General features: G+C 38.8%; 98 protein-coding genes, 7 tRNA genes, 1 rRNA gene, 5 pseudogenes, 1 riboswitch and 2 other annotated features (1 of these 114 only partly in view). Of the genes and pseudogenes, 21 read left to right on the top strand and 90 right to left on the bottom strand.

The features are described from left to right. The 8 genes from J2Z23_RS05085 to J2Z23_RS05050 all read right to left on the bottom strand — a co-directional run. Nucleotides 1-97: ribosomal RNA gene (locus tag J2Z23_RS05085) — 16S ribosomal RNA — on the bottom strand; the annotation flags it as partial. A gap of 221 nt (nt 98-318) precedes the next feature. Then, a tRNA-Gly gene (locus J2Z23_RS05080) sits at nt 319-392 on the bottom strand. Nucleotides 393-399: 7 nt separating this feature from the next. Continuing rightward, nucleotides 400-476: transfer RNA gene (locus J2Z23_RS05075), tRNA-Arg, on the bottom strand. A 19-nt stretch (nt 477-495) separates the two neighbouring features. Beyond that, a tRNA-Leu gene (locus tag J2Z23_RS05070) sits at nt 496-582 on the bottom strand. A 94-nt stretch (nt 583-676) separates the two neighbouring features. Then, nucleotides 677-751 (bottom strand) — tRNA-Gln (locus J2Z23_RS05065). Between the two features lie 134 nt (nt 752-885). Further along, nucleotides 886-957, bottom strand: a tRNA-Glu gene (locus J2Z23_RS05060). Nucleotides 958-963: 6 nt separating this feature from the next. Further along, nucleotides 964-1,054, bottom strand: a tRNA-Ser gene (locus J2Z23_RS05055). A 79-nt stretch (nt 1,055-1,133) separates the two neighbouring features. Further along, a tRNA-Asn gene (locus J2Z23_RS05050) sits at nt 1,134-1,205 on the bottom strand. 324 nt (nt 1,206-1,529) lie between these two features. Between J2Z23_RS05050 and J2Z23_RS05045 the strand changes: the two genes are divergently transcribed. Further along, nucleotides 1,530-2,930, top strand: a complete 1,401-nt coding sequence (locus J2Z23_RS05045) for a purine-cytosine permease family protein (RefSeq protein ID WP_064467527.1) — start codon at nt 1,530-1,532, stop codon at nt 2,928-2,930. Between the two features lie 129 nt (nt 2,931-3,059). Here the strand turns inward: J2Z23_RS05045 and J2Z23_RS05040 are convergent, their stop codons facing one another. Then, nucleotides 3,060-3,515, bottom strand: coding sequence for a SprT family protein (locus tag J2Z23_RS05040; RefSeq protein ID WP_057982024.1), 456 nt, complete (start codon nt 3,513-3,515; stop codon nt 3,060-3,062). An 85-nt stretch (nt 3,516-3,600) separates the two neighbouring features. Between J2Z23_RS05040 and cmpA the strand changes: the two genes are divergently transcribed. Further along, the gene (cmpA, locus tag J2Z23_RS05035; RefSeq protein WP_128738404.1) at nt 3,601-3,714 is read left to right on the top strand and encodes a cortex morphogenetic protein CmpA; all 114 of its coding nucleotides are present in this window, start codon (nt 3,601-3,603) and stop codon (nt 3,712-3,714) included. A gap of 339 nt (nt 3,715-4,053) precedes the next feature. Here cmpA and J2Z23_RS05030 read toward each other — a convergent pair whose 3' ends face one another. From J2Z23_RS05030 to acpS, 16 genes are all read right to left on the bottom strand, one after another. After that, a complete protein-coding gene (locus J2Z23_RS05030; protein WP_205634409.1) occupies nt 4,054-6,225 on the bottom strand; it encodes a Tex family protein in 2,172 nt (723 codons plus the stop codon). 417 nt (nt 6,226-6,642) lie between these two features. Next, nucleotides 6,643-7,149, bottom strand: a complete 507-nt coding sequence (locus J2Z23_RS05025) for an endolytic transglycosylase MltG (RefSeq protein ID WP_057982020.1) — start codon at nt 7,147-7,149, stop codon at nt 6,643-6,645. Continuing rightward, complete coding sequence (locus J2Z23_RS05020; protein ID WP_057982018.1) at nt 7,149-7,523, bottom strand: hypothetical protein; 375 nt, start codon at nt 7,521-7,523, stop codon at nt 7,149-7,151. Before J2Z23_RS05020 ends, J2Z23_RS05025 begins: the two co-directional genes overlap by 1 nt. 226 nt (nt 7,524-7,749) lie before the next feature. Next, nucleotides 7,750-8,346 carry a PP2C family serine/threonine-protein phosphatase gene (locus J2Z23_RS05015; RefSeq protein WP_064467525.1) on the bottom strand — a complete coding sequence of 199 codons (597 nt, stop codon included), beginning with the start codon at nt 8,344-8,346 and terminating at the stop codon, nt 7,750-7,752. After that, entirely contained in the window at nt 8,343-9,137 is a 795-nt protein-coding gene (gene sigB, locus J2Z23_RS05010; protein ID WP_057982014.1) for an RNA polymerase sigma factor SigB, read from the bottom strand. Before sigB ends, J2Z23_RS05015 begins: the two co-directional genes overlap by 4 nt. Further along, nucleotides 9,115-9,585 (bottom strand): anti-sigma B factor RsbW, encoded by a 471-nt coding sequence (gene rsbW, locus J2Z23_RS05005; protein WP_057982012.1) that lies wholly within the window; start codon nt 9,583-9,585, stop codon nt 9,115-9,117. The genes sigB and rsbW overlap by 23 nt, the downstream gene beginning before the upstream one ends. Nucleotide 9,586: 1 nt before the next feature. Continuing rightward, a complete protein-coding gene (locus J2Z23_RS05000; protein WP_064467524.1) occupies nt 9,587-9,916 on the bottom strand; it encodes an anti-sigma factor antagonist in 330 nt (109 codons plus the stop codon). 65 nt (nt 9,917-9,981) lie between these two features. Then, nucleotides 9,982-10,989, bottom strand: coding sequence for a PP2C family protein-serine/threonine phosphatase (locus J2Z23_RS04995; RefSeq protein WP_064467523.1), 1,008 nt, complete (start codon nt 10,987-10,989; stop codon nt 9,982-9,984). Nucleotides 10,990-11,003: 14 nt separating this feature from the next. After that, entirely contained in the window at nt 11,004-11,405 is a 402-nt protein-coding gene (locus J2Z23_RS04990) for an anti-sigma regulatory factor (RefSeq protein WP_057982007.1), read from the bottom strand. A 3-nt stretch (nt 11,406-11,408) separates the two neighbouring features. After that, on the bottom strand, nt 11,409-11,765 hold the full coding sequence (locus J2Z23_RS04985; protein ID WP_057982005.1) for an STAS domain-containing protein: 357 nt from the start codon (nt 11,763-11,765) through the stop codon (nt 11,409-11,411). Further along, nucleotides 11,762-12,595, bottom strand: coding sequence for an STAS domain-containing protein (locus J2Z23_RS04980; RefSeq protein WP_057982003.1), 834 nt, complete (start codon nt 12,593-12,595; stop codon nt 11,762-11,764). The genes J2Z23_RS04985 and J2Z23_RS04980 overlap by 4 nt, the downstream gene beginning before the upstream one ends. Nucleotides 12,596-13,168: 573 nt before the next feature. Beyond that, nucleotides 13,169-13,519, bottom strand: a complete 351-nt coding sequence (locus tag J2Z23_RS04975; RefSeq protein WP_057982001.1) for a type II toxin-antitoxin system PemK/MazF family toxin — start codon at nt 13,517-13,519, stop codon at nt 13,169-13,171. 4 nt (nt 13,520-13,523) lie between these two features. Continuing rightward, nucleotides 13,524-13,805 (bottom strand): CopG family ribbon-helix-helix protein, encoded by a 282-nt coding sequence (locus tag J2Z23_RS04970; RefSeq protein ID WP_057981999.1) that lies wholly within the window; start codon nt 13,803-13,805, stop codon nt 13,524-13,526. A 508-nt stretch (nt 13,806-14,313) separates the two neighbouring features. Beyond that, nucleotides 14,314-15,432, bottom strand: coding sequence for an alanine racemase (alr, locus tag J2Z23_RS04965; RefSeq protein ID WP_128738402.1), 1,119 nt, complete (start codon nt 15,430-15,432; stop codon nt 14,314-14,316). A 334-nt stretch (nt 15,433-15,766) separates the two neighbouring features. After that, on the bottom strand, nt 15,767-16,795 hold the full coding sequence (locus J2Z23_RS04960) for a LolA family protein (RefSeq protein WP_057982043.1): 1,029 nt from the start codon (nt 16,793-16,795) through the stop codon (nt 15,767-15,769). A gap of 709 nt (nt 16,796-17,504) precedes the next feature. Next, nucleotides 17,505-17,855, bottom strand: coding sequence for a holo-ACP synthase (gene acpS, locus J2Z23_RS04955; RefSeq protein WP_057981997.1), 351 nt, complete (start codon nt 17,853-17,855; stop codon nt 17,505-17,507). A 240-nt stretch (nt 17,856-18,095) separates the two neighbouring features. Between acpS and J2Z23_RS04950 the strand changes: the two genes are divergently transcribed. Further along, nucleotides 18,096-18,695: a rhomboid family intramembrane serine protease gene (locus J2Z23_RS04950; RefSeq protein ID WP_057981995.1), complete on the top strand. Its 600-nt coding sequence runs from the start codon at nt 18,096-18,098 to the stop codon at nt 18,693-18,695. Between the two features lie 301 nt (nt 18,696-18,996). Here J2Z23_RS04950 and J2Z23_RS04945 read toward each other — a convergent pair whose 3' ends face one another. The 6 genes from J2Z23_RS04945 to J2Z23_RS04920 all read right to left on the bottom strand — a co-directional run bounded on the left by J2Z23_RS04945 (nt 18,997) and on the right by J2Z23_RS04920 (nt 27,103). Beyond that, nucleotides 18,997-20,496 (bottom strand): PH domain-containing protein, encoded by a 1,500-nt coding sequence (locus J2Z23_RS04945; protein ID WP_057981993.1) that lies wholly within the window; start codon nt 20,494-20,496, stop codon nt 18,997-18,999. Then, nucleotides 20,489-20,971, bottom strand: a complete 483-nt coding sequence (locus J2Z23_RS04940; RefSeq protein ID WP_057981992.1) for a PH domain-containing protein — start codon at nt 20,969-20,971, stop codon at nt 20,489-20,491. The genes J2Z23_RS04945 and J2Z23_RS04940 overlap by 8 nt, the downstream gene beginning before the upstream one ends. 587 nt (nt 20,972-21,558) lie before the next feature. After that, nucleotides 21,559-23,001: a degradosome RNA helicase CshA gene (gene cshA / locus J2Z23_RS04935; RefSeq protein ID WP_209973375.1), complete on the bottom strand. Its 1,443-nt coding sequence runs from the start codon at nt 22,999-23,001 to the stop codon at nt 21,559-21,561. Between the two features lie 199 nt (nt 23,002-23,200). Next, the gene (locus J2Z23_RS04930; protein WP_057981988.1) at nt 23,201-24,568 is read right to left on the bottom strand and encodes a UDP-N-acetylmuramoyl-tripeptide--D-alanyl-D-alanine ligase; all 1,368 of its coding nucleotides are present in this window, start codon (nt 24,566-24,568) and stop codon (nt 23,201-23,203) included. A gap of 286 nt (nt 24,569-24,854) precedes the next feature. Further along, nucleotides 24,855-25,928 carry a D-alanine--D-alanine ligase gene (locus J2Z23_RS04925; RefSeq protein ID WP_064467521.1) on the bottom strand — a complete coding sequence of 358 codons (1,074 nt, stop codon included), beginning with the start codon at nt 25,926-25,928 and terminating at the stop codon, nt 24,855-24,857. A gap of 386 nt (nt 25,929-26,314) precedes the next feature. Next, the gene (locus J2Z23_RS04920; protein ID WP_238456051.1) at nt 26,315-27,103 is read right to left on the bottom strand and encodes a hypothetical protein; all 789 of its coding nucleotides are present in this window, start codon (nt 27,101-27,103) and stop codon (nt 26,315-26,317) included. 653 nt (nt 27,104-27,756) lie between these two features. Here J2Z23_RS04920 and J2Z23_RS04915 point away from each other — a divergent pair. Next, a complete protein-coding gene (locus J2Z23_RS04915) occupies nt 27,757-29,049 on the top strand; it encodes a hemolysin family protein (RefSeq protein WP_057982039.1) in 1,293 nt (430 codons plus the stop codon). A 168-nt stretch (nt 29,050-29,217) separates the two neighbouring features. Here the strand turns inward: J2Z23_RS04915 and J2Z23_RS04910 are convergent, their stop codons facing one another. From J2Z23_RS04910 to J2Z23_RS04900, 3 genes are read right to left on the bottom strand one after another with little or no spacing between them, the layout of a single operon-like run. Next, nucleotides 29,218-29,493: a hypothetical protein gene (locus tag J2Z23_RS04910; RefSeq protein WP_064467520.1), complete on the bottom strand. Its 276-nt coding sequence runs from the start codon at nt 29,491-29,493 to the stop codon at nt 29,218-29,220. A gap of 13 nt (nt 29,494-29,506) precedes the next feature. Continuing rightward, complete coding sequence (locus tag J2Z23_RS04905) at nt 29,507-29,872, bottom strand: hypothetical protein (RefSeq protein ID WP_064467519.1); 366 nt, start codon at nt 29,870-29,872, stop codon at nt 29,507-29,509. Beyond that, nucleotides 29,869-30,120, bottom strand: coding sequence for a hypothetical protein (locus J2Z23_RS04900; protein ID WP_209973373.1), 252 nt, complete (start codon nt 30,118-30,120; stop codon nt 29,869-29,871). The genes J2Z23_RS04905 and J2Z23_RS04900 overlap by 4 nt, the downstream gene beginning before the upstream one ends. A gap of 55 nt (nt 30,121-30,175) precedes the next feature. Here J2Z23_RS04900 and J2Z23_RS04895 point away from each other — a divergent pair, with 55 nt between their 5' ends. Beyond that, a complete protein-coding gene (locus J2Z23_RS04895) occupies nt 30,176-30,529 on the top strand; it encodes a transposase (RefSeq protein WP_209973371.1) in 354 nt (117 codons plus the stop codon). Beyond that, complete coding sequence (locus J2Z23_RS04890) at nt 30,519-30,692, top strand: hypothetical protein (RefSeq protein WP_165589564.1); 174 nt, start codon at nt 30,519-30,521, stop codon at nt 30,690-30,692. Before J2Z23_RS04895 ends, J2Z23_RS04890 begins: the two co-directional genes overlap by 11 nt. Nucleotides 30,693-31,379: 687 nt before the next feature. Here J2Z23_RS04890 and J2Z23_RS22550 read toward each other — a convergent pair. The 3 genes from J2Z23_RS22550 to J2Z23_RS04880 form a co-directional block, all read right to left on the bottom strand. Continuing rightward, entirely contained in the window at nt 31,380-31,529 is a 150-nt protein-coding gene (locus J2Z23_RS22550) for an Lmo0850 family protein (RefSeq protein ID WP_191967372.1), read from the bottom strand. Nucleotides 31,530-32,196: 667 nt separating this feature from the next. Next, nucleotides 32,197-32,559 carry an SCP2 sterol-binding domain-containing protein gene (locus J2Z23_RS04885; protein WP_057981981.1) on the bottom strand — a complete coding sequence of 121 codons (363 nt, stop codon included), beginning with the start codon at nt 32,557-32,559 and terminating at the stop codon, nt 32,197-32,199. A gap of 198 nt (nt 32,560-32,757) precedes the next feature. Further along, nucleotides 32,758-33,252 carry a helix-turn-helix domain-containing protein gene (locus tag J2Z23_RS04880; RefSeq protein ID WP_064467517.1) on the bottom strand — a complete coding sequence of 165 codons (495 nt, stop codon included), beginning with the start codon at nt 33,250-33,252 and terminating at the stop codon, nt 32,758-32,760. A 576-nt stretch (nt 33,253-33,828) separates the two neighbouring features. On the opposite strand from J2Z23_RS04880, the gene J2Z23_RS04875 reads away from it, so the two are divergent. Further along, nucleotides 33,829-33,987: a hypothetical protein gene (locus tag J2Z23_RS04875; protein WP_209973369.1), complete on the top strand. Its 159-nt coding sequence runs from the start codon at nt 33,829-33,831 to the stop codon at nt 33,985-33,987. Nucleotides 33,988-34,188: 201 nt separating this feature from the next. On the opposite strand, the gene J2Z23_RS04870 is transcribed toward J2Z23_RS04875, so the two are convergent. Then, nucleotides 34,189-34,905 carry a peptidylprolyl isomerase gene (locus J2Z23_RS04870; RefSeq protein WP_209973367.1) on the bottom strand — a complete coding sequence of 239 codons (717 nt, stop codon included), beginning with the start codon at nt 34,903-34,905 and terminating at the stop codon, nt 34,189-34,191. Nucleotides 34,906-35,077: 172 nt separating this feature from the next. Between J2Z23_RS04870 and J2Z23_RS04865 the strand changes: the two genes are divergently transcribed. Continuing rightward, the gene (locus J2Z23_RS04865; RefSeq protein WP_209973366.1) at nt 35,078-35,719 is read left to right on the top strand and encodes an SDR family oxidoreductase; all 642 of its coding nucleotides are present in this window, start codon (nt 35,078-35,080) and stop codon (nt 35,717-35,719) included. A 78-nt stretch (nt 35,720-35,797) separates the two neighbouring features. On the opposite strand, the gene J2Z23_RS04860 is transcribed toward J2Z23_RS04865, so the two are convergent. Together J2Z23_RS04860 and J2Z23_RS04855 are read right to left on the bottom strand one after the other, a co-directional pair. After that, on the bottom strand, nt 35,798-36,157 hold the full coding sequence (locus J2Z23_RS04860; RefSeq protein ID WP_057981974.1) for a DUF2512 family protein: 360 nt from the start codon (nt 36,155-36,157) through the stop codon (nt 35,798-35,800). A gap of 61 nt (nt 36,158-36,218) precedes the next feature. Further along, nucleotides 36,219-37,055: a metallophosphoesterase gene (locus J2Z23_RS04855; protein ID WP_057981972.1), complete on the bottom strand. Its 837-nt coding sequence runs from the start codon at nt 37,053-37,055 to the stop codon at nt 36,219-36,221. Between the two features lie 293 nt (nt 37,056-37,348). On the opposite strand from J2Z23_RS04855, the gene J2Z23_RS04850 reads away from it, so the two are divergent. Together J2Z23_RS04850 and J2Z23_RS04845 are read left to right on the top strand one after the other, a co-directional pair. Beyond that, a complete protein-coding gene (locus J2Z23_RS04850) occupies nt 37,349-37,885 on the top strand; it encodes a sigma-70 family RNA polymerase sigma factor (protein ID WP_057981970.1) in 537 nt (178 codons plus the stop codon). A 4-nt stretch (nt 37,886-37,889) separates the two neighbouring features. Then, nucleotides 37,890-38,876, top strand: coding sequence for a DUF4179 domain-containing protein (locus tag J2Z23_RS04845; RefSeq protein ID WP_057981969.1), 987 nt, complete (start codon nt 37,890-37,892; stop codon nt 38,874-38,876). Between the two features lie 310 nt (nt 38,877-39,186). Here the strand turns inward: J2Z23_RS04845 and J2Z23_RS04840 are convergent, their stop codons facing one another. From J2Z23_RS04840 to J2Z23_RS04775, 14 genes are all read right to left on the bottom strand, one after another. Further along, on the bottom strand, nt 39,187-39,462 hold the full coding sequence (locus J2Z23_RS04840) for a hypothetical protein (RefSeq protein ID WP_057981967.1): 276 nt from the start codon (nt 39,460-39,462) through the stop codon (nt 39,187-39,189). A 107-nt stretch (nt 39,463-39,569) separates the two neighbouring features. Next, nucleotides 39,570-40,364 (bottom strand): tryptophan synthase subunit alpha, encoded by a 795-nt coding sequence (trpA, locus tag J2Z23_RS04835; RefSeq protein WP_057981965.1) that lies wholly within the window; start codon nt 40,362-40,364, stop codon nt 39,570-39,572. Then, nucleotides 40,357-41,562 carry a tryptophan synthase subunit beta gene (gene trpB / locus J2Z23_RS04830; RefSeq protein WP_057981963.1) on the bottom strand — a complete coding sequence of 402 codons (1,206 nt, stop codon included), beginning with the start codon at nt 41,560-41,562 and terminating at the stop codon, nt 40,357-40,359. The genes trpA and trpB overlap by 8 nt, the downstream gene beginning before the upstream one ends. Further along, complete coding sequence (locus tag J2Z23_RS04825; protein ID WP_064467514.1) at nt 41,537-42,202, bottom strand: phosphoribosylanthranilate isomerase; 666 nt, start codon at nt 42,200-42,202, stop codon at nt 41,537-41,539. The genes trpB and J2Z23_RS04825 overlap by 26 nt, the downstream gene beginning before the upstream one ends. Continuing rightward, nucleotides 42,203-42,991 (bottom strand): indole-3-glycerol phosphate synthase TrpC, encoded by a 789-nt coding sequence (trpC, locus tag J2Z23_RS04820; protein WP_057981961.1) that lies wholly within the window; start codon nt 42,989-42,991, stop codon nt 42,203-42,205. Next, on the bottom strand, nt 42,992-44,017 hold the full coding sequence (gene trpD / locus J2Z23_RS04815) for an anthranilate phosphoribosyltransferase (protein WP_057981959.1): 1,026 nt from the start codon (nt 44,015-44,017) through the stop codon (nt 42,992-42,994). It lies immediately after the preceding gene. 72 nt (nt 44,018-44,089) lie between these two features. Further along, nucleotides 44,090-44,428 (bottom strand) — a binding site (T-box leader). A 95-nt stretch (nt 44,429-44,523) separates the two neighbouring features. Beyond that, nucleotides 44,524-44,995 (bottom strand) — a binding site (T-box leader). A gap of 146 nt (nt 44,996-45,141) precedes the next feature. Continuing rightward, nucleotides 45,142-46,011: a YitT family protein gene (locus J2Z23_RS04810; protein WP_209973363.1), complete on the bottom strand. Its 870-nt coding sequence runs from the start codon at nt 46,009-46,011 to the stop codon at nt 45,142-45,144. A 294-nt stretch (nt 46,012-46,305) separates the two neighbouring features. Further along, a complete protein-coding gene (locus J2Z23_RS04805) occupies nt 46,306-46,518 on the bottom strand; it encodes a hypothetical protein (RefSeq protein WP_057981953.1) in 213 nt (70 codons plus the stop codon). Between the two features lie 57 nt (nt 46,519-46,575). Further along, nucleotides 46,576-47,352 carry a TatD family hydrolase gene (locus J2Z23_RS04800; protein ID WP_057982038.1) on the bottom strand — a complete coding sequence of 259 codons (777 nt, stop codon included), beginning with the start codon at nt 47,350-47,352 and terminating at the stop codon, nt 46,576-46,578. A gap of 325 nt (nt 47,353-47,677) precedes the next feature. Continuing rightward, nucleotides 47,678-48,409: an ABC transporter ATP-binding protein gene (locus J2Z23_RS04795; protein ID WP_057981951.1), complete on the bottom strand. Its 732-nt coding sequence runs from the start codon at nt 48,407-48,409 to the stop codon at nt 47,678-47,680. Beyond that, on the bottom strand, nt 48,409-49,170 hold the full coding sequence (locus J2Z23_RS04790) for an ABC transporter permease (protein WP_057981950.1): 762 nt from the start codon (nt 49,168-49,170) through the stop codon (nt 48,409-48,411). Before J2Z23_RS04790 ends, J2Z23_RS04795 begins: the two co-directional genes overlap by 1 nt. Further along, nucleotides 49,170-49,460: a thiamine-binding protein gene (locus J2Z23_RS04785; protein WP_057981949.1), complete on the bottom strand. Its 291-nt coding sequence runs from the start codon at nt 49,458-49,460 to the stop codon at nt 49,170-49,172. Before J2Z23_RS04785 ends, J2Z23_RS04790 begins: the two co-directional genes overlap by 1 nt. A gap of 12 nt (nt 49,461-49,472) precedes the next feature. Continuing rightward, nucleotides 49,473-50,456 (bottom strand): ABC transporter substrate-binding protein, encoded by a 984-nt coding sequence (locus J2Z23_RS04780; RefSeq protein ID WP_057981948.1) that lies wholly within the window; start codon nt 50,454-50,456, stop codon nt 49,473-49,475. A gap of 104 nt (nt 50,457-50,560) precedes the next feature. Beyond that, a riboswitch (TPP riboswitch) is annotated at nt 50,561-50,670 on the bottom strand. Between the two features lie 61 nt (nt 50,671-50,731). Beyond that, complete coding sequence (locus J2Z23_RS04775; RefSeq protein ID WP_057981947.1) at nt 50,732-50,962, bottom strand: hypothetical protein; 231 nt, start codon at nt 50,960-50,962, stop codon at nt 50,732-50,734. A gap of 404 nt (nt 50,963-51,366) precedes the next feature. Between J2Z23_RS04775 and J2Z23_RS04770 the strand changes: the two genes are divergently transcribed. Further along, the gene (locus J2Z23_RS04770; protein WP_057981946.1) at nt 51,367-52,500 is read left to right on the top strand and encodes a zinc-dependent alcohol dehydrogenase; all 1,134 of its coding nucleotides are present in this window, start codon (nt 51,367-51,369) and stop codon (nt 52,498-52,500) included. A 313-nt stretch (nt 52,501-52,813) separates the two neighbouring features. On the opposite strand, the pseudogene J2Z23_RS22190 reads toward J2Z23_RS04770, so the two are convergent. From J2Z23_RS22190 to J2Z23_RS04740, 7 genes and pseudogenes are all read right to left on the bottom strand, one after another. Then, nucleotides 52,814-53,320: pseudogene (locus J2Z23_RS22190) on the bottom strand (nucleoside-triphosphatase); the annotation flags it as partial. 45 nt (nt 53,321-53,365) lie between these two features. Continuing rightward, nucleotides 53,366-53,827: pseudogene (locus J2Z23_RS22185) on the bottom strand (NUDIX hydrolase); the annotation flags it as partial. A gap of 103 nt (nt 53,828-53,930) precedes the next feature. Next, nucleotides 53,931-54,851, bottom strand: a complete 921-nt coding sequence (locus tag J2Z23_RS04760; RefSeq protein WP_209973361.1) for a TIGR01777 family oxidoreductase — start codon at nt 54,849-54,851, stop codon at nt 53,931-53,933. 55 nt (nt 54,852-54,906) lie between these two features. After that, a complete protein-coding gene (gene larC2 / locus J2Z23_RS22545; protein ID WP_209973359.1) occupies nt 54,907-55,311 on the bottom strand; it encodes a nickel pincer cofactor biosynthesis protein LarC2 in 405 nt (134 codons plus the stop codon). A gap of 35 nt (nt 55,312-55,346) precedes the next feature. Then, nucleotides 55,347-56,207: a nickel pincer cofactor biosynthesis protein LarC gene (gene larC / locus J2Z23_RS04750; protein ID WP_064467510.1), complete on the bottom strand. Its 861-nt coding sequence runs from the start codon at nt 56,205-56,207 to the stop codon at nt 55,347-55,349. Between the two features lie 14 nt (nt 56,208-56,221). Next, complete coding sequence (locus J2Z23_RS04745) at nt 56,222-57,358, bottom strand: glycerate kinase (RefSeq protein ID WP_209973357.1); 1,137 nt, start codon at nt 57,356-57,358, stop codon at nt 56,222-56,224. A 152-nt stretch (nt 57,359-57,510) separates the two neighbouring features. Then, nucleotides 57,511-57,744 (bottom strand): DUF2249 domain-containing protein, encoded by a 234-nt coding sequence (locus J2Z23_RS04740; RefSeq protein WP_057981941.1) that lies wholly within the window; start codon nt 57,742-57,744, stop codon nt 57,511-57,513. Nucleotides 57,745-57,958: 214 nt separating this feature from the next. Here J2Z23_RS04740 and J2Z23_RS04735 point away from each other — a divergent pair, with 214 nt between their 5' ends. Continuing rightward, a complete protein-coding gene (locus J2Z23_RS04735; protein WP_057981940.1) occupies nt 57,959-58,645 on the top strand; it encodes a Crp/Fnr family transcriptional regulator in 687 nt (228 codons plus the stop codon). Nucleotides 58,646-58,929: 284 nt separating this feature from the next. Here J2Z23_RS04735 and J2Z23_RS04730 read toward each other — a convergent pair whose 3' ends face one another. After that, nucleotides 58,930-59,118, bottom strand: coding sequence for a PspC domain-containing protein (locus tag J2Z23_RS04730; RefSeq protein WP_082881178.1), 189 nt, complete (start codon nt 59,116-59,118; stop codon nt 58,930-58,932). A gap of 14 nt (nt 59,119-59,132) precedes the next feature. Next, nucleotides 59,133-59,882 (bottom strand): class I SAM-dependent methyltransferase, encoded by a 750-nt coding sequence (locus tag J2Z23_RS04725; protein WP_209973355.1) that lies wholly within the window; start codon nt 59,880-59,882, stop codon nt 59,133-59,135. Between the two features lie 176 nt (nt 59,883-60,058). On the opposite strand from J2Z23_RS04725, the gene J2Z23_RS04720 reads away from it, so the two are divergent. Continuing rightward, nucleotides 60,059-60,841: an alpha/beta hydrolase gene (locus tag J2Z23_RS04720; RefSeq protein WP_238482603.1), complete on the top strand. Its 783-nt coding sequence runs from the start codon at nt 60,059-60,061 to the stop codon at nt 60,839-60,841. A 52-nt stretch (nt 60,842-60,893) separates the two neighbouring features. Here the strand turns inward: J2Z23_RS04720 and J2Z23_RS04715 are convergent, their stop codons facing one another. Continuing rightward, on the bottom strand, nt 60,894-61,265 hold the full coding sequence (locus tag J2Z23_RS04715) for a VOC family protein (protein ID WP_057981938.1): 372 nt from the start codon (nt 61,263-61,265) through the stop codon (nt 60,894-60,896). A 145-nt stretch (nt 61,266-61,410) separates the two neighbouring features. On the opposite strand from J2Z23_RS04715, the gene J2Z23_RS04710 reads away from it, so the two are divergent. Continuing rightward, complete coding sequence (locus tag J2Z23_RS04710) at nt 61,411-61,575, top strand: hypothetical protein (protein ID WP_165589563.1); 165 nt, start codon at nt 61,411-61,413, stop codon at nt 61,573-61,575. Between the two features lie 15 nt (nt 61,576-61,590). On the opposite strand, the gene J2Z23_RS04705 is transcribed toward J2Z23_RS04710, so the two are convergent. The 16 genes and pseudogenes from J2Z23_RS04705 to J2Z23_RS04630 all read right to left on the bottom strand — a co-directional run bounded on the left by J2Z23_RS04705 (nt 61,591) and on the right by J2Z23_RS04630 (nt 73,186). Beyond that, the gene (locus J2Z23_RS04705; protein WP_057981937.1) at nt 61,591-61,866 is read right to left on the bottom strand and encodes a hypothetical protein; all 276 of its coding nucleotides are present in this window, start codon (nt 61,864-61,866) and stop codon (nt 61,591-61,593) included. Nucleotides 61,867-61,931: 65 nt separating this feature from the next. After that, nucleotides 61,932-62,105: a DUF4177 domain-containing protein gene (locus tag J2Z23_RS04700; RefSeq protein WP_128738398.1), complete on the bottom strand. Its 174-nt coding sequence runs from the start codon at nt 62,103-62,105 to the stop codon at nt 61,932-61,934. Nucleotides 62,106-62,341: 236 nt separating this feature from the next. After that, nucleotides 62,342-63,010, bottom strand: coding sequence for a P-II family nitrogen regulator (locus J2Z23_RS04695; RefSeq protein ID WP_057981936.1), 669 nt, complete (start codon nt 63,008-63,010; stop codon nt 62,342-62,344). Continuing rightward, entirely contained in the window at nt 62,994-64,493 is a 1,500-nt protein-coding gene (locus J2Z23_RS04690) for a DUF1538 domain-containing protein (RefSeq protein WP_057981935.1), read from the bottom strand. Before J2Z23_RS04690 ends, J2Z23_RS04695 begins: the two co-directional genes overlap by 17 nt. Before the next feature lie 413 nt (nt 64,494-64,906). Then, the gene (locus J2Z23_RS04685; RefSeq protein WP_338011571.1) at nt 64,907-65,335 is read right to left on the bottom strand and encodes an ABC transporter permease; all 429 of its coding nucleotides are present in this window, start codon (nt 65,333-65,335) and stop codon (nt 64,907-64,909) included. 10 nt (nt 65,336-65,345) lie between these two features. Further along, nucleotides 65,346-66,017, bottom strand: a pseudogene (locus J2Z23_RS22180) (ABC transporter permease); the annotation flags it as partial. A 54-nt stretch (nt 66,018-66,071) separates the two neighbouring features. Next, nucleotides 66,072-66,206, bottom strand: coding sequence for a hypothetical protein (locus J2Z23_RS22540; RefSeq protein WP_274380087.1), 135 nt, complete (start codon nt 66,204-66,206; stop codon nt 66,072-66,074). Between the two features lie 207 nt (nt 66,207-66,413). Further along, nucleotides 66,414-67,169 carry a transglycosylase domain-containing protein gene (locus tag J2Z23_RS04670; RefSeq protein ID WP_057981931.1) on the bottom strand — a complete coding sequence of 252 codons (756 nt, stop codon included), beginning with the start codon at nt 67,167-67,169 and terminating at the stop codon, nt 66,414-66,416. Nucleotides 67,170-67,414: 245 nt separating this feature from the next. Next, nucleotides 67,415-67,666, bottom strand: coding sequence for a hypothetical protein (locus J2Z23_RS04665; protein WP_057981930.1), 252 nt, complete (start codon nt 67,664-67,666; stop codon nt 67,415-67,417). A gap of 33 nt (nt 67,667-67,699) precedes the next feature. Continuing rightward, complete coding sequence (locus J2Z23_RS04660; RefSeq protein WP_209973353.1) at nt 67,700-67,924, bottom strand: hypothetical protein; 225 nt, start codon at nt 67,922-67,924, stop codon at nt 67,700-67,702. Nucleotides 67,925-67,963: 39 nt separating this feature from the next. Then, complete coding sequence (locus tag J2Z23_RS04655; protein WP_209973351.1) at nt 67,964-68,638, bottom strand: HAAS signaling domain-containing protein; 675 nt, start codon at nt 68,636-68,638, stop codon at nt 67,964-67,966. Next, the gene (locus J2Z23_RS04650) at nt 68,590-68,916 is read right to left on the bottom strand and encodes a PadR family transcriptional regulator (protein WP_057981927.1); all 327 of its coding nucleotides are present in this window, start codon (nt 68,914-68,916) and stop codon (nt 68,590-68,592) included. Before J2Z23_RS04650 ends, J2Z23_RS04655 begins: the two co-directional genes overlap by 49 nt. A 68-nt stretch (nt 68,917-68,984) precedes the next feature. Further along, nucleotides 68,985-69,521, bottom strand: coding sequence for a histidine phosphatase family protein (locus J2Z23_RS04645; RefSeq protein WP_057981926.1), 537 nt, complete (start codon nt 69,519-69,521; stop codon nt 68,985-68,987). 978 nt (nt 69,522-70,499) lie between these two features. After that, a pseudogene (locus J2Z23_RS04640) lies at nt 70,500-70,796 on the bottom strand (MMPL family transporter); the annotation flags it as partial. Between the two features lie 305 nt (nt 70,797-71,101). Beyond that, a complete protein-coding gene (locus tag J2Z23_RS04635) occupies nt 71,102-71,656 on the bottom strand; it encodes a nitroreductase family protein (protein ID WP_057981922.1) in 555 nt (184 codons plus the stop codon). A 231-nt stretch (nt 71,657-71,887) separates the two neighbouring features. Further along, complete coding sequence (locus J2Z23_RS04630; RefSeq protein WP_165602778.1) at nt 71,888-73,186, bottom strand: pyrimidine-nucleoside phosphorylase; 1,299 nt, start codon at nt 73,184-73,186, stop codon at nt 71,888-71,890. A 184-nt stretch (nt 73,187-73,370) separates the two neighbouring features. On the opposite strand from J2Z23_RS04630, the gene J2Z23_RS04625 reads away from it, so the two are divergent. Continuing rightward, entirely contained in the window at nt 73,371-76,424 is a 3,054-nt protein-coding gene (locus J2Z23_RS04625) for an ATP-binding response regulator (protein WP_209973349.1), read from the top strand. Between the two features lie 193 nt (nt 76,425-76,617). Here J2Z23_RS04625 and J2Z23_RS04620 read toward each other — a convergent pair whose 3' ends face one another. After that, entirely contained in the window at nt 76,618-85,626 is a 9,009-nt protein-coding gene (locus tag J2Z23_RS04620) for a Cna B-type domain-containing protein (RefSeq protein WP_209973347.1), read from the bottom strand. A 217-nt stretch (nt 85,627-85,843) separates the two neighbouring features. Here J2Z23_RS04620 and J2Z23_RS04615 point away from each other — a divergent pair, with 217 nt between their 5' ends. Beyond that, entirely contained in the window at nt 85,844-86,983 is a 1,140-nt protein-coding gene (locus J2Z23_RS04615; protein ID WP_209973345.1) for a response regulator, read from the top strand. 180 nt (nt 86,984-87,163) lie between these two features. Here J2Z23_RS04615 and mscL read toward each other — a convergent pair whose 3' ends face one another. Next, the gene (gene mscL, locus J2Z23_RS04610) at nt 87,164-87,571 is read right to left on the bottom strand and encodes a large conductance mechanosensitive channel protein MscL (protein ID WP_057993870.1); all 408 of its coding nucleotides are present in this window, start codon (nt 87,569-87,571) and stop codon (nt 87,164-87,166) included. A 207-nt stretch (nt 87,572-87,778) separates the two neighbouring features. On the opposite strand from mscL, the gene lepB reads away from it, so the two are divergent. The 3 genes from lepB to J2Z23_RS04595 all read left to right on the top strand — a co-directional run bounded on the left by lepB (nt 87,779) and on the right by J2Z23_RS04595 (nt 90,734). After that, nucleotides 87,779-88,333 carry a signal peptidase I gene (gene lepB / locus J2Z23_RS04605; protein ID WP_209973343.1) on the top strand — a complete coding sequence of 185 codons (555 nt, stop codon included), beginning with the start codon at nt 87,779-87,781 and terminating at the stop codon, nt 88,331-88,333. A gap of 81 nt (nt 88,334-88,414) precedes the next feature. Continuing rightward, the gene (locus J2Z23_RS04600) at nt 88,415-90,364 is read left to right on the top strand and encodes a DUF2207 domain-containing protein (RefSeq protein ID WP_209973341.1); all 1,950 of its coding nucleotides are present in this window, start codon (nt 88,415-88,417) and stop codon (nt 90,362-90,364) included. 49 nt (nt 90,365-90,413) lie between these two features. Then, a complete protein-coding gene (locus J2Z23_RS04595) occupies nt 90,414-90,734 on the top strand; it encodes a hypothetical protein (RefSeq protein WP_057993873.1) in 321 nt (106 codons plus the stop codon). Between the two features lie 138 nt (nt 90,735-90,872). On the opposite strand, the pseudogene J2Z23_RS04590 reads toward J2Z23_RS04595, so the two are convergent. The 7 genes and pseudogenes from J2Z23_RS04590 to J2Z23_RS04560 form a co-directional block, all read right to left on the bottom strand. Continuing rightward, a pseudogene (locus tag J2Z23_RS04590) lies at nt 90,873-92,228 on the bottom strand (IS3 family transposase). Between the two features lie 147 nt (nt 92,229-92,375). Further along, nucleotides 92,376-92,936, bottom strand: a complete 561-nt coding sequence (locus tag J2Z23_RS04585) for a Uma2 family endonuclease (RefSeq protein WP_057993874.1) — start codon at nt 92,934-92,936, stop codon at nt 92,376-92,378. A gap of 66 nt (nt 92,937-93,002) precedes the next feature. Further along, entirely contained in the window at nt 93,003-93,605 is a 603-nt protein-coding gene (locus tag J2Z23_RS04580; protein WP_057981911.1) for a response regulator transcription factor, read from the bottom strand. Then, nucleotides 93,602-94,720 (bottom strand): sensor histidine kinase, encoded by a 1,119-nt coding sequence (locus tag J2Z23_RS04575; RefSeq protein WP_057981910.1) that lies wholly within the window; start codon nt 94,718-94,720, stop codon nt 93,602-93,604. Before J2Z23_RS04575 ends, J2Z23_RS04580 begins: the two co-directional genes overlap by 4 nt. Nucleotides 94,721-94,723: 3 nt before the next feature. Continuing rightward, complete coding sequence (locus J2Z23_RS04570) at nt 94,724-95,461, bottom strand: ABC transporter permease (protein WP_420795703.1); 738 nt, start codon at nt 95,459-95,461, stop codon at nt 94,724-94,726. Continuing rightward, entirely contained in the window at nt 95,458-96,366 is a 909-nt protein-coding gene (locus tag J2Z23_RS04565) for an ABC transporter ATP-binding protein (RefSeq protein WP_057981908.1), read from the bottom strand. The genes J2Z23_RS04570 and J2Z23_RS04565 overlap by 4 nt, the downstream gene beginning before the upstream one ends. A gap of 159 nt (nt 96,367-96,525) precedes the next feature. Then, nucleotides 96,526-97,320 carry a coiled-coil domain-containing protein gene (locus tag J2Z23_RS04560; RefSeq protein ID WP_057981907.1) on the bottom strand — a complete coding sequence of 265 codons (795 nt, stop codon included), beginning with the start codon at nt 97,318-97,320 and terminating at the stop codon, nt 96,526-96,528. A gap of 153 nt (nt 97,321-97,473) precedes the next feature. Here J2Z23_RS04560 and J2Z23_RS04555 point away from each other — a divergent pair, with 153 nt between their 5' ends. Then, nucleotides 97,474-98,607: a hypothetical protein gene (locus J2Z23_RS04555; RefSeq protein WP_209973339.1), complete on the top strand. Its 1,134-nt coding sequence runs from the start codon at nt 97,474-97,476 to the stop codon at nt 98,605-98,607. A gap of 529 nt (nt 98,608-99,136) precedes the next feature. After that, entirely contained in the window at nt 99,137-100,702 is a 1,566-nt protein-coding gene (locus J2Z23_RS04550) for a multicopper oxidase family protein (protein WP_338018410.1), read from the top strand. Nucleotides 100,703-101,113: 411 nt separating this feature from the next. On the opposite strand, the gene J2Z23_RS04545 is transcribed toward J2Z23_RS04550, so the two are convergent. After that, on the bottom strand, nt 101,114-102,061 hold the 3' portion of the coding sequence (locus tag J2Z23_RS04545) for a M20 family metallopeptidase (protein ID WP_057981904.1). Its footprint extends 192 nt past the window's final position; the window shows 948 of its 1,140 coding nt (coding positions 193-1,140); the start codon falls outside the window, past its right edge; the stop codon is at nt 101,114-101,116.

Here is a 102,061-nt window from a genome sequence, read left to right as displayed (position 1 = left end):
ATTTTCAGGGAGCAAGCTCCCATCAAATTCGCTCGACTTGCATGTATTAGGCACGCCGCCAGCGTTCGTCCTGAGCCAGGATCAAACTCTCATATAATATGAAGTACAGGATGTACTAACAAAGGCGTCACCACAGGATGTGGCGTTCTTAGCCTTTGATCATTTGAGTTGTTTTCCTTCTCAATTGCTGGCAATGGTCTATGACCATTTATCCATTATTTATTGACGTTCGTTTCGTTCAGTTTTCAAAGATCAAACTTCCTTAACAGCAACTTTATCAGTATATCACTTAGTTTTCCGTCTGTCAAGAACTTTTTTTGGAGCGGGTGATGGGAATCGAACCCACGACAACAGCTTGGAAGGCTGTAGTTTTACCACTAAACTACACCCGCATTAAAATGGCGCGCCCGAGAGGAGTCGAACCCCTAACCTTTTGATCCGTAGTCAAACGCTCTATCCAATTGAGCTACGGGCGCATACAATATAAGTGTTTGTTGGTGCGGTAGAGAGGACTTGAACCTCCACGGGGTTAACCCCCACTAGGCCCTCAACCTAGCGCGTCTGCCATTCCGCCACTACCGCTTAGTGAAGCGACAAGGAATATAATAACAAAACCATTTTATAAAGTCAAGTTATTTTTTGGCGTAAAGATTTTTTCTGGTTGTAAAAATCATAATGGCTGGGCTAGCTGGATTCGAACCAACGAATGACGGAGTCAAAGTCCGTTGCCTTACCACTTGGCTATAGCCCATCAAACTTGAAGGTGTTTATTTTAACATATTTCCTATCAAAAAAGCAATTGATAGAATTGTTTTTTTCACTTCCACAACGGAAATAAATTTGATCGCTATTCTATTAAGTAGCGAACACACAAAAAAGCAAAAATGACCCCTACGGGATTCGAACCCGTGTTACCGCCGTGAAAGGGCGGTGTCTTAACCGCTTGACCAAGGGGCCATATAATGGCGGAGAAGGAGGGATTTGAACCCTCGCGCCGTTTACACGACCTACACCCTTAGCAGGGGCGCCTCTTCAGCCACTTGAGTACTTCTCCATTAATTAACTAGCAAATATTTAATTGAACGATCTTCTATAAAAATTAATAATATTTATAGAAGATCCAACTTGCTAGACTCCGCAGGTAGGATTCGAACCTACGACCGATCGGTTAACAGCCGATAGCTCTACCACTGAGCTACTGCGGAATAAATGACTCTTATGATTATAAAGAGCGAATCGAATAATGTCAATAGCACTTTAAAACTTTTTTTAAAATTAACTTGTTAACCTTTTAGTCGGACGTTTAATTACTTCTTCGATATCTCCCCTCGTTCAGTATCCACCTTCATTTTAATGATATCCATTGAGTTTGTGCGAAAATGCACGATTATTTTTATCTTACGCTCTTATAAGCTCTCATAGGCGATTTGAATTCAATCTAGTATTTTTGTTATAGTGAATGGCATGTGCCGCAATATTCACAACACTTCCGGAAGCCGAATTATAACTAACTGAATGGAGTTGATTGTATGGGATCTGTAAAAATAACAGATCACAAACCACAAGAAGAAATGAAAGATGATTTTTCACTAGAAAGTGTTCCTCGTTCACATCGGAATATGGGATGGATTAGCATTACAAATATTACTTTCGGAATTGCAACGGCCATTTTCTATTTTCAAATGGGAAGTGTAATGGCCCTTCAATTCGGAGCAATGAATGCAATTATTTCGGCCGTCTACGCTATTATTGTGGCAGGTGTTCTTGGCACATTTATTGCTTATTTATCAGCCAAATCAGGGATGAATGTCAACTTAATGTCAAGGGGCGGAGGTTTTGGATATATTGGCGCATCCTTAACCTCTTTTATTTATGCAACAAATTTTATTATGTATTGCGCACTAGAGGGAATGATATTAGTTTCAGCCGTACACTCCTTTTTTCCAGTCATCCCCGAATGGGTATTGATTCTCTTTTTTGGAACATTAGTGATCCCACTTAATTGGTTTGGTATAAAACAATTAGACAAACTTCAAAAATGGTCTTTACCTCTATTTTTCATTTTCCTTATTGCTGCCATTGTGATGTCGGCAAAGACTCCTTCCCTCTATGAAGGTAGCTTTTGGAGCTATATGCCCGAAAATGTCCAAGTAGGCGGAACGGCTTTGCTACTATGTATTGGTATGCAGCACGGGATTATGGGGCTCACCCCGCTTCTCGCTTCAGATTACACTCGTTTTTTAAAACCTAAGGATACCAAAATAGGAATCTTTGCGATCGGATTCATTCCCCAAATATTTTGCTTCGGTGTGATGGGTGGTCTTGGCATTTGGTTTGGTGTACGGTTAGGTGAACCAAATCCAGGAGTTTATATTGTTCTTCTTCTAGGTATCTGGGGGGCTTTATTTACAATGTTGACCCAGGTGCGAATTAATATTACTAATATTTATAGTGGTTCTCTCTCACTATCTAACTTCTTCGAAAATGTATTTAACTTTACACCAGGTAGACGATTTTGGGTTGTCATCACCGGTGTATCAGCTATGGTCCTCATGTTGGGAGGGATTGTAAATCATCTTGATACAGCAATGACCTTTCAAGGTGTCTTTTTATTAACTTGGGCGTCTATTCTCGTTACAGATGCCTTAATTGTAAAAAAGCTACTTAAAATTGGACCTGGCTATTATGAGGCTAGGCAGGAAAATTTATATAAATGGAACCCTGTTGGGGTTGTTTCATTAATTGTTGCAAGTGGTTTAGGTACTGTAGCTGCTATTGGCTATATGGGGCAATTCTTGCAAAGTACCGCTGCTTTTTTCGCAGCGATATTAGCTGCCTTTCTTACTATTTTAATTGCGGTGCTAACGAAAGGTAAATATTATATCCAACAAAAACAGGAGGATGTCCCTATAGAAGATTATATCGCCTAAATGAAGTGTTATTTAGCCATGGATCCTTAACGTTTAACCGGAAGTAAAAATCAAACGGATCTAGCTATTAGAAATTTTTAAAAGCAAAAAACATAGAAAGAAGCATGGATGATGAATCCATGCTTCTTTCTATGTTTCTAATTTTCTTAATTTCCCTTTACATTTCCCACATACGAACCGAGTAGTATTCACTCTACGTTTTCTTTCATAAGTATAAGCGCAATCCTGGCATTGATATTTATGAATGATTCCCCCAGTTCTATTCTCTAGTTTAAGGGGAGTGCAATGACGCGGTGCCCCGACTTTCTTCATTAATTTTTTAAAATCCTGATCGCGATGTTGATATCCTTTTCCTTCAATATGCAAATGGTAATGGCAAAGTTCATGCTTAATAATCCCTTCCAGTTCTGATAAACCATGTTCTGCCAAATATTTGCGGTTAATTTCTATATTATGAGAGGTGAGCAAATAACGGCCCCCTGTCGTGCGTAAACGAGCATTGAAAACAGCGGTATGTTTAAATGGTTTTTGGAAATACTGTTCAGATATTTTCTCCACTAAAAATTGCAACTCTTCATTTGTCACCTTAACACCCTCTTACGAATTACATCGGAACCACATTGTTTTTTCCCCATATAATGAAAGCAAACTATCTATAGGAGGTTTTTGAATGCCTAGCTGGTTTTTAAATCAAATGCAAAGGGCCTTTTACGAAAAAAATCTCTCTCAAATCAAATTATTAAATCAGTGTTTGCACTTTTATAGAAACAAACACTGCAAATAAAGAAAAACGAAAACACCTACTTTAGGTGTCTGAGATAAAAGCAACTTACTCCAAAGGATAGTCAGGACTTGCTCCCATATTGGTCCTAAGAGCTGTCTCAAAAATCGAAAATCGCCAAAAGAGAGAGCCCCTTGCCGTTAACCTATAAGGCGTAGGTCTTGCAGGCATTGCAACTTACTAGCGCAAACGCAGCAACAGGACATTACGCTTTGCCTGCCGCTAGACGAGCGCGTGCTAAGCGTTTGATTCTGCTTACTTTGCACGGGCTTCAACTGATGCCCTCTCCATAAGCCTACCCATATTTTTTGGCGATTTTCTTAGAAATGTAGAGAAAATCATTCATTCTCCTGGTGAAAGCATTGTAAGTGAAAGTCTTCCTTTTTGCACATCTATTTTTTCTACCCACACTGTGACAATATCTCCAAGTGCGACCACATCTAAAGGATGTTTTACAAATTGTTTACTTAGTTTAGAAATATGTACAAGCCCATCTTCCTTTACACCAACATCAACAAAGGCGCCGAAATCGACTACATTTCGGACAGTCCCCTGCATTTCCATACCAGGTTTTAGATCTTCTAGTTTCAATAAATCCTTTTTCAACAAGGGCTTAGGAAGCTCATCTCGCAAATCTCGCCCCGGTTTCATTAGTGCTTCAATGATGTCCCGTAATGTTAAAACACCAAGTCCTAATTCAGCTGCCATCTTTTCCTCATCTAAACTTTTTAATGCAACTACCAATTCTTTTTGTCCGATATCCTTTGTCGAGAATCCCAGTTGTTTCAGTAAATTCATAACCTCAGTATAATGCTCAGGATGAATCGGCGTCACATCCAATGGCTCCTTACCGTCGAGAATACGTAAAAATCCTATCGCTTGTTCATATGTTTTCGCTCCTAAGCGCGGAATTCCTTTTAATTGTTTTCTCCCTGTAAATTTCCCGTTTTCCTCCCGATATTTAACAATATTATTCGCGACTGTTTTACTAAGCCCAGACACATATTGTAAAAGTGAGGGTGAAGCAGTGTTAACATTTACGCCAACTTGGTTCACTGCAGTTTCAACAACAAATGTTAATGACTCATTTAATTTCTTTTGAGTGACATCATGCTGATACTGACCAACTCCAACTGATTTCGGATCAATTTTCACAAGTTCTGCCAAAGGATCTTGCAATCTTCTTGCGATTGAAGCGGCACTTCTTTCTTCAACTTGAAGATCAGGGAATTCTTCTCTTGCCAATGCTGAGGCTGAATAAACACTTGCACCTGCTTCATTCACGATCACATAGGCAAGATTTGCTTTCATTTCTTTTAAAATATCTGCTGTAAATTGTTCGGTTTCTCGCGATGCTGTTCCATTTCCAATCGCAATAACTTCTATTTGATACTGGTTTAAAATCTGAATCATCTTTTCCTTTGCTTCATTACGTTTTGTTTTTGGAGGATGAGGATAAATGACATCGATATGTAATAACTTCCCCGTTTCGTCAACAACTGCCAATTTGCAGCCAGTCCGAAAAGCTGGGTCTACTCCTAATACCATTTTCCCTTTTAGTGGAGGCTGTAAAAGCAAATTCCGTAAGTTTTCAGAGAAAATATGAATGGCTTGTGCTTCAGCCTTTTCGGTTAATTCATTTCGAACCTCTCGTTCAATCGCTGGCTCAATTAAACGTTTGAATCCATCTTCAATAGCTTCCTTAATCATGGGGGTAGCGAGAGAATTTTCTTTTTTGATTAACTTTCTTTCTATATATGAAAGGATCCTTTCAGGGTCCATTTTAACGGAAACCTTTAATATATCTTCTTTTTCTCCTCTATTTAATGCCAGTGTACGATGAGGAACAATTCTTTTCACTGGCTCTTCATATTCATAGTAGTTTTCAAAAACCTTTTTCTCATCCTGCTCGATATTTTTGCCTACTGAGATAATCATACTTGAGTGAAAGTATTCTTTCCGAATCCATTGGCGAATGGCCGCATCATCTGAAACCTGCTCTGCAATGATGTCTTGAGCTCCTTGAATCGCGCTAGCAGAATCCTCTACTCCTTTTTCCTCGGAAATATATTTCTCCGCTTCTTCTTCAACACTACCACTTGCCGGAAATTTCATGAGCCATTCTGCAAACGGCTCTAATCCCTTCTCTTTCGCAACTGCTGCACGGGTACGTCGCTTTTGTTTATAAGGCCGATATAAATCTTCAACAATTTGTAGCTGATCTGCTTTTAAAATAGCTACCTGTAATTCTTCTGTTAATTTTCCCTGTTCCTCAATCAATCGTATAACATCGTTTTTACGCTGCTCTAGATTTTGCAGATATGTCCATCCATCCAAAACCCCTTTAATTTGTACTTCATCTAGCGCACCAGTCATTTCTTTTCGATAACGTGCAATAAATGGAACAGTGTTGCCTTCTTCTAAAAGTCCAATGACACTAGATACTTGTTTTTTTGATAAATTAAGTTCTTTCGCTATTTTCCCATGTAAATCAACATTTTGTTCAACTTGTATCACACTTGTCCCTCATTTCTCTTTAACTATATCTATTTTATCATAATTCATTATCGGAAAAGATAAACCGATCTATAGAGCCGCCTACAAAATCACTGATCCATAAGTTGTTTTTACATTTCTGTTAAATTTCTTCTTTAGCAAATCTATATGATCATGTTGTTTAGGTAACGGATAACCAGGATGATTGGTACAAACTCTAGTTCTGGAAGTAAAGCGCTATATAGTTATATCTTGACTCATTTAAAATATAGGAATCGAAAAAAACAGCGGGCTACTCGCCAAAAGGCATAGATATTAGTTATTCGCTGTTAGACTGACATCGATCACATATTCAATTAATTAGCTTCGGCTCGAAAACCTGATAATATACGAAAAAAAAGCTAGAGTATCGTACCCTAGCTTACTTTTACGCATTTATTTTTTAAAGATAACGGAAATAACGTCTTTTAGCTTCATATTACTATCTACCTCATAAGAACCAGGCTTTAAATCTTGTGATAAATTTTGTTTTTCTACTTCATTCACAAAATCCATTGGGTTTTTAATAATATTGGCGTTTTTTAACGCTTCTCCTACATCAATACTTGTCATTCCTTTAGTAACGGTAACCGTGGTGCGATAAACAATTTTCTCTTTCACTGCCTCTTTCGGCTCTTCTTTTGCTTTTTCTTCTTTCTTTGCTTCTTCTTTTTCTTTTTCCTCTGTCTCCGCCTTTTCGGCCGCGGCAAGTTGTTCGCGCCATTCCTCTTCAGTATGGATCACGTATCCCTCTGAGGCTAACGTTTCTGTCATTTCTTCTACCGATGGTTCCTTAACCTCTTTAGTCGTTGATTGATCTTTGGTAGAATAATAGGCAATTCCTGACAAACATGCAGCAATAATAAGGCCGAAAGCAAAGCTACGCATTGATTTTGCTGACATTATTTGCTTTTCTCCCCTTCCTTGACGTCCATATAAGGAGCAAGTAATTGTTCCATTTCCTGTTTAGGGAGACCTTTTCTTGCTGCGATATTCTCTATGGAATAGCCACGTCTATGAAGATCGATAGCATCTCGCAATAAAATTCGCTTTTCAGAAGAACTTGATGGGATGCCTAATTCCTGTGCATTAATCTCCCCATCAATTTCAAGGAAATGAAGCTTTTGTTGCAATTTATACAATTCATCCGTCAATGTTAGGGACATCTGATCTACTTCCCTCTCTACCTTTGATGAATCCTGTTTCGCTTTAACAAACGATAGAATAAGGAGTACCACGGCCACTCCTAGTAAAATGGCTAACATCCATTCCATCATTCCTTACCACTCCCTTTACTAATCTAACCATACCCTTCTATAATTTGAACTAAATTCCAATTAAAAGCAAGATTTTTTTCTAATTGTAATATTTTTGTGAGTTTTGTCGTAATAGCTCGTATGCTGACCATAGCCCGGAATAGCTAGAATAACAATGTCTTCCTTTTTATTTCCAGCCCCTAAGATCTAGTTCTAAATATTCACCCCAAAAATAAAAGCCCTACTTTTATAGTAGGGTACCAACGATAAAGGACATGTCATCCGTAGTATTAACTTGTTTCGCTTTTAACTGATCTGTCATTGTCCAAACTGACTGATTTCCTCCAAGTAATTCGCGAGTTTTGACATTAATGAAGCCATCAGAGTGGATAAGAAACTTCGACTGCTCTTCATAGGAATATTTATGAGTGTGAAACTTCTGGGGCCTGCCGGAGAGATAACCTGTCACAGGTAAAGGATAAATTAATTTACCCGCTGGTGTATAGACATAAAAACGAATATTGCCTACACAACTATATTCAAACTCTTTTTTGTGAAAATCAACCTTTAAAATCCCTACGGCTGCTCCACGCTTCCGTAACAACACTTTATTGCTATAGTCCATCAAAGTCTGGACATTCTCTTCTGGATTTGATTCGACAACGGAGGTAACTGCCTTTGCTGAATCATATGCATGTTGACCACTTCCCAATCCATCAGCTAAAACACAGAGAAAATAATCCTCTTGCAAATCTAAATAGAAAGCATCACCACAAAATAGATTGCTGTCTTTTGCCGTTTGGAACGCATGAACTTCTAAGTGACTGTTGTCCAAATGGATCATGGAGAAGATTTCTCCGTATTTTCGCTGTTTTTAAAAATAGCTTCTCTTAGTTTTTTAATAGCTTTTCTTTGCAGGCGGGATACATGCATTTGGGAAATATCTAACATCTCTCCAGCTTCTTTCTGACTTTTATTTTCTAAATAGGTATACTGAATAATTTTTCTTTCCCTATCCGATAAAATATGTAGAGCTTCTTCCAACACAATTTTTTGATTCACCTTTTCATAACCATCATCTATACTACCTACGATATCCAATAAGGTAACGGTACTCCCATCTGTATCAGCTTCAATGGAGTGATCCACTGATAACGCTTGATAGCTTTTCCCCATTTCCATTGCTTCCAATATCTCTTCTTCTGATACTTCCAGGTAATTAGCAATCTCAGGTATTTTCGGCGAACGTTGAAGTTCTCTAGTTAGTTCCTCTACAGTAGCTTTAATCTTAGGCCCCAGTTCTTTTATACGTCTCGGAACATGAACACTCCATGTCTTATCTCTTAAGAAACGTTTAATTTCGCCAATAATCGTTGGTATTGCAAAAGCTTCAAAGGTTTTTCCATAATTCTCATCATAGCGACGAATGGCCCCAAGTAATCCAATAATACCCACTTGGACAATATCCTCATGAAAGGATTTTCCTTTAGAATACTTACGGGCAATAGATTCAACTAATTTTTGGTAATGGAGAACTAATTCATTTTGCGCTGCTTCGTCTTGATGTTCTTGGTAAGCTTTAATCCATTCATTAATTTGATTTCTATCATGGTCAGGTTGAGATTGTTTCAACATCACTCTCCACCTGCTCTCCCTCAAGGAATTTTGTCATAAAGACTGTTACACCCTCATGCTGGTGTATTTTCACCTCGTCCATCAAGCTTTCAATCAAATAAAGTCCCAAGCCTCCTTCGCGAAGAAATTCAGTATCTCCACTTCGATAAGGTCCAATTTCCCTCCGAATCTTTTCAAGATCGAAGCTTCTTCCAGAGTCGGCGACCATTGTTTCAAGTTTGTTTTCATAGAGAGCAAATCCGATCACAATTTCCCCGCCCTCTTTTTGTCGATAAGCATGTTGAACCGCATTCGTAATGGCCTCACTTACAGCTACTTTCAAATCATCTATCGCGTCATATGTAAAGCCCATTCTACTAGCTATTCCTGATAAAGTGAGCCGGATCACTCCCACATATTCTGGCTTTGCAGGAATCTTCATCTCAATGTAGTCAAACGCTTCTTTCATTTTAAACTCCACCTTCTACCTCGGTATTGACGTCCATTACATCGGCTAATCCAGTAATATCAAACAGTCGTTTTAAACGATCAGACATCCCTTTTAAAACGAGTTCACCATTATGCTCATTTAATGTCTTAAACAATCCTACAAACACACCTAAGCCTGTACTATCCATATAATTTACATCCGATAGATCAACGACTATTTTCGTACCAGACTGCCCTGCATGTGGTAGAAGCTCATCACGTACCTTTGGAGCCGTATAAGCATCTATTTCACCAGCTAATTTAGCGTTGATTCCTACTTCCGTTTCTTTCATATCTATTGAAATATTCACTATCCCATCCACCCCTTAAAAGGTTCTGATATCCTTCTACCCCATTTTAATAATGATAAAACCTGTTAAGGAATTCTTCTTAAAATTATTAGAGTAAAATCGTCCCTCAGTTCGAAATCTTGTAGTCTTTCTAAATCCTTATAAATATTAGTGACAATTTCTTGAGCCGACATATGTATATAATCATAGATCATAGCCATTAAATCTTCTCGCTCAATGAACCCCTCTTGTGTTCGACATTCTGATACACCATCTGAGAGAAGTATAACCATATCACCAACTTCAAGCTGGTGTCCGAACTCTTTATATTTCGTTCTTTTATCAATTCCTAGTAATAATCCTTTTGCTTCTAGGTCCTGAAACTTTTGTTGTTTGGACATATAGAGAAACCCAGGTTCATGTCCCGCTGAGGCATAGGTAAAACGATGAAATTCTGGATCATATACGCCATAACACATTGTAATAAACATACTTGGGTCCACATTTTGTTCTACAACCCGGTTAAGACTTTCTAATATTTCCTTTGGACTTTTTTGCCCTTCTGGAAAGCTGTCCATTCCATATTTAATCATGGACATGGATAATGCAGCTGGAATTCCTTTCCCGATGACATCTGCTATTGCCACACCAAGACATTGATTTTCATCTTTAATAAAATGGTAATAATCCCCGTTCATTTGTCTTGCAGGTACACTAATCACACCAATATCTAATCCATCGATCTGAGGTTTTACCGTCCGTAACAAAGTTTGTTGCATCTTAGCAGCTACTTCAATTTCACTTTTTAAGGCTAATTGCTCCGTCCGAAGACTTTGATGCTCTCTATAAGCAAGTCCATAGCCCATCATAACTTCTAACAAAATATCAAAGGAATGTAAAACATTATCCTTTTGGTAACCATTCTCCATGATTATAGACTTATGTAAGCTGATAATTTCTTCAGGGGATATATGATGTTCAATTAATTTTCTGCTTAGTTTCTGTCCTTGGTATAATGTCTGTTCATTCTTATCTTCTAAGTATTTGCACATAATATCTCTATATTTATCTTCCAATGTTTCTCTAAACCCCATGCCGATAAATCCTCCTATCGGAGCCATTTCACCGAAGTGATTTCAGTTCCTTCTCCAACTTTGGAGTGTATGTCGAACTCATCCATTAGCCGTTTCACACCAGGGAGACCAGCTCCTAGCCCTCCTGATGTCGTATAGCCGTCTTCCATTACTCTACGAATGTCAGCTATTCCCGGCCCTTGATCTTTTGCAGTGATTTTCACACCACTTTTTCCATTCTCGTAAAATTTATCAATGCATACCTCGCCCTGACCTGCATACAAGAATATATTTCTTGCCAATTCGCTGATCGCAGTCGTGATTCTTGCCTGGTCAACCGTCCCAAACCCAAGCTCCTTTGCCACATTCCTGCCTAATTGGCGAACTGCTACTATGTCCCATTCATTTAATATTTTAACGCAGGACTGCAGCTCCATAGGCTACTCCCCCAGTTCCTGTTGTAATTTGTCCAAACCATTTTCCAAATCAATAGCTGTCATCACATCATCCAAGCGAATTCCGAGTTCAAGTAGCGTGATCGCAACTGGTGGTTGGATGCCTGTAATAACAACTCTTGCTCCCATGAGTTTAGACATTTCAATAACGTCGCCTAATACCTTCGCAATAAAGGAATCAATAAAATCAATTGATGTAATATCAATGACTACACCACTTGCGTTAGTCTGGTGAATCATTTGTAGTAAATCTTCTTGAAATTGTAAAGCTGTCTGATCATCAAGCTCCCATTGAATTGAAACAAGTAGATATTTGCCTAATTTTAATATTGGTATTCTCAATCTGCACCCTCCATTACGACGATTTCCTTATTGGTATATGCAAGAGCCTGCGCAATCCCCTTTCGTAAGGTACTCGTGGTTGTAATATGGTTTAGATCAATACCTAAATTCACAATTGTTTGAGCAATCTCCGGGCGAATTCCCACAAGCATACATTTCGAGCCAACTAGACGAACGGCATCCGCTGCTTGGATAATATGGTGAGCCACCATTGTATCCACAACGGGTACACCAGTGATATCAATCAAAACAACATCTGAACGATGTTTCACGACACCATTTAGTAAATTTTCCATAATTAATCTAGCACGCTCTGTATCAATCGTTCCTACAAGCGGCATAATAGAGATTTTTTCAAACACTGGGATTAGAGGCGCTGAAAGCTCTTGTAATGCCACCTTTTGCATCGTAATCGTTTTCTCCCATGTATTTGAATAGGTATCAATGATTTGATCTTGCAATGGGGCTAACCACGATTCAAGATCTAGTACCAACTTCTTCATTTGATCTTTTGTAAAATCACTTTCAGTTACCATTTTTTCAAAGATAATACTTTGGTAAATTCGTACTCCTGTTGTTAAATAAGTAAGTGGCCAGCCTAATTTTATGATACTCTCAGCAAAATCCTTTACTTTTTCATGGTAAGTCTCATCTGAATCAACAATATTGGAGACAATCACATCTAAAAATTCTTTACTAGTATTATAAAATACATTATCTGAAATCGTATTGAATGACCGAGAATCCCCTCGTTCTCGCATTTCATCCATCCACTCTTCAACAATGTCTCCCCCATAATTTTGTACATAACGAACTATTTCTCTCTTCATTGAACTTTTTTCCTCCTCTTATTGGCTAAATCTAGAAAGCACAAGCTCCTGATTCAAGGATGAATAGACATAATGAATGATATCCCAATAGTCTTGCTTTCCGTGACTTCTCGGATTAGCAGCTGGACATCAACCCCAAGCAATTTATCCGCAAATCGAGAATTTTATTACTTTTTTAAAAAGGACCAATGGATTGAGGACGGCTCATTCGTCATAATGATGAACCGCCAAGGATAATTGTCACCTTTTGTCGCTTCATGAAGTGTGCCAGACACTCAAGTAGACAGGTCCCTTTTTATTTGGATAAATTGACAATGAAACTCTTTATTTCCTACATAAAAAATAATATTCACAGCTGTGAATAAATTCTATAAGTAGACTACTATATTTTCCTTAATTTCCATTGTAACAATGGCTTATTAAAAAACTCAAATACTAACACATTATATAAGAGAGAACAGGAAAAAAGTTATACATTCGCCATGATCAGAATTGGAGTTTTATGTTATCCCTTTAAGTGAGTCATTTTATCTGCGCAAAAAGGCGCTTTTGTCTTTTCAACAATAAAGCGCCTTAAAAATCGATGAGTCCCAAACTTATTTGTAAGGCTTCATCTACCTTTTCCATCATTTCTTCGTCTAAATGTGTAATTTTATCCGTTAGACGTTGTTTATCAACCGTACGAATTTGTTCAAGCAGTAGGACTGAATCTCTTTCAAAACCATACTTCTCGGCATCAATTTCCACATGTGTGGGCAATTTGGCTTTTTGAATCTGCGCTGTTATGGCAGCAATAATGACGGTAGGACTAAATCGATTCCCAATATCATTTTGCAACACTAAAACAGGACGCACTCCGCCTTGTTCTGAACCGACTACTGGTGACAAGTCGGCGAAATACACATCACCACGCTTTACACTCAAAATACTAGCCCCCGCTTACAAGACGTTCAACTGTATTTTCCGCTTCGTACTCTGCCTGAATGGCTTCGGAAGCTATTGCCAAATTGATTTTCGCCATTTCCATGTAACCCCGCCGCATTGTTTCTACAATTTGGCGTCTTCTCCGCTCTCGCAGATACATTTTTGTAGCACGATAAATAAATTCATTACGATTTACATTTTCCAATTCAGCATATCCGTCCAATTCAGCAATTAACTGCTGCGGCAAGCGAATCATGATTTCCGTTGTTCCGCTGGATTCAGACACCCACGACACCTCCACAATCACTCTAACCATTCTGTATTATGATACCATCAATCAGCACGTGTGCAAAGACTGTTTCTAGATTCTCTTACTATTATCAACCCATAAATCCAGTTATAATACTAATATTTCTACGTTTATCGTAATTATCCTTCTAAATTTACCAAAATTTTTATGCTTTTCGTCAAAATAATACGAAAAGCGGAAGCACCTTTTTAGCTGCGTCCAAACTCATCCGAGATCATAGGAAGGCACCGAAAGTTCGTATGGAGTCGGATCTAGACAAACGAAAAGTGGAAGGCAATTACCTAGGGGATAATAGAGGAAGAACAGCTGAGTTCGCGCCGTCCTGGCGGCAGACTCAAACCGTGACATCCTGTACGTCGCAACGCTGTTCTGACCACCATCCTGTTAGCCTAAATGTTCCTGGACCAAAAAGGGGAACTTCCCCTTCGTTGGTTTAAATGAAACATCACAAAAAGCGCTACATCCTGTGGCAGTGCCGTCTTGCCTAAATATAAATACGGGGTACTCGATGGCTAATCATACATGTTACTTCGTAATTAATTGTATTTAATTTTTCCGCAACATGATCAATGGAGATTTTCTTTCCATTTCGTTGCCCCATTAAAGTGACTTTTGTCCCAATCGGCATGAAATAAGGTAACTTAATCATAGTTTGATCCATGCAAATCCGCCCAACAATTGGGGCCCACTCATCATCTGCAATAACTCGAAAACCTTGCAAATGTCTTAGCCAGCCATCTGCATAACCAATTGGTATCGTGGCAATCCATTCATCTTCTTCAGCTGTGTAGGTTGCCCCATAACCGATCGTTTCACCAGCTGATAATTTTTTTATATGAATGATTTTTGTATATAAGGAGAAAGCTTCCATCCCTTTAAATGGAAGATAAGGTTTAATTTCAGGTGAAGGGGAAAGTCCATATATGGCTATTCCAACCCTAATCGCATTAAACAGTGAATCGTGATGATAAAGAGTAGCAGCACTATTAGCAGCATGCACATAAGGAGGTTGTGTCTTTAACACCCCCAAAAACTCCCGAAAGCGAGCTAATTGTTTTTGATAGTATTGTTCTTCTACTTGATCAGCTGTAGCGAAATGTGTATAAATCCCTTCAAAATAGTATGAGCTTGATGTCGTGATAAAATCCTCCATAAGACATAAATCATTTATTCCCTTAATCCCAATTCGATTCATGCCTGTATCACATTTTATATGCACGGATAATGTAGATTCATCTGAGATAAACTTTTCAGCATTTTGTAACCATTCATATTGATAAACGGTTAATGAAATATTACTCTTTGCCGCTACACCAGCGTCGTCCGCACGTGTATAACCTAAAACCAAAATAGGTGCTGTTATACCAGCTTTTCTTAGTTCCAAAGCTTCATCCAAAAAAGCGACTAATAAACCATGAGCACCACTGTTTAGGGCTGCTCTTGCCGCTTGTATTGCTCCATGTCCATAGCCATTTGCCTTCACCGCTGCAAAAACCTTTGTTTTATTTGGAAGTAACTTACAAATTTCCTTCATATTATAGGCAATGGCATTCAAATCTATTTCGGCCCATGTATCCCGATATAATTGCCGTTCATTCACCAATGATTCACTTCCTTGAACACAATATAAACTGTTATTATTATCAAACTCTACTTAGTAGATGTCAATGACCAGCCCTTTTCCCTACAATCAATTTTTGGGAGAGTAAGCCTACTAGCAACTAAAAAACACTGGAGTTTATACAGTAAAAAATTTATTATTTGTGTAAAAGAAAGTGTAAGCCATTTAGTTTCATGACTATGGGTCATTTCAGCATTTCACACATTCCGTGATGAATAGAAAGCATTTAGCGTAGCTCCGCCCCTTTTCCACCAAAAAGACAGACCTATAAAAAGGTCTGTCCGCAATTATTCTTGAAAAATGAAGGAAGCTTTTATTATTTTACCGCTCCACCTTGCACCGATTTGGCTACCATTAGCATTTCTTCAGGCGTTAAATCATTTGATACGAGCAAATAATCGACACCTTGATCTGTCCAACTGATCGATCCTTCTGTCATCGCACCGACAGAAAATCCGAAATCAACCATTTCACCACTTACAGGAATGACCTCCATGGAAGATGTTGGGTTAATTTCAGAAGCCTCTTGGAAGATTGTAAAGGATTTATCCTCACCGGCATATGTTAAAATGACCCTTTTTCCATTTTCAGTTGTCATCTCTGTTTCATCCTGAAGCTCCACACCAGGGATTTCTGCCATAGAATATTTCACAGCAAAGTCTTCATTGTCATCATTACTTACATTTTTGAGTACAGGGATATCCAACTGCGCGCTAGTCATGTTTTTCTTTGTGTCAAAGGCATTAGAATCAAACTTGGCATCAAACTCAAATTTTGAAAACTCAACCGTGACAACAGGACTTTCATTATGGTCTAAAACCTTGACACTAACTGGCTCTAATGTCCCTTTCTTCAAAGTAATTTCTTGAGAAGGCAGCATCTTGCTATTCTGGTAGCGCGTTTTTGTCTGAAAAACAAACTGATCCTTACCAGCCTTAAAGCCTGCTTCTTTGTCTTCCATAATGTCTTTCACAAGTGATTCAAATAAATAAGCTTGGCTACTATTTTCAGGCCATTCACTTTGAAAACGATAGCTCTTGTTCAATGCCGGAGTTAAAACAAACACGCCATTTTTATTGCGCAAAATCATTTGACTTTGATCTTTGTTAGCATTTTTTAAATGAACGCGATAATTTCCCGGCTTTGCGTGCCAAACTTCGATATCATAGGTTTGAGGCTCATCGCCAACTGTTAAAGTCATTTTTGCCTCAGCTTTATATCCTTTTAATTCTCCAACTTTTTTATTTAAGGATGCTGTGACATCTTCCTGTGATTTAGCTCCACAGGCCGAGAGGACCACAATTGACATAAGCATTAACCCTAATATCCAAAACCCCTTTCTCATTCTTTCAACCCCTTCTTGTCCTATTTGACCATAAGAAAAGCGTAGGCGCCTTGATGTAAGAAGAAAGGCTAAGTTCGCGCCGTCCTGGCGCAACGCCTTTCTGACCAACATCCTGTTGCCCTCCGACAAGCAAATGTTCTGAGACAAGAAAAGTCCGTTTTTGACTTTTATTGGCTCAGGTTATTTGGTGGAACATCGACTAAGATCGCCACGTCCTGTGGCAACGCCGATGAACTCACATCCTTTGTGAGCTTCTCGGGGCTAGGCGCTGGAGCTAGTCTAATCACTAGCCCATTTTTACACCTACTTACACCATGAAAAGAAGAGAGAAGATTGCTATGAAACCATTGATCTTCACACTGTTAATCTTTGCGACCGATCCGCTCAGGTGTGGCCATCATTCCACAGACAACATTCATCTCTCCCAACGCATTAAAAATATATGAGACAAGTTTAGAGATTAGACCTATATTTTAAGAAAACCATATGCCCTGTTTTATAACTGGACGACTTAATGGCATGAGGCTTATCGATTCCACATCCCGTAACCCTTTCCTTATATCAACTGAGGGTTAAATTCCGTTGCCCCTAAACTAGATATCCCAAAGTACTAAAGACAAGTAGACTTTGAATTTTTGAAGGATTGAAATGCAAGTTTATGAGCTACTGGCCCATAATTCGTTTGAGTAAGCATGATGACTTCTCTCCTTTAATCCTCAATAATTACTTGAGCTGCCGCATATTGTTCAGTATGTGTAATAGAAAGATGGGCTTTTCCAAATAGTGGTTTCCTAATTTGTGGTTTTCCAAGAGTATCAGGGAGAATTTCAATATCTAAAAATGAAAGTTGAGAACCAATCCCCGTCCCCCTTGCCTTTGCATAAGCCTCCTTAGCTGCAAAACGACCAGCGAGAAATTCTACCTTTCTTATTTCCCCCAACGCGAAATAAATTTCCCTCTCTGCTTCCGTCAAAACTCTGAATGGGAGTTTATTCTGTCTTTTAGACACTGCTTCTATCCTATTTATTTCCACAATATCTAGACCAATGCCCTTGATCATTTCTTTCCCTCTCTTCTAAAAATATTAGCTATAGCGTATGTATAGTACAAAAGTTGTTCTATTTTCTTCCATGCTTTATGCTAAGAATAAAGGTACAATGTGACGTCCCATATCCGCTAGCGATGCATCTCTGACCATGAGCATATAAAGTTCGAGGTGTTGCTAACACTTACAGTCGTATCTAATGTTCATATTCGATATAAATACAAGGTTTCCTTAATTGGAAAGGAGCTATAAAACATGTTCGTTAGAACTGAAAACTTTAAGCAATTTTTAAAATTATATCCGATTATTTCAGCGATCATAGCGATTCAAATTATTTTGTTTTTAATGTTCAATATTCCTATCTTTCCAGGAAACTTATTATTTGAGTCCTTGGCTGGAGTAAACTTATTTATTCGTGACGGGGAATGGTGGCGCTTAGTTACGCCAATTATTGTGCATGTCAATTTTTCCCATCTATTATTTAATTCCTTTTCACTCGTGTTGTTTGGGCCTGCACTTGAAAAAGCTTTAGGTAAATTCCATTTTATTATTGTTTATTTGTTCAGTGGAATTGGCGCGAACCTAGCCACTTTATTAATCCATCCACCTAATTATGTCCATATTGGTGCCAGTGGAGCAATTTTTGGTTTATTTGGAGTTTATTTAGCGATTATTTTATTTAAAAAGGAATACATGCCTAAACAGGGAAAACAAGTGATTCTACCGATTGCTTTAATTAGTGTGATCATGACTTTTTTTACCCCAAATGTGAATATAACTGGGCATATTTTCGGCTTAATTAGTGGGCTGCTAATCGGCCGCATCCTTCTTCATTTTCGACCGATTCGCTTTTAATAGCATGATGCCTTATAATCACCTACACAAAGCGAAGATTGGATCACATGTCCCCAGTCTAAGCTCATAGCCATACAATAAACAAACATTTAAGATAAGGAAAGTGGCTCTCACTTTTCATTCGGGTCTTTTAGACTGACCAAGGACCTAGAGCTGGACAAGACTAAGAATTTAGAAGTGTCCGTAGCAAGCACTGAAGTTTACTAGTTGCGGCGCACTAGAACTAAAACCAATATTAGCCGAATTTTATACTTCCCTATCCTTTTAGAAAGGCTGTCAGCAATTTCGCTGACAGCCTCTACTATCCTTCCGGGTCCTCCATTTTTGCCTCATCCCTCTGCTGTTGGTTCGGCAAATACCATTCATATATTTTTCGTGCATCTTCCTCTTCCAAATGTTTCACAGCGGCGACACCCCCACCTCTACTCATCACGAAGGTTCCAATTGTTGCTAATTGAGCTCGTTTTTGGAACCAATTTACAGAGTAATCCACTGATTGGATGCGGTTCTTTTGCAAGTAGACAGTATGTTGCTGAATGTCTCTATATCGTAAAATAAGCTGATGCCCTGTTAATTTCCAGGCGGCCGAACGATACTGTAATACTCCCCATCCCCACATGAGTCCGATTAATAGAACAGCCAAAAGGCCATAGGGCCATAACCAGATTGATAAACCAATCGTGATTAATGTCATCATCACCATTTTAACAAAGAAATACCGTCTTTGAGCTCGCTTAGGTGCTGAATGATATTCCTCTAGGAAAATATATTCAGGAAGCCCATTCTGTAATAATCGTGCAATCTCACTTTTCTTTACAATGGGTATTAACATATCATCTGCTTTATTTTCATCTATGATCGATCCGCCAGCGTATTCAACCGAAACACTCGCATATCCAAACGGTTGCCTGAAGAGACTTTCCGAGACTCTCAAGGCTTGAATACGATGAACTGGAATGGTAGTCGTTCTTTTTTCTAAAAGTCCACGGGTAATTACTAGTTCGTCATCGACTAAACGTAAGGTAAAATCATTATATTTTAAATATGCCCAAGCAACTGATAGAAGCCATGCAATGAATAATGCAGCAAGTACAGCTAAGCTTATAAGAAGAAATCCTGTTTTTACAATGTGAGCCATTTCATTAAAGATCTCATCAAAGGGAATTATGTCCGAGAATTGCCCAGCGAATGCAACAATTGCTGCAATGATAACTCCTGCTCTTCCTGACGTTGAGGCAAAGAACAATAACTGTTTGCGAGTGATTTTATATAAAACCTCTTTATTTTTATTCTTTCCCTCTGCTTCCGTTTCCGCTTTCTCCTCTGGAAGCTTTCCTAACGATTTTGCTTCTGCAATCATCTTTCTAATTGCTGTTGCCTCTTCTTTTTTAATGGCTGTCATGTCAGCCTCTGCCTCGTCCGCCCCTCCTGCTGCCGTTTCTACAGTCACTTTCACTAAACCAAGTGGCCGATGCAAGATAGTTTCGGAGAAATCAAGACTTTGAATTCTTTCAAATGGAATATATCGTTTCTTCTTTACAAATAGGCCATGCTCAATTCTTAATTCATTATTTTCAATTCGATATGTATAACGAATCCATTTGATAAAACTTGTTCCAAAAATGAATAAAAGTAAGAGAGCAATGAACAAATATGGACTCCAACGTAACCACTCATTTTCATATGAATCTTTAAAGAAAAAGATGAAAAAGTAAACAGCTATAGGCACAATGACATCCTTAATACTTTTTATGATGGTCAATAGGATCATAATTGGGTGGAGTCGTTTTGGTTCAGACATCATCTTCCGCCACCCTTGCCAGGCGTGAGATCGCATGTCGCATCTCTTCTGCCTCCTGTAAATCAACAGCTGGAATTTCATGCTGTGTCGCTGCGGTTGAGATTTGAATTGTGGCTAAATCATATTTACGAAGCAAAGGCCCTTGTGTCGTGTCTACATGCTGAACTCTAACCATAGGGACTAAAGTGCGAGTAATAATAAAAATGCCGTGTTGCAATTCAATCTCCTGCTCTCTCACCTCATACCGCCAACGTCGCCATCTAATTGTTGGGATCGTAAAAATATTTAATATTGTTAATACTACAACAATCCCAGCCGCAATATAAACAATCCAAAGCGGCCATTCTAAAAAGTAAAAGGCGACTCCTGCTCCTAGAACAACAATTAATATAATAATAGAATAAATAGCTCCTGTGATCCGCCATACTTTTAACCCACGTGCAGAAATTCGCTTTGCTGGTTGTTCCCCACTCATCCGTCCAACCTCCTTAGTCATTTACATTAGATATACGTTTCCTCATATAATATAGTTTCAAATTATTTAAGGTATACACTATTTTGAATTCTTCGTGCTATACAATAAAAAAGCAATCGGATCGGCCCGATTGCTTTTTTATCATTACTAGGCACAGAGGACTGTGATTTATTTTTGATCGCTTACTATTTTTAGCGAGGCCTACAGGATGTAGGTCAGAGCGGCGTTGTGCCAGGGACGGCACGCCTTTAGCCGTTCATCCTTTGAAAAATTTGTACGTCGCTGGACAGTCGTCTCCGCTTTTCGTTGTCCAGCTCCGACTCCTAGCTGCTAGCAAACTTTCGGTACCTTCCTACGATAAGTCAACATCCATTCGCTTTTCAAGCTCATGGTGTTTCCTTTATCTCGTCAGGTCCCTAAAAAGTTTGTACGCAGCTAAATAGTCGTCTCCGCTTTTCGTTGTCCAGCTGCAGGCGGTAGGGGCTCGGGGTCAAATAACCCTGAACCTATCAAGGGGAAATTCACCCCTTTCCAGGTTCAGGAACATTTGCCTGTCGCCCCTAGGCAACCGCCTTTCGCTTTTCCTATTACCGGCGGCCGCTTCTACGTTGAGGCTTGCGGTTGCCTTTATAGGATTGTGAACTTGATTTTCCACGACGGTTGCGATTTCCGCCACCACCGCCACCACGATAAGAGTCACGTTTGGAAGGAAGAGGTCTTTCTTCCGTAATGTGAACTGGTGTTTTATCAGGCTCTTTTGTAATAGTTTTTAATGCTGCTGCCACGATCGTCACAGCGTCTTGATATTCAGTAAGAAGTTCATTGGCAACTGCTTTATATTCATCAAGATTGCCTTCTTTAATCACTGCTTCTATTTTTTCCATGGTCATGCGTTGCTGACCTTCTAATGCTTCATCCCAAGTTGGTGGGCGCATTGGTTGCATCCGTTTTTTAGTTGTTTGTTCCACAATTCGTAGATAACCCATTTCACGCGGGCTAACAAAAGTAATCGCCATACCTTCTTTTCCAGCGCGTCCAGTCCGACCAATTCGATGGACGTAACTTTCAGGATCTTGTGGAATATCATAGTTATATACATGGGTAACACCAGAAATATCCAATCCACGTGCAGCTACATCAGTCGCAACAAGCACATCGATTTTTCCTTCTTTAAACTTTCTAAGAACGGACAAACGTTTTGCTTGGCTAAGGTCACCGTGGATACCTTCTGCTGCATACCCTCTAAGTGTTAGAGCATTCGATAACTCATCTACGCGGCGTTTTGTACGACCAAAAACAATAGCAAGCTCAGGGGATTGCACATCAATCAAGCGAGCTAGAACATCAAATTTTTCTCTTTCATGGACTTTCACGAAATATTGCTCAATCAATGGAACAGTCATTTCTTTTGCTTCGACACGGACTGTTTCTGGGGATTTCATGAAACGTTCAGCGATTTTGCGAATCGGAGTAGGCATGGTTGCAGAGAATAGCAAAGTTTGCCTTTCATCTGGAACACTTTCCAAAATTGATTCGATATCGTCAATAAATCCCATATTAAGCATTTCATCTGCTTCGTCCAAAACAAGTGTATGAACTTGATCTAACTTCAACGTTTTACGCTTAATATGATCCAAGATACGTCCTGGAGTTCCCACAATAATATGGGGACCTTTCTTTAATGCACGAATTTGGCGTTGGATATCTGATCCACCGTAAACCGCTAGTACGCGTGCACGTGCATCTTTCCCAATTTTAAATAATTCTTCTGATACTTGTATAGCAAGCTCCCTAGTAGGGGCAATAATAATTCCTTGCACATGCGAACTTCTTACATCGATCTTTTCGATCAATGGAATTCCGAATGCCGCCGTCTTTCCTGTACCAGTTTGCGCCTGCCCTATTAAGTCTTTTCCTTGCATGCTTAATGGAATGGTCTTTGCTTGTATTGGTGTTGCTTCCTCAAAGCCCATTCTATTAACTGCTTTTAAAAGCGCTGGGCTTATATTCAAATCTGCAAACTTCGTCAATGCTTCTCAATCTCCTTTGATTCCTTCAAATTGAGACAATTCTGTCTCACTACTTTATTTCCCAGTCCCTTTGCCATAAAACATCCTTAAGAACATGGTTCAATGCAAAAAATTGTAAACGATGGTGATAATTTTATCATTAAATGTTAATGAATACAATTTTACATGAGGCGAAACTTCTATATTAACAATAAAAAGGTTATTTTTCTATAGTTTCAATCATTTCCTCTAATTTCGCTCCACGTGATGCTTTAAAGAGAATATATTCATTCCCTTCTATTTTTTCCGTTAGTGTTTTAATTAATTCATTTTTCTCCATAAAGTCAAATACTCTATCTTTTGGAAAATGTTCACGAGCTCCTTCGGCAATGTATTTGCCAAGCTTTCCATAAGTAAAGACATATTTTATTGTTTCCGGGCTCAATTCCATCCCAATTTCAAGATGATAATCCTTTTCCTGTTCTCCAAGCTCTAGCATATCTCCTAGAACGACAATTCGGTTGTGTTGATCTCCTATTGTCACAAACATCGATAACACAGCACGCATAGATGTCGGGCTGGCATTATAAGCATCATTTAAAATCTTCGTCCCCTTTATTCCCTTATGCCATTCCATCCTCATATTGGATATTTTAACTTTTTTTAATCCTGCCTTAATTGCGTCATCAGAAATTGTAAATTCTTTTGCTGCACTGATAACCGCTAGAGCATTCATCACATTATGTTTGCCGGAAATTGGCAGAAAAAATTCCTTACCCTTTAATGTAAATTCGTTTCCTTTTTCATCTAAATGAATTTTTTCTGGATACACATCATTAATGGAAGTTTCTCCAAATGTTTGTGTACGAATTCCTTGAACAATGCTTACTTTTTCTTGTAAAAGTGGCTCTTCACCTGGAATAATTAATAAACCATTTTCGGCAAGACCATCCACAATTTCAAATTTCGCTTCTGAAATCGCCTCTCGTGAGCCTAAATCCTGTAAATGAGCTTCGCCGATATTCGTAATAATCGCCACATCTGGTTCGGCTATTTTAGAAAGGAGTGAGATCTCTCCTTTACTACTCATTCCCATTTCAAGAATAGCAATTTCAGTGTCTTCTGCCATATGAAGCAAAGTATAAGGGAGACCAATATGGTTATTAAAATTCCCATCTGTTTTATGTACCCGATACTTTTGTGAGAAGACAGCTGCTGCAATATCCTTTGTTGTTGTTTTCCCGTTACTACCTGTAATTCCAAGCACTTTAACTGGTAATTGTTTTCGATAAGCATGGGCCAATTCTTGTAAGGCAACTAAGGTGTCCTCTACGACCAAAACAGGAATGTCCTCAGGGGGATAGGGCATATCCTTTTGCCATAAAACAGCTCCAGCCCCCTTGGCAATCGCATTATCAACATATTGATGGCCATCCGCTTTTTCCCCTTTTAACGGAATAAAGAGATTTCCTGCTTTAATCATACGGGTATCAAAGGCAATCCCCTGGATAGTATGTTCCTTATATTTTGTTACATCATTTTCTATCTTTAACATAGTAGCCAATTGTTCCACTGTTCGGTGTATCATATAGATCCCTCCAATAAAGCACAGCTGCCCTAATCTTTATAAATGCTAGGACAGCTGCTAATTTATTTTCATCTCATAGTAGTATGAACATTGTTAGTCGCAAATCTAACCGTATGAGGGAATATTTCCCCTTCCTGATTCTAGAACTTAATTGTTCTTCCTTCATAAAAAGCTCGCAGGATCTCAGTTCATCGGCGTTGCCACTAGGAAGTGGCGCTATTAGCCGCTCGAACGTAGCTGTTCTTCCTATATTATCCCCTAGGTAACCGCCTTCCGCTTTTCACATTCATTCAAATGTATGGATGATGTTTTGTTTTTCCTTATGACGTTCTAGCGCAAGATGGACGAGGCGCTCGATAAGTGTTGGGTAATCAAGATCTGTATGTTTCCATAGAAGCGGGAACATACTGACTGGAGTGAAACCAGGCATAGTGTTCACTTCATTGATTAATGTTCTTCCTTCATTTGTAATGAAGAAATCTGCCCGTACAAGACCTGCACAGTCTAAAGCTTGGAAAGCTCTCGTTGCCATATTGCGTATTTCTGTATATTGTTCGGCAGAGATATCCGCCGGAATAATTAAATCAGTGTCTCCATCAGAATATTTGGCTTTGTAATCATAAAATTCACTCTTAGGGGCAATTTCACCAGCAACAGAGCATTCTGGAAAATCATTACCAAGTAACCCTACTTCAATTTCCCTTGCTGTGACGCCTTCTTCTACAATAATTCTTCGATCATACTGGAAAGCTTCGGTGAAAGCCTTTTGTAATTCTTCTCGATTTTCACTTTTACTTATTCCAACACTTGAACCAAGATTCGCTGGTTTGATAAAACATGGGTAACCAATTTCTTGTTCTACCTGCTCATAACAACGTTCTGGTGAAGCTTCCCATATGCTTTTTGTAAACCAAGTATAGTTGACTTGATCTAAACCTTCTTGGGCAAACAAATTTTTCATAATCACTTTATCCATACCTGCCGAAGATGAAAGTACACCATTTCCAACATAAGGAAGGTTTAACAACTCAAGCATTCCTTGGACTGTACCATCTTCTCCATTTGGCCCATGCAATAATGGGAACACGACATCAAATGTTTGACTGTCATTAGTAGAAAGTATTGTGGATAGAGCATTAGCTCCAATTCCTTCAGTTTGTTCAAACTGAAGTTCTTTGATCGTTTCAACTGGCTCCAAGAGTTCAGGTCCCTTGCGCCATTCTCCTTCCTTTGTAATAAAGATTGGATGAATAGCAAACTTTTCTGTATCTAAAGCTTGAATCACTGCTTTTGCTGTTTGAAGAGAAACTTCATGTTCTGCTGATTTACCACCGTATAATAAACAAAGATTAATTTTCATCAAAAAATCCTCCATCATTTACATATGTCATCTATTTTACCACGGATGACTATGGAATCTAAACACTTTCTAATTGTTCATGTATAAAAACGAGACGCCTTCGGTACATAGATGTTACAATTTCCAGCCTAAATATATGGCTTCTGTGTCACACATTTGGAAAGAGATTCCTTTCCAAATGTGAGTTTCCATAATAATGTAACTCCAAAAGCTCACTGAGTGGTGGCTATTTTGGTAACTTAACAAGCAAATAAAGAAATCCGACGTTTTCCCGTTTGGTTGAACCTACCTTAGTAGTATATGGGCGTTTTTTCGAAGCGTACCGTTAAAATGCCGCAAAAAAATGTGGAGCCACTTTAAGTAGTTCCACATGTTCTGAAGATCCTTTAAGCTAACACTTGCATTTGGGTCAGTGCTTGCCATTCTCCTGTTTTTCGATCTAAAACAATTTTACCATCAGGCCGTTGGTGCTCCGCTAAATATTCAAATTCTGTTGCCATTGAATCCATGTCATAAAAATCTCCTACAATCCAAAGTGGTATCTCAATGACTGACCGATTTCTATTTGCCTTTTCAATTGAGATGACTAATCCCTCTTTCATATCATTTGTAAAGGATCGGAGGATTTTCCCGGGAATCGCAGGTACAATTTTCTTCTTACGGAAATTTAAAAATGATATCTCACGTTGATTGGTTATTTTCCGAGAAATCACGGCCCCTAACATAGAATAAAAAGGCTCCCAAGATTGATAATACGTCTTATTCAACCAGCCATCGTCCCCAGTCAAATAGACAAATTGGTTCTGAAGCTTCCGATAAAAGGGTTGTTTTAGATGATCCTTAAAATGGCCCAAGTATAAAATTTCAGCTATTTCCTGTCCACTTAACTGGTTAAGATATTCCTCTTCTGAGAAATCTAACCAACAGAAATCTCCATAACCTTGCACATCATCTGTCGCGAGCTTTTTCAATATTTCCTCATCTACATATTCAAGGAGTAAATGCATATTGAAATGACATTCTTCAAATTTGTGGCGAATTAACAAGAGATTTGGCAAATCCAAGGGAATTCCATCAATAAAATCAGAGAAAGTAATTCCCGATGATATAACAAAACGATCGGAGTCGTTCATATGAATATAAATGATATTTTGATTTTTTATAGGATTATTCAAAAAACAACCCCCATCCCCATAGATGAACTATTATCATACCTGTTTTAGCTGATCCTTATTATATCATAATAGGAATACATACCTACATTACAAATATGTATCAAGTTTTTAGAATTACAGAAGAAGATAATGTATAAACCAATGCAAGACGAAGTAAAGGAGAAAAAATAAAGTATTCACGTTACAAATTATTTCCTTCTATGATTGAAGTCCCCTATTTTGGGTAAAGTAAGAGAAAGTGAACTACTCACCACTTAATTTTCTAATGATAATTTGAAGTGGGAGCTTCTCCGTTCCACGATGAAAGCAACCTTCCATCTCCCTGTGCGTTGCTTCCCGCCGTTCCAGCGGTAGATATCCGACAGTTTCAGAGGTTCTTTCGTTACCTTGGATATTTTACGCACAGAAGGACAACTTGGTTTTCTTATATTTGATTCTGTGCGACCCTATATATCCCGTTATCAAAGAACGCTTGTACTTATTATATCATATTTTTATGAATAGTAAGTAACTTTGGCTTACGCCAACCGAAATTCATCTTCACCTTATCGTTGGGCTACGTCCCGCACACGATTGAAGATGAAGCTATTAACTTTAAATCTGAGGAGGTGAAATCTTGCTTTAAGTAGTTTAGCTTGAGGCAAGATACTCCATTGCTTTTTTTAAATATTTTTCTTGTCATTTTACTAATTGCTTTAACTGCATTCTTCGTTGCCTCTGAATTTGCCATTGTAAAAGTCCGAAGTTCTAGAATTGATCAATTAATTGCTGAAGGTAATTCTCGGGCAATTACAACAAAAAAACTTTTAGCCAATTTAGATGGTTATTTATCTGCTACCCAACTTGGTATAACTGTTGCAGCTCTTGGTTTAGGATGGCTTGGTGAGCCTACAGTGCAGGCATTATTTAAGCCTATATTCGAAAAATTACCGATTGCCGATTCCTTTGTAAAGATCATTTCGTTTGTTCTAGCATTTACTATTGTTACTTTTTTCAATGTTGTAGTAGGAGAATTAGCTCCCAAAACGATCGCAATTCAAAAAGCGGAGCAGGTTGCCATAGCCGTTTCAGCTCCACTCATCTTTTTTTACAAAATTATGTATCCCTTTATCTGGATTCTTAATCATTCAGCCAGATTTATTGTAAAATTATTTGGCTTTAAACATTCCTCAGAAAACGAAATTGCCCATTCTGAAGAGGAGTTGCGAATTATCCTTTCAGAAAGTCTAAAAAGTGGTGAAATTAATCAGTCAGAATATCGTTATGTTAATAAAATTTTTGAATTTGACAATCGCATTGCCAAGGAAATTATGGTGCCTAGGGTGGAAGTTTATACAATTGAAAGGTCTGCTTCAATTGAGGAAATTCTGGAAACAATCAGGCACGAAAGATTTACCAGGTATCCAGTAATTGATGGAGATAAAGATTCCATCATTGGCCTCGTCAATGTAAAAGAATTTCTGACCGACTGTATACATGGAGATTGTCTCGGTGATGAGCCCATTACAGCTTATGTGAAACCAATCATTCGAGTAATCGAAACAATCCCTATCCAAAGCCTTTTAGTGAAAATGCAAAAGGAAAGAACTCATATGGCTGTTTTGCTAGATGAGTATGGTGGGACAGCTGGTATTATTACAGTAGAAGATATTCTTGAAGAAATTGTGGGAGAAATTCGCGATGAATTTGATTCAGATGAGCTCCCAGAAATCCGTGAAATTGCCGAGGACCATTATGTCTTTGAAGCAAAACTACTTATAGAGGAAGTAAATGACATACTAAATATTCACCTACTTGAAGATGAGGTAGATACAATCGGCGGCTGGTTATTGACACAAAAATATGACTTACACGAAGGAGATATTATTGAAGCAGACGGATACCAATTCAAAGTCCAGGCTATGGAAGGTTCCCATATTAGTACAGTGGAAGTAAGAAAGGTGTAGATGGCTTTGCGGCTCCTCTACACCTTTCCGTACATCGCATTATTTCACACTAAAAAGCTCTACTTCCATCCATGTATGGAATCTCATTTTATTTCCCCAAATTATTGAATGTGGTGTGATCGGGATTGGAGCGTAAATAACCCCCTTCACCCCCGCGCCAATATCCATCTACAAGGTACCATCCGCTTTTACGTATGGCTTCACATAGTGTGGATCTACTGTATGCAGATTACAAGTTGGTATACTGTACTTACCAATTTGTGATAAAGGATCAGGATGATTAAAAACGACTTCGTTTTGGCCGTTTGTAGAATGCACATGCTGACTAAAATATTCCGCGGGTGATAGCAGCGGAACTGCCGGCTGTTCTATTTGAAAAACATCATCAAAACTTTGCATTAAGGAACTTGATTCATCATTCGAAAAAACATTTGGATCATTCAAGACCAACTGCCTCCTATCTTAATAATTTTTGTTGATTCTCTAATTGCAAAAGTGCCTCTCTATACTTTACTTGCGTTTCTTCCTCTGTAGTAACTCCTTTGTGTAATTGATCTAACTTTTGTAAAAGTGCTTGTTCATGCATTTCACTTTTATTTTGAAAGACTAGATTTGTTTCATTTTCTATATGGGAAATCGAAGAAACCACATAATTCTCAACTTCTTTATAGAATCGAAAATGCACCTCTTGCAACTTTATTGTTAAGTCCGCTAACAATTTAGGTTTTAAGTCTTCAAGCTGTTTTTGCAGGAGTTTTTTCTGTATGAAGGGTAGCCCAGCCATCCCAATTATGGGCATGAACATCGGTGCACCAAGCGTCAATAAAATTGACTTGCCCCCCCAACAATCACCCCAGAAGTAACCAAGGAATCAGAAGGCTTTTCCACCTTAAACGTCAAATCCCCATATTCTTTTGACATGGGCATATGGATCCCAGATTTCACTTGTAGTTGCTCTTCAAATGCCCTACTTAAACCATTTGAAATTTCTCCCTCTAATCTTCGTAATAACTCAAACATCATTGGCGAGTAGAGTTCGATCCAATTTTTTAATTGACGTTTTAAATTCATTGGAATTTCAGTTTCAAAAAAGGAAGCAATATCATTTCCCCTGTATATCTACCGCATGACAGCTAAAGAACAGAGACGTCAGGAAAAACGGATTAATAGGCGCAGTCAGACAAAACCAGGAAAGATTAAACAAAAATCTAGGGACCTTTCCGATGTTTCCATTCATGTGACTAATTTACCTATAAAAGTCCCTGCTTCAGAAATTTTTGAACTGTATCGTTATCGCTGGCAAATTGAACTTCTCTTCAAGTCTTGGAAATCTGATATGAAAGTGGCTCAGTATCGAGAAATGAAGTTGGAAAGGATGGCAATGTCACCTGTATGCAGAGTTGATCACTTTACTAATAAGTGTGCTTATGACATACCAGCTACGCATTTATTTTTGGGAGGAAAAACGGATGATTCTTAGTGAGCAAATTGCGATGAGAGAAGTGAGCGAACAATTATGGGGTTTATGGCAAGCACGCGCAGCACCAGGCTGGCGAACGGCTATAAAAGATTTACTCAAAATTCTAGCCAGCATTGGCCGAAAAAATGTGAAAGGCCCCGGTCCAATTGGCTGGCTAGCATAAATAACACACCTTTTTTAAAAAAGGGAGAAATGGGGTTTATTGAGCATGCCCTCATTTCAAGGTTAGTTTTACAGTTCCCGTTTTTTGAAAAGGTAAAACTGATTTTTGGTAAATTATTAAATTTACTAAAGTAGAACTATAGGGAAATAGACCAAGAAAAGGCTTAAGTTGACGTATATGGTCGCCACCTTCCTTTAATTAAGAAAGTTAAGAAAACACATTGACTAACAATTCAATCTCCTTTAACAAAAACGTTCGTGTATTGATCATTAATAAGCAATGATGAAATGGACTCTATTTTTTTGATGGGTTATTATAATTTCCGAAGAATAAAAATATATGAAGAGAAAGGTTTAAAGGAAATTGAAGTCTGTCACAGGGATTTTATCCTCTTTAGTTGGATAAGTTTAATATGACAGATAAAGGTAGGTTTCACATATAAAACATCAAGCATGGGTAATAAAAGCGGGATTAAAGCAAGATACTTTAAATCTTTGATTTGGAAGACGTTGAAAGCACGATCATATCATCTGTATTTTTTTGGGAGATTTCCAAGCAGAATATGGGTTAAAGATATTTTTAAAATACGCTATATAACGGGCTACTAAATTGCCTTCATCATGAAACATATAAACAAACAAAAAAATAAACTAGACATGTCAAAATGTATGCCCAGTTTATTTTCCCTTATGAATGTAGCTCAGGGTATTTCCGAAGTCTATCCACATTTTCAACTACCTTACTTAGTTCTAATCTAGACTTCGTTTTCGATATTTTTACACCAATCTCCGATAGACTACATATCATTTTCTGAAGTTGGTCATGATCTCTTTGCAAGAAGATCCACCTCTTTAAGATTTGACATCTTAGTTATATTTTACCTCAAATTCTAGTGACTGTATATCGTTTTTTAAAAGCTTAATGAATTTGTCAACTATTTTGTCCTAACTTTTATTACTTTACCCAAGTTACTTGAATATAATCACGATTTATGTAAGAAATTAAAAAGTTTCTGCAAGTAAATATTAATATATTCCTACAACTTTCCTAAAGTATGTACAAATCCGTGGCAAATCTACTTTCACATAAAAAAATAAAAACGAGGCTGGGACAAAAGTGTTTTCGCTTGAGTAAAGTCCGAACTATTAGCGTGAAAATAACCCACTCCGGAAATATACTTCGCTTCCGAAGGCCTACAGGATGTGGGTCATGCAGGCGTTGCGCCAGGACGGCGCGAACTTAGCCTGCTTTCCCTAGTGTCAAGCCTCCTCAGGCTTCGCCTTCCGGGGTCTTGTCGGACTCTTACTTCCCGCAGGAGTCTACGTATATTTCCTCCGCTAAGGTAATGCAATATTCGCTTTTGAGGCTTAGCATTTTAGTTATGTCCCAGCCTCGGGTTGCCACTGCCTATTCAGCTCTATGTTTAGTAGGTCATAACATACTAATATAATATTTATAGCATTCCAATTTATGAAAGGGATAGATGAACTAATTTTTATTCACTTTAACAATAATTATCCTTATACTTCTTCATTAACATTTCTAGCTTTAAAGCTAAGCCAAGACTACCATCTACTTTTATTTTTCCCATCATATAAGCCTTTGTACTATTAAGACAGCCGAAAAGGAGCTGTTTGAATTCATTAAAATCCATTGCAATTCTACATTCAGAGTTATAAGGGGCTCCCTTTTCCACCGAGACCCTTCCTTTATTTAAAATAAGCTGATAAGTACCATTTATTTCTCCAGATAGATCAAACTGATAAACACATTCAGAGTCTTGATGTGGATCGGGATGCTTATTCATCATGCGGGTAATCTGCTCCCATATCTCATCGATGGACTGATCAACAAAATTTATGGCCATGTATTCAAATCCCCCTCATATTCTTAATGCCTCTATTATAGCATGTAGGCGCATACAAATATGTAGACTTTACATAATTCTCCTATAAAAATTACCATTTTATGGAAATACCTAATAAATAGGATCATTTTTTCTAGTATTTGCAGCACCTAATATGGAGGAATAAAAATTGGCCAAATGAAATTTGACCTTATCGCTCTATCTCTTACCAACTAAAGGATTTAACGGTCCTAGGAAAGCAATCCCCTTTCGTTTCTTCTTTTTACGAGATTCTTCGATTAAGCGAAATAATTGTTGTTCTCTCTCCCTTTCTTCTATTTTCTCTGTCAATATTTCCACCTGCTTAACAAGATGCCGATTCATTTCTGTCAGCGAAGCTTGTTGGACTTCTAATTCTTTGATTTGAGCAATAAATTCCTGCAGATCATTCGATTGTGATGATGATGGAATAGCCTTTCTCCCTTGTCCTACCATTGACTCTGCCGCTGCTTCAACTGACAAGCCTTCTTCCATTTTTTTTAACATAGAAGATAAGATTTCTAAATCTTCCCCTTTAAAGATCCGCCCATTATTATGTTGACCACGTTCGAATTCATATCCCTTTGCCTCTAATAAAGCCGCATACTTTCTTAAAGTACTCACACCAACACCTAGGTTTTTCGCCGCTTCCGAAGTAAAAAGTGACTGTTCCACTAAATCCCTCCCGATATTCTTGTTATTCTAAATTTTCAATGGAATGCTTCATATTTCCTCTCTCTAAAACTGTCACTTAAAGAGAGGTTTTGTCATTCACACCAAATAGTTTTCGGGGCATTTTTGGGTATTTTTTACTTTCAGCAACTTTTGACAAGAACTCGTTTTATTCTTAATTTGAACACGATTCACTCATTTTCATAATAAAGTTAATAGCATTAAATCCGAACGACGTTGATTTACGCTCCAGGTATGCTTTCTCGGAGGTCTGCCGGATGCTGGTTACGCAAGTGTTGCGCTTTAAGCTTGCCGGTGGATTGAGCCTGTGTTCTTTGTCGGCGAGCTTGCTCCCGCTATCCTGCGGCAAGCTAATTCCCTAAGAGTCTCCAGCTTCCGCTTTTATCAACTGAGTTAGGGAAATACATGGAGTAACAATTTAGTCTTCTTAAATAATACCGTTCGTGTGTTTAACATCGATACAATTATGAATTTAATCCGCTTAATGTTAAACACTGACTTATTATATTGATAAAAGTGGAAATTAGAATGAGGGGGGGTGATGCATGTTTGCCTACAATGGCAAATTTAATAATGCAAGAGTTCATGTTAAATTTACAGACAGAGGATTCAAATAATGAGGGAGCTAGTAAGGAAAGATATGAGCAAAAGCGTCCTCACCTTCCAATCAATCCTAGGAGTAATACGATCAAAATGTATTCAATACGGCTGGGATAAAACCATGCTTCACCATTATCTCAGAAGAGAAATATATGTAGACTCTGCGGGAAGTATAAGTTCGGCAAGAGCATAGATCTCATGCCTAAGGAGGATTGACACTTGCCCACGAAAAGCAAGGTATAGTTCCGTAGCGGGTTTATATACCGTAGTCGTTCGTTTTTTTCTTTGGTGAAGACATTTTAGTCCCAGCCTCATTATCTAGTTTTGATATCTTGGATCAGAGTGGTGGATAAAATTATAGCCATTACCATCTGCCACCGCATCAATTTCATCAACTAAATCATAGTCACTAAACCATGAATCTTTTACTACAGATAATTTCCGATAGGCTTTAGCTGCTTCATCATATTCATCTGCAGGAATAATCCGAATTCCGATTTGGTATGTTGTACTTTGGGCCGCTCCATAAGCTTTTAATAATGCTTGCTCAAACTGCTCACCCTTAACATCTCCCGTATCTTTCACAATCATATGTGCTGAGAAATATGCTGGTTGATATTTTTCGACATAGTCCTCGATCGTAATCGATTTATCGGTTTCACCGGCACTTCTTGCTTTCATAATAAAAGTGTATGTTTCACTCTCTATCCCTAAAGGTTCTAATTCGCTTTTCATCATGTCATTGAATTGATCACTTATTAAAACAGGAATATATCCATCCCCTACTAATTGGCCATCTTTTGTCATGATCGCTTTGAATGACAAGTTTTCATTTTCCTTTGGATGGACATATGTTGTCACCGTATCATTCGTTGCAGTTCCATATCGTTGACCAATATGGGTAACTACAAACTCTTCTTCATACTTTTCTTCTAACAAGTTTACCATTTGCTCTGCCTGTTTTTCATTTAGAGAGCTACAGCCTAGTAAACTGAGGAGGAAGAAAGTACTTAAGAGCATTCTTACTTTTTTCATTATATTCATCCTACTTTCTTTATTAAATAACATTCCTTATTATAGTAGAATTTTTAATTCTATGGGTCTTGTACGACTTTTTAAAGGGTATATAAAGAATGGTAGGTTTTTATAGTGTTGTTTAAATGGGAGAATTTACGGAAATTGTATAATAAAAAGGAAGTGAACTGGAATGAAAGTATTAATTGTCGGAGCAAATGGTTATACAGGTCGGTTGATTATAGAATATATAGCTACTCATACAGATGATCATCCATATGCAATGGTGCGGGACGAGAAACAGGAAAAAGAGTTGATGGAGCTGGGAGCTGTTGAAGTTATTGAAACAGACCTCGAAAAAGAAATTGATCAAGAGATTACGAAGGGAATGGATGCCATCATATTTGCAGCTGGCTCTGGGTCTCATACGGGTGCAGATAAAACCATTGAGATAGATCAAGAAGGAGCGAAAAAGATCATTGACTCAGCAAAAGAAAACCATATCTCCCATTTCGTGATGCTCAGTTCTATTGGAGCAGACGAGCCACAAGGACCCCTTGAACATTACTTAGCTGCAAAAAAGGAAGCGGATGACTATCTCATCAATAGTGGACTGACATACACCATTGTCCGCCCTGGAGGTCTCACTCATGACCCCTCAACGGGAAAGGTAACGATTGCGGAGAAATTAGACATTGTCGATGAGCGTCAGATTCCTCGTGAAGATGTGGCCCATATTCTAGTAGCTTCCTTGCACATTAAAACGACAAAAAATAAAATATTTGAAGTCATTTCTGGTGATAAAGACATAGAACAAGCATTAAAAATGATGTAAGCGAAAAAAGACAAGCTCCTACTTTTAAAGATAACGGCGAAAACTTGGCCATTCCTTTCAAAGAAGGAGCTTGTTTTTTTAATAGGACGGTTCCTTTCTAGCTCTCCCGGATCCGAGCAACCATAAATGGACAAAAAACTCGATAGCTGTTAACACCACCGATGTGAGCACAACACCAAAAATCGTCACATAGGCATCTTGGTAGTAATAAGCGAATGTATACAGAAAGATCGCAGAGATGACAAAGTCAATTACAAGGGATACCCAAAAAGTCTCTTTCTTTAATAAAGCCCATTCTAATAGATGGCCAACAAGGGCTAGCACAACACCGGTTACAATCGGTTGATAAAGATAGGGAAAATGAACCCCTGGTAATATTTTAGATGCAAGAATTAAAACAATTGGAACCACAATAATCTTTAGTAGAATATTTAACATGAATAGTGCCTCCTTTTACCTATATGAAAAGGATGCCTATTTATGATGAAATTATACGTTTTTAAATGGTTTTCAAGGTAACGGCGATTATTTCGGGGCGATTGAAAATACGATAAGGAAAAAGGCTATTACCCAGTCCCCTACTAATAATCATAGTAGTCTTTCCTTCTTGATGTTCGCCCGAGGTATAGCGAGGGAACCAGCCTTGGCCTGGAGCAATCAAGCCACCCAGTCCTGGAAGACGGATTTGTCCACCATGAGCATGGCCACTAAACACGAGATCCACCTCATTTTCCACATAAACAGCCATTAATTCTGGACGATGAGAAAGAAGAATAGTATAGCTTCCTTGAGGAACAGACGAAAGTGCCTCTTGTACCATTTGTCCCATTGCCTTTTCTGGTTGTTGCTCCCCCGCCATTAACGGATCGTCCACTCCTAAAATTGAGATAACCTGATGATCCCTCTTTAACTGGATCGCCTGATTCCGCAGCACATGGACACCAAGAGAAGATAAAGTCTCTGTAATTTCATCCACTTGATTAATGGCAGCTTCATGATTTCCCAAAACAAAAAAGACGTCCGTGTATGCAACTAATTTTTCAATCAAATCGCGGCTGTTGGCTAAATCATAGCGATTACTATCAACTAAATCTCCTGTAATGACAACCAAATCAGGTTCTGCCTTTTTTATCTTATTCATCAACTTTTCTTGTTTCTTCCCAAAAGTCGCGTCCTGTAAATCGGAAATCTGAACAATTTTTAAACCATCAAACCCTTTTGGAATTTTTTTAGATTTAATTGTATATCTTGTGGTTTGAATCCACGCATTATTCACCTCTAAAAATACCCAAAAAACAAATAAACAAATAAACAGGATAACTATTTTTCGAACCATACAATTATTCCCTTCAATGCAAAAGAATGTACTATTACTATATTTAAAATCATGACATGGTATGAATAACTTTGCAATGAATTCAAAAGCTGACAATGTTTTTATAAAGGAACGCTAGGTTGTCACTTTTTATAGCAACGCCTTTCTGCTCACTATCTTACCAGTCTACTTTGATAAAATATACAGGAAAACTTTTTACATCGAATATAAATTTTGAATTGTTGATAGGATTGTGTCATATCGAACGTATTACTAGATAGATATAAAAAACAATGGATGGGAGGGATATAAGAGTGCGTATCACAGAGGAAAATGTTGTTCAACAAATAAAAGAAAAAAATGAAGAAGGTATTAACTATATACTACAGGCTTATGGCGGATTACTTCATGCCATTATTCGAAAATATCTTCAAGGAAATCAACCAGATATAGAAGAATGTCTATCCGATACATTGGTTTCAGTTTGGTTTCATATTCATTCATTTGACCCAGAGAAAAATGAATTCAAACAGTGGATCGCCGCCATTGCTAAGTACAAAGCGATAGATTATGTAAGAAAGTCTGAAAAGGAAAAGCAACAGATTCGCCAATTTGAGTTGAACGAGCAAGCGTCAGCACAAACCGTTTCTGATCCCTGCATGTCTGATATGGATCAATTACTAAATGAATTATCTGATGTGGAACAAGCTATTTTCCAAAAATATTATTTCGAAGGTTTTCCCTCTAAGGAAATTGCTACCCAATTTCAAGCTAAGGAATCATGGGTCCATAATAAACTTTCGCGAGGAAGAAAAAAATTGAGAAATATACTACTAAATGATGAGGTGTAATCATATGACGATTTATAAAGATCTGAATGACGTAAAGTTAGATCTAAGTGAATTTGAGGAACGCCCCCTATCCAAACATGAACAGAAAAGAATTCTAAAACAATTTAAAAGAAAGATCTCTTTAAAGACTTATCGAAAAAAATGGCTCGGTGCAAGTCTTGCTGTTATCGCTGTTTGTATCCTAGGCTTTTCTCTTACATTAGGGAAAGGAACAATTGCCAACATGCCTTTTACGGGGGAGACGATCGAGAAATATATCAATGAAAATAAAAATCTCGATTACTCCTCCTATAAAACAATAATTGGCGAATCCGCGGAAAATGAACTTGGCAAATTAACATTGAATGAAGTGATGATCGATCATGATCAAGTATATTTTAGTGCCACATTCGAACCAGCCGAGCATGTTCCCTTTGATTATCAAACACAAATAATTCCAGAAGTAAGAATCAATGGAGAAGATTATGATGTTCGAACTGGAGCTCAATCGATTGAATTAAATAGTAGGATGTTTACGATTTATAATGATATTGAATTAAGCCAAGCCATTGAAACTGAGGATGTTAAAATTGAAATCAACTATAATACCCTTACTAAAGCGCCTGATAGGACAATGATCGAACACCCTTGGACGTTTGATGTAAACGTATCACAGGCACAATTACTAAAAGAGAAAAAAGTATTTGAATTAGATAAACTTATTACCCTTAATAATGGCGATGCTGTAACCATCCAAAGGGTCGTAACCTCTCCGATCTCTACTACGGTTTATTATGATTTGTCTGATAGTCAGAGTGAAGAAATTTATTTCAGCATCCAATCAGAGGATGGGCAAGTAGGTACTTTTTCATCAGCATTCACGTCCAATGACACAGGGGATGTATCAGTGATCCGTTTTAACGGCTTGCAGCTCGGCGATCAGCCATATTACTTACTCCCACACGACTTTGAAGATCAACCATTAACAGAAATAGCTATTCCTATTCAATAAAATTTACCTAACAGGAGGATTACGATTAAATGTCCAAGCGAATTCGAATAATGTGAACTAGTTGAACAGGGCAAGAATTCGCTATGCCGACATTTATCAAAAAAAGCGTAATGGCACGACTAGGGGGCTGCTTCGCTTCTCTACTTTTACACCAATGAACAATACGGGCGAAACAGCACTAGGGGCCATCACGTCGTTTTCTCATTAGATAATCAAATATGGATATGAAAGCTAATGTGTTCCTCTCCACTAAGCATCATAAACACCAAAGCCGAAGTATGCTTCTATTAGCATACTTCGGCTTTTCCCATTATTGCCCTTCTTTATTATAATATTCTACCGCGTACATGGCGCCTTCTGAGACCATTTCGGCATCTCCATGATCAAAAGGGTTCGGATGACCTGCTTTATCAATCAGCTTTTTTTGCATTTCAGAGTTTTGTCTATTAAACCATTTCCGTACAGTTTTCTTCATCTGCTGGACAGTATCTAATGTTTTATTTCGATTCTCTTCTTTCACCAAATAAGTGGCACCGGCAATTCCAATCCCTAACAATACATATGGGCTTAAGCTCTTTCTAGCCATAGGACTTGCCTCCTTTTCATTATTTGTTTGTTCTTTACCCTTTTTTGCAAAGAATCAAGCATGAAAAAGATGACAAGCCTTTTACAATTTAAAGACAATTATAAATTTTACGTCAAGTGAGCGGTCGATTTTTTAGACGCAGCAATTAATGCCGTAATGGTTTCTCTGTCCTCTTGATGAAGAGAGTCCACAATTTTACTTCCAACAATCACACCATCACAATATTCACTCATCGTCCTCACTTGTTCTGGTGATGAAACACCAAATCCTGCTAAAACAGGAACCTTTGCATAACCTTTTAATCCTTGTAAGTATGCTTCAATTCCTTCCTCATATTCACTTCTTATACCGGTTGTCCCTTTTACGGTTACCGCATATAAAAATCCTTCTGATCGTTTTGCGATTTGCTCGATCCGATGAGGGGGACTTGTTGGGGACACAAGTCTAATTAAGGCAATTCCAGATTTCCCCAAAGCAGGTGTAACAAGCTCTTCTTCCTCTAATGGTAAATCGGGAATAATTAAACCATCCACTCCAACCTCTTTACAACGTTCCGCAAACTTTTCAATCCCAAAAGAATAAATTAAATTAATATATGTCATTAAAACGATTGGAATTTCTCTAGTATCCTTCCAGCCTTCAAGAGATGTTAAGATCGCCTCAAGTGTTGTACCACTTGCTAGCGAACGAATACCTGCCTCTTGAATCACTGGTCCATCTGCAACAGGGTCAGAAAAGGGAATCCCTAATTCAACAACTGTTGCCCCATGCTCTTCTAAAAACAAAATCTGTTCCTTTAGATTTTCCAGTCCTCCATCCCCTGCCATAATGTAGGGAACAAAAGCCTTATCTCCTTGATTTAAAACTTTTGAAAATGCCGCATCTATTTTTGCTTTACCCATTCTTTTGACCTCCTATTGCGGACCGTACGGCATCCACATCTTTGTCACCTCTACCAGATAAACAAACGACTAATGTTTCGGATGCCTTCATTTTCTTCGCTAGTTTCACAGCAAAGGCAACTGCGTGAGAGCTTTCAAGTGCGGGGATAATGCCCTCTGTTTTTGAGAGCATTTGAAAAGCTTCTAATGCTTCCGCATCTGTCACAGATGTATAATTAACACGGCCTTTGTCTTTTAAATAAGAATGCTCTGGTCCTACTCCTGGATAGTCGAGTCCTGCCGAGATCGAATGAGCTTCCTGGATTTGTCCATGCGCATCTTGTAAAAGATATGTCATCGTTCCATGTAAGATCCCTGCTTTTCCATCTGTTAAAACTGCCGCATGCTCGCCTGTTTCAATTCCTGCTCCAGCTGCTTCCACACCATAAATCTTAACCTCTTCATCCTGAATGAACGGATAGAACATGCCCATCGCATTACTCCCACCCCCGATACAAGCCACCACTGCATTAGGTAGCTTTTCTTCTTGTTCTAGGATTTGTTGTTTCGTTTCTTCTCCAATCACACTTTGAAAATCCCGAACAATTTTCGGAAATGGATGGGGGCCGACAACTGAACCTAAAATATAATGTGTATCTTCGACATTCGCTACCCAATAACGAAGAGCTTCATTTACGGCGTCCTTTAATGTTCCGCTTCCTTGAGATACACCTCTTACCTCAGCTCCAAGTAACTCCATTCGAAAGACATTCAGTGCTTGGCGTCTTATATCTTCTTCTCCCATAAACACGATACATTCTAACCCAAGTAAAGCACAAACCGTTGCTGTCGCCACACCATGCTGACCAGCTCCTGTTTCCGCGACGACCTTTTTCTTGCCCATTCTATGGGTTAATAACGCTTGCCCAATCGTGTTGTTAATTTTATGAGCACCTGTATGGTTTAGGTCTTCCCGCTTCAAATATATTTTAGGACCACCTAATTGGCGCGATAAATTTTCGGCAAAATAAAGTGGCGTTTCCCGACCAATATATTGTTTTAAATAATAATCCATTTCTTTCTTGAACGCAGGGTCCTCTAACGCTTTGTTGTATTCTTCTTCTAATTCCAATACTGCAGTCATCAAAGTTTCCGGGACAAAGCGACCACCATATGGTCCATATTTTCCCTTTTCATCTGGTGATGTGTATACAGCCATTTTCTTCACTCCTGGAGGTTTTATTTGCTTGATACGGATACGTTTTGACAGTTTCTATAAAGGATTTAATTTTTATTGGATCTTTTTCTCCGTCTGTTTCAACTCCACTTGAAACATCCACTATTTTTGGGTTAATTTTGGCAATGGCCATGGACACATTTTCATTTGTTAATCCTCCAGCCAAAATGAGCTGTTCTTGCGGTAACTGCTTTGATTGTAATAAATCCCAATCAAAAGGAATTCCACTTCCACCGGCATATTGCACCCCTGGACTATCAACAAGATAATAATCACAGTCATAGTCTTTCAAAACATCTAGGTCCTTTTCCTGTTTAATGGAAAAGGCCTTAATAATAGGTAAACCTAGACTAGCACAAAATTCTGGTGTTTCTGCTCCATGCAATTGGATATAATCCAAATGGGTTAATTGGGCTATTCTTTGAATCTCTTCCTTGCTTTCGTTTACGAATACGCCAACTGATTTGACATGAGCTGGTAAGCCCCGAATTATTTCGGTAGCCTGTTCAGGCAAGATTCTTCTCTTACTTTTGGCAAAGACAAATCCGAGAAAATCAGCCCCCGCTTCTACAGCTGAGTGGGCCCCTTCTTTTGTTGTAATGCCACAAATTTTAACTTGCATTTACTTCGCCACCTTAGTGAAAGGAATTCTGAAATTATTCATTGTTTGTTGAATATCCTCTGCACGCATCAAGGTTTCTCCAACAAGAATCCCCTTTGCGCCCGCTTCTCGTACCCTTTCGACATCCTCGGCTATCTTCATTCCACTTTCACTGATTAGAAGACGATCTGTTTGCTGAAGAAGAGAAGCAACCCGTTCTGTTACAGCCAAATCAACCTCGAAGGTTTTTAAATTACGATTATTAATGCCCACTATCTTCGCCCCAACACGAAGAGCCGTTTCAGCTTCCTCCTCATTATGCACCTCAAATAAAACATCAAGCTCTTGAGACTCGGCATAATCATATAACTCTTTCAATCTTGCTTCTGGCAAGGCAGCTGCGATTAGTAAAATAATACTGGCCCCATGCTCTTTCGCAGCATCAATTTGCACTTCATCAATCATAAAATCCTTACATAATAATGGTACTTCAACAGCTTGCGCAACAGCAGATAAATCTGCCATCGACCCTTTGAAAAATGTTCGATCTGTTAAGACTGATATCGCTCCTGCCCCTGCCGTCGCATAAGCCTTCGCTTGGGCAACAGGGTCTACATCCTGATTAATCATACCTTTTGATGGTGAAGCACGCTTTACTTCAGCAATCACATTCATATTTGATGAACCCATAAATTGATCATAAAGGGAGGGGCGCTTTTTCAACGGCTCAGCTTCCAGGCCACTATAAATGGCTTTTAGTTCTTGAACCTCCAATTCTTTTTGTTGCAGTATTTTATCTAAAATTGTCACTTAAATCACTCCTTGTCGAGATTTTTCACTTTTTCTAATCAAAAACTCTAATTTTTCCATTGCTGCCCCCGAATCAATGCTGTTTTTGGCAACTTCTATGCCTTCTTGAATGGTCCGTGCCTTCCCATTGGCAAAAATACCAATACCTGCGTTCAATAAGACTGTATCACGGAATGGACCATCATCACCTCTTAATACACTATGCATGATTTGGGCATTTCTTTCGGCATCCCCACCACGAATTTCTTCATTCGTATAATGCGGAAGCCCAACATCTTCCGGTTTTAAAGTAATGGATCTTAACTTCTCATTTTCTAAAATGACTAAATGATTTTCTCCTGATAATGAACCTTCATCAAGAAACCCTGCTCCATTGATAATAACCGCACGTTTACGACCCAACTTTTGCAAAACTTCCCCCATTAACATTAATTTATCTCTTCGATAAATTCCGAGTAATTGAGTATCTAATTCAACTGGATTTGTCAGGGGACCAATGAGATTGAAAATAGTCGGTACTCGCAAATCCTTCCGTACTTTCATGACCGCCTTCATTGCCGGATGAACATGTGGGGCAAATAAGAAGGAAATACCATTTTCCTCCAATAATTCCTCCGTTTCTGCCGGTGTTTGGTCAAGAGAAACTCCTAGGTATTCCAGAACATCAGCACTGCCGGTTTGACTGGAAACACTGCGATTACCATGTTTAGCTACTTTTATTCCCGCCCCTGCAATCACAAACGCTGAAGTCGTACTAATGTTAAAACTACTAGAACCATCTCCACCGGTCCCACAGTTATCAATCACACTATGTTTTAAATGTAGGCTGGCGGGTGACTTTTCTCGAATTGCTTGCACTAAACCTGCAATTTCATCTGCTGTTTCCCCTTTTAAGGCAAGCAAGCCAAGTAAAGCACCTGACTCACTTTCTGTTGCTTCGCCTTCAAATAAATGTCTCCCCGCTTCGTACATTTCTTCTATTGTTAAAGATTCTCCTGCCATTAATTTTTGTAAGTAGATTTTCATTTTCATTCCCCTTTCTACATAATGTTGAAATATAAAAAGCCCTCTGCCCTAAGCAAAATAAATATGCTTAAGACAGAGGGCGAAAAGTCGCGGTGCCACCTCTATTGAGGAAAGATTCCTCATCTCAATCAGGTACCATAAAAGACGAAAGTGTCTTGCGGTTGCGCAACGCCATAAAGCTGAATTAACTTTCCGTTGCTTTACCTGCACTGTATACAACGCCGAACGTCGTCTGAACCTTTCTCATTCTGATACCTTATCCTATTAACGGTGGAAGCCGAATTTCCCTACTCCTTGTTCAGGAAATCTCTCATAAGCCCATTCCATTTGGCAGTGCGTATCGGAATCTCACCATCACCGACTCTCTTTACCGCCTATACCAAATGTACTCCTCTTATTCAACGATTTATTGTAATTATTTTCATCCATTTGTTATGTTATTGAAAGTAATCGTATATTTTGTGCTTGCTGTCAATTATTAAAAAAATACAAAAAGGGCCCCTCATCCAAAGGACGAGGAACCCGTGGTACCACCTTTATTAGCTGAAAACAGCTCACTTTGACAGCAACAAGCTTACACACTCTGCTTATGCCTAGTCTTCGTAACGTCAAGACCTTTACGCCAAAGCCTACAACCTATTGAAGGGGATGTTTAAAAAGTCCGGTAAAAATGACACTTCGAATTTCTTCGTTGGCTTGTTTCTGCGCTGCTCATGTATCTTACTGCATACATTCCGCCGCTCGAAACTGCGCCGCCTCGAACTTTCGACGCACAGGATGTGCTAGTGTCGGCGTTGCTGACAGGACGTCAGCGTCTTTAGCCGACGGGTCCTTTTTATCCTCCTTTTTGAACACACACTTATAGGGTTCGGTTTGGGGCTCAGAAGCCCATTCACTATTCTTACACACTGGTTTTCACCACCCACCAGCTCTCTTAAGTGATATAAAATAGCTACTACTCTTCGTCACTGCCAAAATCATCAATTAAGTTTGAATTATTTAACATATTAACTTTATCAAAAGAAATTGTCAAGGGATTTTAGAAATTTATATTTCCAGTAATCACTCGTTAGGCTAATAACTACCACTCCGAACTGTCCAAAAAGCACATCTCAAAATACATTTTACTTTATATTTGTCCCATGGAATTTGTCCATAGAAAAACCCCTTCCTAAAATTTCTGAAGCATTTAGAAAAATTACAAAGGAAGATGGTTCCTGTTCCTGCAGAATTTTTTTCAAATAGATTGCCTCTGATTGTTCCACAACACATAAAATCATCGTTTTCTCTAGATTCGTATATCCTCCTAATGATTTTACCTTTGTTAATCCTCGATCAATTTCATCACGAATAATTTGCTGGACCTCTTCTTCTTTTTCCGTAATAATCATGACAAGTTTTGTTGGAGATGTTTGTAACTGTACAAAATCAATCACCTTGCTCGTCACATAGATTGAAATAAGGGCAAATAAAGCCAGTTCTAAATTTAAGATAAAAGCAGCGGCTAAGACAACAATTCCATCCACAAGTAGTTGAGAAAAGCCGCTCGATAAGCTTGTATACTTTTTGAGTACCTGGGCAATAGCGGCTGTTCCACCTGTCGATCCGCCACCACGGTAGACAATTCCTAACCCAACTCCAATTAGAATACCCCCATAAATAGCCCCAAGCATAGGCTCATGAAGATTAATATCAATTCCTTGTGTTAACCAGATCACAAGTGGAACAAAGAGAGTGCCTATCAAAGTTTTGACGCCAAAGTCTTTTCCTAATATCCAAAGTCCTAGAAGAAATAACGGAATATTAATAGTCGCTTGAACCAGTGCTGGATTCCATTGAAAGGATTCATATAATAGGGTACTGACACCTGAAACACCACCAGCGGCGATTTTTGCAGGCAGTAAAAAGATATTGTAAGCTAGTCCCACTAATGTTGCTCCAAAAATAACCATGATATATTCCCAAATACGAGAAAATCTGGATGTTGAATTCATTCACATACACCTACCCTTCTTTGTTCAAACTCAGATGTCACGATAGCTTCAGAAGGAACAAACCATTTTAACAGTAACATTTTGAAAGAAATGCGCAAGCACTTGGGTTAAAGTATAAAAATTTAGAGTATTCCTTGCAAAATTTTCATACTTAATGAAGAGTATCCCCTGCACCGTTAAATGGATTCAACTTTTTTTAATAGCGAACACCAATGAACATGGAAAGGAGCTATCATTAGTCGAATAACGACTGATCAGATAGCTCCGTGTTCATAAAAATTTACAAATCTCCATTCACTCATCATTTTCTCCGTAGGATCCTCTTTTATCCTGTTCATTTTTTTCTCTTTTCTCCACAAGATCATCTGAGATATCATCAATCGGCATCACCAATTGATCACGTTGCGCTTGTTTTTCCGGATCTTGATAAAATGCCTTGTCTCGATCATTCCGTTCTTTTAACGCCTTATCACGATTAATTTTATCTTGAGTTGAATGATGTTTCATCTTCTTCCCTCCTTTGGTTAGTACTCCTTTTCCTTATAGGAGGGTTGATAAAACATTTTATGACAGCCTATAAAAATTCATCGTGTTTTGATAGAGTTGTTGGTACACACTGTCTAGTTCTTCCCCTTTGATCTTTGCAATCATTTTAACACTCTCATGGATCATCGATGGATGTGTCATCTTTCCCTCGAACGGGCCTGCAAATGGCCAAGGCCCATCCGTTTCCACCATGATTTTTTCTAATGGATATTTTTTCACTAACGCCTGAATCTCTGGCTCATAGCCAATATCAGGAGTAACGGAAATAAAATACCCTTGTTGAATCATCCGTTCAATGGTCGAGTCAGCCCCTTTAAACCAATGAAAATGAGCATTAGTAATTTGGTGATTTTCTAAAAGATCGCATACAAGATCCGCATCATCATAGACCGCATGAAGAATAACAGGTTTGTCCCACCTCTTTGCAAATACTAAAAGTTCCTCTAATACTTCTATGTATCCTTCCATTTTTAATCCAGGTGTTTCATTACGAGTGTAGTAGGGAAGTCCAATTTCTCCGACTGCTACCATGCTTTCCACATGTTCCTCCATCCATTTCAATAAAGCCAGCCGTTCTTGTTCTGTTGGCAATTCCTGCTCAGGGTGGAAACCAAATGCTGGCTTTACTTGTGAATATTTTTGGGCCAAACTAAGGTTTTGCTTACAGGATGATAAATGGTAAGAAACAGAGATCATCGCTGGGTATTTTTCAATCGGCTCCCGGATAATCTGCTCGATCTCATTCTCATCATAATGATCTAAATGGATATGGGCATCAATTACTTGTTTATTCATGTTCTCTTCCTCCCCTTCCATTCATCAAAAATATTCCTCTTTCTTGAAAACCTTTTAAATTTACGAACGGTTTTGAATCACCGGTTTTTTAGAGATTATATAAGCTTCTATATGACTGCTTCTCCCTTTCTAGGAGTATAAAACACAAGGATTTCCGAAATGATTTGCACAGCTCCTGCCTACATACACGTAAACTCTGGTTTTTCTTGATTTAATGTGTCTAGCGCAAATTAAACAATTTTTTCAGGCAACGCCTGCTATGATGTATGAGTAGTGTTCTAGACCTAGTAACATCTTCTATATGGTAGCTTCAAGCTAAGAATCTTTACCTCTTTAGAAATCCAGTCAGTTCTCGCTTTTTTTCTAAAAACTCCCCTGTTAATAACAAGTCATGATGACGTGGCCTTGGAAAAGGCACCGATAATTCATGGATGACTTGTGCCGGATTTGTAGACAGTATGAGAATACGATCTGATAAAAAGAGGGCTTCATCGATGTTATGCGTCACAAATAGAATCGTCCTTCGGTAAGAAGACCAAATCGATAATAACCATTCATGCATTTCCTCACGTGTGAAATCGTCTAAAGCAGAAAAGGGCTCATCTAAGCAAATCAAAGATTGCGGACTTAATAAAGCCCGGATAAAAGCTACTCTCTGTTTCATTCCTCCAGATAAGGCACCGGGGAGGGCTTCCTCGTATCCCCCTAAACCTGCCCTCTTAATCATCTCTCTTGCTTTTTGCTCATCTTTCTTTCCTTGTAGCTCTTGTCCTAGCAAAACATTTTGTAAAACGGTTCTCCATGGAAGCAGTGCTGACTGTTGTGGCATATAGCTAATGGTTCCACGTTTTCCCGTCATATCCTGTCCATCTATAATAATCGATCCTTCCACTGGTTTAAGAAGGCCACCAATCAATTGAAATAAAGTACTTTTCCCACTCCCAGAAGGCCCTAAGATTGTAACAAATTCGCCTTCTTCCACTTGAAACTGAATTTTCTCTAATACTTTCCGTCCTTGGAAGCTTTTCGATATTTCCTTAATTAACAAAGTCCCCATTATTTCATCTCCTCTCGTGTCCAGCGGACAAGCCATTTTTCTGTAAGTTGGATCAGCAGAAAAAACAGCATGCTTAAGATCATAATGAGAAAAATTGCCACAAAAACTCGATCAGTTCTAAAGGAAGAAGAAGCTAAAGTCATATAAACGCCGATCCCCTTTTTAGCTCCTAGCCATTCTGAAATGACAGCACCCATCACACTATATGTGGCCGATATTTTCAAACCTGAAAATAAGGCTGGAAGAGAGTGCGGCCATTCCAACTTCGTGAAAATTTGCAGTCGTGTCGCCCCTGCCATCAACATATATTGTTTGATCTCCAGAGAAGTTTGGCGAAATCCTCCCATAGCGGCGATGGTGACAGGAAAAAAGCAGACAAGCGTAATTACGATTAGCTTAGGCAGCGAGCCAAATCCAAACCATATGACCAATAAAGGAGCTAATACAATGATCGGGATGTTTTGCGAAAGTATTAAAAGCGGATAAACCGCCTCTTGTGTTCCAGGTAGTAAGTGAAGAATCACAGCAACCAAAATTCCAATCGAACATCCAATTAAAAATCCTGTAATCGCCAAACCAATCGTTGATTGCAAATGTGGAAGATAACGTTCATATCCTGTCGTTGCTTCCTCGAAGATTGTACTGGGAGCAGGCAATAACCAACTTGGGGTTTTCAAAAGTCGGACTGCCCCCTCCCATATGATAAGCAGGGCAAGGAGAACGGCGGTCGGTCTCCAGCCCTTCCTCCAAATCGCACCCATTAGCGATATTTCTCCGTAAGAGTCCCCATTGTAATGCCTGTCGGTTTATAGACGATCTTTACTTGGGAAATGATACTGATGCTACCTAATTCAATCATTCGTTTATTCATCTTTTCAATCATCTGCATGATCTGTGATAGATCGCCTTCCATCGTTGTTTCTAATGGATGAACTTCGTATGAAAGTCCCGATTCCGCAATGATTTTGATCGCTTCATCAACAAGTGGATAAGTGTCTCCCCCGTTTTCTAATTTCGGAATGATTTGGATACTAACTAATGCATTCGCCATTTTTCTTCCTCCTTATTCAGGTAAAAATTCGTTTGTAAAAGCTTGTTCGACATCGATTTCTTTTTCTAACACTTCTTTTTCCAGCATCCAATCCATATAGTTCTGCCAGATTTCTTGCTTCTGCTCCCCCCAACGTGCGGCATCATCTTGATAACGGCTAGCCAACCATTCTTGGCTTTTGCGAACAAGTTCCTCATCTAAATCAGGTTCTGCCTTAATGAGAACCTCAGCTGCTTCCTTAGGATTATCCATTGCCAGTTGATATCCCTTTGAGACAGCCTTCATAAAAGCTTTTACTGTATCAGAATTTTCCTCGATCATCTTCTCACTCGTTGAAATTACCGGAGTATAATAATCTAGCTTGTCCGAGTAATCTGTGAGATAGATCATATTTAAATCTTCCCCGCGTAACTCTGCTTCTACACCAGTCCAAGCATAATAAATCCACGCAAAGTCAATATCCCTTTGCACAGCAGTAAAAAAATCGGTATCTCCCATATTAATCACATCAACTTTATCGAAATCCCCTTCATCTGCTTCCATCAAAGAGGTCAATACAGCTTGTTCAACTGGTGCGCCCCAGCCGCCGTATGTCTTTCCTTCAAAATCACGTGGTTGTTGAATATTTTTCCCAGCAGGCGAGGCAAGCCCTGAAGTATTATGTTGAATAATTGCCCCAATCGACACAATCGGAATTTCTTGGGCTCTTGCCTCTGTTAGACTTTCTTGCGCACTAATACCAAATTCAGATTTTCCTGATGCGACTAACTGATCTGCCCCCGCTTCACCAGGAAGAATAATTTCGACATCCAAACCCTCTTCTTTAAAATACCCTTTATCACGAGCAACATATAGACCTGTATGATTAGTGTTTGGTGTCCAATCTAGCACTATGGATACCTTTTTCAAACCTGTCTCACCTTTTTCTTCAGTTGCTCCGCTACATCCAGCAAGCAGAAGCACAACAACTAATACAATGCCTAACCATTTTTTCATCTCTTTTCCCTCCAGCTTTTTCCGGAATGGGAACCCTTAAACATGAAAAAGATGCCCAAATTCATTTGAACCTGGGCATCTTGAAAGAACATTCATCATTTAATTATGCATGAATCCATGTTCCCTTCGCTGGTCTTAACCAGGGCAGGTTCTAAGGGTCAGCATCTCAAGGATGCACTCTCAACCGGCATGACCGGTCCCCCCACATTCCATATAGTATGATTTTCATATTTTATTATAGCAAATTATTCGTCTAAAGCCAGATTGACGACTTATTAATATGCAAAAGCGGCAGAAAAGGCAAAAATGATTATCAACATAAGGATATAGAATATAATAACAACCGCGAATGTTCCTGCCATGACAATTAAATATGCTTTGGCAAATAAATTACGAGGCTCCTCTTTATCTACTGCCCATATAATAAGCATGACAATATTTACAATCGGAAGGACTAGCAAAATCATCGTAATGATCCAATCTTTTAATGTCATATTATTTTGCATGAGTTTTTCACCTCTTTCGATAATTAAAGATGTTATTTATTGATATTATGAGGCCATTGTTCATTTTACTATTAAATCCATAGATTACCAGAGGATTTGGATATATTTCCCAACAGGGAACAAGAGCACATGATATGGAAAATATTTACTCATAATAAATACGAAAACAGAGCAATAAAGTTTCACTTCTTTTCTAAGAGTAGCTGTAAATGGTAAAACGATTTTCTCATATGACCAGGTTGTTGATTCCCATATCGTAAAATGGGATGTGTTTTTACCGGAGATCAGTATGAAGTAGGTCATACTTTTCGATATCTCCCTAAGAAGTAACTAAGTATATTATTTACTTCCTTAGCTGAACATAAGAAATAGAAGACGCTAAAAAATTAGGAGGCTCTGCCATTATGAAAGCTGTCACGTATCAAGGACCAAAAAATGTACAGGTTGACGAGGTAGAGGACGCAAGATTAGAGAAAAAAGATGATGTGATTGTCAAGATTACCTCTACTGCTATTTGTGGGTCTGATTTACATTTATATCAAGGTAATTTCCCATTACCTCCTGGATACATTATTGGTCACGAACCAATGGGGATTGTGGAAGAAGTAGGTCCTGAAATAACGAAGGTAAAAAAAGGCGATCGTGTGATTATCCCTTTTACCGTCGCATGTGGTCATTGCTTTTATTGTGAGCATGAGATGGAAAGCCAATGTGATCACGCAAATCCACATTATGACTCAGGAGGATACTTTGGTTATTCTGAGAAGTTTGGTAACCACCCAGGTGGTCAGGCTGAATATTTAAAAGTCCCCTTTGGAAACTTTACTCCCTTTGTGATCCCGGAATCATGTGAACTGGAAGATGATTCATTGCTCTTTTTATCTGATGTTCTCCCAACGGCCTACTGGAGTGTTGTCAATGCAGGTGTAAAACCAGGAGACATCGTGATTATACTTGGTTGCGGTCCCGTTGGGTTAATGGCGCAAAAATTCGCATGGATGAAAGGTGCCGAACGAGTAATAGCTGTTGATTATTTAGATTATCGGATAAATCATGCTAAAAAGATGAATAATGTAGAGGTCTTTGAATTTACCAAGTATCCGGATATGGGTGAACATTTGAAAGAAATCACTCATGGAGGAGCAGATGTAGTCATTGATTGTGTAGGGATGGATGGGAAGAAATCTCCTCTGGAATTTCTCGAACAAAAATTAAAGTTACAAGGTGGAACACTTGGCCCGATTCAAATTTCAACAAAAGCGGTAAGAAAATATGGAACTGTCCAATTAACAGGTGTTTACGGGGGCAACTATAATGCCTTTCCTTTAGGGGCATTTTGGGTAAGGAACATCAATCTAAAAATGGGACAGGCACCAGCCAGACATTTTATGCCTGAATTATATAAAAAGATAACAAATAACGAGTTTGATCCAAGAGAGATTATCACACATAAATTGTCTCTTGATGAAGCAAGTCATGGTTATCAACTTTTTAATAATCGTGAAGACGACTGTATAAAGGTTGTCTTAAAACCGTAGGCCAAGTTTCTTATTATTAGCTCTAGAGACTTCACTTTTAGACAGTAAAGGTCCGATATACTTTTCATTCCGAACACGGATATTAAGTAAATTGATAGATTATTCAAAAACGGAATCGGGCTTTTACTGGCTGTTGCCCTTTACAATTCTAATTTTTTCGAGTTTCTTGCAGCCAGTTAACTCTGATTAAATGGGCCCTTAAAAAACCCTTCTGAATGAGATTACTCCTTGAAAAATTTTAGTTATTGAGTATATCTTTTCTTCTAATCAGTTTACGGTAATATAGGATGTTTGCACCTTTCATAGACTTTCCTTACAAAGAGTCTATAGCTTTCAAGATATCCTTTACCAAAGGCCCTGATACTGTATTACGATTTAATTCATTTAAGTTTATTATCTTTACTTCCTGTAGATGCTTGATCCTGTCTATTTCAGCATGACTATCTAAAGGAACCGTTCCGAGCACAATATGATTATCCGAAACAATATCTAATATAATTTTCCGAAAAGCAGTGAATAGCATTTGCATAAATCCAATTTCATCAATTACAATTAACTTTTTTGAAGACAAGGCGTCCTGCAACACTTTAATAGCAAAATTTTCGAAAGCTTCTATATCCATTCCATATCTTCCAATCCGGGTCTTGCTCGGACTATCCACATTTGCTATTTCTACACTGTCCCCATTAATAGAAATACATCTAAACCCTATTCGATCATTTGAATTGGTAATCTCCTCCGTATAGAATCCCCCGTAAATATCTACTCCAATTTCGTTAATTAGTTTTTTTATCATCGTTGTCTTGCCCATCCTTGGCTGCCCCGTAAGTAAAAAAATATTTCTAGCATTCTTGTTCCCCTCGTCTAACCGTGACAACAACTTATAATTGGGAGGATTCAAATCCCATGTCTCGTATGGAACAGAGTTTATTACATTTAGTGCATCAAGCGTACGTGATTTTACATTAGGTCGTTTAACATATTCATCAATATTAGCATGATCCAAATCTAGATATTTAGCCTCTAGAATTTCTTCAGATTGAATTCTTATTTCACCACTAACGTATTCCGCATTAAAAACGACAGACAAAATATGAATACGTTCATTGTAATAAACTCCAGTTATTCCTAAAGGGAGAATAACAATTCCCGTTTCTTCCAAAAGTTCCCTGCAAACCGCTATATCTAATGGTTCACCAGCATCAACGAATCCTCCGGGCATTTCCCAAGTGTCCGATCTCCAATGTGTACGAACCATTAAACAATGTCCATTCTCATTCTTTACAAGTGCTGAAACTGCAATTAAATGTTTTGGCTGTTCATCAATCCTTTAACTCCGCCAATTTAATTTATTGTACAAATCGGTGCTTGAATTTAACTAATCTATTTACCAACCAAAGCCCATTATATGTATCAAATTTGTCTTTGAATCACTGTTGTTCCTTAGATGAAAGAATCTCTCTTAATGTCCCCTCCAATTCTGGATATTGAAACTTGTAAGAAGCATTCAAGGCTTTCTCCGGAACAGCCCTTTGCCCACAGAGAAGCATTTCACTCATTTCACCTAACAATGCCTTCATTGCAAAGCTGGGAACAGGGAACCAGTGGGGACGATGAAGGATATAAGCAAACATTTTACCAAAATCGTCCATTCTTTGTGGTTCAGGCGCTGTCACATTCAGAGGGCCGTGGATATGAGATTGTTCAATCGCTAATGAGATTAATCCCACTACATCCGCTATGTGAATCCATGATACCCATTGCTTTCCTGACCCAATTCTTCCACCGATCCCAAACTTATACGGGAGAGACATTAAAGGTAAAGCTCCGCCTCCTTTTCCAAGGATGATACCGAAGCGGGCATATACGGTGCGCACTCTCCATTTTTCTGCTCTGGAAGCTAACTCTTCCCACGTTTGGACAACTGTTGCCAGAAAGTCACTCGCATTCGAGTTTACTCCCTCTGTAAATGTTGCAGTTTCGGACATGCCATAATAGCCAATGGCAGAGGCATTCACAAGAACAGTTGGCTTTGGATTAAGATTTTCGATGATCCGTAAAACTTCATTAGTGGCTGTGATCCGACTTTGCAAGATTCGTTGCTTTTTTGCTTTTGTCCATCTAAATCCGTTAATGGATTCGCCGGCTAAGTTCACAATAGCATCGACCTTTTCCAATTGTGTTTCTGGTTGGGAATTGGCTGCAAGCCATTCAACATATTGAGTTTGCTTACCTGACTGAAATTTTGATGGATTCCGCGTTAAAATCGTTAGTCGATGCCCCTGATTCAACAACTGTTGCTGCAATACCTGGCCAACAAAGCCACTTCCTCCAGCAATGACAATATGCATGCCCTTCCTCCCTAATTAAATATATTTTTTGCTACATGTTCACGTTATTCTCAGGTTATTCATGTTTGGTATCCAACACTGCTCGGTATACTTTTTGGAAAGGAAGATTATGCTCCCTTGCTACTCGTTTCACATCTTCATATTCTGGTAAGGCACGGATGATACGCCCATCTTTAATCGCTTGTTTGGTACGAATGGGGCCATAAGGGGTATCCACTGTAACGATCTTTCTTTCTAATATGGTTCGAGTCGATGCAGAGGCCCGCACTCCAAGAGTCGTTGTTTCCTCTAACAAAATATTTGTTAGAGTGGATTCTAATTTTTTAGGTGCAAGCGTTGTAAGCAATACTCCTGGCCGGCTTTTTTTCATATAAATGGGAGTGTGATACACATCTAAAGCTCCAGCTCCCAATAATTTTTCCATCGCGAATCCAAGTGCCTCTCCTGTCATATCATCCATTTGGCACTCTAAAATGGAAATGACCTCATTCTGATTTATGTGAGTGACTTTTTTTTTACCTCATCTCCGATCATGATCCTAAGAACATTGGGACGACCTGGAATATCTCGTGTACCAGCGCCATATCCTATAGCTTCAACCTTCATTGCGGGTAATGAACCAAACTCATCGGCTTGACTAACCACAATAGCTGCTCCAGTAGGTGTTGTTAATTCATAGGACAGTTCCGTTGGTGCAATCGGAATATTTTTCATCATCTCCATAGTGGCAGGAGCTGGGACAGGGTAAATGCCATGCGCACAGCGAATACTTCCGGAACCAAGTGGAACAGGTGCAGAGATGATCTTTTCAATCTCTAACTCTTCTAATGCAATCGCTGTGGCAACAATGTCCACAATCGAATCGATGGCCCCCACTTCATGGAAGTGGACGTCTTCAATTGGCATATGATGGATTTTCGCTTCTGACTTAGCAATCGGCGCAAAAATCTGCTTACTCCGTTCTTTAACACCTAGTGCCAATTCAGATTCCTCAATTAGCCTAAGGATATCCGCATAACTGCGATGGTGATGTTCATGCCCATGATCATGACTATGGGGCTCGTGGTGATGATCATGATGGTGGTGCCCATGGTCATGGGAATGCTGCTGAACATGTGCGTGGGAATGACCGGCATGTTGCAGCTTATGCTCCTCATTGTCTCCCAACAAAACATTGAATTTCAATGAGCTAATACCCTCTTTCATCACTTTTCTCTTATTTATCTGATAACCTGGGACATTCAATTTCTCTAATTCTCGCTGAATATTCTCAAATGAAGCACCTGCATCCATTAAAGCACCTACCATCATATCTCCACTTATCCCTGAAAAACAATCAATATAAAGGGTCCTCATTTTATTATTCTCCTTTACTGTCTATTATAAAAATAGGTGCGACACAGTTGTTCGGCAACCTGTTCTAGTAGAATTTCTGCATTGTCAATCGCCTCTTCTAGCTTCATCGGTCCATTGACCATACTATAAATGCCAATCACCCCATACGGATAAAGGGCTTCGATTTTCTCCCCCACAGAACCTGCCACAATGATCGTAGGGACATGCTGTTTTTTTGCCATTTCGGCTACTCCCATTGGGGTTTTTCCATAAGCAGTTTGAAAATCAACTTGACCTTCCCCCGTAATCACGAGATCAGCGTTCACAAGTTTTTCGGCTAGATTCATATAATCAAGTACAACATCAATTCCTCTTTTCATTTCGGCTGGAAAGAACGCTTGAAAGGCACCGCCAATCCCACCAGCTGCACCAGCACCTGGACGATCATGGACACGGATATTCGTCGTTTCCTCAATGAGATCCGCCCAATGCGAAAGGTTGTGATCAAGGATTTCCACCATTTCTGGTGTGGCCCCTTTTTGAGGACCAAATACATAACTTGCGCCATTTTCACCAATAAATGGATTATCAACATCAGAAGCAATTAAAAAATGACTTTCCTTGATTCTTTCATCCAACTGTTCACTCTCAACCTGGGCCAGTTTTTCTAGTTCTCCACCACCATAGCCTATCTCCCTTCCAGATTGATCTAGAAGTTTTAATCCAAGCGCTTGTAGCATTCCCGCTCCTCCATCATTGGTTGCAGATCCTCCAAGAGCTAAAACAAAATCACGATATCCCATGTCTAAAGCTCTTTTAATTAATTCACCTGTCCCATATGTAGTCGCTTTCAAAGGATTTCGCTCTGAAGCTTCAATTGTATGTAAACCAGATGCACTGGCCATTTCAATCACACATGTTTGCTGATCACCTAACACACCGAATTTTGCTTGCACTGGCAGGCCAAGTGGCCCTGTAACAGCTACCTCTATTTCCTGTCCATTGGTTGCAGCAACCAGATTCTCCATTGTGCCTTCTCCGCCATCGGCAACAGGCACTAAAACAGTTTCAGCGTGTGTATAAGCTCGCCTTACCCCCCGCTCAATCGATAACGCTGCCTCTTGGGCACTAACACTCCCCTTAAAAGAATCTGGAGCAATAACGATTTTCATATGATTCTCCTCCTGAATCCTATTGTTTCACTTCCCTCTATTATAATCTACTATCCTAGGCAAAAGAAGGAATATTTTGAGTTCAATACCATATCGCATTTCTCTGCTAAAACATAAAAATATCAGGCATCTAAATGCCTGATATTTCAGCTCTATATTTTTTCAATTTTTATTTGAAAGACATCTGGTCCTTGTTCAATATATTCCCAATCAAACTTGTTTTCGTACATTGAATCTAATTGATAACGCAATGGTATTGGATCATGATCATTGACAATCAACATGGCTTCAGATGGTTGTAGCTTTTTAAAGGTTTCAAAAATAGCCTTGTGCTTAAGATGTGGTGGATATTCTGTTACAATAACAGTCGCCGCATAATTCGTCATTTTCATTCCCCCTGATCGTTTATTAATTCTTATAGCTTTAGTTTAAAGAAAATAAAGCCCTTATATTGTGACAGAAATCACATTTTTAAAAACTTCTTATATTTTAGGATATAAAAAGGGAAGAATTGTTGTCTTTGACATTAAAGATTAATAGATGAGGATCTGTCTATCATTCGCTATAATAAGGGAAGATGGAATAGAGGAGAAGATTCTCATGAATGATCATACATATGCGCTTTTACAACAGATAGTACTGTTCAGCGATTTAACAACAGAAGAAATAAACAAGGTGAAGGATATTACGATTTCTCGGTCTTTTCCTAAGAAAGCCATCATTTTTTCGGAGGGCAGCATGAAAGAAGCCGTTTATTTTATCGTGAAAGGCCTAGTAAAGACCTATAAAACGGATGAAAATGGTTATGAACAAATTGTTTCCTTCTTAAAAACAGGCGATATGTTCCCTCACACAGGATTCTTTGATACAAAACCTTATCCAGCCACAGCGGAGGCACTAGTTGATACACAGCTTTTAGCAATCCCTATCCAATTATTTGAACAGCTTGTGATGAACACTCCTTCGATTGCCATTAAAATGATGCGGGTAATGGGGACAATTATTAAAGATCTTCAAGAAAGATTGCAAGGCTTATCTGGAAAAGACGTGAAACAAAGGGCCATTTCCCTCTTATTAAAACTAGCAGATAAACATGGTGAACGTCGGGGTAATTCAGTGACCATTAATCTTCCAATCACTAATCAGGAATTAGCCAATTTCGTAGGGACCTCTCGTGAAACCATCAACCGGCTATTTAGCCAAATTGGGAAAAAAGGTATCTTAAAAGTTGAACGCAACCGCATCATCATTATCGATTTAGCTGGCTTAAAAGAGCAGTTAGATTAAGTGAACCGACTGCTCCTTGAAGTTAAACAAAGGATGAACACTTCATAATTGAAATTTATTATTTAAATTGAACATCATTCAATTTAATCGATAGGCCCCTATTTTAAAAATACCCAGGGAAGCCTCTAAATGTATGGGGAGGGGAACAGTAAAAACTCAATTCACTTAGCTAACAATCATTGGAAGAAGACCTCATTGACCGAAGGCTCACTTGACTTTCTGATCTAATACTTTATAACCTACCCATTTTGATGTACACAGCCCCCATTTATTCCTTTCCTCATCTATAATGATCGAGGACTGTCAGCAAGGGTGTTAGCTAGGATGAGATAGATGAATAAAGAACCGGGGATAACAAAAATGAATAGTAGTCTAACTAGAAAAGAAGAGATCCCGAAAAACTCCGCGATCCCTCCACAGACTCCGTGTAATGACCGATCTGTTGTGGATCTCCTTAATTTTTTGTTATTCATCACGATTCCTCCCATTATTTTTCTGCCATAATCATAAAGCGCTTGGAATTTGTTCTGATCCCTTTTTCCGTTTGATTATTCTCCATAAACCGGTGAAGAATTTTAAAATCTTCCTTTCCTTCCCCAAAGTTTGGAATGATCGGGGTATGCGTTAGTAAGAAAAGCAAGTCTTCAGGTTCCTGATAGTATTCGGTCGCATCATATTCAAATGACTGCACATTAGAAAAACCAGCTTTTCGAAGTTCCTGCACATATTTTTCTTTTAGCATTCCATCCTTTTCTTGAAATGCTTGCCCACGACCAAATGCCCTTTTAAGATTGATCTTATCCCCTTCACTCACTTGTTGTGTTAAAAATACACCTTCCTTTTTTAACACTTTTGCTATTTCATTAGGCGCAAAAGGAGCATGACAGCAAGAGATGATATCAAAAAAATCGGTTGGAAATTGTAAACCTTGAGATGACATTTGAAAAAAACGAACATTTTTCACATCCGTATTCTGCCTATTTATCCGCGCTTTCTCCACCATCTCACTTGATAGGTCAATTCCAACAATAAGGAAAAAGAAAGTAGCGATTTTCAAAATATTTTCCCCACCCCCAGTACCGATATCTAAAAGGATATCCGAGCTTTTACATCTCTTTGTCACTTCCTCATAAAAATCCCACTCAATCCCTTCAGATTGGCATTTTACGTTACTAAAATCCCAGCCATTCACTTTTCCTACCTCGTTATAAAAGTGCTCATTATCAATCTCATGCATAGGCATATCTCCTTTTTATAAAACGAATTGACAATTTTATTTGAATGACTTACAGTATTCACATACTTATTGTTGAGAATCATTTTCAATTAGTTCCGAAGGATATTGAGCTCCTAATGACTACCCTAGCAATTGATGTTGATTCTCGAATTATCTAAGGAGGTTTGCGATCCATATTGAAAAACATTACGTTAGATCACACATATGAGTGGGAATTCTATTCTGAATTTATGAATCTTCCTTATGATATTAGGGTTGCCATCCCTTCCACCCCACCTCCTGAAGATGGCTATCCGATTGTCTATGTCCTAGATGGAAATGCCTATTTCTCATTCGCGCGCGATGTCGTCCGCCTACAGTCGAGAAGAACAGCCAAAACCTTTGTTGAGTTCGCTCTGATCGTCGGTATCGGCCATCCTGGTGATGATGAGGCCGTTTCCAAGCGACGTTTCTACGAATTCACCGCTCCTGCTGCATCATATATTTATCCTGAACGATTGAAGAAGTTCGGCAAAAAGGAGCATGGTGGAGCTGAAAAATTATTGAAGTTTATCCAACTCGAGTTGAAACCAGAAATTGAAAAGCGCTTTTCCGTTAATCAAAAGAAACAAACACTCTTCGGCCATTCCCTTAGTGGTTTGTTTACGTTATGGGCGTTATTCACACAACCTAAAAGCTTCCAAAGCTATCTTGCCATTAGCCCTTCCGTCTGGTGGAATAACCATGAGATCTTCGATTACGCAAACAATTTTCTAAAACATATAGAACAAAGAAATGGTTTAAATCTCTTCATCGCGGTCGGGGAACATGAAGCATTTATGGTAGACGATGCGCAACGATTATTTAGTCAACTAGAGGGACATCTAGAAGCAAACTTCTATATAGCCCTTGGGGAAAATCATGCCTCAGTGGTTCCAACTGTTATCAGTCGTGCTTTTCGGTTTGCCTTTACTCATTAGAATCCAAAGAGTGGATCAATCCGCTCTTTTTTATCCGCATATAATTTCCAGACTATGATTCCCATTCCAGTAGTTCAATTCGATTTCCAAACGGGTCATGCAGATAAATCCGATTAGCCCCTGGCAAATTGTGGTCGATTATATATTCAATTTCACGACCAGATAAATATTGCTTAAATGCTTCAAGATTTTCGACTTCAAGAGCGGGATGGGCTTTTCTGGCCGGAACAAATGGGTCCTCTGTGCCGATATGGAGTTGGATCTCACCAATCGAAAACCAAGCTCCCCCACGTTTTCGAAGTGTCTCAGGCTTCTCGATTTCCTTAAAGCCTAGAATATCAGAATAAAATTGTCTGGCTAACTCTTCCGATTCCTTTGGTGCGGCCAATTGGACATGGTCAATTTTCTTAAAGGTAAATGACATAACGCTTCCTCCTCTTATTCTTTTATCCTAAGTATACAGACTTTTTGTATAAATTATAGGCACCGTAACGAGGAATACGCTTCCTTAAAGGAAATTCTCGTGCTACACTGAATGTATATACTCTAAACATAAGGGGAGATCCGCGATGATCTTATTAACAATCATTATCATCATTGGGCTATTAACAATCATAAATATTCTAAAATTACAATATAATCAAAACAAAACAATTATTGATCAGAATGAAGTTCTGATTGAAAGTTTAGACAAGTTAAGTGGTGAGGACGAAGTTAGGAGAACGGATGAATAAGTTGAGAAAAGCACATTATAAAGTTTCCCCCTCCAACTTTTGCAATAATTTATAAGCACCTATCAAGAAAAAATAGATAATAAATACATCTAGAAGCCACGCGAATGGATCGAACTCTGTTGTTGGTAAATACAGGGGAGAAAAGAGCAGTGAATGGTTTGTGATTTCATTAGATCCGTGGTATGTTATCCAACTAAACGGGAAACCATAGGATTTTCCATAGGTAGGAAAAAATAGAACAATGCCAACTGAAATGATCATACTAAGGATAAAAACTTTTTTGTGCTTCATCGTTCTCATCTTCCTTCATTTTATTGTGGACATATTGTCATTTCCTTTGCTCAATTAAAGCCTATTCACGACTGCTTTAGAATTTCCCGTTTAAAATAGAAAACAGTTCCATTCACTCCCGATAATTCCCAGCCTTCTTTTCCTAAAGCATTTAGCTTTTCGGTCATAACCGCTTCAAAGTCGGTAAATGCTTTTAGCTGAATCTGAACAACTTCCACTTTGTATTCAAACTGCTTCACTGTCAAACCCTTCTTTCCGTATGATATAGATTCCCCTATCTTAATCACTTAATATTCAGTATATTACCAGCGAAAAGTGAATGAAAGTTAATCCACAGTTCGGCAAGCCCCCGTTTGAGAAGGCTTGCCACTCGTCTGCGGAAAGCAAAATATATTTCCAAAGCGTGGGTATATGCACCCTAGTAGTTCGCTTTTTCTTTGATGAAAATACTATTAACCATTACTTCAAGACAGCGTCACTTATATATTCCGTAGGTCTTATGGACATCTTGTATAAAAATGATCCCATTGCCTGGCTCATCTATTTTAAGTTTTTCTCTTATCGAAGAGACAATCGGTTCAGTATTTTCCGTTTCTGACAAAATCATCACAAGCTCTTTCTCTGGTTCAATATCCATGGAAAATAACTTACTGGTTTCATGAATGCCAGAGCCTCTAGCATTGATAATCGTGCCGCCCTTAGATCCAGCTGCGGTTGCGGCATCAATCACAAACTCCGCATTGCCTTTTTCTACAATTACCGTAATCGCATGGTACATGACAGGATCCGCACCTCTTTCTTCTTTAATATAATCACTTTTACAGCTACTAGCGCCAATGACTTGGCAAACAGGAGTGGTAAAGGCTATGCCGTGATTAGGCTTTTGAAACTTGAACTTTTGATCAAGTTGTTCTAGAGCTTGCCTAATGGTTTCTTTATAGCCAATCATAAAGACAATCTCTTTTCTGACATCAGATAAAGCCAAAAATTCCAAAAGACGGCTTTTGATTGTGCCTTTTCCTAACAACACAGTTCCCCCAGAAATACCACATTTCTTTGCCGCCTGAACGACTTTACTTCCCAATCCAAGATTGACAATCATACAAACTCGTTCAAGATCAGTTCGTTCAGAATGACTCGACATCACGCTCTACCCCTCCTTTTTTAGATTTTAATTTAAAAACAAGACCTAAAATTTGCAAAGCAATTAAAGGTGTCATCGCCACCATGGCAATCATTCCAAATCCATCTATTAAAACATTGGCACCGTCTATTGCCTCTGCAGCACCTTGTACAAAGGCTAATATAAAAGTAGCTGTCATCGGTCCTGATGCCACACCACCAGAATCAAAAGCAATCCCAACAAACAGTTTTGGAACAAAATAAGACAGAGCGATGGCAATCACATAACCAGGCAAAAGGTAATGCCATAATTGAAGATCGGGTATAAGTATCCTTATTATCGATAAAAGAACGGCGAGGCCAACGCCGATCGAAAGAGTGCCCATCACGACATTTCGCTTTACATATCCACTTGTCACATCCTCTATCTGATGGGTCAGAACATGAACGGCAGGTTCGGCCAATATCGTCACGATTCCTAAAACAAAAGCTACAATCATAACATATGCTTTATTATCTAAAGAGGCTATGTTATAACCTACAGCGCTGCCAACATCCATAAAACCAGCATTCACACCGACTAGGAATAAGACGAGTCCGATAAAGGTAAATAATAAACCTATCAAAATTTTTCTAACCGCTTTCTTAGACATTTTAAAGGAAATTTTCTGAAATACAAGGAAAACTAATAATATAGGTACTAATGCCACAATAATTTCTTGAGATATGATGGGAAGCTTTTGTATAAAAGGACCGATAATAGAGGTTGACGTTGTTTCTACCTGTTCTAGACTGCCTGTCATTTTATCCGTTTTCGAAATGATGTTCATCATCATCACGAAGATGATGGCACCTGTAGAAGCGATGGCCACTAATCCAAAACTATCTTTTTCAGAAGCTTTACTATCTTTTTTAAGCATCGAAACGCCCAAGGCAAGCGCTAAAATAAACGGCACTGTCAATGCACCAGTCGTTGCGCCTGAAGCATCAAAGGAAATCGCTAAAAATTCTGGTGAGGTAAATAAGGCAAGCACAAAGATGATAAGATACAAAACAGTTAATAATTTATATAGTGGGATATTATAAACAATTCGAACAAGTCCTGTCGCAATGAGTACACCAATTCCGATGGAAACAACCACAACAAGGCTTGACTTTGTTATTAAGCCTGATGTCACAGAATCAACTTGCCCCGCAAGAATGTGCAAATCAGGTTCAGCAATCGATATAAAAAAGCCAAGTAAAAGACCAGCTATCATGACAATCCAAAGTTTATTTGATTTTGCGATGGTTGCCCCCATCGATTGGCCAATAGGGGTAATCCCAATATCGACGCCAATTAAAAAGATCGATAATCCAATGATAATCAAGACAGCACCAATGACAAAGCGGATCATAAATGATGAATCAAGGGGGGATAAAGTAAAGTTTAAAATTAAAACAATGACAGTAATGGGGAGCACAGCATATAATACTTCTTTTAATTTCGAAACGAGTGCATTCAAAAACAAATCATCCCTTTCAGACTTATTGACTGTGAAATCCCATCAAAGGGTGGTTTAGGCTAGAGGATTCAGGTCATGCAGACGAAGATAGGCGAACGTAGCGTTCTTCATCGGTGTTTCTCTTTTCCCCAACTGATTACGCTTACGAGCCACGTTTCCTCTTATGGAGATTTTTCAACGCAAGATGAAGCTTGCTCCGCGATAGCAGCCCGTTCATAGGGAGTCCTCGTCTTTATTGGTCAAAACAAGAAAAGTCTGTTACAAAAGGACCTATTTATCCTTAAGTGACAGACCCCATCTGAACAATAAATATTTACCTAGAAAACTAAATCTATCGTTATTATCCCATAAAGTCATATAATTTGAAAAGGATAGAATTAGAATTTTTTAGTCTAACACGATGATGTCTCTGACTATTTTTGATATTGATAGCGATAACGCCAATGGTTTAAAATGGATTCCTTATCTATTTTTCTCCCATTCTTAGATACGCCTTTTCTCCATAATATAATCCCAATCCCCATCATAATCACAGCCATTAATAGCGGGATGCTGACGGGATGCAATACATCCAAAAATCCGTATCCATATAGGGTTACTCCTTTTAAGGCTTCCATGCCAAAAAGAAGTGGGGATACTTTTCCAAGCATGAGGATGGTAGGGGAGGATACAATTTCAATTGGCCGATAGGCACCGCCCAGCATTGCCAAACTAACAGAAAGGAGCGATACAAGCCCATGAAATTGGTCTAACCTTCGCGACATTCCCGCCAACAACATACATAAAGCCACGATCGCCAAGACATACGGGATTAAGATTAGCAAGGTTTTGGCACCCCCCATGAAAGTTAACCACTGCGCCAAAGCGAAACGCCATGAAGACGAACACGACTTGCAGGTACCCCATCACAAAGCTGTAAAGGAGATTCCCCCCATACATTTCCCACCTTTTGATAGATGAGAGGGTCATCCTCTCCCAAATTCTCGCTTGTTTTTCTTCTAAAATATGAACAACATTAAAGGCGATTGTATAGATGACAAAGAATAAAGAAAGTCCAAATAAACTTTGTAATGGATGATCCATTATCTATGTCTCCGCATTGCGAAAGTTTTCTTTTTCCACCTTAATCAGCGGCTGTTCCAAAGCCTCTTCCCATATGGATTCTACTTTTTCCCTTTCACCAGTCGATTGGGATGCGGCCAAAACATGTTCCTTTTGTAATTTCTTTGTATAGATCCCCTGAATATAGCGTTGCAACAACGGAGCATTTTCTGAATAGGCACCCGTAACCAAGGTAAAACCCTTTTCTTTTAACTGTAAGCCTGCTTCTGCCTCCCCTTTTCGGATGGCAGCTTTTACATTCTTTTCCTTCTCATATTCAAACGAAAATAATTCTGATTGATTGAGTTCATTGATCAGTGTGGAACGTTCTTGTTCAGGTAGATCAGAGTAAACAGGAACCGTCAGTTGATGATAGCTGGATTTTCCAATAAAGAAAGCAAACATCACACACACCAAGGACACCAGCACAAACACCCAGGGCTTTCTTGCAAATAGGCGAAGTCTCCATAATCCCGATCATACCGCTGCCCCCTTCCGCGGAAACACAAGCCAAGCACTAAAAGTAAGGAAAAAGGCAATGATGATGAGTACGATCAGATCACGGTAGTTTTCGTTCATTCCCCCCTGCATGACTCCTTTATATGCTTCCATTGCTGCTCCATTTGGAGTGAATCGCCCGATCTGTGCCAGTGTTTTGTCACACCACCTAGAAAAGATAAAACCGCCACAAAAGCCGTCATAAACAATTTCGATGCAGCTTCCCGTATCACGCTTAGCTTTTTAAATTTATCTTAGCATATTTCGATCCTACTTTTTACGAAATCAAAAAAACCGAGTAAGATCTACTCGGCCGACACGTTATTCCATTTTAGATAACCCTGTAGCAAGCTTATGTTCTTCCTCAGTAATATGACCAAATTCCTCCATTTTCTCCAATACAATAGCCTGTCTATCACGGTTCAAATCAGGATTTTTCAATGGAGAATAGACTTCAGGTGCCTTTGGTAGGGAGGCGAGGATCGCTGCTTCTTTTAATGTAAGGGAATCCTCAGCAGTCAAGTTTTTATCGAAATAAAGCTGTGCGGCTTCCGTTAATCCGTAGGTCCCATGTCCAAAATAGATCGTATTTAGGTACATTTCCAAAATTTCATCTTTCGTATAGTCGCGTTCGATTTGCAGAGCCATCAACATTTCCTTTGCCTTTCTTCCTAGGGATTTATCCTGCGTCAAAAATTGATTCTTCACTAACTGCATCGTGATGGTGCTTCCGCCTTGAGCAAAGGATTGTGTTTTCAAATCGACAAGGAGTGAGCGACTTAAAGAAATCGGATCTATCCCAATATGATGATTGAAACGATGGTCCTCTATACTAACAAAAGCTTGTGGAACATAATCAGGCAATTGAGTAAGTGGCACATAACTTTCTTCTTTTTTCAAAGCGTCCAGTTGTCCAATTTGTTCATCGCCAACCAAAATTCCTCCAGCAATCGCAACAAATAAATAGGCTGCCATTAAAAATAAACTAGGGATCAGGACCCATTTCCATTTATGTGAACTCTTTCTTGATAATCTACTTGTACGTGTTTCTTTTAGTTGGATGGAATGTGTGTGCATACGAGATTCCTCCTTTTCATTTACAACTATATGATAGGACGAAATTCGACACAGATCTATTGGAATTCCTTTCAGTTACCTTACAAATTTGTCATGTTGTGAGGGGTCTACAAGCAGAAAGGTCAAAGTAGCAACAACCTATCCATGTAAGAACACTTAAGAGATTGAAGAAAAAATAAGTCAAATACCGATAAACCGAGAAGCATAATTTGAAGTATTTTCTCTTCATTTTTAGATTGATATGCCTACATATTTGTCAGTAACACCATAATCGCCCCTATCGTTACAATAGCTAAGATGATGCCTGATAGGCTTGCGATTAAGGCAATCTGTTTTAAAATAGAACCTTTTTGAGCAATTATATAGACGACGAGGCCTATTATAAATAAACCTATTCCCAAAAGAAAGCCCGAAGAAAAAGTGGGTGCAAGTAACCAATACCAGAGTGTTGCAATCCCGATCGCACCCAACAAACTGATGCCCAAATTTTTTAACATGACCTTTATTTCTCCTCCTCATATACTTTCCATTCATAATTCATCATTGTAAAATACTCTTGAATGACGATGAAATCCCCCTGTTTTTTGCAGGTAAATACGTATTTTCTCCCCGTTTTCTGCATGATACCCATCGATTTTTTCAAAAAGCAATGGGCCTTTCAAAATCCCTAGAGGAAATATCGCTTGTATGGGGCTATTACGATTGAAATGAACAAGCCCACCCATATAAAAAATAAATTTTTTCCACGTGTTCAACACCTAGTTATTCTATGTATATATACAAAAATAATGCCCTTAAAGGGCTTGTTGCTTTCCAAAATAAAATCCTGCTTGACTAATCGGATAAAACAAAATGGTCGCAATGAGACAAGCGCCGAAAAAGGGGGCTGTTAAAAACGAACGGAACCATTCCATCGGCATTATGCCATATAAAACAATCATCATGACACATAAATTAGGCAAGATGCTGAGCCGAACCGTTTCAATCAATAACTTTTTCCCTTGGTTCCCAAATTCTTTTCCCAAAAGATAACCGATCAAACTCCAATAGACCGTATAGACTAATAGGACCCACCAACTATTTTGCGCAAGAGCTTGCCATGCCCAGTGGAAGAATGGAATATTCCCCAAATGATGGCCCAGTGTAATACCTATTCCAACCATTAATATTCCCATGTTAAATAAAATGAAAAGACCTTTCACTTGGTACGGAGAAGGCAATGAAGCTTGCCGAAAACTGGCAGCTAATTCTTGCGGACTACCAAACCTATTTACAATGATGGCTATTGCTTCCTTCTCAGGAAGAACCTGTTCAGCCATTGCTTCCTTTATATGGTCTGTGATTTCAGTAATAATCTCTATTCGCTCTGGATGATCTTGTAATTCTTTTTCTAACTGCTCAATATATTGGTGAAAAGTCATCATGATTTTCCCAACACCCGATTGATCATTGAAGAAAAGAGTGTCCATTCACTAGTTTTCTCGCTTAACAATGTTTCACCAGCTTCTGTTAGCTTATAATATTTCCGGGCTGGACCCTTTTCTTGTTTCTCCCAGAAGGCTTCAATATAACCTTGTTTTTCCAACTTATGGAGGGCAGGATAAAGCGTTCCTTCCTTTACTTGCAATGTGTATTCACTTCGTTTTTCCATTTCTTTCACAAGCTCATACCCATACATTGCTCGCTCATTCAATAACTGAAGCAAGATTAAAGCTGTACTTCCCTTTAAAAGTTCTCGATTAAACATATGATCCTCACATACCTCGTATTAATAGGTAAGTTTAGTTTATGTATTCTTCCTCGTAATGTCAAGGGCTATTTTTCAAAGAGAAGTAGCTCTCCATTTTTATAATGCCATTTATTTTTACCAGTGAATCCCGCCTTTACTAAGGCTCTTGACAGCTCCATTAAAAAGAAGCCATGAGAAACAATAAGGATCCTATTTTTTGAGCTAGATTTAATGAACTCGATAAATTCTTCGGCTCTCCTTATGGTGTCTTTTCTTGTTTCCTCTTGAGAAGAGTGTGAATAAAACCATGCAACACGACCGCACAAGGTCCATAGAGCTAAAGGTAGCTTACATTTTTTCTGACTAAAAGCGGTAAGAGGAATTTCACGCAGCAATGGAGTTTCGATCATTTCACAGTTACACAAACTCTTTGCTGTCTGAACGGCCCGTGACAAATCACTTGTAAAACAAAGCTCCCAGTCCAACTTCCCCTCTAAGTTTTCAGCTTGTCCAATCGGGGCTTCATCATAATGTTTTACCCATTGTCTAAATTGATCTGCCGTTAGCCACCTCGATGGCTTTTGATGATTTACATTAAAATGACGCACAAGGCCTAATTGCAAATAAACCCTCTCCTTATTTAAATCTTCCTCATTAGATTGGGAGTTCGCTAGTGCTATTCACGAATTTTAACGTCTTAGAGCATAAAGTTGCGCATTCCCTCCTGAATGTCGCGCATTCTCCCCGTAAGTTGCGCATTTCCTCCTGAATGTTGCGCATTCTCCCCGTAAGTTGCGCATTTACACCGGAATGTCGCGCATTCTCCTCTAAGTTACGCATTTCCTCCTGAATGTTGCGCATTCTCCCCGTAAGTTGCGCATTTACACCGGAATGTCGCGCATTCTCCTCTAAGTTACGCATTTCCTCCTGAATGTTGCGCATTCTTCCTCTAAGTTACGCATTTCCTCCTGAATGTTGCGCATTCTCCCCATAGGTTGCGCATTTACACCGGAATGTCGCGCATTCTCCTCTAAGTTGCGCATTTCCTCCTGAATGTTGCGCATTCTTCCTCTAAGTTGCGCATTCCCTCCTGAATATCGCGCATTCCCCTCTAAGTTGCGCATTTACACCGGAATGTCGCGCATTCTCCCCGTAAGTTGCGCATTTCCTCCTGAATGTCGCGCATTCTCCTCTAAGTTGCGCATTTCCTCCTGAATGTTGCGCATTCTCCCCGTAAGTTACGCATTTCCTCCTGAATGTTGCGCATTCTTCCTCTAAGTTGCGCATTTCCTCCTGAATGTTGCGCATTCTTCCTCTAAGTTGCGCATTCCCTCCTGAATATCGCGCATTCTCCTCTAAGTTGCGCATTTCCTCCTGAATGTCGCGCATTCTCCCCGTAAGTTGCGCATTTACACCGGAATGTTGCGCATTCTTCCTCTAAGTTGCGCATTTCCTCCTGAATGTCGCGCGATCAAAAACTTAGAAGTGCGCAATTTAATTCTCAATGTTGCACAATGACCTTAGGCTGCCACTAACTAAGCTAATCTAATATATTATAATAGCAAAAAGCCGGAAACAGGTCTCCCCAGCTTCCGGCTTTACTAGTTTTGTATAAACGGCCACCAGTTTGCTTTTCCAAGTGTGTTAATGATAATTGGTACGAAAAATGGCAAAATAATTAACGCATAGAATAATAGTCCCGTTAAGACGACGGTCGCAATTTGCAGCATGGATAACATGCCTGATGGCAATATCGCTGCAAATGTTCCCGCTAAAATCACGGCGGCATTGATAATGACGGTGCCCATATTTTTCATAGCAAGGAAGATTCCTTCCTTAACATCCATTTCCTTAAATTCAGAGAAACGGTCCATCAGGAAGATCGAGTAATCGACCCCAAAAGTTCATCCGTCAAGAAAAGTTTTACATGAGAATGGATGTCCCCACGAGATTTTAATTGTCCATTATAATTTAGAAATTTAAGCATGGTCGTGATTCTATGTACTATTGGGATGGATCGCGATAGTTAGAGAGGAAGGGTTCAACCTATTGAAAGGCTATTTCGAGCCTTGGTGTGTCAAATCGGCATGCCACTCGGTTATTATTAGTAATAGGAGTAATAAGAGAGCTTAAGTCTTTGCTTATTTTAGTAAATGCTAAAATAAAAAAAGTCTCTGCTTAGAGACTTTCCTTGAAGAAATTCTTAAAATGTTGTCATTTTTTCTGCGGGATCAATCCGCTTCCGTACTTTTTGTGCAATGATCTCTTTATCGAAGTAACCAATGTTAAGCACACCGATAATTTTTTCGCCTGGTTGGACATGAAGAGCCTGACGGAATAAAGGGTCACGGATATGTTGTGGTGTTTTCCAGACCATGCCTAAATCTCGTTCCCATGCTAATAATTGTAAATTTTGGACCATGCAGCTGGTTGCAGCAAAATCTTCTTCCGCTTGTTTCTGGCGTGGATCATCATTGATTACTACAATCAAAAATGCAGGAACATTTTTAAATTTATTGCGGACCGATTCATGCTTACTCCGCTCATGGCAAGGCAAAATCGCTTCAATAAAAGCCTCCCTTCTATCACTAGACACAAAGATAAAGCGCCATGGTTCACGTAGTTTATGGTTTGGTGCCCAGACGGCATCTTTTAACAACGATAGGACTAGATCTTGACTAACTTCCTTATCTAAATATCCGTTCTTCACGGATGTTCGTTCCCGAATAATTTGAGCAATCGATGTAGCCGCTAACATTTTCAACCTCCAAAGATAATGATAATCATTTTCATCAATCTAACATCATTCATCATAACATGTTTCTTTTTTAAATCAAGGAACAATCCTTCGAATCGCTCATATATGCGAAACTTAAATTGCCATGTCGGCATGGTCCTGCCACTTTAACTTAGCAATCACCCTGGAGCTCGACCATGACACACTAGGGCTAGCCGCAGAAAAAGAAGGAGCCTCTCGAGACCCCTCCTCTTAAAAATAACCATGAATAAGTGGTACATCTTCTGGCTTTTCCCCAGAAAAGCGGTAAGCATTCTGGATTCTATTCACAACCTCACTAACATCTTCCTTATTGCTGTGAATCGTAGCGATGATATTTCCTTTTTCAATGTGATCACCGATTTTTTTATGTAAAACAACTCCTACACTTAGATCAATCTTCGATTCTTTTGTTTCCCGTCCCGCTCCTAACATCATGGCTGCCATTCCGATTTCATCTGCAATAATTTCAGAAACAAAACCATGTTCAACTGTTTTTACCTTGATTTGATATTTAGCTTCAGCTAGTTTATCAAAGTCATCTACCACAGTTGGGTCTCCACCTTGAGCTTTCAAAAATTGTTTAAAAGCTTCCAATGCTTTGCCATTTTCGATGACTTCTATTAAACGTTCACGAGCTTTTGCCTCAGTTTCCATCCCTCCTGCCAATAGCACCATTTTACTTGCTAGCACAAGACACAACTCTTGTAAGTCTTCCGGTCCCTTTCCTTGCAATGTTTCAATCGCTTCCTTCATTTCGAGCGTATTGCCAATGGCAAAACCAAGTGGTTGATTCATATCTGAGATGATAGCACTTGTTTTCCTTCCCACTTGGTTCCCAATATCCACCATCGTCTCGGCTAGTGCTTTGGCATCTGCTATATTTTTCATAAAAGCGCCTGACCCTACCTTAACATCCAAGACAATTGCGTCTGCACCTGCTGCGATCTTTTTGCTCATGATTGAGCTAGCGATTAACGGAATCGAATTAACCGTTGCCGTCACATCACGCAAACTGTAAATTTTCTTATCAGCTGGTGTTAAATTTCCTGACTGACCAACCACCGCGATTTTATTCTGATTCACCAATTCAACAAATTTTTGCTCAGAGATCTCCACATGAAACCCAGGAATTGACTCCAATTTATCAATCGTTCCTCCCGTATGCCCTAACCCTCTACCAGACATTTTCGCAACCGGGATACCAAGTGCCGCTACAAGTGGAGCTAAGATCAAAGTCGTAGTGTCTCCTACTCCCCCTGTAGAATGCTTATCCACTTTCACTCCATTAATATCCTTTAAATCAATGGTATCACCTGACTCCACCATTGCCATTGTAAGTGCAGCCGTTTCCTTTGCTGTCATACCTTGAAAATATACTGTCATTAAAAACGCAGACATTTGGTAGTCAGGGATACTTCCTGCCGTATAGCCTTCAACGAGAAAGCGAATTTCTTCATCAGATAAAACTTTCCCATCCCTTTTCTTTGCCAAAATATCGACCATTCTCAATTTCATCACCCTTTCCTTCCCTTCATATTATATTTTTCCATCTATATGTCAAAACCCTTCTACTTCTGGATATGGGTGTCAAATAATATTGGACTTTTCGAAAGGATGATTACAATTTCCCCAAAATAAAAGTATGATAGACGTAGATCTTAAAAATTACTTATAAGGATAAGGATACGGAACCATGACGAAACGACTCTCACACAAAAAAATCTTTCTAATTGTAACGCTCTTTACGATTCTTTTAACTAGTTTTCGGATTGGCTGGATTCTGCATTACAAAACTCCAGAACATCCTCATGCTGAAAAAGGTGTTATTGATTTAAGTGGTTGGCATTTTAATGATCAAACAACCATTCCACTTGACGGCGAATGGGAGTTTTATCCGTCCTCCTTTCAGATAGAGGACAACAAAGAAAAACGGAACTATACTCAAGTTCCCAGCAATTGGCAAGGAAACTTAAATCCTAACGATCCGAAACAGGCATTAGGCTATGGCACCTATCAGTTGAAAATTGTTCTACCCGAAGACAGCACTTTCTTATATGGGATTCGACTCACAGAGGTCACAACAGCGGCAAATGTATTAATCGACGACAAGTTGGTCGCTCAAGCAGGAAAAGCTCTTGAGTCATCCGAGCAAAAAGGATTCAAACAAAGGCCTTTATCTGTCCTATTTCAACCCGAAAACAACGAAATCGAGCTTACCATTCAGGTCTCCAATCACGATACACCGCTTGAAGGTGGGATCACTAAATCAATTAAAATCGGAACAGAAAAAGCCATTTCGAAGGAAAGCCAGCAATCTAAGACTTTCCAAATGGTGATCTTTGCTATCTACCTTTTCCATGGAATATATGCCTTTGGCTTACTATGGGTTGGTAAGGGCAGATATCGGAAAGAACTTTTTTATTATGGCTTTATGCTTGCTTTAGCTGCTTTTACCAATTTGATTGATGATGAGATGGTTGTATCCTTACCGATTAGCTATGAATGGTATCACCGCTTATTATCATTAACTTTCATTACTACCCTATTCGCTCTGTTACAGTTTATTAAGGCATATTTTAAGGCAAAGGCACTAACTTTTCGGATATTTGTTATCTTTTATTCTATTCTATCAATCGCATATTTGGTCGTCCCTTATCAGTATTATTACCACCTTGCCTTTGGGATGATGCTTCTATATTTTAGCGGTTTTTACTTTTTATTCTCACAAACAATCCCTGCTGTACGCAAAGGGCATTCTGGAGCAATTTTCATCCTATTATTTGTCACAAGCTATACGCTCAATATGCTCTGGGGAACGGCTGGCAATGCCAATTTAACTAACATCCCTTATTATCCATTCGACTTCATTATCTCGATTGTGATGATTGCGTTTCTATTATTAAACAAACATATGCAAATCATTCAGCAAAATGAAGAGCAAACAGAGCAATTGCAAAAGGCAGATAAGAAGAAAAACGAATTTTTAGCGAATACTTCTCATGAATTACGAAACCCACTTCAAGGGATGATCAGCATTGCCCAAACTTTCTTAAACGACCATAAAGAGGCACTATCTGAAAAAAATAAGGATGATTTACTTTTACTAGTACGAATTGGTCAGCAAATGAACTTTGTCTTAAATGATTTGCTCGATATTACAAAGTTACAAGAGAGCTATATACAGTTAAAGAAAGAAAAACTAGATCTTCGGACTGTTATATTTGGCGTATATGATATGCTCCAACATATGGAAAGAGAAAAAAGTGTGCAGTTTCACGTTTCCATTCCTCCATCTTTTCCTATGATTTTTGCTGATGAAAATCGCCTAATCCAAATTGTGTATAATCTCCTTCATAATGCACTGAAATTTACACATGATGGATCAATCACCATTTATGCCGAGCAAAAAAATGGCATGGCGAAGATCTACATCCAAGACACAGGAATTGGAATGCATGAAGATATGCTTGAAAAAGTTTTTCTTCCTTATGAACAGGAAGACTCAGGCATTACCTCAATTGGTTCGGGAATTGGTTTAGGTTTAGCAATTTGCAAACAGTTAGTGGAATTACATGGGGGCGAGATTTCAGTTGAATCCAAACTAGGTGAAGGTTCTACATTTTCATTTACACTTCCTTTAGTTCATGAACATGGTGCTGTAAATGAAGTTGCTGCTTCAGAAGAAACTTTTGTGGTCCCAGACACCTCTTTATTTAAAGCAAAACCTGTCCAAATAAATCAAGGGATTGAGATCACCCATGTTCAACGTGCAAAAATCTTAATTGTCGATGATGATCCCGTCAATCGCCAAGTTCTAAGCAGAATTTTAATGGCAGAAAATGATATTTTAACGGCCGCTAGTGGAAAAGAAGCCATGGACTATATCCATTCAAAGGAATGGGATTTAGTGATTTCCGACGTTATGATGCCTGACATGTCTGGCTATGAGCTTACAACGGTTATTCGTCAGCAATTTACCATTTCAGAATTGCCTATTTTACTTTTGACTGCTCGCAATCAATTGGAAGACATTTATACTGGGTTTCAATCAGGAGCCAATGATTATGTATCAAAACCGGTCGATGCCTTAGAGCTCCAAACGCGTGTAAAGGCCTTAACTGATTTAAGGCAAGCAGTTAAGGAGCAACTTGCTATGGAAGCAGCCTGGTTGCAAGCTCAAATTAAACCGCATTTTCTGTTCAATACATTGAATATGATTGCCTCTCTTAGTGAAATTGATCCGGCGGTTATGGGCCAATTACTAGAGGAGTTTGGCCATTATTTACGTAAAAGTTTTGATGTTCAAAATATCCAAACATTGGTAGCATTAGACCATGAATTGGAACTTGTTCGCGCTTATTTATATATAGAAAAGGTGCGTTTCGGAGAAAGATTACAAGTGGAATGGGCATTACCAGAACGACTTTCTACAAAAATCCCGCCATTATCCTTACAAACACTTGTTGAAAATGCAGTTAATCACGGCATTCTGAAGAGACGGGAAGGTGGATATATCTGCATTCGTATTTTAGACAATGATACCCATTATGACATTGCGGTTATCGATAATGGGGTCGGCATGGAAGAAAAACACATTCAACAAATTATGAATATATCTCCGCGCCAAGCAAGTCAAGTTGGGATCCGTAATACAAACAGACGCTTAAAGCAACTCTTCGGAACTGGGCTAACGATTGAAAGTCAAATTGATCATGGTACGACAGTAAGTTTTAAAGTCCCTAAATAAGGTAAACACAAGCATGTAAAAATTTAAACCCTTAGAATGTCCTTAGTACCACCATATCGATGAACTAGGATACACTTCTCTGGAGTACCTGCCGATGGCCTCAGAAGCCAGTCAAGCACACTCAGCTCCAGGATAACTTAAGAAAAAAACTTTCACAAACGATTTCTGTTTGTGAAAGCTTTTTTTGTTACTTTTATTCCGTTCTGCGACGATAGATAAGATACGAAGCTAGCCCGATTATTAGTATACTGATTCCAAGTAAAATCATGTTGTAATAATTAGTTGCTGTATTCGGTAATTTCTGTTTTTGATTCGTAACTATTTTATTCATAGTATCTGTTGGCACCTTTGGAGTTTTGTTTGAAACTTGTTCTCCCTTAGGCTTCTCATTGTCCACTGGATCCTTTCCTGGCTTCTCAGGATCTTCTTGGTCTCCAGGGTCTTCTTGCTTTGGTGTAGACGACTTTTTATTGACCGCTTTTACTTTCGTACTCTCTTTTTTCCCCTTTTCAATTGTGAAGACAATTGGTGTCTTATCTAATTCATATCCAATTGGAGCCTTCACTTCAACAAATTGATAATCCCCCGGTTTTAGATCAGAAACAATGATTTTTCCTGCTTGATCTGTTGTTAGATCGGTTTGTAAAACTTCACCATCCTGATCCAGCAGTTCAAAAGTTGCTCCTGCTAAAACTTCGTCTTTTTCGTTATATTTTGTAAGCTCTACCGTACCATAGATTAATTTGTTGGTAATATTGAAGCCATCGATGTTCTTCTCATAACCTTCCACAGCTTCTTCGTCTACCGTGTAGGTGATTTCTTCACCTTCTTTATATTTTGCCAAGTCTGTAAAGCTATATTTCCAGTCATCCCTTTCTGTTACTTCTACTGAATCTATTTTCTCACCATTCGCGAGTAGATTTACAGTAATTTTCTCCGGACGAAGACCGTCTTGGTTATTGGCATCATCCCATGTTTTCTTACCAGCTACTTCCGTTACTTCTGGCGTGTGCGAGTTTGTCATTATGATATTGCCATGGTTTTCATCGTTTACGGTTGTTTTATATCCCGGAACTTCAGTAATTTCAACTACAGAATATACAATGCTCTTTCCTGATGCTTTTGCATCTAATTCATTCCATGTATGGGTCCAGTTGTTTTCTTCCGACAGCTTAACGGGATCACCCTCTGATTCATCATCCGCTATTAACTGCACTTCAATAGTTGCTGGTCGAATACCATCTTGGTTATTCGCATCATCCCAATGTTTTGTGACGGTGACACTTGTTTTTCCTGGTTTGTGCTGGTTTGTCACGTCATAACCTTTCACTTCTGTTGTGTAATCTTCTACAGTATCTTCCGTAATTGTATACACAATCTCTTCACCAGCTTCATATTTCGGTAAGTCTGTGAAGCTATATTTCCAGTCGTCCTTTTCTGTTACTTCTACTGAATCTATTTTCTCACCATTTGCGAGAAGATTTACGGTAATTTTCTCTGGACGAACACCGTCTTGGTTATTGGCATCATCCCATGTTTTCTTACCAGCTACTTCCGTTACTTCTGGTTTGTGTCTATTTGTCAGGTCGTAACCATCAATAATCGTTGTATAACCTTCCACAGCTTCTTCTGAAATAGTGTACACTATCTCTTCCCCTGCATTATATTTAGGCAGATCTGTGAAGTTATAGCTCCAATCCGTTGTAGCAGTTACTATTTCTGATGAAACTTTTTCACCATCTGCTAATAGATTTACAGTAATGGACTCTGGACGAATTCCATCTTGGTCATTAGCATCTTCCCATGTTTTCTCACCAGCTACTTCCGTTACTTCTGGTGTGTACGTGTTTGTCACAATGATATTACCATGGTTTTTATCGTTTACGGTTGTTTTATATCCCGGAACTTCAGTAATTTCAACTACAGAATATACAATGCTCTTTCCTGATGCTTTTGCATCTAATTCATTCCATGTATGGGTCCAGTTGTTTTCTTCCGACAGCTTAACGGGATCACCCTCTGATTCATCATCCGCTATTAACTGGACTTCGATACTTGCTGGTCGGATACCATCTTGGTTATTCGCATCATCCCAATGTTTTGTGATCGTAACACTTGTTTTTCCTGGTGTGTGATGGTTTGTCACGTCATAACCTTTCACTTCCGTTGTGTAATCTTCTACAGTATCTTCCGTAATTGTATACACAATCTCTTCACCAGCTTCATATTTCGGTAAGTCTGTGAAGCTATACTTCCAGTCATCTTTTTCTGTTACTTCTACTGAATCTATTTTCTCACCATTTGCGAGAAGATTTACGGTAATTTTCTTTGGACGAACACCGTCTTGGTTATTGGCATCATCCCATGTTTTCTTACCAGCTACTTCCGTTACTTCTGGCGTGTGCGAGTTTGTCATTATGATATTGCCATGGTTTACATCGTTTACGGTTGTTTTATATCCCGGAACTTCAGTAATTTCAACTACAGAATATACAATGGTTTTTCCTGCCGCTTTTGCATCCAATTCATCCCATGTATAGGTCCAATTGTTTTCTTCTGACAGTTTAACAGGATCACCCACTGATTCACCATTAGCTGTTAACTGTACTTCAATACTTGCTGGACGGATGCCATCTTGGTTATTCGCGTCATCCCAATGTTTTGTGACTGTAACACTTGTTTTTCCTGGTGTGTGATGGTTTGTTATGTCATAACCTTTCACTTCTGTTGTGTAATCTTCTACAGTATTTTCCGTAACAGTATACACAATCTCTTCACCAGCATCATACTTCGACAAGTCTGTGAAGCTGTACTTCCAGTCATCTTTTTCTGTTACTTCTACTGAATGTATTTTCTCACCATTTGCAAGAAGATTTACAGTAATTTTCTCAGGACGAACACCGTCTTGGTTATTGGCATCATCCCATGTTTTAACACCATTAACCTCAATTTCTTCAGGTGTATAAGCATTTGTAATGTTAAACCCGTCAATTGTAGTTTCGTAACCTTCTACATGATCTTCTGTAATTGAGTAAACTATTTCTTCTCCAGCTTCGAATTTTGGCAGATCCGAAAAAGTATACTCCCAATCATCTGCTTCAGTCACTTTCGTTGACTTGACAAATTCATCATTCGCAAAAAGATTTACTGTAATTGATTCCGGACGGATGCCATCTTGGTTATTTGCATCATTCCAAGTTTTTGTTCCAGATACTTCTGTTACCTCAGGGGTGTGGCTATTTGTGATAATGATGTTGCCATGATCTTTATCATTTACTGTTGTTTCATATTCCGGTAAATCTGTTAATTCAACTACTGAATATTCAATGGTTTCTCCAGCCTCTTTTTCATCGAGTTCTGTCCAAGTATAAGTCCAGTCGTTTTCTGGAGATAATTCTGCTGGATCTCCATACTCATTTCCATTAGCGGTTAGTTGTACTTCAACGCTTCCAGGACGAATGCCATCTTGGTTATTTGCGTCATCCCAGTGCTTCGTTACCGTTGCACTTGTCTGTCCCGGAGTGTGATGGTTGATAATATCTGTACCATTGATTTCCGTTGTATATTCTTCTATCGAGTTCTCAGTGACTGTATATACAATTTCATTACCGGCATTATATTTCGGTAAATCTGTGAAACTGTACTCCCAATTGTCTTCTTCAGTTACTTCAACAGAACCAACTTCCTCACCATCGGCTAAAAGATTAACCGTAATAGATTCTGGACGTACGCCGTCTTGGTCATTCGCGTCATCCCATGTTTTCTTTCCGGAAACTTCTGTCGTTTCTGGTATATAGCTATTAGTGATGTTGAATCCTTCAATTGTAGTTTCATAGTCTCCTACTGGATCTTCTGTAACCGTGTATTTAATCTCAGAACCATTTGCAAATTTCGGTAGGTCTATAAAACTGTACTGCCAATTATTCTCTGCTGTAACTTCTGTTGTATTAACTTCCTCACCATTTGCTAGTAGATTTACAGTGATGGTATCTGGACGTTTACGATCTTGGTCGTCAGCATCATCCCATATTTTCTCACCAGAAACCTCAGTTACATCAGGTGTATAGCTGTTTGTGATGATAATGTTACCGTGATCTTCATCATTCACTGCCATTTCATATTCCTCTAGTTCTGTTATTTCTTTTACAGAATACTTGATTGGTTTTCCATCACTATTTAATGGTAGCTCTGACCATGTGTGGTTCCAATTACTGTCCTGCGCTAACTCGATTGGTTCACTAACTGGTTCGCCATCTGCTGTTAATTGTACTTGAATGCTTTCTGGACGCTTACCATCTTGGTTATTCACATCATTCCAATATTTCGTTACAGTGACAGCTGTTTCTTCTGGCGTATAGCTGTTTGTAATATTATAACCGACAATTTGTTGAGAATAACCTTCAACTGTGTTCTCGGTAATGGTGTAATTAATTTCTTTTCCAGCTTTATATTTTGGTAAATCTGTAAAGCTATATTTCCAATCATCATCTTCTGTTACTTCGACAGAACGGAGTGGTTCACCATCTCCTAAAAGGTTTACTGTAATGGTTTCAGGGCGCTTACCGTCTTGGTTATTGGCGTCTTCCCAAGTCTTCGTTCCTGTTATGTTAATTAGCTCTGGTTTATGACTGTTTGTTAGCGTGAAGTCATATGGATTATCTTCATTAACTTCTACTTTACTTTCGTAACCCTTAACAGCTACTTCCTCGATTGTGTAGGTGATTTCCTTCCCTGCTTGATCCGTTGCTGGTAATTTAGTGAACTCACCCGCCCAGCCGTTTTCTGCATCTAGAGTTAATTCAAGATCTGTTTCTTCTTTATTTGCAAGTAGTTTCACTGTGATAGAATCAGGACGCAAGCCGTCTTGGTCATTTGCATCTACCCATTCCTTATTCACAGAGACAGTTACTTGTTCAATTTTATATTCGTTTGTAACAGTCAAGCCATCTTCTGATATGGTCTTCTTAAAATTGTCTGGAACATCAACTTCATCGACGGTGTAATCATACGCCTTTCCATCGATATCTGTTACATCTAAACCGGTCCAAGTATATTCTGTTTCTCCATCTTCTAAAGTAACAGGTTTACCGTAGGCTTCCCCATCTCTATATAATTGAAGCTGGATAGAATCTGGTCTGACGGATTCTCCGCCCTTCCATACTTTTGTTCCAGTTATATTTGTTTTTTCCTTTGTATTCTCAAAATCTACTTCAAAAACTTTTTTGTTGTTACCATATGGTTCATCCACGTTAATTTCTATTTCTTTATCTGATAAAACATATCCATTTGGTGACTCCACCTCTTTGAGATAATAGGTTCTAAGAGGTAAGTTTCCTATTTCCAGAACACCCTTTTCTGTGGTGAATTCCTCTCCAAACTGAATTCTTTCACCATTTAGTTCAAACTCAAGGATAAAGGTAGCTTCATTATTTGCAATTACTTCCTCTTCTTCAGAGTCCACCTTTGTAACCACGATTGCTCCTCTTTTTGGGTTGAATTCTCCGCCTACCCAAGAAAATTCTCTTGCATTTATACGTTCAGATTCAACCGTTTTTTCATCGATGCCAGTTCCTTTAAAACTAACAGTATTGTTAACTTCACCATCTGTTTCTGTTACAACAGTTGTGTAGTTCAATACCAAGGTCTCGTTCAGATCCTCTGTGAGTTCAATTGCTAATATAGTCTCGTCATTCTCATTTACACTTACATCAAGTGTGTAATCAACGTCCTCTTCTAAAACAGGACCATTCAGTTTTTCAATTTCAAGACTGTCTTCTACATAAACCAGTCCCGGGCTTATCGTATCCGTGATGGTAACATCCTTCATGATAGTGGAGAGACTTTCATTCACTGTAACTTGCCAGTCAATCTCTTCTCCTGTGAAAACTTGATTACCGTCTAGACCAATCGTTCCTTTTTCTAGGAATCGATCATGTTTGTCATAATTAACCGTTCCTGAGTAAAGATATTCATCCCGGCCAACTTTAACCTTTGCGTTGTTTGTGTATTTTGGTTGCGAAATATTCGGGACACTTGTTGTAAATTCGATGACATATCTTTCTTTTACTTCAAAATTATCATTAAACGTTAAAGTGAACTCATCACCTTCAACGGTAACTGTATAGTCATCTATCTTAGGTCCTGTAATGTTTGTTTCACCATTAGCAGCTACTTCATAGACTGATACTTTGATACTGTGTGGATCAATCGTTCCTTCATAATCCAATGTATCTGTAATAACAACACCCGTTCCAAGCTTTTGCTGTTGGTAGTTCGTATATAGCTGCCAAGCAATTTTTCTTTCAGAGCCGCTTTGCCAGCCATCAACCAGTTTCCCATCATTATCTACATGGACTAATTTCCCAACTTTTTTACCACTGTTCCATGAGTCTTCTCTCACTTTTGTTTGAGCATCCCGCCCTTCATCGAAGCCAATACCATTTTCAGTTTCTCCAGTGAATTTAGCGTGGTTTTTATAAACTCTATCTTCACTTTCATTTTTGTCTAATTTCTTACCATCAACTTCAAGTTGTGGGTCATAGGATGTTTGATACGTAATTACCATTTCATTATTTAATGGTAGTAGGCGGTCATCAAACTTAATAGTAAACCCTTTATGAAAACCTGTATCATCATTTTCTGTATTTGGAGTGAGAGTGTATCTCTCTTTTTCAATAGATCCTTTATCAACTTTAATTTCTAATGTATCAGGTAATAAGATCAACCCTTTATTTGGGAAGGTATCAACTATTTCTAATGAAGTTATAGCATCTCTTATCGGATTTACTTTAAGTTCCCATTCAATAGTTTTATTATTGTAGTCTATAGATTTAAAGCTTTTATTAAAACTATTCGCTGGTGGGTTGATTGTGAAGCTATCACCAGGTGTACCCTCACCGATGCCATCACCTTCCATAGAAGCGGCATTGTCAAAACTATCGATCTCAAAGTCTTCAATTTTAGTTGTATAGGTAATTTGAATATGTTTGTCACCGATATTTCCTAAGTCGATTCTAACTTTCTGTTTTCCATCATCTGCATCTGAAGTTGTTATACTTTTAGCCGTAATTTCATTTCCTTCTTCATCTTTTATAGAAATATCATCTTCAGAAATGCTCAATCCTTTTGGAATCAAATCCGTTACGACAACATTATTTACCGGATGTTTCGCTTTATTAACATCAATTGTCCAAGTAAGTGTTTTATTATCATAATCTACATTGGAGGTTCCTGATTTTTCAAGAAGTGACTGTCTCGAATACTTTACCGTCGCATCATTTTCCCCTATTTTCATTTCTCCGTCGTATAATTCAGTGTGATTCGTAAATTCATTGTCACGTTGATAATCCCCATCATTAACTTTTGACCAATCGATATTTGTGCTAAATGTAATTTGATAAATTTCATCAGATCCTACTTGACCTAAATTGATTGGGAACTTCTCAGCACTTTTTTCTTCTATCCAATTCCAATTGCTATTAAACTTATGAACTTTTATAGATCCTTCTACTAAACTCAATTCATCTGCTAGTTCATCTCTTACAATTGCCTCATCAATCTCTCCACCAGATTCATTAACTATAATTTTCCAATCTAACTGTTCAGTTTTATCATTATATACTCCACTTTTTTCAATTGGATTGCTTCGTTCAAGTCCCTTCACAGTTGCTTTTGCTGGCAATCCTGCACCTCCATAAGAGAACAATGCATCATTTGTAAAGCTATCAATCGTATAATCTTCTATCGTTGTTGTATATTGAATTCTATAGCCTTGGTATGGTGCTATATTTTCAAATTCAATATTAAATTCATTTCCATCCACCTGTGGCTTTGCATTAAATTCAGCACCAACACGCTTATCTCCATTCAATCCAATCGATAATTCATTGATAACAAAATCTCTTGGTTCCCCTAAACCATCTGGAATAATATCCTTTAACGTTGCATTTGTAATTGCTTCCTCATGGTCATTCATAATATCGATCGTCCAAGTTATTTCTCTTGCATTCAATTCTCGATCAGGATGACCTTCTTTTGTGATAGTACTAATATCCCCTTTTGGTTTTGCAATGACAGTAAGTGTTTTATCACTTTTATCATTAAAATGGATCTTTTGTACTATATTTTCTTGGAATTTTTCTAAATTAAATTGTAAATTTAAACCTACAAAGCCATTTTGAACAGCACTATCTTCAATATTTTCATTGAAGACAAATCTAAGTTCGCCATCAACAATACTATACTCCCCAACATCTACACCGTTAGTCATAATTCGTTGACTTGGTACATTAACCCGTTTAAATATATCTGGCAGTTTGATGGATGCCGTGTCACCAGCCTTTGCATTAAGTCCTTCTGTATCCCAAGCATATGCTACTTCTACCTTCGTACCATTCCCTATTTCAATGACAGCCCCATCTTCAACATCTTCCTCATTAACTTTAAAATAATCAAAGGTAAAGATATTCCCTAACTCCACAGCCTGTGGTTGAACATCAGTTGCAGCAGAAGTTGCGGTATCTTTCTTTTCCGTTCCTTCATCCTCTACTGTTTCTTTAATCTCTTCTTCATTTGTTACTTCTTGTTCCTCATCAGTATTCACTTCTACTGTTTCTTCCTCTTTTTCCTCTTTGTCCGTTTCTATTTCTGCAGTTCCTTCGGTATCAGAAGCTTTTTCTTCTTGCTGTTCATCAGCACGATCTGATTCCGTCACTTCTTCTAACGGTTCATCTTTTACTTCTTCTTTATCAGTTGTTTCATTCTGTGTTGCTTGATCTGGTTCATCTTCCGTCACTTCTTGCTTTACGTGCTCGGCCTGTACCATGAAATTGCCCTTTGCTTCTGGATGTTCTTTAGCTTTTTCGTTAAAGCTAGCTGAAATGAGGCCATCTGCTGAGGCTTTATATTCTCCTATTTCTGTTTCTTTATCTAATAATTTTCCTGATTGTGCTTGTTGTATCTGTATCTCTTCAGGGAGTGGAAAAACGAATTGGTTCTCGACTTCCAGGTCTATCCCTTTAAGATCCCAATCCACTCGAACATCAACAGTGGAGGATTCTCCATTTGGTTCTGCGATGTCCACACCAGAAAACGCGTTATCTGTATGCTCTTTTGCTTGAGCTGGTGCTGCAAGCATAAGACCATTCGATAACGTCTGCATAAGTAGCAACATAATAAATAGCAGACTTACTCTCTTTCTCACTTACTCTACCCCTTCCCTTATGATCAATAGCATACATGTGCATGCTAAAAGCACTTTAAACCTCGCCGCTCAACAATTTCTAAACAAAGTTTGGCTCTAAACTGAAGGGTTTAGGTATAAAGAAGTGTTATTCGTTAATATGCATTGTTTTGTTTGCATACATCTTATACAATATAATGAATAGAATATTCTTATCGAGGTAAGGGGGGGATGTTTTTTGAAAGCGATTCTAATTGATGATGAACCACTTGCTTTGGAATATCTTGAATTACAGATTAAGAAAATAAGTACTATGAAAGTTGCAGGGAAATTCACCCATTTCGAAGTTCAGAAACATATAAATTTACTTAATGAAGTTCAAATTGCCTTTCTGGATATCGAAATGCCGCAAACCAGTGGAATAGAACTTGCGACTCAGCTTCTAGAAATCAATTCATCGCTTATTGTCGTTTTCGTAACCGGTTACCAAGAATATGCTATACAAGCTTTTGAATTAAATGCGCTTGATTATATTATGAAACCAATCCAGTTAGACCGCTTGCGAAAAACGTTGCAACGAATTGAAGAAAAACTACAAATGCAAGCTAGTGAAGTCTGCTCCGCGCAAAATCTTTTAGAAATTAATGTGAGTGGCGAGCTGTCTCTATCTATCAATGATGAAGAAATGAAGTTAAAATGGCGAACATCTAAATCGCTGGAACTATTTCTTTATTTATTACACAACTTCGGGAAATTTATCCATAAGACAGAGTTAATGGAGATCTTATGGCCGGAAATGGAAGAAGAAAAGGCGTTTCCCCAATTGTATACCGCCATCTACCACACAAGAAAAACATTGCATCCCGTGCGAGAGCATATATCGATAAAAAATGTGTCAGGTGGTTATAAACTTGTCGTGCAAAATAGCTTAATTAATGTTGTAGAGTGGGAAAAGGCCATTCAAAGTTTACCATCTCTCCATTCCACAACCATTCGGGAATATGAGAAGATAATGCATTTATATAAAGAGCCTTATCTACATAACTACGATTATATTTGGGTGGAAGGAGAGCGCCACCGTTTAGAGCAATTATGGATTAAAATGGCGTCTCGCATAGCAGATTGGTATGAAAGCAATCTAGAATTAGAAAGGGCCGAATCTTGGTATCTTAAAATTTGTGCACAGGCTCCTGAAGATGAACATGCTCATTTTTCTTTGATGAAGCTATATGCTGGCTTCCAATATGGTATCTTAGTAGATCATCAGTACAACATACTAAAAGAAGCTTTAGAAAACTTGGATTTATCCGTGAGTCCGGTCATCCAAGAATGGTATAAACTTTACCGGAATAAAGGCAAAGCAGGCACAGAAATATAAAAAATTTCCTTTTTCATTTTTACATTTCTCATCCTCGAGGCAAACGGTGCTCAAATCGTTTGGAATGCCCCTATGGAAACAGGGGGCGTGCTCATAAATGGTGATGCACAATATCCAAACGAAGAAAATGAGCTCTTAATTCAAAACAGCGACGCCACTTCCACGACGCCGCCGTTCATCTTAAGAGCTTTTGATTCTATCCTTCTCTATATTATGTTCTTTTAATAAGTCACGTATTTCCGAAAGCAGCGCTACATCTGGTGCAATCTCTGTTTCTTCTTCCAATACAGCTTCTTCCTTTTTTCTCTTCAGGCCGCCCAATAGTTTAATGAACAGGAAGATGGAAACTGCAATAATAAAGAAATCGACAACACTTTGGATAAATACTCCGTAAGCTACTTCAGCACTCCCAATTTTAAATTGCAGTTTTTCAAAACTATGCCCGCCTAGTAAAGCGCCAACAAGTGGCATAATAATATTCTCAACCAATGAGGTAACAATTTTCCCAAACGCACCTCCAATTACTACCGCCACTGCTAAGTCCATGACATTTCCTTGGATCGCAAATTTTTTAAACTCTTCCCACAAAATAATTCCTCCCACTTCATAACCGGTATTGTATATGTATTTCCAGCATTTTTTCATCAAAAAGCGTATCAGGTTTTCTTTGAAACCTCAAGGTTTAATGCAAACAAAGGACCAATGCCCTATTCTTGAGCTTTTCTTAAAATTCTACCATTTCACTCCATTTCTCCTTATAATATAAAGAGGTGTTTGCTGAAGGAGGATCTATGTATGGAAGATAAACAAAACAAGTATGAATGGCTGAAGACCTTGGCCTTTGTCGTGATCATCACGATCGCCATTCGTACATTCTTATTTACCCCTGTCACAGTTGATGGCGCTTCGATGGAACCGACTCTACATGATCGAGAAAAGATCATTGTCAGTAAGACTATCAATTGGGTAGGAGAGATTCACCGTGGGGATATCGTCATCATAAAGGATCGTGAGGAGAAATTGAACTATGTGAAAAGGGTGATTGGGCTCCCAGGTGAAACAATCGAAATGGAAAATGATCACTTGCGTATTAATGGAAAGGAAATAAAAGAATCATATTTAACGGAAGCGAAGGAGTTTACAGGCCAACATGGGACCAAGTTAACGGAAAATTTCGGACCCATGATCATTCCAAAAGATCACTATTTTGTCATGGGAGATAATCGCCCCAATAGTATGGATAGTCGTGGCGTTGCTCCGTTTTCTTTGGGCTATATTCCTAAAGATCGTATCATCGGGAAAAGCAAGCTGGTCATTTTCCCCTTTCAAAATATCCGGATCACAAATTAATATTTCACTAAATTATAGTATTTCAGTCCCTCTTCGTGTTTGTTTAAATGACGATAATAAGAGAAAGGTGGTGGAGGCTCTTTGTTTTCTAAAACGAAAACCCTCTTCATTGTGATCCCGATTTTCTTATTGTTTTTCTTTCCTGCCAAAGTGGAAGCGCGTTCTTTTTCGATCGATGCTGTTGATGTCAATGCCTATATTTATCCTGACGGTGATTTGTATGTAGAGGAATTGTATACCTATACGTTTGCAGGGAAATTTAATGGCACAACCCGGATTATTGGGGATGATGATTTTGATGGCGTAGAATTTTTCGAAGGCTACCAGGTTCCGGATGACGCGGAAATGGGAAAAATCACACCGGAAAACGTGACACCGCTTCAGGTAGAAAGGGAAGATTATACGTACAAAGTTCATCGTCCCTATAAGGATGAAACGAAAAAGGTCTTTTATCGCTATCGACTCAAAAACGTGGCCAATAAATACGAAGATGTAGGGGAATTTTATTGGCGCTTTTTTGATGAAATGGGAGATAATGACCTTAACCATCTGCGTATCTTTGTCCATCTATACGGAGAAAATCAACTTTCGGAGAATACTCATGGATTTATTCATGATTTAACTGGTGGGAAAATGGAGCTGACAGAATCCGGATTATACTATCACAATGAGAAACTTCCAGGCGGAGAACCATTTGAGTTAAGACTCTTATTTCCAAGTGAGTTTCTAAGTGAAATGGAATATACAGAGAACAAGGAAATGCTCCCAACCATGTTAGCAGAGGAAGATCATTATAAGAAAAAATTGTCGATGAGGAATGACTGGCTACCAATTTCCGAGAAAGTGAGTCTCGTTTTCTTCATTCTTTTTCTAGTACTTTCTTTGTATGCCATTATTTTTCCAAAGCGACTTGTGCGTTTCTTTGGACGTTCAGCAGATTTTTCCGAAATAGAGAAATTGGATTCTTTTATATTAGTAGCATTAAAACGAAAACTAAAATTTATGCCAGAGGACATCAATGCCGTCCTCTTCCGCCTCCATCAAAAGGGCTATGTATCAGTAGAACACATCCCATCTAGCTTAGAATATCAAGAGGATGAGTATGCACCAGATCATACGTTTACATTTATCTTAGAAAAGGAATCTTCTGATCTATCCGAACATGAAAAGTATTTCATTGATTGGCTATTTACCGAAACGCAAGATGGAAAGCGAGTTTTTTCTTTAGATCAAATTCCTCTTAGCACGATTGGAACGGAGACGCAGAATTGGCGGAATAAAGAACAACGAGGCAGAGAAATAAGGGATTTTGAAAAACAGTTTAAGGAATGGAAGAAACTGGCTTCCAAAGATCCAGAACTCCATCGTTGGATCGAACCTGTCAAGTTAAGGAAAATATTCAAATATGGAATCATTCCTGTGTGGCTTATATGGACTGTGATTAATTTAATAATGGGAATGGGAGACCGTTTGGAGGTTTATCTTGGAATGGCGGGAATAGCCATTGTCTATTTATTCATCGCGTTCGGGAAACATGATCGTGTACTCTCAACCATATTATTTTTCATTTTGCTTGTAGTCATTTTTGCGGCTGGACTTGATCCAGGGATGGAATACTTACAAGCAACGACTTTTCCTTTAATACTGATTTCCGCCTTCCTGCCAACCGTATCCTCTACGTATTATGGAGCAGCATATTATAGGGGAATGAAGAAGTGGATCAAAGGACTAAGAAAAAATCAGTTACAGCTTCCTACAGATGAAGTCCGATTGGAGACCTGTTTTCAACATGCCATTGCATTAGAGCAAGGATCTTTATTCGAATCGTATTACGGTGAGAAAATTCACGCAACAACCACAGGAGAACTGTATCCATTTCTGATTGCTCCCGTAGAAACAGCGCAAATTTATTCCTATCATCACATTGCCTTCCAATCAACCTACAGCAGCAGCTACTCCTCGAGTAGTGGCGGTGGCTCTTCTGGCAGTAGCGGCGGCTCTGGTGGTGGTGGCGGTGCAGGCGCCTTCTAAAGTGCCTGGAACGTCCCGAACTTTGTCGATTTTTCTTTTTTAAAAGGAAGTGATTGGAATCGTAACGGCTTTATATATTTTTGGCATTATTGGGGTTCTGGTAAGTTTAGTGATCGGCCTGCTTTCTGGAAGCTTTTGGATCTTCCTTCTTACCTTCGTGGGAGGTGTCATCTTCGCAACCATCCAATTTGCTCTAGCCAACGTACTGGAAAAACAAGAGACGATTCTTTATTATCTACAACAACAAGATCAGTTTCTGAAGAAACAGCTTGGAACAACGTTAAGAAAATGCTCGAATTGTCAATATGAATTTGACGCTGAGCTAAGCTCCTGCCCGCGTTGTGGTTCAAGGAAAGAGGCTGGGACATAAGTAAAACAGCCAACTTTAGGAACGAACAATTTAATGAAATAGCGGAGGAAATATACGGAGACTCCTGTGGGAAAAAAGGCATCGGTGAGACCCCGCAGCTCGGAATGCAGTGGACCCATAAAATTGGACACTCATTTCCTATGCGGTTAATGTAAAGTTCTCTCGATAAGCCACTGGACTTTTTCGATTTAACTTTGATTTAATTCGTAAATGGTTGTAGTAATACATGTATTGATCCAATTCTATTTTAAAATGCTCTATGCTGTCGAACTCCTGTAGATACAGGAATTCATATTTAAGTATTCCAAAAAAGTTTTCTATGACGGCATTGTCATAACAGTTCCCTTTACGGGACATACTCTGTCTAATCTTATTTTCCTTCAGCTTTTTTCGATATTGGGGCATACGGTAATGCCAGCCCTGATCAGAGTGGATCAAGAGCTTGTCGCCTTCCTTAATGGATTTTAATGCTTGATCCAACATCGTTTCCACTAAATCAAAGGTAGGTCTGGTTTGAAGGGTATAGGTAATGATTTCGCCGTTAAAAAGGTAATACCGGAGAGAGATACAGTTTCTCCCCGAATAATTTAAATTCCGTTACGTCTGTCACCCATTTTTGATTTGGCTTTTCAGCCTTAAAGTTACGTTTCAAAATATTGGGGGCTGCTTTCCCGTATGCTCCTTTGTAAGATTTATATTTTTTTATTCGGACTATACATTGGAGCCCTAAATCTCTCATTAGCCGCAAGACTTTCTTTCTGTTTATTTCGTATCCTTTTTCCTTGAGGACATCTGTAATACGGCGATAGCCATAGCGGCCCTTGTGTCGGTGATAGATGAACGTGATCCTTCTTTTCCACTTGCGGTCGGGATCTGGCTGTTTCCAGCTGTTCACAATATGGTAATAGGTGCTTCTTACCAGGTTGGCTACCTGTATCATCTTGATCACCGGAAATGCGTGCCTTAGTTCGAATATTACTTTCGCTTTGACTTTGTTGGTGATGTCTCTTTCTGAACTAAGGCTCTTAACTTTTTTAAATAGGCGTTCTCCATGCGGAGGTACTCGAGTTCCTTTTCCAACTCTTCTCTTGATTGGCTGGAAAGATCTGCGGAAGTATGTTTCTTTTGATTACGAGATGTCATAATAGATGGCCCCTTCTCTTTTGATTCAAGGGCATCTACTCCACCTGTTTCCCACTTTTTCCTCCACCTACGAACCATACTGGGATCCGGGATATGGAAAAGGGCTGATGCCTCTCGAATGGAATAATTCGTCTCGTTCATGAATTGAATTACCCTTAGTTTAAAGGCTGCCGGATAATTTGTATAGGGAAAATTAAACGCTTGGTCTCCATGATGCTGAAATAACAATACCCAATAACGGATTACCAATTCGTCAATGCCGGATTGCTTTGCCAGGTCACGATAACTAATGATTTCATTTTCATATCGTTGGGCTACTAGCAGCTTAAACTCATTACTATACTTGGACATTTTCAAGACCTCCTAATGTTGGATGGAGTGTCCAACATTAGGGGAGCAGCCCACCGCCCACGGAAAGCGAAGTATAGTACATGCTCAAACATCGTATTGTTCGGATCTTTAGTTATTAAAAAACTTTTGTCCCTGCCTCTTCTTTATTTAAAAAATTTCCATCAAATTCACTTGAAAACCACTAAAAAACTTGGAGGTAATCAGGCCCGTTTCTGCTTTATTATCATGCTGCTCATACATTCCTTCTTCATTCAGAGTATAGACCGTGATGGTGTCGAGCATTGGGTTAACAATCCAATATTCCTTGACACCATAATTCATATAAAGATTAAGCTTCGTGATCAAATCATGTGACTGGTTGGAAGGACTAAGAATTTCAACAAGCAATTCCGGAACACCGACATATCTAGCATCCGTAAAGCCAGTTTTGTCACAAATAATACTGATGTCCGGTATGACGACTTTTGTCCCTTCGATGTTCGAACTTTTTAATTCAATATCATAAGGGGCATGAAACAACTCACATGGTTTCCCTTCAAGAAAGTCCTCAAATGCTCGTTCAAGCTTGCGTGAAACCCGTTGATGTTTCGTCGAAGGTGATGGAGACATGTAAATTACTCCATCAATATACTCTAGTAATGCATCACTGTTTTCGCGAATTTGCCAATACTCTTCTATTGAATACGTGCCACTTCGATATAAATGCATGTCAAATTCCCTCCCGAACTTCACTCTTTTACCTATAGCATACCATTTCTATTGGTGTCTTTCCTCTTAAATCCAGCCTTTTTCCTGTGCCAGCGCAATCGCTTCAATTTTATTTTTCGCTTCTAATTTTTGTAAAACCTCAGACATGTAATTCCGAACAGTTCCGGCTGATAAATAAAGTTGTTTGCCAATCTCCTTCGCTGTTTTTCCCTCAGCTGATAATCGTAATATTTCTAGCTCTCTTTCTGTTAAAGGATTATCCTCTTGATACACATTAAGGATGAGCTCATGATCATATTCTCGTTTCCCTTGCATCACTTTCCGAATTGAATCCGCCAATTCATCAATGGAGCCATCTTTTAATAAATAACCATGAACTTCGGCCTTGATTGCTCGTTCAAAATATCCCGGCCGTGCAAATGTCGTCAGAATGATCACTTTGCATGGTGAGCGTAAACGTTTTAGTTCCTCCGCAACATCTAGTCCGCTTTTAAGTGGCATCTCAATATCCAGTAAACAAATATCAGGCTGTAGACGTTGAATTAAAGCCAAGGCTTCTTTCCCATCCTTCGCTTGCCCCATTACTTGCAAATCATCTTCAAAGTCTAATAATGTTCCTAATGCTCCCCGAAGCATCCGTTGGTCTTCTGCAATGATCATTCGAATCATAACGTCATCTCCTCTTGCTTCACAATTAGCGGCACTGTAATACTCAAGATCATCCCCTTGTCTGTTCTAAATTCTACTTGACCATCGAGTAATGACAACCGTTCCTCCATTCCTCGTAACCCATTGCCGACATTGAGATTTTCGGGTATGCCGATGCCATCATCTCGGATCTCAATTAAAAAGAAGCCTTTTTCTTGTTGAAAATGAACGACACAATTCTCGGCTTTGCTATGCTTAGCAATATTTGTACCTGCTTCACGCAAACACATCGCAATAATATTTTGTACCAGCGGAGGAAGATGGGCGAACTCATTTCCACCTTTTTGTAAAAAGCCAATCCCTGCCGCCTTTAGAATTTTCTCCATATGGATTAATTCTTCCGCAATTGTCATCGCCCGCATTTCTCCAACCAATTCTCGAACTTGGCGAAGGGCTGATCGTGAAGTGGCTTCCATTTCGCTCGCTTCCTCAATCGCCCGATCTGGTTGTTTCTTCACCAATCGTTGCACAAGCTGGCTTTGTAACGTAATCAGTGAAAGTGTATGCCCTAATGTATCATGAAGGTCCCGCGCAATTCGGACTCTTTCCTCTCTTTTTACCAGTTCTTTAATTTTTTCATTGGCTTGGTCCAATTTCTTCTCCAATTCCATTCTTTTATTCATCGAGCGAATGCCAAACGGAGAGACAAGCATCACAGCAATAAAGGGTAAAAAGGTGAGTGTTTCAATATAAGCTCCTTGGATAAATAATAGGAGCAGAGTACCAAGAAGTACAGAACTAAATGTAAGCAAAGCTCGTTTAAACAAAGCTTTCTGTTCAAACCAGCCAATAAAGTTTGCCGGAAAAAAACCTAAGAATAAATTATAAGGTCCATACCAAAGGCTTAAGACGACAATGATGGCAAGCTGTATCGTTAGCCAAGAAACATACACTTTTACAGGTGGATAACAAAAAAGTTGCCTATATGAAATTAGAAAAAGGAAAATGAGGGCGTAGCCAAAGAACAGCTTCCACCCTTTTTCATATGAAACATAAAAAATTGGCATAAGAAGATAAATTAGAAAAACATAGGGGAAAAACCCAAACTTAGGTGGAAATAAATGAAATTTCCTCATTAGCTACACCGCTTCCTGCTTCTTCCTTATATAGGTTGATAATAACATGAATACAAGCAGATATGCCGCTAAAATAGCGAAATTTCTAAATTCAGGTGCATGCCCCCGAATAATTTGCCAAGCACCATTTCCGAAATGGTATGCTGGTAGCCAAGCTCCTATTTTTTGAATAATATTTGGTAATACGTCCATCGGCATCCACATTCCACCAGAAATTGCAAGCACCATATACATCACATTACTAATGCCGATCGCTGTATCGACACGCTTCATCGTTCCAATCAGAGTGCCTATGGCTAAAAATGGTAGTGAAGCAAGTAAAATCCAGCCTGCACTAGCAAGCCATTCCCAAACGGACAAACTGACCCCATTAATGAGAACCCCCGCAATAAAAATCACTAATACCGAAAATATATGAACCATTGTCTGTCCAACCATTTTCGCCGAATAATATACTAAATCCGATAATGGCGTGACCCGAATAAAAGTCGTCCATCCTTGTGAGCGTTCCTCCACTAAGCGTATACCCATGGTCATAATCGAACTGCCCATCACACTAAAAGTAGTCATTGACATCAAATAATGGGCATTCCATTCATCCTTGTCAGGAACATCGTAATTTACTACTTTTGTAAAAATAAAATAAAACACAATTGGCATTAATAGTGACCAGAATAGGTAATAAGGATTTCTTAGCATTCGAAGCATTTCAGCTTGACATTGATGCCCAAACATCTTCACACTACCTCACCTTGCTTTCCCTGATTCATCAATTGTTCGAAAGCTTCTTCTAATCGCCCTCTTTCAACGCGAATATCCTTTACTTCAAGTTGTTGTGTGTAAATTTTTGCTAGAACAGCATCTGTATCATTTGTCAAAATAACCATTCTTCCGTCTTGTTCAAAACAATCAGAGACAAAAGACTCTTGGAGAAAAAAGTTTTTCGGTATTCGCTCTTTTGTGATGAAGGAGACAGATTGCTTAGTTAATTGCCGTTTCATGTCACCTGGATTCCCATCCGCCATAATCGAGCCATTTTGAAATAAAATGATCCGATCAGCAATATCATCTGCTTCCTGTAAATAATGCGTAGAAAAAAGAATCGTTTTACCTTGCTTCTTTAATTCTAGAATGTTTTCCCAAAAGGCTTTTCGAGCAGTGACATCCATTCCTACCGTTGGTTCATCAAAAAAGAGTAAATCTGGATTCCCAGCCAATGCCAAAGAAAAACCTACCCTGCGTTTCTGCCCGCCAGATAATTTCTCCACTCGCTTTTTTAAATCAGTTTCCTCTAATCCTGTCATATCCATTAATGTTTCTAATGGAAGTGGATTAGGATAATAACTACGGAACAGACGGAGAATTTCTTTCACTTTTAATCCATCCATTAAACTCACTTCTTGAAGCATTACACCAATTCTTTCCCGAACTTCTTTTGCTTTCGTATCGTTGCCAAATAATCGCGCTGATCCCACCGTCGGATTTAACAAGCCAAGCATCATCAAAATGGTCGTAGTCTTTCCCGCTCCATTTGGTCCAAGAATCGCCACAACCTCCCCTTGATAAATAGAAAAGGACACATTATTCACCGCTTTTTTCCCCTTAAACACCTTTGATAATTGTTCAATTTTTACTACCGGTTCCATCACTCCACCCCCAACTTCTTTACTCTCTATTCTATTGTTCATACAACCGGAATTTTAGTTGATTATGTAATGGATTTCAGATGACAATTGTCATAAAATATTATGGGGACAGTCCCCCACCGTATTAAAGCATTACCGCGATGGGGGACTGTCCCCAGATTATTTCACTTTTTCTTTTTCAGAAGACGGAGGATTAGAACCATGGACTATCTTTTGAAAATAAGAGGAGGTGAGTTTATAACCATTTTCGATTTTCTCAGCTAAGTAGCTTGCTCTTTCAAAGAGAACTGAGCGAATATGCTGAATTTCCCGTATGATTTTTTCCGAGACAGCTTCTTGCTTTTCCAGTCTTGCTATTAGTTCTTGATGACGGGCGTCTTGCTTTTCCATTTGCTTATCTAGCGTTTGCTGTTTCGTTTCTTGCTCTCCTAATTTGTTTACTGTTTCTTGTTGTAGTTCATGAAGCTGATGCGATAATTGTTCTTGAGACAACTCTTGTTTTGCAACTTGTGTGACAATCTTTTCCCCAATAGAACTTAGTTGCTCTAATCTCTGCCGAATCTCCCCATTCGATAAATAGGTCATTTCGATCTGTTCAAAGATTTCCCGTTTTTGCTTTTCTTCTAATTCCACTCCTTCTCTTTGCTGCTGTTCTATTTTCTCTAAAAGCTCTAAAGCAAACTTTTCAAAGGCTTCTCGCTGAAAATTAATTTGTCTAAGCTCTCCAATCTGTCCCCCAATTTCTTGCCACTGATGTTCTTGTTTACTAGCTTGCTTTTGATGTAACTGATTGAGGATAAGGAAAGCCTGATTTAACTCTTGATTTGCACGCTTTTGTTCCTTTAAAAATTCTGTCCAGTCATCATATCGATAACTTCTTTGATTTTGTGTCTGCACATGCCTAGTATTTTTAAAAAGCTCAGGATATTGATCCTCATTTATAAATAAGCCCATTTCGCATACATCCCCTTGCAAATGAATTATAATATCGTATGCAATTAAAATTGGGGAGACAATGATAAAATCAATTTGTAATGAATTGAAACTTTTCTTTCTATAGCTCGTAAAAACTAATAAAATGACAGATTTAGAGAGGAGATTTTCACCTTGCCCTCACATAGTTCAAATTTTATCGGCTACTTAGGGTGCTCGTTTATCCCATTAGGGATTGGTCTTTTAATATTTTTAATCTCAATCGGGCAATTCGGCGTCGGTATTGTCTTGTTAATTATTTTTCTCGTTATTTCGATTGCTTTTATGGCTCGGGCTTCGGAAATAGAGGATGCTAATCGCGAAAGATTTAAAAACTATATAGCTAGTTTCCGACCAAAGAGGAAATCTTTTAAGGAAACGGAGGTCGTATCACCTGATTCCTTGTTAACTAGGATTGCACTAGATGAACAAGAAAAACTTCTTTGTATTTGGCTTCCTTTTGATATGAATAAACCTATAAAAGAAATGTCATTTGATGTTTTGGAATATGATTTCAATAATGTAAGTGATGTGAAAATGATCATAAATGACCAAATCGCTCAAAATAAAGAACCAGAAAAAATCTCTACATTAAAATTAGAAATCTCCGTTCCTGAGAAAACCCATACATTGGTCTTTTTTGATTCAACATTTGAAAGTGTTCAGACACAGTTAACTCGCGGGACCTCACGCTATCGATCACGTTTACAATGTTTAAAAGATGGGTTTGCTTTAGTGGAAAAATTGATCGTACAAACAAGTGAATGGGAAGATGAAAGAGGTTTTGATTCCGCCCCACCAGTTTTACCCAATGAAGAAAGTCAAGAGACGGTAAATGATGACCCAGGAGAAGGACAAGAGCAAGGAAATATCATTCATTTAGAAGAAGATCCTTTCGCGCGGTTTGCTCAAGCCTTAAGTAAGATAAAGGTGAAACCGAAAGAGGAAGCATCTGTCCAAGACTTTTCGCTTGATCAACCTAATATATCGAGCGACGAGGAGCCTGTACACGATTTATACGAGGACCTGTTTGGCCCCCATTCCATCCAAACTAAAGAAAATGAAACGTCTTTTGCGGATTTGATTCATCGTCACGATGAGCTACGATCTGAACCTAACGTTTTAGATAAGGATCTAAGTCAAATTTCCTTTGATGACACGTCTTCTAGCCATTCAACTGAACAAGAAGACTCTTTCTCTGACTTTGAGAAATTCTTGGAAAGAAATAAACAAAAACAACATGGTGCTCATAAGAAAAAGCACCCGTAACACAGGCTCCAAAGTCTCCTGCCTTAGGGATACGGGACGTGGTCGTGCAGATGTTGCGCCGTACAAAATGTACTATTGTGCAGACGAAGTAACAGGACATTACGCTTGAAGTCTGCCGCTAGTGATTGCGGATTTTGCCTACATACCTTATCGCTTCATCCTTAGGCCAACCACGAAGTTGGGTACACACGCGTTCGACATACAAGAGTGCACTAACGTAGGCTAAGTAGTAAGCAGTACCTTGCTTTTTAAGTTTGCCACTAGATCAGCCCGAACAGTCTTTGACGCAGTATAACGCTATTCCCCCGGAAGATCGCGTCCCACTGATGGCGATTTTAAGAGTTTATCCATCAATAAAAATGAAGAAAAAGTCATCCATTTCTCCTCCTTTTTTATTATTGAAAACTTTTTGAACAACTTTGTTTTCCTTCTTTCCTGTACAAGGCCCTAAAAAACTCTCCCATCTCCGCTGATGTCTCTTTCATAAACTTTTATCCTACATAGACTGTATGGAGAAGAAAGCATGGGGGTGAAGAAAATACAGACAATCAAACCGCAAGTGAATAAAGTGGATCCCTCTAATCCCGATACAATTCCCAAGTTTGTCGATGAGCTACCAATTCCATCTGTAGCAAGGCCACATAAGACCATTAAAGGGAAATCTTACTATGAAATCACCATGAGAGAAGCCAAACATCGTTTCCACAAACATATGCCTGCTACAACCGTTTGGGGTTATGATGGGCTGTACCCCGGCCCGACAATTAAGGTGAATCGAAATGAACGAATTTATGTAAAGTGGAAAAATCAACTACCGTTAAAGCATTTCTTACCAATTGATCGAACCCTTCATGGTTCAGCTGGACCACCAGAAGTTCGAACAGTCACACACTTACACGGCGCCAATGTGGCATGGGAGAGTGATGGCCATCCAGAAGCATGGTTTTCGAGAAATTTTGCTGAAACAGGTGAAACTTTTACAAGGAAAGTTTATGAATATACTAACCGGCAGAATGGAGCCACCCTTTGGTATCATGATCATGCGATTGGTATTACAAGATTAAATGTTTATGCTGGTCTTGCTGGACTTTACATTGTTCGTGATGCGATTGAGAAAAAGCTAAAATTACCTAAAAATCATTATGACATTCCATTAATCATTCAGGACAAATCTTTTAACCAAGATGGCTCCTTATTTTATCCAGAAAACACTGACCCACCTGCTCCAGTCAACCCATCGGTTCAACCTTTTTTTAATGGGAATACGATGGTAGTGAATGGAAAACTCTGGCCACGATTAAAAGTAGAACCGCGGAAATATCGTTTCCGAATCTTAAATGCATCAAATACAAATGGCTATACATTAAGAATTGGCGATGGACGAACATTTTTTCAAATTGCAACGGATGGTGGCCTACTAACGAAGCCAGTTGAGTTAACAACTCTTCCTATCGAGCCTGCAGAACGTTCAGAAATCATTATGGACTTTTCTAAGCTAAAGGGCAAACGATTGATCATGCAAAACACAAATGATGAAGGTAATATGAGCGTCATTATGAGATTTGATGTGACCCTACCACTTAAGCAAAAAGATTCTAGCGAGATTCCAACAAGCTTATTACCAGATAATCAGCCATTAGAAGAAAAATGTGCTGATAAAATTAGATTATTAACGCTTGATGCTATGCAAGATGAATATAATCGCCCTATGATGATGTTGGATAATCGGATGTGGCATGACCCTGTAACGGAAAAACCCGTTATAGGAGATACCGAAGTATGGAGATTTATTAATTTAATGAACTTCCCACATCCCATGCATATCCATCTCATCCAATTTAAAGTCTTACACCGAAGACCCTTTGACTTAGAGAGATTCCAACAAGACGGCAATATTCAGTATACTGGTCCTCCGATTGAGCCAGAACCATATGAACGAGGTTGGAAAGATACGGTTCGAGCTGATGTAGGAATGGTGACAAGTGTAATTATGAAATTCACAGAAAACCCTGGTAAATATGTATGGCATTGTCATATCTTAGAACATGAGGATTATGATATGATGCGGCCGATGGATGTAATAGAAGAAGATTAAACTGGACTGGGACATAATCAAAACCTGCGGAAGGTCGGCTAGTGACGGTCACGCCCTGTGACCGTCACTAGAACATCGTGTTCGTTGAAAGGCATCGGTGAGATCCCGGAGTGCAAATGAGGATCAAAGGCTAAGTACGCGCATCCTGGCGGCAGGCGGAAAGCGAAGTATATTTTAGGAGCGGGTTGTAGGCACTTAGTAGTTCGGTTTTTCTTTGGTGAAAAAACTTTTGTCCCAGTCTCCACTTTTGTTCAGGCTGTATCTATTTGCAGTCTCTATAAAATCATTTAATCCCAATAAAATCTTCATATAGCTGACGTCCTCTCGCTCTATAGCCTTCATTTAGCAAGGCTAAATATTTTTAAAATAGGAGCTAGTACACTAGGACATGCATAGGAATGTATATGTACTCTAATTTCCCAATTCTTTGACCAACAGAGCTAGTAAAGCACTGCGGACAGGCATTTGTGAAATGATGATATGTTCATGCTCGGCATGTGCGCCATCCCCAACAGCACCTAATCCATCTAATGTAGGCGCATATTGTGCCGTAATACTACCATCACTGCCACCACCACTTAATTGATCTTCTAGCTCTAATCCTAAATATGTTTTCGCTATTTCTTTTGCTTTAAAAAATATCGCTTCAATTTCGGATGTTTTTTCCATCGGAGGACGGGTGACACCGCCAGATACTTCAATTGAAAGTCCTTCTTGACTCGGCTTCAATCCTTCGATTAAGGGAATTACCCGCTTTAACTCTTCGGGCTGTCTAATGCGAACATCTAATTCTGCTTCCGCATTGGCGGCAATGACATTCGTAGCCATTCCTCCATGGATAATTCCGACGTTGACGGTCGTTCCTTTTTGAAAATCGGTTAAATCATGGAGATACAAGATTTGCTTGGCTAATTCTTGAATAGCACTTATTCCCTTTTCAGGCTCAATTCCCGCATGAGCAGCTTGGCCTGTAATTTTTAATTGAAAAGCGCCAACTCCTTTTCTAGCTGTTTTCAAATTCCCCTTTATAGTTGCTGCAGGTTCCAAGACAAGGACATAACTACTTGCCTTTGCTTCCTTTTCAATTAATTTTCGAGAGTGACTACTCCCGATTTCTTCGTCTGTCGTCACAAGAAAAACTACTTTCTTCTTCATTGGGACTTGTAGTGTTTGCAAAGCGTGTAGTGCAAATATTCCTTGCACAAGTCCACCCTTCATATCAAATACACCGGGACCAAATACTTTATCACCAACAATTCCAAATGGCATTTGCTTCAATGTTCCTTTTGGCCAAACCGTATCCAAATGTCCTAAAATTAATATTTGTTCTTCCCCCTCTCCTAATTCAATACGGAATTG

The organism is Lederbergia galactosidilytica (genome assembly GCF_017873565.1).
GTDB classification, from domain to species: Bacteria; Bacillota; Bacilli; order Bacillales; family Bacillaceae_C; genus Lederbergia; species Lederbergia galactosidilytica.
The sequence above is the reverse complement of the archived record's forward strand: the minus strand, read 5'-3'. Positions and strand labels throughout refer to the sequence as shown.

What these genes read in the sequence shown, in the direction of transcription:
- J2Z23_RS05045 (WP_064467527.1), top strand. Translation starts at nt 1,530, where the DNA reads ATGGGATCTGTAAAAATAACAGATCACAAACCACAAGAAGAAATGAAA.
- cmpA (WP_128738404.1), top strand. Translation starts at nt 3,601, where the DNA reads ATGCCTAGCTGGTTTTTAAATCAAATGCAAAGGGCCTTTTACGAAAAA.
- J2Z23_RS05025 (WP_057982020.1), bottom strand. Translation starts at nt 7,149, where the DNA reads ATGTCAGCAAAATCAATGCGTAGCTTTGCTTTCGGCCTTATTATTGCT.
- J2Z23_RS05020 (WP_057982018.1), bottom strand. Translation starts at nt 7,523, where the DNA reads ATGATGGAATGGATGTTAGCCATTTTACTAGGAGTGGCCGTGGTACTC.
- J2Z23_RS05015 (WP_064467525.1), bottom strand. Translation starts at nt 8,346, where the DNA reads ATGATCCATTTGGACAACAGTCACTTAGAAGTTCATGCGTTCCAAACG.
- sigB (WP_057982014.1), bottom strand. Translation starts at nt 9,137, where the DNA reads ATGTTGAAACAATCTCAACCTGACCATGATAGAAATCAAATTAATGAA.
- rsbW (WP_057982012.1), bottom strand. Translation starts at nt 9,585, where the DNA reads ATGAAAGAAGCGTTTGACTACATTGAGATGAAGATTCCTGCAAAGCCA.
- J2Z23_RS04995 (WP_064467523.1), bottom strand. Translation starts at nt 10,989, where the DNA reads ATGGGGTTTAGAGAAACATTGGAAGATAAATATAGAGATATTATGTGC.
- J2Z23_RS04990 (WP_057982007.1), bottom strand. Translation starts at nt 11,405, where the DNA reads ATGGAGCTGCAGTCCTGCGTTAAAATATTAAATGAATGGGACATAGTA.
- J2Z23_RS04980 (WP_057982003.1), bottom strand. Translation starts at nt 12,595, where the DNA reads ATGAAGAGAGAAATAGTTCGTTATGTACAAAATTATGGGGGAGACATT.
- J2Z23_RS04960 (WP_057982043.1), bottom strand. Translation starts at nt 16,795, where the DNA reads ATGAGAAAGGGGTTTTGGATATTAGGGTTAATGCTTATGTCAATTGTG.
- acpS (WP_057981997.1), bottom strand. Translation starts at nt 17,855, where the DNA reads ATGATCAAGGGCATTGGTCTAGATATTGTGGAAATAAATAGGATAGAA.
- J2Z23_RS04950 (WP_057981995.1), top strand. Translation starts at nt 18,096, where the DNA reads ATGTTCGTTAGAACTGAAAACTTTAAGCAATTTTTAAAATTATATCCG.
- J2Z23_RS04945 (WP_057981993.1), bottom strand. Translation starts at nt 20,496, where the DNA reads ATGTCTGAACCAAAACGACTCCACCCAATTATGATCCTATTGACCATC.
- J2Z23_RS04940 (WP_057981992.1), bottom strand. Translation starts at nt 20,971, where the DNA reads ATGAGTGGGGAACAACCAGCAAAGCGAATTTCTGCACGTGGGTTAAAA.
- J2Z23_RS04930 (WP_057981988.1), bottom strand. Translation starts at nt 24,568, where the DNA reads ATGATACACCGAACAGTGGAACAATTGGCTACTATGTTAAAGATAGAA.
- J2Z23_RS04925 (WP_064467521.1), bottom strand. Translation starts at nt 25,928, where the DNA reads ATGAAAATTAATCTTTGTTTATTATACGGTGGTAAATCAGCAGAACAT.
- J2Z23_RS04900 (WP_209973373.1), bottom strand. Translation starts at nt 30,120, where the DNA reads ATGAATTTAAAACGTCAATTAAAAAATTGGATCGAACTCTACTCGCCA.
- J2Z23_RS04895 (WP_209973371.1), top strand. Translation starts at nt 30,176, where the DNA reads ATGACAGCTAAAGAACAGAGACGTCAGGAAAAACGGATTAATAGGCGC.
- J2Z23_RS04890 (WP_165589564.1), top strand. Translation starts at nt 30,519, where the DNA reads ATGATTCTTAGTGAGCAAATTGCGATGAGAGAAGTGAGCGAACAATTA.
- J2Z23_RS04885 (WP_057981981.1), bottom strand. Translation starts at nt 32,559, where the DNA reads ATGGCCATAAATTTTGTTGATCAGTCCATCGATGAGATATGGGAGCAG.
- J2Z23_RS04875 (WP_209973369.1), top strand. Translation starts at nt 33,829, where the DNA reads ATGGCAAATTTAATAATGCAAGAGTTCATGTTAAATTTACAGACAGAG.
- J2Z23_RS04870 (WP_209973367.1), bottom strand. Translation starts at nt 34,905, where the DNA reads ATGAAAAAAGTAAGAATGCTCTTAAGTACTTTCTTCCTCCTCAGTTTA.
- J2Z23_RS04865 (WP_209973366.1), top strand. Translation starts at nt 35,078, where the DNA reads ATGAAAGTATTAATTGTCGGAGCAAATGGTTATACAGGTCGGTTGATT.
- J2Z23_RS04860 (WP_057981974.1), bottom strand. Translation starts at nt 36,157, where the DNA reads ATGTTAAATATTCTACTAAAGATTATTGTGGTTCCAATTGTTTTAATT.
- J2Z23_RS04855 (WP_057981972.1), bottom strand. Translation starts at nt 37,055, where the DNA reads ATGGTTCGAAAAATAGTTATCCTGTTTATTTGTTTATTTGTTTTTTGG.
- J2Z23_RS04845 (WP_057981969.1), top strand. Translation starts at nt 37,890, where the DNA reads ATGACGATTTATAAAGATCTGAATGACGTAAAGTTAGATCTAAGTGAA.
- J2Z23_RS04840 (WP_057981967.1), bottom strand. Translation starts at nt 39,462, where the DNA reads ATGGCTAGAAAGAGCTTAAGCCCATATGTATTGTTAGGGATTGGAATT.
- trpA (WP_057981965.1), bottom strand. Translation starts at nt 40,364, where the DNA reads ATGGGTAAAGCAAAAATAGATGCGGCATTTTCAAAAGTTTTAAATCAA.
- trpB (WP_057981963.1), bottom strand. Translation starts at nt 41,562, where the DNA reads ATGGCTGTATACACATCACCAGATGAAAAGGGAAAATATGGACCATAT.
- J2Z23_RS04825 (WP_064467514.1), bottom strand. Translation starts at nt 42,202, where the DNA reads ATGCAAGTTAAAATTTGTGGCATTACAACAAAAGAAGGGGCCCACTCA.
- trpD (WP_057981959.1), bottom strand. Translation starts at nt 44,017, where the DNA reads ATGAAAATCTACTTACAAAAATTAATGGCAGGAGAATCTTTAACAATA.
- J2Z23_RS04810 (WP_209973363.1), bottom strand. Translation starts at nt 46,011, where the DNA reads ATGAATTCAACATCCAGATTTTCTCGTATTTGGGAATATATCATGGTT.
- J2Z23_RS04805 (WP_057981953.1), bottom strand. Translation starts at nt 46,518, where the DNA reads ATGAAACATCATTCAACTCAAGATAAAATTAATCGTGATAAGGCGTTA.
- J2Z23_RS04800 (WP_057982038.1), bottom strand. Translation starts at nt 47,352, where the DNA reads ATGAATAAACAAGTAATTGATGCCCATATCCATTTAGATCATTATGAT.
- J2Z23_RS04795 (WP_057981951.1), bottom strand. Translation starts at nt 48,409, where the DNA reads ATGGGGACTTTGTTAATTAAGGAAATATCGAAAAGCTTCCAAGGACGG.
- J2Z23_RS04790 (WP_057981950.1), bottom strand. Translation starts at nt 49,170, where the DNA reads ATGGGTGCGATTTGGAGGAAGGGCTGGAGACCGACCGCCGTTCTCCTT.
- J2Z23_RS04785 (WP_057981949.1), bottom strand. Translation starts at nt 49,460, where the DNA reads ATGGCGAATGCATTAGTTAGTATCCAAATCATTCCGAAATTAGAAAAC.
- J2Z23_RS04780 (WP_057981948.1), bottom strand. Translation starts at nt 50,456, where the DNA reads ATGAAAAAATGGTTAGGCATTGTATTAGTTGTTGTGCTTCTGCTTGCT.
- J2Z23_RS04775 (WP_057981947.1), bottom strand. Translation starts at nt 50,962, where the DNA reads ATGCAAAATAATATGACATTAAAAGATTGGATCATTACGATGATTTTG.
- J2Z23_RS04770 (WP_057981946.1), top strand. Translation starts at nt 51,367, where the DNA reads ATGAAAGCTGTCACGTATCAAGGACCAAAAAATGTACAGGTTGACGAG.
- J2Z23_RS04760 (WP_209973361.1), bottom strand. Translation starts at nt 54,851, where the DNA reads ATGCATATTGTCATTGCTGGAGGAAGTGGCTTTGTTGGCCAGGTATTG.
- larC2 (WP_209973359.1), bottom strand. Translation starts at nt 55,311, where the DNA reads ATGGATGATATGACAGGAGAGGCACTTGGATTCGCGATGGAAAAATTA.
- larC (WP_064467510.1), bottom strand. Translation starts at nt 56,207, where the DNA reads ATGAGGACCCTTTATATTGATTGTTTTTCAGGGATAAGTGGAGATATG.
- J2Z23_RS04745 (WP_209973357.1), bottom strand. Translation starts at nt 57,358, where the DNA reads ATGAAAATCGTTATTGCTCCAGATTCTTTTAAGGGGAGTGTTAGTGCC.
- J2Z23_RS04740 (WP_057981941.1), bottom strand. Translation starts at nt 57,744, where the DNA reads ATGACGAATTATGCGGCGACTGTTATTGTAACAGAATATCCACCACAT.
- J2Z23_RS04735 (WP_057981940.1), top strand. Translation starts at nt 57,959, where the DNA reads ATGAATGATCATACATATGCGCTTTTACAACAGATAGTACTGTTCAGC.
- J2Z23_RS04730 (WP_082881178.1), bottom strand. Translation starts at nt 59,118, where the DNA reads ATGAATAACAAAAAATTAAGGAGATCCACAACAGATCGGTCATTACAC.
- J2Z23_RS04725 (WP_209973355.1), bottom strand. Translation starts at nt 59,882, where the DNA reads ATGCATGAGATTGATAATGAGCACTTTTATAACGAGGTAGGAAAAGTG.
- J2Z23_RS04715 (WP_057981938.1), bottom strand. Translation starts at nt 61,265, where the DNA reads ATGTCATTTACCTTTAAGAAAATTGACCATGTCCAATTGGCCGCACCA.
- J2Z23_RS04710 (WP_165589563.1), top strand. Translation starts at nt 61,411, where the DNA reads ATGATCTTATTAACAATCATTATCATCATTGGGCTATTAACAATCATA.
- J2Z23_RS04705 (WP_057981937.1), bottom strand. Translation starts at nt 61,866, where the DNA reads ATGAAGCACAAAAAAGTTTTTATCCTTAGTATGATCATTTCAGTTGGC.
- J2Z23_RS04695 (WP_057981936.1), bottom strand. Translation starts at nt 63,010, where the DNA reads ATGTCGAGTCATTCTGAACGAACTGATCTTGAACGAGTTTGTATGATT.
- J2Z23_RS04685 (WP_338011571.1), bottom strand. Translation starts at nt 65,335, where the DNA reads ATGGGGGGTGCCAAAACCTTGCTAATCTTAATCCCGTATGTCTTGGCG.
- J2Z23_RS22540 (WP_274380087.1), bottom strand. Translation starts at nt 66,206, where the DNA reads ATGGAAGCATATAAAGGAGTCATGCAGGGGGGAATGAACGAAAACTAC.
- J2Z23_RS04670 (WP_057981931.1), bottom strand. Translation starts at nt 67,169, where the DNA reads ATGCACACACATTCCATCCAACTAAAAGAAACACGTACAAGTAGATTA.
- J2Z23_RS04665 (WP_057981930.1), bottom strand. Translation starts at nt 67,666, where the DNA reads ATGTTAAAAAATTTGGGCATCAGTTTGTTGGGTGCGATCGGGATTGCA.
- J2Z23_RS04655 (WP_209973351.1), bottom strand. Translation starts at nt 68,638, where the DNA reads ATGGACACTCTTTTCTTCAATGATCAATCGGGTGTTGGGAAAATCATG.
- J2Z23_RS04650 (WP_057981927.1), bottom strand. Translation starts at nt 68,916, where the DNA reads ATGTTTAATCGAGAACTTTTAAAGGGAAGTACAGCTTTAATCTTGCTT.
- J2Z23_RS04635 (WP_057981922.1), bottom strand. Translation starts at nt 71,656, where the DNA reads ATGTTAGCGGCTACATCGATTGCTCAAATTATTCGGGAACGAACATCC.
- J2Z23_RS04625 (WP_209973349.1), top strand. Translation starts at nt 73,371, where the DNA reads ATGACGAAACGACTCTCACACAAAAAAATCTTTCTAATTGTAACGCTC.
- lepB (WP_209973343.1), top strand. Translation starts at nt 87,779, where the DNA reads ATGGAAGATAAACAAAACAAGTATGAATGGCTGAAGACCTTGGCCTTT.
- J2Z23_RS04585 (WP_057993874.1), bottom strand. Translation starts at nt 92,936, where the DNA reads ATGCATTTATATCGAAGTGGCACGTATTCAATAGAAGAGTATTGGCAA.
- J2Z23_RS04580 (WP_057981911.1), bottom strand. Translation starts at nt 93,605, where the DNA reads ATGATTCGAATGATCATTGCAGAAGACCAACGGATGCTTCGGGGAGCA.
- J2Z23_RS04575 (WP_057981910.1), bottom strand. Translation starts at nt 94,720, where the DNA reads ATGAGGAAATTTCATTTATTTCCACCTAAGTTTGGGTTTTTCCCCTAT.
- J2Z23_RS04565 (WP_057981908.1), bottom strand. Translation starts at nt 96,366, where the DNA reads ATGGAACCGGTAGTAAAAATTGAACAATTATCAAAGGTGTTTAAGGGG.
- J2Z23_RS04560 (WP_057981907.1), bottom strand. Translation starts at nt 97,320, where the DNA reads ATGGGCTTATTTATAAATGAGGATCAATATCCTGAGCTTTTTAAAAAT.